This window comes from Streptomyces rimosus, assembly GCF_008704655.1.
GTDB lineage: Bacteria > Actinomycetota > Actinomycetes > Streptomycetales > Streptomycetaceae > Streptomyces > Streptomyces rimosus.
This window is the reverse complement of sequence record NZ_CP023688.1, coordinates 2,237,738-2,353,080: the sequence shown is the minus strand read 5'-3', so window position 1 is coordinate 2,353,080 and position 115,343 is coordinate 2,237,738. Positions and strand designations below refer to the sequence as shown.

Annotated in this window: 83 protein-coding genes and 1 pseudogene (2 of these 84 running past the window's edge); 41 read left to right on the top strand and 43 right to left on the bottom strand. The window is 73.4% G+C overall.

What is annotated here, in order from left to right; genetic code table 11:
- The 8 genes from CP984_RS09580 to CP984_RS09545 all read right to left on the bottom strand — a co-directional run.
- Positions 1-500 carry the 5' portion of a tryptophan halogenase family protein gene (locus tag CP984_RS09580; protein WP_003983578.1) on the bottom strand. It extends 1,063 nt beyond the left edge of the window, so the window shows 500 of its 1,563 coding nt (coding positions 1-500); the start codon lies at positions 498-500; its stop codon lies off the left edge, out of view.
- Positions 501-807: 307 nt separating this feature from the next.
- A complete protein-coding gene (locus tag CP984_RS09575; protein ID WP_003983580.1) occupies positions 808-1,560 on the bottom strand; it encodes a thioesterase II family protein in 753 nt (250 codons plus the stop codon).
- A 55-nt stretch (positions 1,561-1,615) separates the two neighbouring features.
- Positions 1,616-6,214: a non-ribosomal peptide synthetase gene (locus tag CP984_RS09570; protein WP_050498884.1), complete on the bottom strand. Its 4,599-nt coding sequence runs from the start codon at positions 6,212-6,214 to the stop codon at positions 1,616-1,618.
- 37 nt (positions 6,215-6,251) lie between these two features.
- Positions 6,252-18,761 (bottom strand): non-ribosomal peptide synthetase, encoded by a 12,510-nt coding sequence (locus tag CP984_RS09565; protein WP_003983583.1) that lies wholly within the window; start codon positions 18,759-18,761, stop codon positions 6,252-6,254.
- Between the two features lie 3 nt (positions 18,762-18,764).
- On the bottom strand, positions 18,765-25,235 hold the full coding sequence (locus CP984_RS09560) for a non-ribosomal peptide synthetase (protein ID WP_078575273.1): 6,471 nt from the start codon (positions 25,233-25,235) through the stop codon (positions 18,765-18,767).
- A gap of 73 nt (positions 25,236-25,308) precedes the next feature.
- Positions 25,309-26,601: a serine hydrolase domain-containing protein gene (locus tag CP984_RS09555; protein WP_129820893.1), complete on the bottom strand. Its 1,293-nt coding sequence runs from the start codon at positions 26,599-26,601 to the stop codon at positions 25,309-25,311.
- Positions 26,602-27,213: 612 nt separating this feature from the next.
- Positions 27,214-29,784 carry an ABC transporter permease gene (locus CP984_RS09550; RefSeq protein WP_003985453.1) on the bottom strand — a complete coding sequence of 857 codons (2,571 nt, stop codon included), beginning with the start codon at positions 29,782-29,784 and terminating at the stop codon, positions 27,214-27,216.
- A gap of 4 nt (positions 29,785-29,788) precedes the next feature.
- Positions 29,789-30,547 carry an ABC transporter ATP-binding protein gene (locus CP984_RS09545; protein ID WP_003985452.1) on the bottom strand — a complete coding sequence of 253 codons (759 nt, stop codon included), beginning with the start codon at positions 30,545-30,547 and terminating at the stop codon, positions 29,789-29,791.
- 340 nt (positions 30,548-30,887) lie between these two features.
- Here CP984_RS09545 and CP984_RS09540 point away from each other — a divergent pair, with 340 nt between their 5' ends.
- Together CP984_RS09540 and CP984_RS09535 are read left to right on the top strand one after the other, a co-directional pair.
- Positions 30,888-32,144: a sensor histidine kinase gene (locus tag CP984_RS09540; RefSeq protein ID WP_003985451.1), complete on the top strand. Its 1,257-nt coding sequence runs from the start codon at positions 30,888-30,890 to the stop codon at positions 32,142-32,144.
- Positions 32,132-32,776 (top strand): LuxR C-terminal-related transcriptional regulator, encoded by a 645-nt coding sequence (locus CP984_RS09535; RefSeq protein ID WP_003985450.1) that lies wholly within the window; start codon positions 32,132-32,134, stop codon positions 32,774-32,776. The genes CP984_RS09540 and CP984_RS09535 overlap by 13 nt, the downstream gene beginning before the upstream one ends.
- 51 nt (positions 32,777-32,827) lie before the next feature.
- Here the strand turns inward: CP984_RS09535 and CP984_RS09530 are convergent, their stop codons facing one another.
- Genes CP984_RS09530 through leuC form a run of 5 tightly spaced genes read right to left on the bottom strand, consistent with a single transcriptional unit; the run spans position 32,828 to position 38,370 of the window.
- Entirely contained in the window at positions 32,828-34,096 is a 1,269-nt protein-coding gene (locus tag CP984_RS09530) for an MFS transporter (RefSeq protein WP_043977082.1), read from the bottom strand.
- The gene (locus CP984_RS09525) at positions 34,093-35,121 is read right to left on the bottom strand and encodes a TauD/TfdA family dioxygenase (RefSeq protein WP_125521791.1); all 1,029 of its coding nucleotides are present in this window, start codon (positions 35,119-35,121) and stop codon (positions 34,093-34,095) included. Before CP984_RS09525 ends, CP984_RS09530 begins: the two co-directional genes overlap by 4 nt.
- Positions 35,118-36,329 carry a pyridoxal phosphate-dependent aminotransferase gene (locus CP984_RS09520; RefSeq protein ID WP_003985447.1) on the bottom strand — a complete coding sequence of 404 codons (1,212 nt, stop codon included), beginning with the start codon at positions 36,327-36,329 and terminating at the stop codon, positions 35,118-35,120. The genes CP984_RS09525 and CP984_RS09520 overlap by 4 nt, the downstream gene beginning before the upstream one ends.
- Positions 36,329-36,955, bottom strand: a complete 627-nt coding sequence (leuD, locus tag CP984_RS09515; protein ID WP_003985446.1) for a 3-isopropylmalate dehydratase small subunit — start codon at positions 36,953-36,955, stop codon at positions 36,329-36,331. Before leuD ends, CP984_RS09520 begins: the two co-directional genes overlap by 1 nt.
- 14 nt (positions 36,956-36,969) lie before the next feature.
- Positions 36,970-38,370, bottom strand: a complete 1,401-nt coding sequence (gene leuC, locus CP984_RS09510) for a 3-isopropylmalate dehydratase large subunit (protein WP_030181808.1) — start codon at positions 38,368-38,370, stop codon at positions 36,970-36,972.
- Between the two features lie 352 nt (positions 38,371-38,722).
- Here leuC and CP984_RS09505 point away from each other — a divergent pair, with 352 nt between their 5' ends.
- Both CP984_RS09505 and CP984_RS09500 read left to right on the top strand, forming a co-directional pair.
- Positions 38,723-39,097, top strand: coding sequence for a hypothetical protein (locus CP984_RS09505; protein WP_125521794.1), 375 nt, complete (start codon positions 38,723-38,725; stop codon positions 39,095-39,097).
- Between the two features lie 590 nt (positions 39,098-39,687).
- Positions 39,688-40,338: a hypothetical protein gene (locus tag CP984_RS09500; RefSeq protein ID WP_003985443.1), complete on the top strand. Its 651-nt coding sequence runs from the start codon at positions 39,688-39,690 to the stop codon at positions 40,336-40,338.
- An 81-nt stretch (positions 40,339-40,419) separates the two neighbouring features.
- Here CP984_RS09500 and CP984_RS09495 read toward each other — a convergent pair whose 3' ends face one another.
- Together CP984_RS09495 and CP984_RS09490 are read right to left on the bottom strand one after the other, a co-directional pair.
- A complete protein-coding gene (locus tag CP984_RS09495) occupies positions 40,420-41,139 on the bottom strand; it encodes an ATP-binding cassette domain-containing protein (RefSeq protein ID WP_078575278.1) in 720 nt (239 codons plus the stop codon).
- A gap of 191 nt (positions 41,140-41,330) precedes the next feature.
- Positions 41,331-42,227, bottom strand: coding sequence for a helix-turn-helix domain-containing protein (locus tag CP984_RS09490; RefSeq protein ID WP_003985441.1), 897 nt, complete (start codon positions 42,225-42,227; stop codon positions 41,331-41,333).
- Positions 42,228-43,505: 1,278 nt separating this feature from the next.
- Here CP984_RS09490 and CP984_RS09485 point away from each other — a divergent pair.
- The 7 genes from CP984_RS09485 to CP984_RS09455 all read left to right on the top strand — a co-directional run bounded on the left by CP984_RS09485 (position 43,506) and on the right by CP984_RS09455 (position 49,581).
- Positions 43,506-43,700 carry a hypothetical protein gene (locus CP984_RS09485; protein WP_003985440.1) on the top strand — a complete coding sequence of 65 codons (195 nt, stop codon included), beginning with the start codon at positions 43,506-43,508 and terminating at the stop codon, positions 43,698-43,700.
- Between the two features lie 87 nt (positions 43,701-43,787).
- On the top strand, positions 43,788-44,747 hold the full coding sequence (locus CP984_RS41990) for a DUF2637 domain-containing protein (protein ID WP_003985439.1): 960 nt from the start codon (positions 43,788-43,790) through the stop codon (positions 44,745-44,747).
- Between the two features lie 473 nt (positions 44,748-45,220).
- Entirely contained in the window at positions 45,221-46,705 is a 1,485-nt protein-coding gene (locus CP984_RS09475; protein ID WP_043976876.1) for an ATP-binding protein, read from the top strand.
- Positions 46,706-46,723: 18 nt separating this feature from the next.
- Positions 46,724-47,146 carry a roadblock/LC7 domain-containing protein gene (locus CP984_RS09470; RefSeq protein ID WP_032915423.1) on the top strand — a complete coding sequence of 141 codons (423 nt, stop codon included), beginning with the start codon at positions 46,724-46,726 and terminating at the stop codon, positions 47,144-47,146.
- On the top strand, positions 47,143-47,514 hold the full coding sequence (locus tag CP984_RS09465; protein WP_003985357.1) for a DUF742 domain-containing protein: 372 nt from the start codon (positions 47,143-47,145) through the stop codon (positions 47,512-47,514). The genes CP984_RS09470 and CP984_RS09465 overlap by 4 nt, the downstream gene beginning before the upstream one ends.
- On the top strand, positions 47,495-48,118 hold the full coding sequence (locus CP984_RS09460) for a GTP-binding protein (protein WP_030181793.1): 624 nt from the start codon (positions 47,495-47,497) through the stop codon (positions 48,116-48,118). The genes CP984_RS09465 and CP984_RS09460 overlap by 20 nt, the downstream gene beginning before the upstream one ends.
- On the top strand, positions 48,115-49,581 hold the full coding sequence (locus tag CP984_RS09455) for a cytochrome P450 (protein WP_003985359.1): 1,467 nt from the start codon (positions 48,115-48,117) through the stop codon (positions 49,579-49,581). The genes CP984_RS09460 and CP984_RS09455 overlap by 4 nt, the downstream gene beginning before the upstream one ends.
- Positions 49,582-49,606: 25 nt before the next feature.
- Here the strand turns inward: CP984_RS09455 and CP984_RS09450 are convergent, their stop codons facing one another.
- The 4 genes from CP984_RS09450 to CP984_RS09435 form a co-directional block, all read right to left on the bottom strand.
- On the bottom strand, positions 49,607-50,851 hold the full coding sequence (locus tag CP984_RS09450; RefSeq protein ID WP_197049351.1) for a pyridoxal phosphate-dependent aminotransferase: 1,245 nt from the start codon (positions 50,849-50,851) through the stop codon (positions 49,607-49,609).
- Between the two features lie 5 nt (positions 50,852-50,856).
- Positions 50,857-51,915 carry a tryptophan dimethylallyltransferase family protein gene (locus CP984_RS09445; RefSeq protein ID WP_078575309.1) on the bottom strand — a complete coding sequence of 353 codons (1,059 nt, stop codon included), beginning with the start codon at positions 51,913-51,915 and terminating at the stop codon, positions 50,857-50,859.
- A gap of 483 nt (positions 51,916-52,398) precedes the next feature.
- The gene (locus CP984_RS09440; RefSeq protein ID WP_003985362.1) at positions 52,399-52,626 is read right to left on the bottom strand and encodes a hypothetical protein; all 228 of its coding nucleotides are present in this window, start codon (positions 52,624-52,626) and stop codon (positions 52,399-52,401) included.
- A 217-nt stretch (positions 52,627-52,843) separates the two neighbouring features.
- Positions 52,844-54,130 (bottom strand): MFS transporter, encoded by a 1,287-nt coding sequence (locus tag CP984_RS09435; protein WP_226048633.1) that lies wholly within the window; start codon positions 54,128-54,130, stop codon positions 52,844-52,846.
- A gap of 551 nt (positions 54,131-54,681) precedes the next feature.
- On the opposite strand from CP984_RS09435, the gene CP984_RS42995 reads away from it, so the two are divergent.
- The gene (locus tag CP984_RS42995) at positions 54,682-54,762 is read left to right on the top strand and encodes a tryptorubin family RiPP precursor (protein WP_226048792.1); all 81 of its coding nucleotides are present in this window, start codon (positions 54,682-54,684) and stop codon (positions 54,760-54,762) included.
- Positions 54,763-54,811: 49 nt separating this feature from the next.
- Positions 54,812-55,867: a cytochrome P450 gene (locus tag CP984_RS09430; protein WP_003985364.1), complete on the top strand. Its 1,056-nt coding sequence runs from the start codon at positions 54,812-54,814 to the stop codon at positions 55,865-55,867.
- Positions 55,868-55,940: 73 nt separating this feature from the next.
- Here CP984_RS09430 and CP984_RS09425 read toward each other — a convergent pair whose 3' ends face one another.
- Both CP984_RS09425 and CP984_RS09420 read right to left on the bottom strand, forming a co-directional pair.
- Positions 55,941-56,597 (bottom strand): hypothetical protein, encoded by a 657-nt coding sequence (locus tag CP984_RS09425; RefSeq protein WP_003985365.1) that lies wholly within the window; start codon positions 56,595-56,597, stop codon positions 55,941-55,943.
- Positions 56,598-56,734: 137 nt separating this feature from the next.
- Positions 56,735-56,977 (bottom strand): hypothetical protein, encoded by a 243-nt coding sequence (locus tag CP984_RS09420; RefSeq protein ID WP_003985366.1) that lies wholly within the window; start codon positions 56,975-56,977, stop codon positions 56,735-56,737.
- 292 nt (positions 56,978-57,269) lie between these two features.
- Between CP984_RS09420 and CP984_RS09415 the strand changes: the two genes are divergently transcribed.
- Positions 57,270-58,454, top strand: a complete 1,185-nt coding sequence (locus CP984_RS09415) for an FUSC family protein (RefSeq protein ID WP_043977088.1) — start codon at positions 57,270-57,272, stop codon at positions 58,452-58,454.
- A gap of 101 nt (positions 58,455-58,555) precedes the next feature.
- Positions 58,556-59,566 carry an iron-containing redox enzyme family protein gene (locus CP984_RS09410; protein WP_030181789.1) on the top strand — a complete coding sequence of 337 codons (1,011 nt, stop codon included), beginning with the start codon at positions 58,556-58,558 and terminating at the stop codon, positions 59,564-59,566.
- A 16-nt stretch (positions 59,567-59,582) separates the two neighbouring features.
- Here the strand turns inward: CP984_RS09410 and CP984_RS09405 are convergent, their stop codons facing one another.
- The 3 genes from CP984_RS09405 to CP984_RS09395 are packed head-to-tail and all read right to left on the bottom strand — an operon-like array spanning position 59,583 to position 61,326.
- Positions 59,583-59,828 (bottom strand): CDGSH iron-sulfur domain-containing protein, encoded by a 246-nt coding sequence (locus CP984_RS09405; RefSeq protein ID WP_043977091.1) that lies wholly within the window; start codon positions 59,826-59,828, stop codon positions 59,583-59,585.
- Between the two features lie 13 nt (positions 59,829-59,841).
- Entirely contained in the window at positions 59,842-60,504 is a 663-nt protein-coding gene (locus CP984_RS09400) for a HemK2/MTQ2 family protein methyltransferase (RefSeq protein ID WP_003985370.1), read from the bottom strand.
- 54 nt (positions 60,505-60,558) lie between these two features.
- Positions 60,559-61,326 (bottom strand): 2OG-Fe dioxygenase family protein, encoded by a 768-nt coding sequence (locus CP984_RS09395; protein WP_003985371.1) that lies wholly within the window; start codon positions 61,324-61,326, stop codon positions 60,559-60,561.
- Between the two features lie 291 nt (positions 61,327-61,617).
- On the opposite strand from CP984_RS09395, the gene CP984_RS09390 reads away from it, so the two are divergent.
- Complete coding sequence (locus tag CP984_RS09390) at positions 61,618-62,838, top strand: glycosyltransferase (protein WP_003985372.1); 1,221 nt, start codon at positions 61,618-61,620, stop codon at positions 62,836-62,838.
- A 76-nt stretch (positions 62,839-62,914) separates the two neighbouring features.
- Here the strand turns inward: CP984_RS09390 and CP984_RS09385 are convergent, their stop codons facing one another.
- Entirely contained in the window at positions 62,915-63,709 is a 795-nt protein-coding gene (locus CP984_RS09385; protein WP_003985373.1) for an ABC transporter ATP-binding protein, read from the bottom strand.
- 169 nt (positions 63,710-63,878) lie between these two features.
- Between CP984_RS09385 and CP984_RS09380 the strand changes: the two genes are divergently transcribed.
- Entirely contained in the window at positions 63,879-64,877 is a 999-nt protein-coding gene (locus tag CP984_RS09380; protein ID WP_003985374.1) for an ABC transporter substrate-binding protein, read from the top strand.
- Between the two features lie 63 nt (positions 64,878-64,940).
- Here the strand turns inward: CP984_RS09380 and CP984_RS09375 are convergent, their stop codons facing one another.
- Positions 64,941-66,131, bottom strand: a complete 1,191-nt coding sequence (locus CP984_RS09375) for a M20 family metallopeptidase (protein WP_003985375.1) — start codon at positions 66,129-66,131, stop codon at positions 64,941-64,943.
- Positions 66,132-66,281: 150 nt separating this feature from the next.
- Between CP984_RS09375 and CP984_RS09370 the strand changes: the two genes are divergently transcribed.
- Both CP984_RS09370 and CP984_RS09365 read left to right on the top strand, forming a co-directional pair.
- Complete coding sequence (locus tag CP984_RS09370; RefSeq protein WP_078958606.1) at positions 66,282-73,997, top strand: amino acid adenylation domain-containing protein; 7,716 nt, start codon at positions 66,282-66,284, stop codon at positions 73,995-73,997.
- Positions 73,998-74,001: 4 nt separating this feature from the next.
- On the top strand, positions 74,002-75,447 hold the full coding sequence (locus CP984_RS09365) for a DHA2 family efflux MFS transporter permease subunit (protein WP_003986221.1): 1,446 nt from the start codon (positions 74,002-74,004) through the stop codon (positions 75,445-75,447).
- 63 nt (positions 75,448-75,510) lie between these two features.
- Here the strand turns inward: CP984_RS09365 and fes are convergent, their stop codons facing one another.
- Together fes and fhuB are read right to left on the bottom strand one after the other, a co-directional pair.
- The gene (gene fes / locus CP984_RS09360) at positions 75,511-76,770 is read right to left on the bottom strand and encodes an enterochelin esterase (protein WP_043979947.1); all 1,260 of its coding nucleotides are present in this window, start codon (positions 76,768-76,770) and stop codon (positions 75,511-75,513) included.
- Positions 76,771-76,774: 4 nt separating this feature from the next.
- Positions 76,775-79,096: a Fe(3+)-hydroxamate ABC transporter permease FhuB gene (gene fhuB, locus CP984_RS09355; protein ID WP_030183494.1), complete on the bottom strand. Its 2,322-nt coding sequence runs from the start codon at positions 79,094-79,096 to the stop codon at positions 76,775-76,777.
- A 109-nt stretch (positions 79,097-79,205) separates the two neighbouring features.
- Between fhuB and CP984_RS09350 the strand changes: the two genes are divergently transcribed.
- The 5 genes from CP984_RS09350 to CP984_RS09330 all read left to right on the top strand — a co-directional run bounded on the left by CP984_RS09350 (position 79,206) and on the right by CP984_RS09330 (position 83,910).
- Positions 79,206-79,997: a 2,3-dihydro-2,3-dihydroxybenzoate dehydrogenase gene (locus CP984_RS09350; RefSeq protein WP_003986218.1), complete on the top strand. Its 792-nt coding sequence runs from the start codon at positions 79,206-79,208 to the stop codon at positions 79,995-79,997.
- A 135-nt stretch (positions 79,998-80,132) separates the two neighbouring features.
- Entirely contained in the window at positions 80,133-81,338 is a 1,206-nt protein-coding gene (gene dhbC / locus CP984_RS09345; RefSeq protein WP_030183496.1) for an isochorismate synthase DhbC, read from the top strand.
- A complete protein-coding gene (locus tag CP984_RS09340; protein WP_003986388.1) occupies positions 81,335-82,996 on the top strand; it encodes a (2,3-dihydroxybenzoyl)adenylate synthase in 1,662 nt (553 codons plus the stop codon). The genes dhbC and CP984_RS09340 overlap by 4 nt, the downstream gene beginning before the upstream one ends.
- Positions 82,997-83,042: 46 nt before the next feature.
- Positions 83,043-83,675: an isochorismatase family protein gene (locus CP984_RS09335; RefSeq protein ID WP_003986386.1), complete on the top strand. Its 633-nt coding sequence runs from the start codon at positions 83,043-83,045 to the stop codon at positions 83,673-83,675.
- A 4-nt stretch (positions 83,676-83,679) separates the two neighbouring features.
- The gene (locus CP984_RS09330; RefSeq protein ID WP_003986385.1) at positions 83,680-83,910 is read left to right on the top strand and encodes a phosphopantetheine-binding protein; all 231 of its coding nucleotides are present in this window, start codon (positions 83,680-83,682) and stop codon (positions 83,908-83,910) included.
- Positions 83,911-83,991: 81 nt separating this feature from the next.
- On the opposite strand, the gene CP984_RS09325 is transcribed toward CP984_RS09330, so the two are convergent.
- The 4 genes from CP984_RS09325 to CP984_RS09310 form a co-directional block, all read right to left on the bottom strand.
- Positions 83,992-84,828 carry a hypothetical protein gene (locus CP984_RS09325; RefSeq protein WP_003986384.1) on the bottom strand — a complete coding sequence of 279 codons (837 nt, stop codon included), beginning with the start codon at positions 84,826-84,828 and terminating at the stop codon, positions 83,992-83,994.
- Positions 84,828-86,108: a VWA domain-containing protein gene (locus CP984_RS09320; protein WP_030183498.1), complete on the bottom strand. Its 1,281-nt coding sequence runs from the start codon at positions 86,106-86,108 to the stop codon at positions 84,828-84,830. Before CP984_RS09320 ends, CP984_RS09325 begins: the two co-directional genes overlap by 1 nt.
- A gap of 136 nt (positions 86,109-86,244) precedes the next feature.
- Complete coding sequence (locus CP984_RS09315) at positions 86,245-86,907, bottom strand: DNRLRE domain-containing protein (RefSeq protein WP_003986382.1); 663 nt, start codon at positions 86,905-86,907, stop codon at positions 86,245-86,247.
- A 170-nt stretch (positions 86,908-87,077) separates the two neighbouring features.
- Positions 87,078-88,574, bottom strand: coding sequence for an SDR family oxidoreductase (locus CP984_RS09310; protein WP_003986381.1), 1,497 nt, complete (start codon positions 88,572-88,574; stop codon positions 87,078-87,080).
- A gap of 206 nt (positions 88,575-88,780) precedes the next feature.
- Here CP984_RS09310 and CP984_RS09305 point away from each other — a divergent pair, with 206 nt between their 5' ends.
- A complete protein-coding gene (locus CP984_RS09305; protein WP_003986380.1) occupies positions 88,781-89,965 on the top strand; it encodes a serine hydrolase domain-containing protein in 1,185 nt (394 codons plus the stop codon).
- 28 nt (positions 89,966-89,993) lie between these two features.
- Here CP984_RS09305 and cynR read toward each other — a convergent pair whose 3' ends face one another.
- Positions 89,994-90,893 carry a transcriptional regulator CynR gene (gene cynR, locus CP984_RS09300; protein ID WP_003986379.1) on the bottom strand — a complete coding sequence of 300 codons (900 nt, stop codon included), beginning with the start codon at positions 90,891-90,893 and terminating at the stop codon, positions 89,994-89,996.
- 145 nt (positions 90,894-91,038) lie between these two features.
- Between cynR and CP984_RS09295 the strand changes: the two genes are divergently transcribed.
- Complete coding sequence (locus tag CP984_RS09295; protein ID WP_003986378.1) at positions 91,039-91,647, top strand: carbonic anhydrase; 609 nt, start codon at positions 91,039-91,041, stop codon at positions 91,645-91,647.
- A 25-nt stretch (positions 91,648-91,672) separates the two neighbouring features.
- Entirely contained in the window at positions 91,673-92,149 is a 477-nt protein-coding gene (cynS, locus tag CP984_RS09290) for a cyanase (protein ID WP_030183501.1), read from the top strand.
- An 84-nt stretch (positions 92,150-92,233) separates the two neighbouring features.
- On the opposite strand, the gene CP984_RS09285 is transcribed toward cynS, so the two are convergent.
- Both CP984_RS09285 and CP984_RS09280 read right to left on the bottom strand, forming a co-directional pair.
- Positions 92,234-92,563, bottom strand: a complete 330-nt coding sequence (locus tag CP984_RS09285; RefSeq protein ID WP_030183503.1) for a putative quinol monooxygenase — start codon at positions 92,561-92,563, stop codon at positions 92,234-92,236.
- Positions 92,564-92,716: 153 nt separating this feature from the next.
- On the bottom strand, positions 92,717-94,240 hold the full coding sequence (locus CP984_RS09280; protein ID WP_003980892.1) for an alpha/beta fold hydrolase: 1,524 nt from the start codon (positions 94,238-94,240) through the stop codon (positions 92,717-92,719).
- A 205-nt stretch (positions 94,241-94,445) separates the two neighbouring features.
- On the opposite strand from CP984_RS09280, the gene CP984_RS09275 reads away from it, so the two are divergent.
- The 10 genes from CP984_RS09275 to CP984_RS09230 are packed head-to-tail and all read left to right on the top strand — an operon-like array spanning position 94,446 to position 106,039.
- Complete coding sequence (locus tag CP984_RS09275; RefSeq protein ID WP_003980891.1) at positions 94,446-95,705, top strand: ATP-grasp domain-containing protein; 1,260 nt, start codon at positions 94,446-94,448, stop codon at positions 95,703-95,705.
- A complete protein-coding gene (locus CP984_RS09270) occupies positions 95,702-96,571 on the top strand; it encodes a Rossmann-like domain-containing protein (RefSeq protein ID WP_003980890.1) in 870 nt (289 codons plus the stop codon). The genes CP984_RS09275 and CP984_RS09270 overlap by 4 nt, the downstream gene beginning before the upstream one ends.
- Positions 96,568-97,656: a PLP-dependent cysteine synthase family protein gene (locus tag CP984_RS09265; protein ID WP_003980889.1), complete on the top strand. Its 1,089-nt coding sequence runs from the start codon at positions 96,568-96,570 to the stop codon at positions 97,654-97,656. The genes CP984_RS09270 and CP984_RS09265 overlap by 4 nt, the downstream gene beginning before the upstream one ends.
- Positions 97,653-98,789, top strand: a complete 1,137-nt coding sequence (locus CP984_RS09260) for a dipeptide epimerase (protein WP_003980888.1) — start codon at positions 97,653-97,655, stop codon at positions 98,787-98,789. Before CP984_RS09265 ends, CP984_RS09260 begins: the two co-directional genes overlap by 4 nt.
- Entirely contained in the window at positions 98,773-100,023 is a 1,251-nt protein-coding gene (locus tag CP984_RS09255) for an MFS transporter (protein WP_003980887.1), read from the top strand. The genes CP984_RS09260 and CP984_RS09255 overlap by 17 nt, the downstream gene beginning before the upstream one ends.
- Positions 100,020-100,835 carry a class I SAM-dependent DNA methyltransferase gene (locus tag CP984_RS09250; protein ID WP_003980886.1) on the top strand — a complete coding sequence of 272 codons (816 nt, stop codon included), beginning with the start codon at positions 100,020-100,022 and terminating at the stop codon, positions 100,833-100,835. Before CP984_RS09255 ends, CP984_RS09250 begins: the two co-directional genes overlap by 4 nt.
- Positions 100,836-100,876: 41 nt before the next feature.
- Entirely contained in the window at positions 100,877-102,481 is a 1,605-nt protein-coding gene (locus CP984_RS09245) for an ABC transporter substrate-binding protein (RefSeq protein ID WP_003980885.1), read from the top strand.
- Positions 102,478-103,476, top strand: coding sequence for an ABC transporter permease (locus CP984_RS09240; RefSeq protein WP_003980884.1), 999 nt, complete (start codon positions 102,478-102,480; stop codon positions 103,474-103,476). The genes CP984_RS09245 and CP984_RS09240 overlap by 4 nt, the downstream gene beginning before the upstream one ends.
- Entirely contained in the window at positions 103,476-104,438 is a 963-nt protein-coding gene (locus tag CP984_RS09235) for an ABC transporter permease subunit (RefSeq protein ID WP_003980883.1), read from the top strand. Before CP984_RS09240 ends, CP984_RS09235 begins: the two co-directional genes overlap by 1 nt.
- Positions 104,435-106,039, top strand: coding sequence for an ABC transporter ATP-binding protein (locus CP984_RS09230; RefSeq protein ID WP_003980882.1), 1,605 nt, complete (start codon positions 104,435-104,437; stop codon positions 106,037-106,039). Before CP984_RS09235 ends, CP984_RS09230 begins: the two co-directional genes overlap by 4 nt.
- A 39-nt stretch (positions 106,040-106,078) precedes the next feature.
- Here CP984_RS09230 and CP984_RS09225 read toward each other — a convergent pair whose 3' ends face one another.
- Together CP984_RS09225 and aph(3')-VIIIa are read right to left on the bottom strand one after the other, a co-directional pair.
- Complete coding sequence (locus CP984_RS09225) at positions 106,079-106,663, bottom strand: hypothetical protein (RefSeq protein ID WP_030183516.1); 585 nt, start codon at positions 106,661-106,663, stop codon at positions 106,079-106,081.
- A 40-nt stretch (positions 106,664-106,703) separates the two neighbouring features.
- The gene (gene aph(3')-VIIIa / locus CP984_RS09220) at positions 106,704-107,507 is read right to left on the bottom strand and encodes an aminoglycoside O-phosphotransferase APH(3')-VIIIa (RefSeq protein WP_030183523.1); all 804 of its coding nucleotides are present in this window, start codon (positions 107,505-107,507) and stop codon (positions 106,704-106,706) included.
- A 95-nt stretch (positions 107,508-107,602) separates the two neighbouring features.
- Here aph(3')-VIIIa and CP984_RS42990 point away from each other — a divergent pair.
- From CP984_RS42990 to CP984_RS09205, 4 genes and pseudogenes are all read left to right on the top strand, one after another.
- Positions 107,603-107,737, top strand: a pseudogene (locus CP984_RS42990) (IS5/IS1182 family transposase); the annotation flags it as partial.
- A 58-nt stretch (positions 107,738-107,795) separates the two neighbouring features.
- Positions 107,796-108,074: a response regulator transcription factor gene (locus CP984_RS09215; protein WP_003980879.1), complete on the top strand. Its 279-nt coding sequence runs from the start codon at positions 107,796-107,798 to the stop codon at positions 108,072-108,074.
- 184 nt (positions 108,075-108,258) lie between these two features.
- On the top strand, positions 108,259-108,912 hold the full coding sequence (locus CP984_RS09210; protein ID WP_003980878.1) for a chemotaxis protein CheB: 654 nt from the start codon (positions 108,259-108,261) through the stop codon (positions 108,910-108,912).
- Positions 108,913-108,936: 24 nt separating this feature from the next.
- Complete coding sequence (locus tag CP984_RS09205) at positions 108,937-109,674, top strand: Crp/Fnr family transcriptional regulator (protein WP_003980877.1); 738 nt, start codon at positions 108,937-108,939, stop codon at positions 109,672-109,674.
- Between the two features lie 38 nt (positions 109,675-109,712).
- Here CP984_RS09205 and CP984_RS09200 read toward each other — a convergent pair whose 3' ends face one another.
- The 6 genes from CP984_RS09200 to CP984_RS09175 form a co-directional block, all read right to left on the bottom strand.
- The gene (locus CP984_RS09200) at positions 109,713-110,864 is read right to left on the bottom strand and encodes a winged helix DNA-binding domain-containing protein (RefSeq protein ID WP_003980876.1); all 1,152 of its coding nucleotides are present in this window, start codon (positions 110,862-110,864) and stop codon (positions 109,713-109,715) included.
- Positions 110,865-111,031: 167 nt separating this feature from the next.
- On the bottom strand, positions 111,032-111,277 hold the full coding sequence (locus tag CP984_RS09195) for a hypothetical protein (RefSeq protein ID WP_003980875.1): 246 nt from the start codon (positions 111,275-111,277) through the stop codon (positions 111,032-111,034).
- Positions 111,278-111,536: 259 nt separating this feature from the next.
- On the bottom strand, positions 111,537-112,574 hold the full coding sequence (locus CP984_RS09190; RefSeq protein WP_050507237.1) for a LysR family transcriptional regulator: 1,038 nt from the start codon (positions 112,572-112,574) through the stop codon (positions 111,537-111,539).
- Positions 112,575-112,611: 37 nt separating this feature from the next.
- Entirely contained in the window at positions 112,612-113,826 is a 1,215-nt protein-coding gene (locus CP984_RS09185; protein ID WP_043979942.1) for an MFS transporter, read from the bottom strand.
- On the bottom strand, positions 113,823-114,905 hold the full coding sequence (locus CP984_RS09180) for a Gfo/Idh/MocA family oxidoreductase (RefSeq protein ID WP_003980869.1): 1,083 nt from the start codon (positions 114,903-114,905) through the stop codon (positions 113,823-113,825). The genes CP984_RS09185 and CP984_RS09180 overlap by 4 nt, the downstream gene beginning before the upstream one ends.
- A 5-nt stretch (positions 114,906-114,910) precedes the next feature.
- On the bottom strand, positions 114,911-115,343 hold the 3' portion of the coding sequence (locus CP984_RS09175; RefSeq protein WP_003980868.1) for a GNAT family N-acetyltransferase. The gene runs 86 nt beyond the window's last position; 433 of the gene's 519 nt are visible here — the last part of the coding sequence; its start codon lies beyond the right edge, outside the window; the stop codon is at positions 114,911-114,913.

The following is a 115,343-nucleotide window of genomic DNA, read 5'->3' as shown; positions in this document are numbered from 1 at the left end:
TCGGTGAGGGTGCTGCGCTCCGGCTTCCGGTCCTTCGGGTCAGTCTGCTCCTTGAAGTCCTGCTCGAAGAGGGTGCCGTCCATGTAGCGGGGGGAGCGCTCGGCGTCGCAGATCGCCGACATCAGGAACACGTCCTGGTCGAACCGCTCGCTGTTGCCCGGCTTGCGGTGCAGCCACCAGTCGGTGAGCGGGAACCCGTCGACGACCCGCAGCCGCTCGAAGGGGTGGTAGAAGTAGCTGCCCTTGCGGTGCCAGTTCTCGAAGCGGATACCGAGCTTGTACGTGGCGTTGCACTTCGGCATCCACACGTGCTCGGGCAGCCCCAGGTAGTCGAAGAAATGGCGCACCGTGCTGAAGGTGGCCTCGCCGACCCCGATCGTCTTGATCCGCTTGGATTCCAGCACCGTGACCGAAAGGCGGTCGCCGAACGCGGCCTTCAAATACGATGCGCTCATCCAGCCGGAGGTGCCTCCACCGACGATGACGACGTTTGTGAGCACTGAGGCCCTCCCGTGTGAAGTCGTGTACCCCGGCGATGGATTCGGTCGCCGGCACCGTCGGAATCCTTCAGCAGACCGCGAGATCAGGACAAGCTTTTAAGGCTCGGTGGAAACCTGCACTCCAGGTGCCCGAAAGGGCGGTGCGCGGCGGCGGATTACGGGAAACGGCAGCACTCCGGGCGGCGCCGCATTTCGCTCGGTGCGGTGCCGCCCGGAGTGCGTCATTAAGTTCTCGCGCAATGCGCCGGCATTTCGCTGCCGGTTGTGCTGTAGGGCTCAGCCGTACGGCTGTGCCGTACGGCTGTTCTCAGGCCCCGGTGCGCAGGTACTGGTGCAGCACGGTGATGACCTGAGCGCGCTGCTCGGCCAGGAAGAAGTGCCCGCCGGGGAAGGTGTGCAGGTGGAACTCCTTGCCGGCCACACCCTCCCATCGCCGCACCCGCGCCACGCTGACGCTGGTGTCCCGGTCGCCGGCGAGCGCGATGACCGAGGCGTCGACCGGGGGCGTCGCGCGCGGGCTGTAGGAGTCGATCAGCAGGTAGTCGTTGCGCAGGATCGGCAGCACCATCTCCCGGATCTCCGGGTCGTCGAAGACGCTCATCTGTGTGCCGCCGTGCGTCTCGACCTCGTGCAGGATGGCGTCGTCGGACAGCGCCGTGGCGGGCTCCCGGCCGATCCGCTCGTCCGGGGCCGCCTGGCCGGAGACGAACAGCCGGCCCACGCGCAGGCCGCGCGCCGCCAGGGTGCGGACCGTCTCGTACCCGATCAGCGCTCCCATGCTGTGGCCGAACAGGACCGTCTCCACGTCCGGCCGCGCGGTCTCCAGCACCGCGCCGGCGACGGCCTCCACCAGCGCCTCCGGATCGGTGAGGAACGGCTCGTCGACCCGTTCCTCCCGGCCGGGGTACTGGACGATCTGCAACTCGACGTCGCAGTCCAGGTGCTGGGCCCAGCGCCGGTAGAAGCTGGCGCTGCCGCCGGCGTGCGGCAGGCAGACCAGCCGGGTTCCCGCGGCGGGACGTCTGGCCGGAGTCACCAGCCACGGGTGGGGAGTCGTCATGAGGTGTCTTCCTGTCGTCGGGAGGAGCCGATCGTGTGAAGGGGCCCGGAGCGGGTCAGGCGCATGAGCGCACCAGCTCCCTCAGGCCGTCGGCCACCGTCCGCAGCAGACCGGCGACCACCGCCGCGTCGTGCCGGGCGGGGGAGTAGGCGCAGCTCAGGTCGAGCCGGCCGTGCTCGACCGCGGCGGCGATCTCCAGCTCGTACAGCCGCCGTTCGGCCGGTTCGTGGTCCTGGCCGCCGTGGTCGAGATGGCGGGCCACCAGGGCGTCGCCGTCGGGGAGCTGCCCGTCCCACTGGCCGAGGTAGTTGAAGGCGATCCGGGCGTGGGCGGGCGGCAGGGCCGGTTCGGCCGGACCCGTACCGGACGTCAGGTGGCGCAGGGCGCCGTACCCGATGCCGTGCCGGGGCAGGGTGCGCAGCTGCCGCTTGACGGCCCGTACGGCGTCCTTGGGGGCCGCGTCCTTGGGCACGTCGAGCGCGACGGGGTGGATGGTGGTGAACCAGCCCACGGTGCCGCTGAGATCGACGCCGTCGAGGATGTCCTCCCGGCCGTGTCCCTCCAGGTCCACGAGGGCCGGTACGGTGCCGTCCCAGCCGCTGAGCGCCTGGCCGAGCATGGCCAGCAGTACCTCGTCCACCTTGGCCCGCAGCACGCCCGGAACCCGGCGCAGCAGCACCTCGGTGTCGGCCGCGTCGAGGCCGTCGTGCACGGTACGGCGCTCGGCGAAGGTTCCGGTGTCCGCCGGCTCGTCGGCGGCCGGCAGGCCGCGCCAGTAGGCCAGTTCGTCGTCGAACCCGCCGGTGGCGGTGTGCTCGCGCAGCCGGTGCGCCCACTGCCCGAAGGAGGTGCTGCGCGGGCCCAGGTCCGCGTCCTGCCCGGCGGCGAGCCGGGTGTACGCCCGGCGCAGGTCGTCCAGCAGGACGCGCCAGGACACCCCGTCCACGACCAAGTGGTGCACGGTGAGGAAGAGCTGTCGGGCGTGCCCGGGGCCGCGGTCGAACAGGACGGCCCGTACCAGCGGCCCGTCGGTCAGATGCAGCCCGCGCTGCGCGGCGACGGTCTCCTCCTCGGTCCGCGCGGCCACGTCCGCCTCGTCCAACCCGGCCAGATCCACCCGCCGGAAGTGCCACCGGCCGTCCGCCTCGGCGCCGATCTCCTGCCGCCAGGCCCCGTCCTCGTACGAGAAGCGGGTACGCAGAGCGTCGTGCCGCTCCATGAGCAGCCCCAGCGCGTGGCGCAGCGCCTCGATGTCGGCCCCGGGGACCAGCTCCAGCAGCACCGACTGGTTGAAGTGGTGCGGATTGACGGTGTGGTGGGCGAAGAACCAGTGCTGCACCGGGGTGAGCGGCACCGGCCCGGTCCGGTGGGCGTCGTCGTCCGCGCCGCCCCCGGCGTCCTCGGCCCGCGCCACCCGGGCGAGCCCGGCGACGGTCTTGAACTGGAAGAGCTCCTTCGTGGTGATCCGCAGCCCGGCCTGCCGGGCGCGCGCGACGACCTGGGTGGAGAGGATCGAGTCACCGCCCAGCGCGAAGAAGTCGTCGTCCGCGCCGACCTCCCCGACGCCCAGCACGGACGCGAAGACCTCGGCCAGCGCGGTCTCCACCGGCCCGCTGGGCCGCGTCACCGGCCGCCCGTCGCCCGGCTGTTCCTCCGGCAGCGCGGCCCGGTCCACCTTCCCGTTGGTGGTCAGCGGCAGCTCCGGCAGTACGGTCAGGGTGCTCGGCACCATGAAGGCGGGCAGCTCGCCGGACAGCAGCTCGTGCACCTCAGCCGCCAGCGACGTGCCCTCCCCGGACGCCGGGACCACATAGCCCGCCAGCCGTTTGCCGCGCGGGCCCGGACGGACCACGACCGCCGCCTGCGCCACCCGCGGGTGGCGCGCCATCGCGGCCTCGATCTCGCCCGGCTCGATCCGGAAGCCGCGGATCTTGACCTGGTCGTCCACCCGGCCGCGGAAGTCCAGCTTCCCGTCGGGCAGCCAGGCGGCCAGGTCCCCGGTCCGGTAGAGCCGGGCCTCGGGATCGTCGCTGAAGGGGTGCGCGACGAAGCGCCGCGCGGTGAGGTCGGGGCGCCCCAGGTAGCCCGCGGCGACCTGGGCGCCGCCGAGGTGGATCTCGCCGGTCACCCCGGCGGGCACCGGGTTACCGAAGCCGTCCAGGACGTGCACCTCGACGTTGGGCAGCGGGCGCCCGATCGGCAGGCGATCCGCCGCGTCGGCGCGCTCGGTCCCGTCGCCCTCGTACATGGTGGCGCCGACGCTGTTCTCGGTCGGCCCGTAGCCGTTGATGAAGCGGTGGCTGCGCGACCACGTACGGGCCAGGTCGGCGGGGCAGCGGTCGCCCACCGCGAGGATCACCGACCCGCCGGGCAGCGCCCGCGGCTCCACCGCGGCCAGCGCCGCCGGGGGCAGGCTGAGCACCGTGGGCCGCCCGTCGGCGAGCCGGGTGATCTGCGCGGAGCCGAGCGCCTCCGCCGGGTCGTCCGGCAGCGCCAGCACGGCGCCCGAGGCGAGGCCGGTGAAGGTCTCCCAGACCGCTCCGTCGAAGCTCGGCGCGGACAGCTGGCACACCGTCATGTCCGGCCCCACGTCCAGCTTCCGCCGGGACGCGTCGATCATGTTGGCCAGGCCCCCGTGCCGCAGCAGCACGCCCTTGGGAGTGCCGGTGGAGCCCGAGGTGTAGATGATGTACGCCAGGTCCTTCGGGTCCGTACGGGCGGTGTCCGGCTCGGTGGCGTCGTACGCGGCGAGCCGGGGCCGCTCGGCGTCGACGGCGAGGGTCCGTACCCCGGCGTCGGTGAGCCCGTCGAGCAGCGCGGTCCCGGTCAGTACCAGCGACGCGCCGGTCTCCGAGAGCATCAGGGCCCGGCGGGCGGCCGGGAACGCCGGGTGCAGCGGCAGGAACGCGGCACCGGCCTTCAGTACGGCGAGCGTGGCCAGCACCTGGTCGGGGCCGCGCTCGCAGCACACGCCCACCACGTCACCGGGCCGTACGCCCTCGTCGCCCAGGCGGCGGGCCAGCCGGTTGGCTCCGGCGTCCAGCTCCCCGTACGTCACCCGCCGGTCCCCACAGCGCACCGCGACCGCGTCGGGGCGCTCGGTGGCGCGCCGGGCCACCATGGCGTGCACGGGCCCGGCCTCGGTGGGCGGCAGCGGGTTGCGGGCCCAGTCGCGGGTCAGCCGCTCGTGCTCGGCCGGGTCGAGCAGGCCGAGCCGGCCCATACGGGAGTCCGGCGCCGCGGCCACCGACCGGAGGAGGTTCACCAGGTGGCCGGACATCCGGCGCACCGTCTCCGCGTCGAAGAGGTCCGCGCTGTACTCGGCCGCCGCCCACAGGGTGCCGTCGGGCCGCTCCTCGAAGGCCCACACGAGGTCGAAACCGGTGCTGGCCTGCGGGAGTTGCAGCACCTCGACCGTCACCCCGGACAGTTCGAGCGTCGCCTCGGGCATGTTCTGGAGGACGACGAGGACCTGGGCCAGCGGCATCCGGCTCGGGTCGCGGTCCGGCTGGACCGCGTCCACGATCTGCTCGAAGGGCACCTCCTCATGGCTGAAGGCGGTGAGCACCGTCTCCCGGGTTCGCAGCAGGAACTCCCGGAAGGACTGCTCCAGTTCGACCCGGCCGCGCAGTACCAGCGTGTTGAGGAAGCAGCCGATCAGCTCGTCCAGTTCCCCGCTGCCGCCGCGGCCGGCCACCGGGGTGCCGACGGCGATGTCCTCCTGGCGGGAGTAACGGGCCAGCAGCAGTTGGGCCGCGGCGGTCAGCGTCATGAAGAGGGTGGCGCCGGTCTGCGCGGTGAGCGTGCGCAGGCCCGCGACCACGCCGGCGGGCACCTCGAAGATATGCGCGCCGCCCGCCCCCGACAGCACCGCCGGACGCGTCCGGTCGGTGGGCAGCTGGAGCGGGGCGACCCCGTCCAGCTGCTGTTTCCAGTACGCGAGCGAGTCGTCCAGGGCGCCGCCCGACATCCGCTCCCGCTGCCGTACGGCGAAGTCCGCGTACTGCACCGGGGCGGGCGCGATGTGCGGGTCACCGCCGGACAGCGCGGTGTCGTACGCCTCGCCGAGCTGCCGCGTGAACAGCCCCAGCGACCAGCCGTCGTGAATGATGTGGTGAAGGCTCAGCACCAGGACGTGGTCCCGCTCGCCCGTCCGGACCAGCAGCGTCCGCAGCAGCGGGCCGGTCCGCAGGTCGAACGGCCGGGCGTTCTCCCGCTCCACCGCTGTCCGCAGCTCCTGCTCCCGTTCGAGGGGATCGGCGCAGGTCAGGTCCACCACCGGCAGGTCGATGGCAACCAGCGCGTGCGGGATCTGCACGGGTGCGCCGTCGATGGAGTCGAAGGTGGTGCGCAGCGACTCGTGGCGGGCCACCACCGCGTTCACCGCCCGGTGCAGCGCGGCGGTGTCCAGCGTGCCGCGCAGCCGGAGCGCGAAGCTGGAGTTGTAGCCGACCGCCAGCGGATCGAACTCCTGGAGGAACCACATGCGTTGCTGGGCGAAGGACATGGGCAGGGGGCCGCCGCGCGGCACCGGGCGGACCGCGTCGGCCTCGGGGGCCTCGTCGGTCCCGGCGGCGCCGGAGAGCCTGCTGCGCAGCAGCGCTCGCAGATGCTCGGGCAGCGCCGCTATGCGTTCCTCACGCGAGGGGGACATCAGGGTGACACTCCTTCCTTTGACTGCGGCACCGCCGCTACTCCGCCGCCGGTACGGCGTCGCCCGCGGCCTCGGCGGCCTCTTTCTCCAGCTGCTCCAGCAGGCTGTCCTCGATCATCTGCGCCACCCCGGAGACGGTGGGCGTGTCCAGCAGGCTGCGGAACGCCAGCCGCACCCCGAAGGTCTTACGGATGCGGGTGAGCGCCTTGACGCTGGTCAGGGACTGCCCGCCCAGCTCGAAGAAGCTGTCGTGGGCCCCGACGTCCGCGACGCCCAGGGTTTCCGCCCAGATCTGGGCGACCAGCCGCTCGGTCTCGTTGCGCGGCGCGACACGGCCGGCGTCGTCCGCCCGCCCGGCCTCCGGCTCGGGCAGCGCGTCCCGGTCGACCTTGCCGTGCCGGGTGAGCGGAAAGGCGTCCAGCGCCACGAACGCGGCCGGGACCAGATACGCGGGCAGCCGTTCGGCGAGGAAACCGGCCAGCTCCGGCGCGGTCGGCACCGCGTCACCGGCACCCCGGTGCGTGAAGTACGCGACCAGCTGCCGCCGGTCGCCCTCACCCCGGACCACGACCACCGACTCGGCCACCGCCGGGTGCCCGTCCAGCGTCGCGCAGATCTCGCCCGGCTCGATGCGGTGGCCGCGCAGCTTGACCTGGTCGTCGACGCGGCCCAGGAACTCGATGCGGCCGTCGGACAGGCGCCGTACCCGGTCGCCGGTCCGGTAGAGCCGCTCGGCGGGGTCGAACGGCGCGGGGAAGAAGGCCCGCTCGGTCAGCTCGGGGCGGTTCAGATAGCCACGGGCCAGGCCGTCACCGGCCAGGTGGAGTTCACCGGGGGCGCCGACGGGCGCCAGGTGCCCCGCCGCGTCCAGCACATAGGCGCGGGTGTTCTGCACGGGGCGGCCGAGCACCGGTACGGGGCTGTCCGAGACCCGGGTGATCAGCGCGTCCACGGTGGCCTCGGTGGGACCGTAGAAGTTGAAGCTGATCAGGTCCTTCCGGGATCGCAGCGACTCCCACAGGCCCTCGGAGATCGCCTCGCCGCCCAGGGCCACGCCGCGCAGCGGGTGGTCCCCGTCCGCCAGCAGGCCGGTCTCCGCCAGCTGCTGGAAGTACGACGGGGTGGTCTGGAGGAAGTCGATCCGCTCCGCCGCGCGGTACGCGGTCAGGGCGTGCGCGTCCCGGCGGACCGCGTCCGGTACGAGGTGCAGTTCATGCCCGGCGACCAGCCACAGCACCGGGTTCCACGAGGCGTCGAACGAGGCTGGGGCCAGGTGGGCGACGCGCAGCGGCGCACCGCCGTTGGTCTCCTGGAGCGGCCCGAAGACCGTACGCCGGTGGCTGTCCAGCAGGTTGGCCAGGCCGCGGTGTTCGACCACCACGCCCTTGGGCCGCCCGGTGGAGCCGGAGGTGTGGATGACGTACGCGGCGTCGCCGGGCGCCACGCTCACCTCCGGCGCGGTGTCCGGGCGGGCCGCCACGGCCTGCCGGTCGGCGTCCGGACGGACCACCGTCGTGGTGTCGGGCACGGCGGGCAGCGCCGCCGCCACCGGCCCGCCGGTCACCAGCAGCCGCGGCCGGATGTCCTCCAGCAGGTACGCGGTGCGCCGTTCGGGTGCGGCCGGGTCCAGCGGCGCGTACACCGCGCCCGCCTTGAGGACCGCGAGCAGCGACACGATCAGGTCGGCGCCGCGGTCGAGGCAGACGGCGACCGTCTCCTCGGGACCGGCGCCGAGGGACACCAGGTGGTGCGCCAGCCGGTTGGCCCGGCGGTCCAGCTCGCCGAAGGACAGCCGGCCGCCCTCGTGGACCAGCGCGGTCGCCTCCGGCGTGCGGGCCGCCTGCGCGGCGAACTGCCGGGCCACCGGCAGCTCGCTCAGCAACTCGGTGCCGGTCGCGTTGTGGCGGGTCAGCAGCTCGGCGCGGTGCCCCTCGCTCAGCGCGTCGAACTCGCGCGGCGTACGGTGCGGATCGCGCGCGATGTCCTCCAGCAGCGCCCGCAGGTCGGCGGTGACCCGGGCGGCGGTGCGCTCCTCGAAGAGGGCGGGGTCGTAGGCGAGCCGGAAGGACAGCCGGTCGCCGGCGAACACCGCGAGCACCATGGCGTAGCTGGTGGGCTCGTGGGAGCGCACGTCGCGGATGCGCAGGCCGCCCTCGGCGCCCATCTCGCCGTCGTACGGGTAGTTCTCGAAGACCACATAGCTGTCGAACAGGTCCACCCCGGCGGGCAGGTCGGCCCAGCCGCGGATCTGGGCGAGCGAGACGTACTCGTGCTGCCGGGCGGCGACCTGGCCGCGCTGGAGGTCGGCGAGCCAATCCAGCAGGGGCCGGTCGTCCTGGACGGTGGCCCGTACCGGCAGATTGCTGATGAACAGCCCGATCATCGACTCGGCGCCGGGCAGGTCGGCCGGGCGGCCGGAGACGGCGGAGCCGAAGCAGACCTCCTGCTCGCCCGCGTACCGGGACAGCAGCAGCGCCCAGGCGCCCTGCGCGAGGGTGTTGGTGGTCAGCCGGTGCTGCCGGGCGAGCGCGTCGAGCCGCGCCGTCGTCTCCGCGTCGAGCTGGAAGCGCGCTGCGGCCTCGGTGCCCGCCCGCACGGTGTCCTGCGACCGGTGGTCGACCGGCAGCGGGGTGGGCGCGGTGAAGCCGTCGAGCAGCTGCTTCCAGTACCGCTCGGCCTCGGCGAGGTCCTGGCGGCCCAGCCATTCCACGTAGTCGCGGAACGGCGGGCGGGCGGCCGGCTCGGGCCGCTCGTGCCCGGTCAGCAGCAGGTAGTGGTCCAGTACGTCGGAGATCAGCTCGGCCGTGCTCCAGCCGTCCAGCAGCAGATGGTGCGAGGTCCACACCACCCGCAGCCCGCCGTCCGGCTCGGAGATCAGCGTCAGCCGCATCAGCGGGGCGGCGGTCAGGTCGATGCCCCGGGCGCGGTCCTCGGCGAGGAAGGATTCCAGCGCCTGGGCGGCGTCCCCCTCGGACAGCGCGCTGTGATCGCGCCGCTCCACCGGCACCTGCACCCGCTCCCGTACGACCTGGAGCGGTTCGGCGGTCTCCTCCCAGGTCACCGCGGTGCGCAGCATCGGCGTGCGCTCGGCCGCACGCTGCCAGGCCGCCGCGAACGCGTCGGTGTCCACCCCGCCCTCCAGAACGAAGGAGAGCTGTCCCACGTAAACGCTGTCGCCCTCCTCGGTCAGGCTGTGGAACAGCAGGCCGTGCTGCATCGGCGTGACCGGGTAGAGGTCCGCCGGCGGGCCGCCGTCGGCGGCGAGCTTGTCGAGCAGCTGCTGCTCGACCCGGGCCAGCGGGAAGTCGGACGGCGTGGCACCGGCCGCCGCGCCGCTCACGTCCCGGCAGTGCGCCACGAGCCCGCGGAGCGCCGTCAGCAGTGCGTCGCCCAGCCGCTCGACGGTCGAGGCGTGGTGCACCTCGGTGGAGTGGAACAGCTCGAACTCCAGCTGCCCGTCACGCACCCAGGCCACGATGTCCAGCCCGTATTCCAGCTTCTCGGCGGGCGAGAGTTCGGTGCCGAAGCCCAGCCGGACATCGCGCAGCAGGGCGCCGTCGCGGCCCGGAGCGCCGGTCAGCTGACCGAGGTAGTTGAAGCTGACCTGCGCCTGCGGGCCTTCGGCCAGCACCTCGGCCGGGGCGCCGGCGGGGCTGAGGTGGCGCAGCGCGCCGTAGCCGATGCCGCGCCCCGGCACCGCCCGCAGCTGCTCCTTGACGGACCGCAGCAGCGCGCCCCAGTCGTCCCCGGCCGAGGTGTCCAGGGCCACCGGGAAGCTGCTGGTGAACCAGCCGACCGTAGCGCCGACCTCCAGGCCGTCGAACAACTCCTCGCGGCCGTGGCCTTCCAGATCGACCAGGACCGAGTCGCGGCCGGTCCAGTCCGCCAGCACCCGGCCGAGTGCGGACAGCAGCACGTCGTTGACCTGCGTGCGGTAGACGGACGGGACCTCCCGCAGCAGCGCCTCGGTGTCCGCGGCGCCCAGGCTCACCCGTACGCTCGCCGCCGACGCGACGGACGGCGTACCGGCGGCGTCGGCCGGGATTCCGGCCTCGGCACGCTGCGCCACACCCGCCCAGTGGTCCAGCTCCGCGTCGAAGCCGCCCGCGGCGGTATGCTCCGACAGCCGCCGCGACCACTGGAGGAACGATGTGCCCTTCGGGCCCAGGTCGACCGGCCCGCCGTCGGCCGCCTGCCGGTAGCCGCGCTCCAGGTCGGCGAGGAGCACCTGCCAGGACACCGCGTCCACGACCAGGTGGTGGGCGGTCAGGAAGAGCAGCGGGGGCCGCTCGCCCCGGTCGAACAGCAGGGCCCGTACCAACGGCCCCTCTGCCAGGTCGAGTCCGCCCTGCGCGGCGGCGGCCGCCTTCTCCACGGCCTCGTCACCGGCGTCGCCCAGCGCGATCCGCTCCAGCGGCCACCGGTCGCCCGGAGCCGGGATCTCCTGCTGCCGGCGGCCGTACAGCGAGGTGAAGCGGGTGCGCAGGGCGTCGTGGTGGTCCAGCAGGGCGTCCAGGGCGGCCCGCAGCGCGTCCTCCGACGGCGGTTCCGTCAGCTCGGCCAGTACGGACATCGTGGAGTGGTGGGGGGCGATGGTGTGCCGGCGGAAGAACGCGCGCTGAATGGGGGTCAGCGGCACCTTTCCGACGACCGGCTCCGTACTCACGTCTGCCTTCTCCTCCGGGGTGCGGGCGGCCACCGCCGAGGCGAGTTCGGCGACCGTCTGGTGACTGAAGATGTCCTGGGACGAGACCTTCAGGCCCGCCTCGCGGGCCCGGGAGACGACCTGGATGCTGAGGATCGAATCGCCGCCCAGGTCGAAGAAGTTGTCCTCGACGCCCACCGCCGGCACCCGGAACACCTCGGCCCACACCGCGGCGAGGGTTTCCTCCGCGGGGGTACGGGGCGCGGTGCGCGCGGCGGGGCGTTCGGCGGGTGCGGGCGGGGCGGGCAGGGCGCGGCGGTCCACCTTGCCGTTGGCGTTCAGCGGCAGCCGCTCCAGCGGGACGAACACCTGCGGCACCATGTGCCGGGGCAGCAGGCCGCCCAACTGCTCGCGGAGCGATGCCAGGTCGGGTTCGGCCCCGGCTACGGGGACCACGTAGCAGGTCAGCCCGCTGCCGCCGGCCTCCGCGCGTATCGCGGCCGCGGCGTCGGCGATACCCGGGAAGCGCTGGACGGCGCTCTCGATCTCGGCCAGCTCGACCCGGAAGCCGCGGATCTTGACCTGGTCGTCGGACCGGCCGAGGAACTCGATGTCCCCGCCGGGCAGGAACCGGGCCCGGTCGCCGGTCCGGTAGAGCCGGGCGCTCTCGGCATCCAGCGCGAACGGGTCGCGCAGGAAGCGCTCCTCGGTCAGGTCGGGGCGGTTCAGGTAGCCCCTGGCCACTCCGGGCCCGCCGATGAACAGCTCGCCGACGACCCCGGCGGGCACCGGCCGCAGACCGGCGTCCAGGACGTACATCCGGGCGCCGGGGATCGGCCGGCCGATCGGCACCGAGGCGGTGGCGGGCAGCGTCTCCCGCTCCGCGCGGAAGACCGAGGACTCGACGGTCGCCTCGGTCACGCCGTAGCTGTTGAGCACGGTGGTGCCGGGGGAGACCCGGTCCAGCAGCCGGCGGCAGTCCTCCGTACGCCAGTTGTCCGAGCCGACGACGAGGCAGCGCAGCGGCGGGAAGGCGCGGCCGGTCCGCTCGGCCTCCTCCAGCAGTGCGCCGATCAACGACGGCACGGTCTCCAGGTGGGTGATCCCGGCCCGCTCCATCAGCTCGAACAGCCGGGGCGGGTCGGTGGTGACCGCCGAGGGGGAGATCACCAGCGTCCCGCCGTGGGCGAGCGCGTGCCCCAGGTCGGACACGAACACGTCGAAGGCCATGCTCGCGAGGTTGAGCTGACGCGCCGGGCGGTCCTCGACGCCGTAGACCCGGCCCCAGGCGGCCACTGCCTGGCTCAGGCTGCGGTGTTCGACCATGACGCCCTTGGGGCGTCCGGTGGAGCCCGAGGTGTAGATGACGTACGCGAGGCTGTCCGGCGCGACCTCGACGGCCGGCGCGTGGGTGGGCCACTGCCCGATGGCGTCCCACTCGCCGTCCAGGCGCAGCACCGTCGCGTCGCACAGCGGCAGCCGGTCCGCCACGGCGTTCTGCGTGAGCAGCAGGGCGGCGGCGCTGTCCCGCAGCACCTGGCGGTGCCGCTCGGCGGGGTGCCCGGGGTCCAGCGGCAGGAAGGCACCGCCCGCCTTGAGGACGGCGAGGGCCGCGGTGACCATGTCCGGGCCGCGCTCCACACAGATGCCGACCACGGTCTCGGGGCCGACGCCGCGGTCCATCAGGTGGTGGGCCAGCTGGTTGGCGCGCGCCTCCAGCGCGGCGTAGCCGATCACCTGGCCCTCGAAGACGACCGCGTCGGCGTCCGGTGTGCGCCGGGCGTGCTCGGCGACCAGCTCGTGCAGGCACAGTTCCTGCCACGGCACCGTGACGCGGTTCCACTCGTGGACGACGCGGTCCCGCTCGCCCAGCGACAGCATCGGCACGTCGCCCACCTGCTGTCCGGGGTCGGCGGCGAGGCCGTTCAGCAGGGTGAGCAGCTGGTCGGCCAGGCTCTCCGCCTGGGCCTGTCCGTAGAGCGCGGGGTCGTAGGAGAGCTGGACGACGAGTTCACCGTCGTCGGTGAAGGCGGTCAGGTCCAGCGGGAAGCTGGTGGTGTCCACCGCGGACAGCTCGCGCAGCCACAGGCCGTTGCGCTCGGCGGCCGTGTCGTTGCCCGGGTAGTTCTCGAAGACCACCACGGTGTGGAACAGCGCGGTGGCGCGCGGCACATCGCTCCAGCCCTGGATCTGGCCGAGCGCGGCGTACTCGAAGTCGCGCGCCGCGACCTGTGCTTCCTGGAGGCCGCGCAGCCAGTCGGCCAGCCGGTCGGAGGCGGTGACCCGGGTACGCACCGGCAGCGTGTTGAGGAAGTTGCCGACCACCGCGTCGGAGCCCGCCAGGCCCGTGGGGCGGCCGGCGACGGTGGATCCGAAGCACACGTCCTCGGTGCCCGCGTGGCGCGCGAGCAGCATCGCCCAGGCGCCCTGCACGGCGGTGTTCAGGGTCAGCCGCTCGGCGCGGACCGTCGCGGTCAGCGCCTCGGTCTCGGCGCGGGTCAGCTCGACCCGGACCTGGGCCGAGGACTCCGACTGGTAGCCGGGCGGCAGACTCTGCCCGTACGGGAGCGGAGTCGGCGCGTACAGGCCCGCCAGCGCCGCGCGCCAGTGCTTCTCGGCCGCCGCGGGGTCCTGCTGCCCGAGCCACGCCACGTAGTCCCGGAAGGGCGGGCGCCGCTGCTCCGGGGCCGCCGGGGCGGTGCCGCCGTCGGCCAGCGCGCGGTAGCGGGCGAACACATCACCGAACAGGTGGGACGTGCTCCAGCCGTCGAGAACGACATGGTGGAAGCTCCACACGACCCGCACCGCGCCCGCCCGTTCCCGTGCGAGCACCACCCGCATCAGCGGCGCCCGGGTCAGGTCGATGCCGGCCCGCTGCTCGGCGTCCGTCAGCTCCTCCAGCCGCCGCTTCCGCCCGGCCGCGTCGGTGTCCGTCCAGTCCAGGTAGCGGACCTCCAGGGTCGCTTCGCGGTCGACGATCTGCACGGGCTGCGGGACGCCCTCCCACCGTAGCCGCGTGCGCAGCGCCGGGTTGCGGTCCACCGCGTGCTGCCAGGCCGCGCCGAGCGCCCGGATGTCGTCCACGCCTTCCAGCAGAAAGCTGACCTGGTCGAAGTAGGCGCCGCCGGTGGGCTGGTTGAGGGCGTGGTAGAGCATGCCGGACTGCATCGGCGTCAGCGGGTAGATGTCCTCGACGGCCGAGCCCGGCGGCACCAGCGCGTCCACGGCGGCCTGGTCGAGCCGTACGAGCGGGAAGTCACCGGGCACCGCGCCGCCCGCACCGGGGCGCAGGCAGTGCTCGACCAGCTCGTCCAGCGCGGCGGCCAGCCCGTCGGCCAGCGCCTGGGCGGTCGCCCGCGCGTGGCGCTCGGACGAGTAGTACACGGTGAACGTCAGCCGCCCGCCGCGCACTTCGCCGGTGATGTCGATCAGATGCGGGCGCTCCTCCTCCGGGCTGTGCTCCTGCCCGTAGTCGAAGACCTGCTCGCGGTAGAGCGCGCTGCCGACGGTGCCGTCCGACCACTGGCCGAGGTAGTTGAAGCTGACCTGCGGCCGCGGCCCGGCGGCCAGGGCCTCGCGCTGCGCGGGGTCCGCGGCGAGGTGGCGGAGCGGCCCGTAACCGAAGCCGCGGTGCGGTACGGCCCGCAGCCGCTCCTTGGTGCCCAGTACCAGGTCGCGCCACGGCCGGTCCGCCGGGGATTCCAGGACGAGCGGGAAGAGGGAGGTGAACCAGCCGACGGTGCGGGAGATGTCGGTGCCCGGCAGGATCTCCTCGCGGCCGTGCCCCTCCAGGGTGATGAGGGTGCGGTCCTGCCCGGTGTGCCGGGACAGGGCGCGGCCGAGCGCGGTGAGCAGGATGTCGTTGACCTGGGTGCGGTAGACCTTGGGCACGTCCTGGAGCAGCTGTTGGGTACGCCGCTCGTCCAGCCCCGCGCGCACCTCACGGGTGAGCCCGAAGGTGTTGCGGCCGGTGCGGTCGCTGGGAAGGCCCGCCGTGGTGACGGCCGCGACCTCCGCCCAGTAGTCGAACTCCGCCTGGAAACCGCCCTGTTCGGCGTGCTCCGTCAGCCTCCGCGCCCATGTGAGGTACGGCGTGGACGCGCCCCCGAGGTCGATCGCCGCGCCGCTCACCGCCTGCCGGTACGCGTTCTCCAGGTCGTCCAGCAGGATGCGCCACGAGACGCCGTCCACCGCGAGGTGGTGCACGGTCAGCAGGAGCCGCGGCCGGTCCTGGGCGTCGCGGTCGAACAGCAGGCAGCGCAGCAGCTCGCCCCGCTCGGGGGCGAGGCCGGCCTGCGCCGCCTCGGACAGCTGTCGCAGGACCGCTTCGCGTTCCTCGGGCGCGGCCTCGCCCAGCGTGATCCGCTCGATGTCCGGCTCCGGGGCGTCCTGGCCGGGGCCCTGCTGGACCAGCCGGCCGTCCACCGCCGTGAAGCGGGTGCGCAGCGCGTCGTGCCGCCGTACGACATGCCGGAACGCCTTCGACAGCGCCCGCTCGTCCACGTCCGCGGGCAGCGTGAGCAGCACCGACTGGTTGAAGTGCGCGGGGCGGACGGTGTGGTGGTCGAAGAACCAGCGCTGTACGGGGGTGAGCGGCGCGGGGCCGTGGTCCTGCGCCTGCTCTTCGGTGCCGGTCTCCGCCACGGGGGTGGCCGCGCGCGCCAGGTCGGCCAGCGTCTGGCGCGAGAAGATGTCCCGGGAGCTGATGACGAGCCCGGCCTGCCGGGCCCTGGCCACCACCTGGATGCTCAGGATCGAGTCCCCGCCCAGCTCGAAGAAGTTGTCCGTGGCGCCCACCCGGCCCACGCCAAGGACCTGCGACCACACCCGCGCGAGGGTCGCCTCGGTGGCGTCGGCCGGAGCCCGGTGGTCCGCGCGCCCCTCGGTCCGCTCCTCGGGCGCGGGCAGTGCCCGCTGGTCCACTTTCCCGTTGGAGGTCAGCGGGAACTCGTTCAGCGTGACCAGCGCGGAGGGCACGGTGTAGCCGGGCAGCCGGGCCTCGGCGAACGTGCGCAGCTCCGCCGTGTCCAGGGCCGCGCCGGGCTGCGGGCGTACGTAGCCCACCAGGCGCTTGTGCTCCCCGTCCGTACGGGCGACGACCAGCGCGGCGGCGACCGCCGGGTGGGCTTCGAGGACGGCTTCGACCTCGCCCGGCTCGATGCGGTAGCCGCGCACCTTGACCTGGGTGTCCACCCGGCCCAGGAAGTCCAGCGTGCCGTCCGGCAGCCAGCGGACCCGGTCGCCGGTGCGGTACACGCGCTCGCCGGGGACCGAGGAGAACGGCGCCGGGAGGAAGCGCTCCTCGGTCAGCTCGGGGCGGCCCAGGTAGCCGCGGGCGACGCCGGGACCGCCGATGTACAGCTCGCCGGGGGAGCCGGGCGGCACCGGCCGCCGCCGCTCGTCGAGCACGTAGGCGGTGGTGTTGCGGATGGGGCGGCCGATGGGCAGCGCCCGTACGCCGTCCGTGCTGTGGATCTCCTGGAACGTGGCGAACGTCGTCGTCTCGGTCGGTCCGTAGATGTTGACGAAGCGGTCCGGCCGCTCCCCGGCGAGCAGCTGCGCGACCCGCCGCGGGCTCTGCGCCTCGCCGCCCACCAGCAGATGGCGCAGGCCGCCGAAGGCTCCCGGCGCGACCTCGACCACCTGGTTGAACAGCGCGGTGGTCAGGAAAAGCGTGGTCACGCCGTGCTCTTCCAGCGTGCGGGCGAAGGACCGCGGCTCCAGCAGTACGTCCTTCGGGATCACGGCGATCCGCGCGCCCACCGCCAGCGGCCCCCAGATCTCGAACGTCGCCGCGTCGAAGGTGGCGTCGGCGGCCTGGGCCACCACGTCGTCCGCGGCCAGCGGCGCGTAGTCGGGATCACTGATCAGCCGCACGATCGACCGGTGCTCGACCACCACGCCCTTGGGGCGCCCGGTGGAGCCGGAGGTGTAGATGACGTACGCGGCGGTATCCGCGCCCACCGTGACCTGCGGGCCGCCGGCCGGGAGCGCGGCGAGAGCGGCGGCCTCCTCGTCCAGGCACAGGTACTTGGCGCTGCCGTCCGGGAGCCGGTCGCGCAGCGGCCGTTCGGTCAGGCACAGCGGCGCCGCGGTGTCCTCCAGGAGGAACGCGATGCGGTCGGCCGGGTAGTCCGCCGCGATCGGCACATACGCGCAGCCCGCCTTGAGCACGGCCAGCATGGCGACGACCACTTCCGAGCCGCGCGGCAGGCAGACGGCGACGTGGTCACCGGGCGCGGCGCCCCGGTCCAGGAGCAGCCGCGCCAGGCGGTCGGAGCGCTCGTCCAGCTCGCGGTAGGTCAGTCCGCCGCCCGCGCCGGTCACCGCGATCCGGTCGGGGGCGGCGGCGGCCTGCGCGGAGACCAGGGTGTGGACGGGGGTGTCGGCGGGGTAGTCGGCGCGGTTCTCGGTCCAGCCCGTGGTCAGCGCCGTGTGCTCGGCGTCGGTCAGCAGCGGCAGGTCGCCGACGGCGCGTCCGGCGTCCGCGGCGATCCCGGCGAGCAGCACCAGCAGCCGGGCACACAGCGCCTCGATGGTCGAGGCGTCGAACAGGTCGGTGTTGTACTCGACCGACCCGGCCAGCCCGCCGTCCGCGTCCGGCGCGAACTCCACCGTCAGGTCGAAGATCGAGGAGACCGACGGCGGCCGGAAGTCCGTCACCCGCAGCCCCGGGAAGACGGGCGCGCCGCCGGGGGCGTTCTGGAGCACGAGGGCCGCCTGCACCAGTGGCGTACGGCTCGGGTCGCGCTCGGTGCCCAGCGCGTCCACCAGCCGGTGGAACGGCACGTCCTGGTTGCCCAGCGCGTCCCAGATCCGGTCGGTGGTCCGCTCCACCAGTTCGTCGAAGGGCAGGTCCGGCTCGATCCGGCCGCGCAGCACCAGGGTGTTGACGAAGAAGCCGACCAGCGGCTCCAGTTCGGTGCGGTCCCGGCCCACCGAGACGGTGCCCAGCGCCACGTCCCGCTGACCGCTGTGCCGCGCCAGCAACACCTGGGTCGCGGCGGTCAGCACCGCGAACAGGGTGCCGCCGCACCGCGCGGCCACCGCGTCCAGCCCCTCGGCCACGCCCCGGGGCACCGCGAACGTGTGCAGAGCGCCCACCGTCGTCCGCACCATCGGCCGGGGCCGGTCGGTGGGCATCTCCAGCGCCGGCACGCCGTCCAGCTCGGTCTTCCAGTACTCCAGCTGGGCGTCCAGTTCGGCTTCGGTGCAGTGCTCGCGCTGCCAGACCGCGTAGTCGCGGTAGCTCACCGGCAGCGGGGCGAGGTCCGCTTCCCGCTCCTCCAGAGCGGCGGCGTACAGCTCGCCCAGCTCCGCCAGCAGCACGCCCTTCGACCAGCCGTCCGCCGCGATGTGGTGCATGTTCAGGAACAGCACATGCTCCTGGGCGCCGTCCGGTCCCGAGCCGAGCGCGACGAGCAGGACCCGCAGGACCGGGCCCGCCGCGAGGTCGAAGGGGGTGCCGAGTTCGGCGCGCAGCAGCCGGTCCAGCTCCGCTTCGCGTTCCCCGGCGGGCAGCCCGCCCAGGTCGGCGCGCTGGATCTCCGGAACGGCGGCGGGGCGTACGACCTGGTGCGCCCGCCCGTCCGTCGTCGCGAACGTGGTACGCAGCGGCTCGTGCCGGGCGACCAGGCCGCCGAGCGCGCCGCGCAGCGCGTCCACGCGCAGCGGACCGGTCATCCGCAGGGCGATCGACGAGGTGTACTCGACGCTGCCGGGCTGGAACTCGTGCAGGAACCACAGCCGTTCCTGCCCGAAGGACAGCGGCGCGTCGGGAAGATCACCCAGCGCGCGCAGGTCACCCGGAGCGCCCGCAGCCGCGTCCGCGCGTCCGGCGAGCCGCCGCTCCAGCAGTTCATCAGGGCTCAGCGGCTGCCCGCCGTTCATCTGCTCACCCATCGTTCACTCCCCCCGCGCGCTGCCGCGCGCCGTGGTGTCGGCCGGCACGCGGCGCGAGTCGTCGAGTACTTTGCGGCGGACGTCCTCCGCCAGTGCGGCTACGGTGCGCGCGGTGAAGATCTCCCGCACGGAGACCCGGATGCCGAACCGCTCCCGGATGCGGGAGGTGATCTGCAGGGTCAGGACGGAATTGGCGCCGAGGTCGAACAGGTCGTCCTCGACCCCCACCACCGGCTCCCCGAGGACCTCGGCCCACATCCGGGCGAGCGCCTCCTCGGTGGGGTCGCGCGGCGCGGTGGTCTCCGCGACGGCAGCGGCCCGCTCCTCGGGCAGCGGCAGCGCACGCCGGTCGATCTTGCCGGTGGTGGTCATCGGGAACGCGTCGAGCACGACGAGCACCGACGGCACCATGTAATCGGGCAGTCCGGCCGCGAGCCGGGCGCGCACGGCCTCGGGATCGATGGCCCCGTCGCCCTGGCCCGTCACATACCCGACCAGGTCGTGGTGGCCGCTGCGCTGCTGCCGGGCCAGGACCACCGCCTGCGCGACGCTCTCCTCCCGCAGCAGCGCCGTCTCCACCTCGCCCAGCTCCACGCGGTAGCCGCGGATCTTGACCTGGTTGTCGATCCGGCCCAGGAAGTCCAGCGTGCCGTCCGGCAGCCACCGGACCAGGTCGCCGGTGCGGTAGAGCCGCCCGTCCGGGTCCGGCCCCAGATGGTCGGGGACGAACCGCTCCTTGGTCAGCTCCGGGCGCCCGAGATAGCCGCGCGCCACCCCGATGCCGCCGATGTACAGCTCGCCGGGCACCCCGACCGGCACCGGGTCGCGGTGCTCGTCGAGCACGTACGTACGGGTGTTGGTGACCGGCGCCCCGATCGAGGGCAGCCGTCCGGCCGCGGCCTCGTCCTCCGGCTCGAGGAAGACGGCGGTGGCCAGCACCGTGATCTCCGTCGGCCCGTACTGGTTGACCAGCGTGAACGGGGCATCCGCCGGCAGCCTGCGCCGCACCACGTCCGCGCCGGTCAGCACGTACCGCAGCGCGCTGTGCCACAGCGCGCGCTGATCCAGTACGGAGTCCAGCCGCGGCGCCGGCACCAGCGTCACGGTGATGCCCTCCGCGACCAGCCAGTCCGCGAACTCGTGCGGATCGTCCAGCGCGGACTGAGGCGCGAAGTGCACCGAGGCCCCGCAGGCGAGGTTCGCCCACACTTCGAGAATCGTCGGGTCGAAGCCGGGACCGACGATCTGCGACGCCCGGTCGCCGGGGCCGATCCGGTAGTAGTCCCGGTACCAGTCGCAGAGGTTGATCACCCCACGGTGCTCGATGAGCACGCCCTTGGCGCGCCCGGTGGACCCGGAGGTGTAGATCACGTAGGCCAGGTCACCGGCCGACACCGGCACCCGGACGGGCCCGGCCGGAGGCGCTTCACCGTCGGATTCGTCCTCGACGCGGAGCACCGTCACGCCCTCCGGCACCGGCAGGTCCGCCGGCCCGCCCCGTACCAGCAGCAGCCGTACGGAGGCGTCCCGGAGCATGTACGTGGTGCGGTCGTCCGGCAGCGCGGGGTCCAGCGGCAGATAGGCCGCCCCGGCCTTGAGCACCGCGAGCTGGGCGATGACCATCTCGGCACCGCGCCCGGTGCGTACGGCCACCACCTCGCCAGGCCGCACGCCGTGCGCCAGCAGCCGGTGCGCCAGCCGTCCGGCGGCGTCCTCCAGCTCGGCGAAGGTCAGCCGGGTGTCCGGGGTGACGACGGCCGTGGCGTCCGGGGTGCGGGCCGCCTGCTCGGCGACCAGCTGGTGCACGGTCGTACGGTGCGCGCGGCCCGCCGCGTCGGTGGCGTTCCAGCCGCTGGTGACCTGGCGCCGCTCCGCTTCGTCCATCATCGGCAGCTGCCCCAGCGACCGTTGCGGACCGGCGGCCATGTTCTCCAGCAGCACCACCAGGTGCCGCGCGAGCCGGGCGACCGTCTCCTCGTCGAAGAGCGCCGTGCTGTACTCGATCAGCCCGGCCAGCTCCCCGTCCCGCTCCTCGAACTCGAAGCCGAGGTCGAACAGCGCGTTGAGCCGGGGCAGTCCGAACTCCGCCATCCGCAGCCCGTCGGGCCCCGGCACCGGCCCCTGCGGGCGCTTGAGGAGCATCGCCGCCTGGATCAGCGGGGTACGGCTGGGGTCGCGGTCCGGCCGCAGCTCCTCGATGAGCCGGTCGTACGGCACGTTCTGGTGCGTGAAGGCGTCCAGCACGGTGCCGCGGACCTCCGCCAGGAACTCCGCGACCGTCAGCTCGGGCCGCACCCGCGCGCGCAGCACCAGCGTGTTGACGAAGAAGCCGAGCACGTTCTCCAGCTCGCTGTGGTCGCGGCCGGAGACGATGGTGCCGAGCGCGATGTCCTGCTGCCGGCCGTAGCGCGACAGGAGCAGCTGCACCCCGGCGGCCAGCGTCGCGAAGAGGGTGACGCCCTCCCGCCAGCACAGCGCGGTCAGCTCGGTGACCAGGCCGGGGCGGAGCGTGTAGCGGTGTGCCGCGCCCCGGGTGCTGCGGGTGGCCGGGCGGGGCCGGTCGGTGGGCATTTCCAGCGGTACGACGCCATCCAGCTGCCGCTTCCAGTAGTCCAGGTCGGCGGCGTAGGCGTCCGCGCGCGGGGCGCGCTGCCAGACGGCGAAGTCGGGATACTGGACGGGCAGCGGCGGCAGCTCCGCGGTCCGGCCGCTGTGCGCCGCCTCGTAGAGCACGCCCAGCTCGCGGGCCATCACGTCCTTCGACCAGCCGTCGGTGACGATGTGGTGCATGTCCAGGACGAGGACGTGGTCCTCCTCGGCGACCCGGACCAGCAGCGGCCGCAGCACCGGACCCGCACGCAGGTCGAACGGCTCGCTGAGCGCGGTGCGCAGCACCCGCGTCAGCGCGGCCTCGCGGTCCTCTCCGTCCGCCCCGGGACCGGCGTCCGCGCCGGCAAGACCGATCACCCGAACTGGCACCTCGCCCGGCTCGTGCACGATCTGCACGCCCTGCCCGCCGCGCGAACCGAACGTGGTGCGCAGCGCCTCGTGCCGGGCCACGAGCGCACTGATCGCCGACCGCAGCGCGGGCACGTCGAGCGGCCCGGTCAGCCGCAGACCGAACGCCGAGTTGTACTCGCTGCCCTGGGACTCGTAGTCGTAGAGGAACCACAGCCGCTGCTGACCGTACGAGAGCGGCAGGTCACCGTCCCGGCCCACCGGCTTCAGCCCGGTCTCTCGGGCCCGTGCCCCGTCCAGCCGCCCGGCCAGCCCCGCCACCGTCGGCGTCTCGAACAGCGCCCGGATGGACACCTCCACGCCCAGCACGGCACGGATACGGCCGATCAGCCGGGTGGCCAGCAGCGAGTGCCCGCCCAGGTCGAAGAAGCTGTCGTCCACGCCGACCGCGCTCAGGCCCAGCACCTCGCTGAAGAGGTCGCACAGCTGCTCCTCGCGGGCGATCCGCGGGCCGCGCCCGCGCGGGGCCGCGTCGGCGCCCGGTGCCGGGAGCGCGGCGCGGTCGGTCTTGCCGTTCGGCGTCAGCGGGATCTCGTCCAGCGCCACCACGGTAGCGGGGACCATGTACGCGGGCAGCTGGGTGCCCGCGAAGGCGCGCAGCTCGGCGGCGTCGGCGCCGCCCGGGGCCACGTACGCCACGAGCCGGGTGTCCCCGGGCCCGTACGCATGGGCCACCGCGACCGCCTTGCCGACGCCCGGGTGCCGCTCCAGCACCGCCTCGATCTCGCCGAGTTCGATACGGAACCCGCGGATCTTGACCTGGAAGTCGGAGCGGCCCAGGAACTCCAGATTGCCGTCGGCGGCCCAGCGCGCCAGGTCGCCGGTGCGGTACATCCTCCCCCAGCCTTCGGCCGGGGGGACCCCCATGCCGGGCGCGAACGGATCCGGGACGAAGCGCTCGCGGGTCAGCTCCTCCTGGTGGAGGTAGCCGATCGCCACCCCGGCGCCCGCGATGTACAGATCGCCCGTGACACCCACCGGTACGGGCTGCCGGTCCGCGTCGAGCACGTAGACCCGGGTGTTGCCGATGGGACGGCCGATGGTGGGCGGCCCCGGACGGTCGTCGAGCCGGGCGGCGGTCGACCAGATGGTGGTCTCGGTGGGCCCGTAGAGATTGGTGACCTCCGAGCCGAGCGCGCGCATCCGCTCCGCCAGCGCGGACGGCAGCGCTTCACCGCCCACCAGCATCCGCAGCCCCCGCAGCGCCTCCGGCTCCGCCTCGCACAGCGCCTGCCACAGGCTCGGGGTGGCCTGCATGATGGTGGCCCCGGAGGCGGTCAGCAGCCGGGCCAGCGCGCCGGGATCGGTGGTCGTCTCCCGGTCGGCGAGCACCACGGCCGCGCCGCTGATCAGCGGCAGATACAGCTCCAGGGCCGCGATGTCGAAGGCGATGGTGGTGACCGACAGCCATACGTCGTCGCCGGTCAGCGGGAACAGGTCGCCCATGGACACCAGGAAGTTGGTCAGCGCGCGGCGGCCGACGGCCACGCCCTTGGGGCGCCCGGTGGAGCCGGAGGTGTAGATGACGTACGCGGGGTCGGCGCCGGTGGCGGTGGCCGGGAGCTCGTCCGGGGCCAGGGCCGTGCCGGGCAGCGCCGCGAGCCGGTCCCGCAGCGCGGGGTCGTCCAGGACGAACACCCGGTCCGGCGCCCCGGACAACCGCCGCGCCGTGGCGTCGTCGGTGATCAGTGCGGACGGGGCGGCGTGGCCGAGGATGTAGCCGATCCGGTCGGCCGGGTACTCCGGGTCGAGCGGAATGTACGCCGCCCCCGCCTTCGCCGTCGCGAGCAGCGCGACCACCAGCTCCGGGCCGCGCGGCAGCGCCAGCGCCACCAGCGTGCCGGGCCGCGCGCCGCCGTCCACCAGGGCGCGGGCCAGCCGGTTGGCGCGCGCGTCGAGCTGCGCGTACGTCAGCCGGGTCGCGCCGCAGACCAGGGCGGTGCGGTCGCCGTGGTGGCGCACCCGCTCCTCGAACAGGCGGCTCACCCCGGCGCCCGGCACCGGCCGCGCGGTGGCGTTCCAGTCGCTGAGCAGCCGCTGCCGCTCCTCGGGGCCGAGCACGTCGTACGCGGTGTACGCCTCATCGGGCGCGTCGGCGGCCGCCCGCAGCAGCCGCAGCAGCCCGTCGGTCATCCGGCGCACGGTGGCGGGCATGAACAGCTCGGTGCCGAAGTCGACGATCAGGTCGATGCCGTGCGTACCGTCCGGCGTGGTGGTGCCGGCTCGCATACGGAAGCCGAAGCGCAGGTCGAACCGGCAGTGCTGGGCAGGCAGTTGGGTGATCCGTGCGGTGAGCGGGCCGAACGGCCGCCGTGCTGTCTCCGCTTCCCGCACCTCGACGGCTACCTGCGCCAACGGGTGCCGGTTCAGCGCGCGTTCAGGTCGCAGCGCGTCCACCACCTGCTCGAACGGCACCGCGCTGTGCCGCCGCGCCGCGGCGTTGGCCGTGGCGCAGTCCCGTACCAGGGCGCGGAAGCCGTGGCCGGGCGCCGGGCTCGTCCGTACGACGGCGGTGTTCGCCAGCGGCCCGATGACCGTGGCCGACCCCGCGTCCGCCCGTCCCGGCAGGGAGACGGCCAGCGGAATGTCCGTACCGGCGCCGAAGCGGTGCAGCAGCGCCGAGACGCCGGCCAGCAGCACCGCGTCGAGCGGCACTCCCGCGTCCCGCGCCAGCCCGTCCAGCTTCCGGTGCAGGGCGGCGTCCAGGAAGCCGTGGTACGTGGTGCTCCGGTAGTCGGTGGCGGCCGGGCGGGGCCGGTCCAGCGGCAGCTGGAGCTGTTCCGGTGCGCCGTCCAACGTGTCACGCCAGTAGGCGAGTTGTTCGGCGGCGCGGCTGTCCGGTACCTGCGGATCGCCGAGTGCGGTCCCCGCTGCGGCGGCGACCTCCGCGTACTGCGGTCCGGGCTCGGTACGCGGCGTGCCGCCGGTCCGTACGGCCTCCGCGTACGCCCCCGCCAGCTCCTCGGCCAGCAGCGTCAGCGACCGCTCGTCCGCCGCGATCTCGTGCACGACCAGGACCAGGACGTGGTCGTCCGGCGCCAGGCCCAGCAGCCGGACGCGCAGGGGGCACTCCGCGGTGAGGTCCATGCCCTCGCCCGCCGCCTGCGCCAGGACGCGGTTCAGGCGGGCCGGGGACACCGGCTCGGCGCGCAGCGCGGTGAACGTCCGCTCCGGCGGCCGGAACTCCGGACGGCAGCGCCCCTCCACCTCGCGGTGCACCGTGCCCAGGACCCGGTGCCGCTGGACGATCGCGCCGAGCGCGGCCCGCAGCGCGGACAGGTCCAGGGCGCCGCCCAGCCGTACGGACAGCGTGCGGGTCTGCCCCGGCCGCCCCTCCTGGAACCGGTTGAGGAACCACAGCCGCTGCTGCACGGGGGAGAGTCCGGCCGTGCCGTCCGCGATGCCCACGGACTCCCGCACACCGTCGCGAGGAAAACCGTCACTTGTTGCTGTCACGTCTGCTCTCCAAAGGATTGCGGGACGCCCGGCCGGTGAAATGCCCGGCCGGGCCGCGGTGCGCCGGTCCGGATCAGGCGGCGCGTCGCATCAAGCGGCCGGCGAATTGCATGAGGGTGGCCCGCCCGGATTCCGGGTCGGTAAGAAAACGCCCCAGGTGTTCCGTGTCCGGCTTTTCGGCGGGCCGGGCGGAGAACACCCGGACGCCGTGACCGGAGAGGTGGTACTCGGTTCCGTCGTCGTCCTCCAGCACCGCGGTGCCGGAAGCGGTACGGGAAATCCGGTAGACCGTTTCGCCGTTGACCCACCGGCCGGTGCAGTCGGGCAGCGCACGGTCGCCGCCGGTCGCCGTGCTCGGGGCCGCCGCCCCGGCCGGCGGCATGCCGACCGCCGGCCCCTCGCCGCGCAGCAGCGTCACCAGGTCGCCCCACGCCGCGGCACCGGCGGCGGAATCGGCCTGGAAGGCAAGCACGGTGCCGCTCGCCGGATGCACCCGTACGTGACAGGCGGTGCCCGCACCGGCCGCGTCCAGCCCCAGCCACCGGCCGGGCCCCGCCCCGTACAGGGCCCAGCCCAGGCCCCAGGCGTCGGCCAGTCCGAACGGCGCGGCGTCGAACGGCGGCTGCCGCATGGCGGCCACGGCCTCGTCGTCCAGCAGGGCGCGCGAGGCGCCGTCGCGGTCGTCCAGGAAAAGACCGCCGAAGGCGGCCAGGTCCTCGACCCGGCCGGCCAGCGCGGCGGCGGGCTCCGCCGCCCGGGGCACGGCCGGCGCGATCGGCACCGTCCCGTTCCGCGTGACGACGTGGCCGCCGCGGACGGCGCCGCCGAGGAACGCGGGCGCGATGTCCAGCGGCCCCAGCAGGAAGTCGGTCACGGCCTGCCGCCAGGACATCCCGGTCGCCGTCTCGATCAGGCGGCCCACCACGGTGAACCCGGCGTTGGAGTAAGAGAAGGCGCTGCCGGGCGGGAAGAGCAGCCCGGCGGCGGCGGTGGCCGTCGCGGCCCGCGCGGCCGAACCGGGCTCGCCCGGCGCGTCGCAGACCAGCCCGGAGCAGTGGCTCAGCAGATGCCGCAACGTCACGCCGGAGGCCGCGTCGGCCCAGGAAGACAGGCGGTCGCGCACCGGCTCGTCGAGATCGAGGTCGCCGTCGGTCACCAGCTGCATGGCGACGGTGGCGGTGAACAGCTTGGTGACCGAGGCGAAGGGCAGCGTTACGGATTCCGCCGTACTGCCTTCGCCCGCGAAGAATTCACCGGCCCGCGCCACGGAAGTACCACCAGGTCCCCGTAATGCGCACTGCACCGCGGATATCCGATGGCGGTGCGCCAGTTCACCGAGCATTTCGCCCAGCCGTCGTGCATCCACGGCACATCCCCCAGAAGGCAGTAGGCAGTGAGCCCGGAATCCGGAAAGGCGCGGCAGACGGTCCGCGGCTTCGAAAGTCCCGGGAAAGTGAAGGCTCTTCGATACGAGCTCGTTGGTGAAAGCAGGCTAACACCGGGGAGTTGGGCCAGGTAGGGACGTTAAGCGGCAGGCAAATAACGCAGGTTGCCGAACCGGGCGGGCCCGGGCCCCGGCAAACGGACCGGCCAGAGGTGAGTCCGAGGCCCACGGTCACCAGCGGTACGGCCGTGCCGACCGCACGGCGATCGGGATGACCATCAGGGTCTCCGTGCCCGACCGGGTGGGTTCGGGCCCTGACAATCGGGCCGGCCGGCGGCCTCGTCGGGACCGCCGGCCGTCGTGCGCACGGGCGTGGGCTATTCGCGCAGTGGCGGCATGTAGGGGACGGGGGAGGAGGCCAGGCCGGCGCTTACCGTTATCAGCGGCAGCAGCGGTACGGCCGTGCCGACCGCACGGCGATCGGGATGACCATCAGGGCCTCCGCACCCGACCGGGCGGGTCCGGGCCCCGGGCAAACGGGCCGGCCGACAGCCCCGTTGGGGACCGCCGGCCGGAATGCGCACGGGCGGTGGGCTATTCGCGCATCCCGATGGCGTCGGCGGGGCGCGAGCGCAGGGCGAGCTTGGTCGGCAGCAGGACTGCCGCTGCGGCCAGGGCCGCCGTGGCTGCGACGATGCCCAGGTACAGCAGCGGCGGGATGTAGGGCACGGGGGAGGAGGTCAGGCCGACGCTTACCGTTATCAGCGGCAGCAGCGGGACGACCGTGCCGACCACTACGGCGATCAGGATGACCATCAGGGTCTCCGTGCGCATCATCCGCATCACCTGGTCCGGCGTCGCGCCGACCAGCCGCAGCAGTGCGAACTCCCTGATGCGGCTCAGCGTCGTCATCACCAGGGTGTTGGCCACCGCCACCGCGATGTAGCCGAAGACCAGTACCAGCGGCAGCGCGCTGCCGACCAGCCCCGCCATCGCGCTCTTCTCCTGCGCCACGCCCTCGTCGTCGGCGACCTTCAGTCCCGGATAGCGCGCGGCCAGCTTGGACAGCCCGTCGGCGACCTTGTCCCGGTCCGCGTCCGGTGCCAGCCGTGCCAGGACCGAGTCGTCCAGCCGCTTGGAACTGTGCTTGATCACCGTGTCGTGCGGCAGCGTCACGTCCCCGAAGCCCAGCCCCCGCCGGTAGACGGCGACGACCTTGGACTCCTGCTGCGCGCCGTCCGGCAGGTGCAGCCGCACCCGGTCGCCCACACCGGCCCCGAGGGTGCTCGCAGCGCCGCTGCTCAGGGCGACCGTGTCCGGCGACGCGCCCAGGCCGTTCAGGTCGCCCTTGTCCACCTTCAGGTCGAAGAGCTGGTCCAGCTTCCCGGGCGTCACGCCCTGCGCCTCGTAGTCGAAGACTTCGGGTGAGTCCAGCAGCTTCCGGGACGCGAACAGCTTGGTGCGCACCACCCCGGCCGCCGCCGAGACTCCGGGCAGCCGCGCGATGTCCCCGGCGGCGGTCACGGGCACCCCGCCGAGATCGCTGCCGAGCGTGTAGTCGGCCACCACGCCCGCCGCGGCCTGGTCCTTGGCGGCCTCGTTGGTCGTGGTGGGGATGAACAGCTGGACGGAGGCGAAGCCGATCGCCAGGATCAGCGGGCCGATGCCGGCCGCCAGCCGCCGGGCGTTGGCACGGGTGTTGGCCACCGCCAGATAGCCCAGCGTGCCGAACCGCCGTTGGAAGGGCCGGGCCAGCAGCCGGGTCGCCCGTCCGACCACCGGCGGCGCCAGCATCAGGATCGCGATGACCATGATGAGGCCGCCGCTGCCCGCCCCCGCCACGGCGAAGATGCTGCCGAAGAACAGCGGGAGCATCGAGGCCGCGAGCCCCAGCACGAGCAGGATGACACCGAAGGTGACCCGCGCCCTGCCGAGCGTCGGCTCCTCCGTACGGGACTGGCTCAGCGCCTCCACCGGGCGGATGGCCACCACCTTGCGGGCCACCGCGAACCCCGCGATCTGCGCGGTCGCCACCCCGATGGCCACCGCCGCGATCATCGGCACCGGCCCGTAGGAGAACGCGAAGTCGTCCGGCACCACGCCGATCACCGACAGCGCCCCGCGCAGCACCCCGGCCGCCAGTGCCCCCGGCAGACAGCCGATGACCGACGCCAGCAGGGAGATCACCAGCGCCTCACCGGCGATCATCTTGTGGATCTGCTTGGGCGTCGCCCCCACCGCGCGCAGCAGCGCCAGTTCGCGCCGCCGCTGGTGGACGCCGAGCGCGAGCGTACTGCTCACCACCATCAGGGTGATCAGGATGACCGTGCCGCCCAGCGAACCGGCCAGCTCCTTCAGACTGCCCCGCGCCGAGGCCACGTCCGGGTTCTCCACGCTGCTCAGCGCGTCCCCGGTGTAGAGGTCCGCCGGGGTGCCGCCGAGCTTGCCCTCGATCCGCTCCGCCAGCTCCTCCGGATCGGTGCCGTCCTTGGCGAGCACGCCGATCGCCGAGACCTGGTCGTCCCGGCCGTACAACTGCCGTGCCTGCGCCTCGGAGAAGAACACCGGCGGGGTGCGCAGGCCGTCACCGGGGCCGCGGTACTCCACCACACCGGCCACCGTGTAGTGCGCGGCGGCCTGCGTGGTCGCCAGCCGTACGGTGCCGCCGGCCTTGACCCCGGCCCGCTCGGCGAGCGACTTCTCCAGCACCACTTCGCCGGGCCGCTCCGCGCCCCGCCCGCCCACCAGGTGGAACGGACCGAGGACGGAGCCGGGCCAGGATGTGCCCAGCGCCCCCTCGCCGTCCTCGCCCTTGAGCACACCGCCGTCCCTGTCCACCAGCTGGGTGGGAAAGCGCAGATCGGCCACGGCCTGCCGGACCCCCGGCACCGCCGCGACCTTGGCCACCAGCGAGCGCGGCACCCCGACGGCGTCGTCCAGCGCCTTCGTCTTGGTGCTCTTGCCCTCGGTGACCGAGAACTCCTGCTTGCCCGCCACCACCACCGCGGCGTCGCTGTAGCGCTGCGCCGGGACACCGGAGTCGATGCCCGACTGGAGGATGATGCCGAAGGCGGTGATCAGCATGGACGCCCCGAGGAGCGCGACGAACGCGCCCACGAAGCCGCTCTTGCGCTCCTTGACCGTCTTCAGCACGAGGGCGAACACGGGATCACCACTCTCCCAGCCGGGTCATCCGCTCGGCGATCAGCTCCGGCGTCGCCCGCGTCATCTCCTCCGCGTACCGGCCGTCCGCGAGGAAGACCACGCGGTGCGCGTAGGACGCGGCGACCGGGTCGTGGGTCACCATGACCACCGTCTGCCCGGTCGAGTCGACCACGTCGCGCAGGAGTTGCAGCACCTGCTTGGCGGTACGGGTGTCCAGCGCGCCCGTGGGCTCGTCGGCGAAGACCACCTCGGGGCGGGGCGCCAGGGCGCGGGCGATGGCCACCCGCTGCTGCTGGCCGCCGGACAGCTCCGACGGCCGGTGTCCGAGCCGGTCGCTCAGCCCCACCTGCGCCACCACGCGGTCCAGCCAGGCGGGGTCGGGCCGGCGGTCCGCCAGCATCAGCGGCAGCGTGATGTTGTCCGCCACGGTCAGCGCCGACATCAGGTTGTACGCCTGGAAGACGAAGCCGACGCGCTCCCGGCGCAGCATGGTCAGCTCGACCTCGTTCAGGCTCGCGAGGTCCGTGCCGCCCAGTACCACCGTCCCGGCGTCCGGCCGGTCCAGGCCCGCCGCGCAGTGCAGGAAGGTGCTCTTGCCCGCGCCCGAGGGGCCCATCACCGCGGTGAAGGAGCCCCGGGTGAAGTCGAGGGACAGATCGCGCAGCGCGTGCACCGCGCCGGCGCCCCTGCCGTAGGTCTTGCGGACGCCGCTGAGGCTGACCACCGGTCCTTCGCCCGCCCGCCGGCCGTCTCCGTTGCCCAAGGGCGTGGCCTCGTCCGGCCGCGGAGGCGGCGCCGCCTCCGTCGCGCCCCGTGCCGCCCGGTCCCTTCTGCTCACGTCCGACCCCTCGCTGCGCAGTCCGTCTTCGGTCTTTCCGCTCCAGCACGCTAGATCTCCGGCCACCCGGGGGACCACCACGTGAACTGGAGCTTCAAAGGTGCAGATAAGTGCCCCTGCGGCCTGTGGCAGGCCCCCGGACCGGCGCTCCGGGAGGGCCCCGAGGCCCGGTTCGGGCGTCACCGCCGGTGGTACCGTGATCGCGCCGTTGCGTCGGGGGGTTCACTCGGTCATGTCCTTACCGCTGTTCACGACACTGCGACGGATGCCCGCGCGGGAGCTCTCGCGCCGGCTGTTCGGCCGCTTCCCGCAAGCCATCGGCTACGTCGTGCTCTGTCTGGGCACCGGCCTGGCCGGCCTCGGCCTCTTCTACCTGCTCCTCGTGACCCTCGCCCTGTGCCTGGTGGGCACCGGCTTCCTGCTGCTGCCGATCGTCCTGCGGCTGCTGCGCCGGGTGGCCGAATTCCACCGCCGCCGGGTCTCCCGCGTCCTGGGCGCCGACGTCGTCACGTACTACCGCGGGGTGGACGGCGAAACCCGCCGCCCGAAGCTGTCGCTGCGCGATCCGGCCGTGCGCAAGGACATCGTCTGGCTGCTCGCCCACAGCATCCTGGGCACCACCCTGTGCGTCACCGCCATCAGCGCCTGCGGGGGCGCCGTCAACTGGCTCTCCGCGCCGCTGTGGTGGCGCCTCGCGCCGCGCGAGCGGGACGCCGTCATCGTCATCACCGTCGACTCCTGGCCGAAGGCGATCGGCGCCATGTTCGTCGGGGTGGTCTACGCGGCGGTGGCCGCCGCGATCGTCGTGGCGCTGGCCCGGGTGCACGCGCTGGGCTCCCGTAAGGTCCTGGTCACCCGGGCGCGGGTCCCGCTGGAGCAGCGGGTGCAGGAGCTGTCCGTCACCCGCGCCGAGGCGCTGGACGCGCACGACGCGGAGCTGCGCCGTATCGAACGGGACCTGCACGACGGGGCGCAGGCCGGGATCGTCGCGGTGTCGCTGCGCCTGGGCATGATCAAAAGGGCCCTCAAGGCACGGCCCGAACAGGTCCCCGAGATGGTCGACGCCACCCAGCAACTCGCCCAGCAGGCCCTGGAGTCGCTGCGCCAGCTGGTCCGCGGCATCTACCCGCCGGTCCTGATCGACCGCGGCCTGATCGACGCCGTACGGGCGCTGACCGCGCTGAACGAGGTGCCCACCTCGATCGACATCGAGGACGACGCGGCGACCGCGCCCCGCGCCCCCGCCGCCGTGGAGGCTGCCGCGTACTTCGTCGTCTCCGAAGCGCTGACCAACGTCGCCAAGCACAGCGGCGCGGACAGCGCCCTGGTACGGCTGCGGATCAGCGACCGCAGCATCTCCATCCACGTGGAGGACAACGGCCGCGGCGGCGCCTCGGAGCACGCGGGCAGCGGAATCATGGGCGTACGCCGCCGGGTCGCGGCCTTCGACGGCACGACAGAACTGGTCAGCCCGCCCGGGGGCCCGACCGTACTCAGAGTGGAGATTCCATGCGGATCCTGATCGCCGAAGACAACGCGCTGCTCCGGGAGGGGCTGGTCCTGTTGCTGGCGGACGAGGGCCACGAGATCTGCGCCACCGTCGACAACGGCACCGACCTGCTGCCCGCCCTGCTCGAACACCGCCCCGACGCCGCCGTGGTGGACGTCCGGCTGCCCCCGTCCTTCCGTGACGAGGGCCTGCGCGCGGTGGTGGAGGCCCGCCGCCAGATCCCCGAACTCCCCGTCCTGGTCCTGTCGCAGTACGTGGAACGGGCGTACGCGGGCGAACTGCTCGCCCAGAGCGCCTCGGGCGTCGGCTACCTGCTCAAGGACCGGGTGGGCAACACCGAGGAGTTCCTGGAGGCGCTGGACCGGATCGCGGCCGGCGGCACCGCCATGGACCCGGAGGTGATCTCCCAGCTGATGATCCGCCGGGCCGGCGACGACCCCCTGAGCACCCTCACCCAGCGCGAGCGCGAGGTGCTGGCGCTGATGGCCGAGGGACAGAGCAACCCGGTGATCGCGAAGTCCCTGTTCATCGCCGAGAGTTCGGTCAACAAGCACATCGGCAGCATCTTCACCAAGCTCGACCTGCCCACCTCCGCCAGCGGCCACCGGCGCGTGCTGGCGGTCCTGACGTACCTGCGGGCATGAACGCCTGCGGGGGCCGGTCCGCAACGGACCGGTCCCCGCCGCACACCGGGCCTACTCGGCCGCCTCCAGCTCCTTCGGCCGCGGGAAGGTCCGTACGGCCGGCGCGCAGGACACCACCAGCGCGAGGACCCCGAACACCGCCGTGCACACCAGGACGGTGGCCGTGCCGCCCGCCGTCTCCAGCAGCACACCGCCGATCAGCGGCCCCAGCGCGGAGGCCGCGCTCATGGAGATGCCGATCACCCCGGCCAGCCGCCCGCGCATCCGGTCGGGCGTGACGAGCATCTGGTACGTCGTCACGATCGCGCTCGCGGTGGGCGCCAGCAGGGCGACACCCGCCAGCACCAGCCCGCTCGCGTACCCCAGCGGCACCACCGCCAGCAGCGGCACCAGCGCCGCCGCGCCCCACGTCAGCAGCATCAGGGCGGCGTACGGCGTGAGCAGGTGCCGCAGCCGGGGCGCCAGGACCGCGCCCACCACCCCGCCGGCCCCGAGCAGCGCGCCGATCGCGCCGATCTCACCGGCCGGGCGCCCGGCCTGCTGCGCCATCACCACGACCACCAGCAGCATCCCGCTGAAGGCCAGGTTGAAGACCGTGGCGACCAGCACCGTGGTGCGCACCGGCCGGTTGGCGGCCAGCCACCGCAGCCCCGAGCGCATCGCGCCCGCCATTCCCTCGCGCGCCTCCGGCTCGCCGGACGGCCGCGGCGGCACCCGCAGGAACAGCAGCGTCACGAAGGACAGCAGCGAGGCCACCGACTGGGCCACGAACGGCAGCAGCCGCTGCACCCCGTACAGGACGCCGCCGAGGCCCGGACCGACCACCGTGGCGAGGTGGTAGCGGGCGGTGTTGCGGGCCACCGCCGTGCCCAGCTGCGAGCGCGGCACCACACCGGGCAGCAGTGCCTGGTCGGTGGTGGTGAACAGCGCCGTACACACTCCCTCGACCACCGCCACGGCCAGGATCGCCCCGAAGCCGCCCGACCCGAACGCGACCGTCAGGGCGAGCAGCCCGAGGGCCACCGCCCGGCCCAGCTCGGCGGCCAGCAGCACCGTCTTACGGTTCCAGCGGTCCGCAAGGGCCCCGGCCGGCACCGCGGCCAGCGCTCGCGAAGTACCGATGGCGAACTCCACCAGCGACGCCTGGAGGGCCGAGCCGCCCAGCGCCAGGACCAGCATCGGGTAGGCGATCAACGTGCCCTGGGCGCCCAGCTGGGAGACCATGTTGGCGCTCCACAGCAGGTTGTACTCCCGGTTGCGGGAGAGCGGGCGGGGCGGCGGGGCCGGACGCGCGGCGGCCAGGTCCGCGCCGGTGCTCATCCGGCCGGCGCCGCGACCCCGCCCGCGGGGGCGGAGGTCCGCTCCACCGGACGCAGCGCCGACCACGGCAGCGCGTCCGACATGCTCACGAACAGCTCACGGGGCGGTACGAACGGCAGCCTGCCGTGCGCCACCGCGAGGTTGTCCACGATCAGCACCTCGCCGGTACGGGCGGTCACCTCGATCGCGTGGTCCCGGTACGCCTGCTGGAGACCGGCCACCACCTCGTCGGGGATCTGCGAACCGTCCGCGTGGAAGGTGTTGGTCGGCATGCCCCAGGGGCCGTACTCCTCCAGCAGGAACTCGCCCACCTCGGGGCGCAGCGTGCGCGCGTGGAAGAACGTCATGTGGTTGAACCACGAGCGCCGGCCGGTCACCGGGTGCGTGGCCACCGCCCAGCGCCGCTGCCGGGTGCGCAGATGGTCCTCGTCGACCCACTCGGCCTCGATGGCGTTGGCGTCGCAGTACGCCTGCACCTCCGCACGGTCCTTCGTACCGAACGCGTCCTGCCAGGACAGGCCGAGCCCCGGGAGGAAGTTGCGCACCAGCAGGTAGCCCTCCTCGTCGAAGCGGTCGGCGATGGTGCGCGGCAGCGCGTCGTACAGGGCCCGGCAGTCGGCGAGCGTGTTGGCCCCGCCCTCGGGCGCCCCCCGGCGGCAGAAGAAGAACAGATGGCGCGGGACGTTGAGGTTGTAGGACTGCTCGGTGTGGAGGAAGATCTCCTCGGTCGGCGGGTGGTCGGTGGCGGTGAACACCCCGGGGTGCAGCTCCGTACGCGGTGACGAGCGCTCGGTGTAGTCCAGCGGTCTGCCGACGACGCTGTTGACGAAGGCGTCCAGCTCCGGCCAGTCGGCCCAGGAGAACCCGCTGAGCAGGGCGGCGCCGTGCTCGATCACACCCTCGCGGATGCGCTCGCCGTGCCGCGCCCCCACCTCGGTCAGCGCGGCCCCCGGGGAGCCGGCCTCGATACCGAGCACCAGGCCGCCGTGCCGGGGCCCGGTCACCAGATCCATCGTGCTTGTCACGTTCGTTCACCTTCCTGAATGCGGTGCGGGAGGCCGGCGCGCGTACGGGCGAGCAGGCGCCGCCGGGCGGTGTCGAGGGTCTCGGCCGGCCGGTTGAACGCCACCCGTACCTGCCGCTCACCGCGCCGCGGGTCGGCGAAGAACGAGGTGGCGGGGGCCAGCAGCACCCCGGCCTCCTGGAGCAGGGTGCGGACGAAGGCCGGGCTCGGCTCGTCGGTCAGGCCGTCGATGCCCGCCAGGACGTAACAGCCGCCGGCGGGTGCGGCGCAGTGGAAACCGGCGTCGCGCAGCAGCGCCACCGCGCTGTCGCGCCGTGCGGCCATGGCCGCCGACCGCTGCTGCCGGCCGGGGCCGTGCAGGTCGACGGCGGCCGCGGCGTGCTGGAAGGCGGCGGGGGCGCCGGCCGTCGTGGCGACGTGGATCTGGCGCAGCAGCTCCGTCCACCGCGCCGGGGCCCGCAGGAAGCCCAGCCGCCAGCCGCTGATCGCATGGCTCTTGGAGAAGCTGCCCACGACGATGGAGCGCTCGGCCAGACCCGGCACCTCGGCCGCCGAGCAGTGCTGCCGCCCGTCGTAGACGTAGTCGGCGTACACCTCGTCGGAGACGACCGTGACGTCCCACCGTTCGCACAACTCGGCGATCACCGCGAGGTCCTGGTGGCCGAGCAACTGCCCGGTGGGGTTGCTGGGGCTGTTGAGGATGATCGCCCGGGTCCGCGGGCCCATCGCGGCGGCCAGCTCCGCCGGGTCCAGGCTCCAGTCCGGTGCCCGCAGCGGTACGGGGCGCACCCGGCCGCCCGCCAGCGCCACCGCGCTGAGGAAGTTCTCGTAGCACGGCTCCAGCACGATCACCTCGTCACCGGGATCGACGGCCGCCAGCAGGGCCACGCACAGGCCCTCGCTGCCGCCCACCGTCACGGTGATCTCGGTGTCCGGGTCGGGGGCCGCCGGCAGCCCGGCGGCGATCCGCTCGCGCAGGGCCGGGACACCGGCCGGGTCCTGGTACTGGTGCACGCCCGCGCGCAGCGCCGCACAGGCCGCGTCCACCAGCTCCGGGGGCGTGTCGGGGAAGGCGGGCGTGCCCACCGCGAGGTTCACCGTGCCGGGCGGTACGCCGTCGCGCAGCAGCCCGGCCAGGCCGCCGCCGGGCAACTGCCGCACCCGCGCGGCCCCGAGCACCTCGCGCGCGCCCTGGACGGCGGCGGCCATCACGGGGCCACCGTCGCGGACGCGGCGTCGAACGCGCCCCGCGGCACGGCCGGCATCCAGGGCGCGCGGCGCGCCTCGTACGCGGCGATGGCGTCCTGCCGCAGCAGGGTCTGCTCGATGGCGTCCTTGCCCTCCAGCAGCATCCGGCGCGCCCGGTCGTCGACCACGAAGTCCGCTCTGCCATCCGCCCAGCGCAGCCGGCAGGCCCGCAGGTCCACGGTGATCCGGAAGCCGGGATCGTCCTCCACCCGGTCCATCAGCTCCTCGACCACCGGCGCCGGCAGATCGACCGGGATCAGCCCGTTGTTCAGCGCGTTGCGCCGGAAGATGTCGCCGAAGCCGGTGGCCACCACGGCCAGGAAGCCGCCGTCGCGCAGGGCCCAGACGGCGTGCTCGCGGGAGCTGCCGATGCCGAAGTCCTTGCCGGCCAGCAGGATCGTCGCGCCACGGTGTTCGGGCCGGTCGATGACGCAGTCGCCCCGCTCCCGCCAGCGCTTGAACAGCGCGTCCGCGTAACCGGACTTGACCACCCGCTTGCAGAACTCCGCGGGCAGGATCTGGTCGGTGTCGATGTCGTCGCGGCGCACGGCCACCGCCGTGCCGGTGTGCTCGGTGAAGGGTTCCACGGGCTCGGTACCTCTCATGCCAGGTCGGCGGGGGCGGCGAGCCGGCCGGTGACCGCCGTGGCGGCGGCCACCTCCGGCGAGACCAGATGGGTGCGCGCGGTGGCGCCCTGCCGGCCCTCGTAGTTGCGGTTGGACGTGGACGCGCTGCGCACCGTGCCGACGAGCCGGTCGGTGTTCATGCCCAGGCACATCGAGCAGCCGGGGGAGCGCCACTCGGCGCCGGACGCCAGGAAGACCTCGTGCAGCCCCTCCGCCTCGGCCTCCGCGCGGACCTCCATGGAGCCCGGGACGACGAGCAGACGGGTGCTGTCGGCGACGCTGCGGCCCTTGAGCACGGAGGCCGCGGCCCGCAGGTCCTCCAGCCGCCCGTTGGTGCACGAGCCGAGGAAGACGACGTCGATGGGGATGTCGCGGAGCGGAGTGCCCGGGGCCAGGTCCATGTAGCGCAGGGCGCGTTGGGCCGAGGCGCGCTCCAGCGGATCGGCGAAGGCGTCCGGGGCGGGCACCTCGGAGGCCAGGGGCGCCGCCTGCGCCGGGTTGGTGCCCCACGTCACCCACGGGGTGAGCGCGGAGACATCGATCCGTACGGAGCGGTCGAAGCGCGCGCCGGGGTCACTGTGCAGCGTCGACCAGTGCGCGGCGGCCGCGTCCCAGTGGGCGGCACCCGGCGCGTACGGCCGGCCCCTGAGGTACGCGAGCGTCGTCGCGTCCGGCGCGACCAGACCGGCCCGCGCGCCCGCCTCGATGCTCATGTTGCACAGCGTCATCCGGGACTCCATGGACAGGCCCCGTACGGCCGCGCCGCGGTACTCGACCATGTGCCCCTGCGCGCCGTTCGGCCCGATCTCCGCGATCAGGGCCAGCACCAGGTCCTTGGCGCCCACCCCACGGGGCAGCTCACCGTCGAAGTCCACCGCCATCGTCTTCGGGCGCGGCAGCTCCAGGCACTGCGTGGCGAGCACATGCTCGACGTCGCTGGTGCCGATGCCGAAGGCCAGCGCACCGAAGGCGCCGTGCGTCGAGGTGTGGCTGTCACCGCACACCACGGTCATACCGGGGTGCACCAGACCGAGTTCGGGCCCGACGACGTGGACGATGCCCTGCCGGCGGTGCCCGAGGGAGTACAGCTCGATGCCGTGCGTCTCACAGTTGCGGCGCAGCGTCTCCAGCTGCGTACGGCTGACCGGGTCGGCGACGGCCAGCGGGCTGGTCGGCACGTTGTGGTCCTCCAGGGCCAGCGTCAGCTCCGGCCGCCGTACGGACCGCCCGGCCAGCCGCAGACCGTCGAACGCCTGCGGCGAGGTCGCCTCGTGGGTCAGGTGCAGATCGATGTACAGGAGGTCCGGTCCACCGGGCGGCGAGCTGACGACGTGGCTTTCCCACAATTTCGCCGCCAGAGTCATCGGTGAACCCATGGGACCTCTCCTCCGTCACCTCACCGGCCGCGTATTCGCGGCCGGCCCCCAGCCTGCGGCCTGGAACCCGGGATCACCATGTCTTTAAGCCGACGCGAAATACGCCTGGCCGTGCGCACTTCGGGCCCGGCGCCCGCCCCCGGACCGGCGGTACGCACGGCCGCCCTGGTGCAGTTCTCTGCACCTCGATTGGGGAGCCTGTCCCACTGCGCGGCGGCGCCCGGCGGCGCAGCATGGAGACATCGCAGAAAGGTCCGCCAACCGCGCTGGACCACGACAGGGAGGCCGGCAGGTGATACCGAAGGAACCGAGCGCCGGGGGCGGCGGCCGACGCCGTACCCGGACGGGCGCCGTGGCGGCCGCGGTCCTCGCCGCGGCGGCACTGACCGTGGGCGCCGGCGGCTGCCAGGATGTCAGCACGAAGACCGCCAACCGCGTGGAGTTGTGCGCGCGGATCGTGGGCAAGACCTTCACCAATCCGTTCCCGGACGACGTGGAGAAGACGAAGAAGGAAATCCGGGAACGCGCCGACGAACTGGACTCCATGGCCGGCCAGGCGTCGGACGAGAAGCTCCGTACGGCCATCAAGGAAACCGCCCGGAAAATGCGCGGCGCGGAAGTCAAGGGGAAGGGTTCGAGCCGGACCGTGATCGGATACATCGCCGATCAGAACGCACTGCTCGAAGACCTCCGGAAAACCTGTCTGAACCGCGACGACTACAAGTAGTCCCCCGAAAAGCAGCCCCCCTGAACCGGGCTCGGCGGCGGCACCCCGGGTGCCTGTGCCACCAGAGCCTCACCGCCGGGCCCCTTGGGTGTCCCCCGTCGCCCGAGGGGCCCGGACCCCTCATCACCGTACGAACCAGCGTCAGGAGCAGTCATGCCGGAGTCCACCGGTTGGAAGCCGTCCCAGGAGCGCCCCATGTGGCCCTGGGTGGTGGCCGCCATCGTCGCCGTGGCCGTGGTCATCAACGTCATCATCACCATCTGAGGGCGGCCCCACCAGGTGCCACCCGCGCACTGCCACGCGATCCGGGGCCGGCCGGCCCACCCCCGTACCGTGAGACGGGAGTGGCGCCGCCGGGCCCTGCGGCACGCCCGGGAACGGTTCCGGATGGTGCAGAGAACTGCACCAGCGAACGGGCATGAGCTCTACTGCTGCCCACCGGGCCGCCGCGTACCGTCGTCCCTGTTGAAGTTGAACACTTCAGGATTTCGACGCACCGGCAGCACAGCATCGGACCCGGTCCCCGGACACCCCTCACCCTCCCCCCGCGGGACCGCGGCGCCGACGCTGACTGAGTTCATGGGGGACCCGTGCCGCACCTTCATTTCACCACCGACAGCCTCCGCAGAACCCGCATCCTGCCCGAGGCCGACCGCATCCGGGAAACCCTCTTCGCCCTGGAGCTGCTGGCCTCCGGCGGCGGGGGACCGGACGTCGAGCGCTGGCGCCGGGCGGTCGGCCACCGGCCGCCGGCCAGGCGTCTGACCGAACTGGCCAAGGTCATCCGCCCGTTCCCCGACATCGACCGCATGGTGCAGCGCGACCACTGGGGCGGGGCGGCACCGGCCGGCGCCCGCCCGAACCGCGTGACCGAGGCGCTGCGGCACTTCTACCACGCCTGTGTGGCGCCCTACTGGGACCAGATCGCCCGGAGCCTGGAGCGCGACCGCGCGGCCCGGCTGACCGTGCTGCGCGAGCACGGCGCCGACGGGCTGCTGGGCAGCCTCCACCCGAAGGTCCACTGGTCCGCCGCCGGCCTCGAAGTACCGGGCCAGGGCGGCAATCTGAGCCTGGACCGGGTGGGCCTGACGATCGCCCCGTCCTTCTTCCTCTCGCCCGGGATCACCGTGCTCATCCGGCAGACCCCGCTGCGCCCCGGCCCGATGCTCTTCTACCCGATCCGCTCCGACCGCGAGCCGGCACCGGCGCATTCGGCTCTGGCGGGCGCGCTCGGCGGCTGACCGCTTCCGTACGCCCCGTTCCCGTACGTGCTGCCGCGGGCGCCGTGCCCGCGGCGGGGCAGGGACTCCGCCGTCCGCGCCTCAGCGCTCGCCGAGGAACTGCAGACAGTCGGTGATCTCCTCGACCGACGCCTTCGCCACCGCGTCCACCAGGCGGCCGTCCCGCAGGAAGACGACACTGTCCGCGCGGGAGGCGGCGAGCGGATCGTCCGTCGCCATCACCGCCGTGACCTCCAGGGTCCGTACGGCCCGGCGCACGATGTCCCCGAGCACCCGCGAATGCTCCTCACCGGCCGTACAGGGCGGTTCGTCCACCAGCAGCAAACGAGGGGAGTCGGCGAGCGCGCGGGCCAGGGTGGCCTTCTTCAGCTGGACCGGGGTCAGTTCCCGTACGTCACGGCGCCGCGGCCACAGCCGGGCGAGCCGGCAGGCGTTGCGCACCTCGCGGTCGCTGCGCTCCGGGCCCTCCGGCCGCGCGGAGACGAAGTCGCGGACACTGGCGCCGGGGTGCGGAAGGTCGTCGGTGCGCACGACACCGATCGAATCCGCTTCGGCGTGGCCCCACCGGACCGTTCCGGAGGACGGGCGCACAAGGCCGGCCATGCAGTGCAACAGGGTGGTCTTCCCGGACTTCGGGGGCCCCATCACGGCGCAGAACCGCCCCTTCCGCACGCCCAGCGAAAGATCGTCCAAAGCGCGGCGGCCCGGTTCCGCTTCCGGGTATCTCTTCGAGACGTTGTCGAGCGTGACCGCGTATTCCTGAGATTCAAAAGGAGGTGGCGAACCCTCGAATCCCCCCATCACTGATTCACCCGCACAATCCGGCCCCCGGCCTTCGTCGGCGTGGGGCCCTGCCAGGCCCACGGACCAAAACTACAATGCGGCGGTCGGTAAGCACCATGATGCTGGCAGCAGGGGGAGGGTGCAGTAACCTTCACCCCCGATATGGGCCCGGAATGCTAGCCTCCGGGCCCTTTTCCGCCAGCCGCGGATCAGGTCATTTCGCCCCGCAGCAGCGCCCCGCCGAGGGGGGTGAGGGTGTGCTGCACCTTGTTGAGGGTGCGCAGGGTGCTGATCAGCCCGGCGGCGCGCAGCACGGCGGTGTGCTGGCTGGCGGCGGCGGTGGAGATCCCCACCCGCTCGCCGACCTGCGTCGTGGTGCAGGTCAGGGTCAGCGTCTGGAGCACCGCCGCCCGGGTCCGGCCGACGAGCGCGCGCAGCGCCTGATCGCTGCCGGCGCCCGCGCCCTGCGGCTCGTCACTCCAGTCCTGCTTGACCGGAACCGGATACGACAGCAGGGGCGGCAGACCGGCGCGCTGCTCGATGAGCACGGGTGCGCGGGAGAAGAGGAAGAAGGCCGGCGCGAGAAGCAGTCCGGAATCCTCCAATTTGATGTCCTCGCCCTCGCCGGGCACTTCGAGGACCGGCGGGTCCCAGCGGATGGCCGGGTGCAGGGTGCCGAGCAATTGGTCGATGCCGCCGCTCAGCGTGATCTGGCCGCGGACATTGCGGTCCGCCTCCAGATGACTGGCTATCCGGGACCAGTAGGGCGCCACCGCGACCCGGTGAAAAGCCTCCAGGTCCTTCAGCAGCCGCGGTTTGAACGCGGCGGGTACCGTCGCGGTGGCGGTCCGGGCGGAGGTGTCCTCGGCGGAGGCTTTTTCGGCGACGCGGTAAAGGTCGGGGAAGGTGCGTACCGTACGGGCCAGTCCGACGATGCCGCCCGCGCCGGCCCATGCCCCCACCCGTCTTCGCCAGGCGTTGAACGGTGCGCCGCCGCTGCCGGTGCTCAGCATGCCCAGGGCGAACAGGGTCTCCCGGAACTGCTCGGGGCGGGGCGCCAGCCGTAACTTCGCAAGGCTTTCCGGCGTGAAAACGATCCGCTGCACAATCATCCCCCTTGATGTACATGGTGGAGCTGCTTCGTCGGGCCGAGCGTGCTGGAATGCCGTGGAAAGCGAGCTGGCCAATACCGGGCAGCATGCGGAAGAGTAGCACAGGAATCACCCGTTCGGGCGACCCGGAAAGATCACGTAAAGGGCATTCGACGGGGCGTCAATAATGCGGCAGCGGTGGTTTTCCGTTTTCGGTCGTACGTGTGTAAGAGGGGCCGCCCCGCAGCGACCGCAATGCCGTGCGGGATGCTGTGGAATACCTCCTTCCGGGCGCCGTTCATGTTGCGTTCCGATGGCGGGCGGATGAATATGCGTAAGGCCAAGTCGCCCATTCTCGGACGCCGTGCGACGGGAATCGGGGCGCGCGCCCGGCCCGTATGGCCCGGTAGGTCATGGCCGGTCTGCGGGAGCCTCGGCAGTGTCGGCCGCAGGGGAGCCGGTCAACTGCCGTGGGTGGGGGTGCTGCCGCAACAGGTACAGACGACAGGCGACCCGCAACCACGCGCCTTCTGCGGCGAGTTGGGCGAGCCGGCGCTGTTCAGCATCATCGCCACCGTCGGGACACCGGCTCCGCCCGGCGGTTCCGCCGGCCTCCCGGCGGACCCGTCCCGCCCAACGGGCCGATGAGGCACGCCCCTTTGTGATGCACGGGCGCGCCCGGGGGTCGACCGGTCCCAGGGCGCGGAACTCCATGGTCGTCGCTCTTCCTTTCGCCCGCTGCTGACAGATCGGCTCCGGTGCAAGGGGTGGCGCAGTGTCCGCGGCCCTCGGCGGGACGCGTCGTCCTGAAAGGGTGCCGGTGGGGGGCCTCGGCCGGGGCGTCCGGCGGTCGTGCGGGGGCTCGTACCGCCGATGTCAACTCTGCGCTGACGTCCGGCGGTTCGGGTGTGCGGCACGGTTGAGGCACGGCGTAGGAACCCTAGCCCGGTGAGTGGCGTGTTTCAACTGGGGTGAAGGAAACTTGTGGTGCTGTCCATCTGTGCGTACGCGAGGTTCACCGTGGCGGCGAACGGGTCGGGAAACGCGCCCGAGTCGCCGGGGTTCCTGGCGTTATGTCCGTAACTCTCCGCTTATGGTATTGGTGCTGGTCAGCGGCGCCTGAGTGGATGGCGGTCCGATGAAGCGGCCGCGCGGCGCGGGATCTGGTCGACTCGTGACCGTGCGACTGCTTCCGGTTCGTCCCGGAGAGCCGTTATGAGGAATTAGTTATCTTAATTCTGATTCGCCCGTATGCCGCAGTCACCCCCCTCGACGCCTGTTCGTTGACGACGTATGACCGAGACGAGCGTTTCCCCCACCCGTCAGCTCGGCGCCTGGCAACTGCGCGCGACCGTGCCGCGCGCCACCCCCGGCGTCCGGCCCGACGTCCACCTGCTGCGCGCCGGACAGCGCGTCCGGCTGGAGTACACCGGCGACCTGCTGGAACAGCTGCTGGCCACCCTCGACGGCAGCGACGACGACCGGTAACGGCACCCCCGGCGCCCGCCGCCCCCGAGGGCGGCGCGTCGGCCGGCCCCTGTCCACCGGCCACCACCGATTCCAGTGAGAGCTGCAGTGAACGACATCCCGCGGGTCCCCGTGCCTCCCGGTACCGGCCGGCACCGGCTGCCACGTCAGAGCACGGAGGAGGCCGTCTCCTTCCCCGGCGGCGCGGGCGTGCCGTTCGCGCACGACCTGCCCCTGGTGCGGGAGATCATCGACGACGGGTGGGACGCCGCCGTCGTACAAGAACTCGGTCCCGAGATGGCGGAGTTGTGGGACACGGCCGAGCAGCCCGCCGTGCCCGACGGCCCGGATCCCCTGTTCCCGCCCGGCGGGGCCGTGTACTGGCCCGGCGAACCCGCGTACCTGCACGCCGAGGCCGTCCACCCGCCTGCCGAACCCGCGTACCCGCACGCGGAGGCCGGCTACCCGCACGCGGAGGCCGGCTACCCGTACGCCGAGACGGCCTACCCGCACGCCGAGTCCGCCCACCGGCCCGCCGCGCCCACCGTGCCCGCCGCCCCCGGCCCGCAGGCCGCCGAAGCGCGCGCGATGCCCGGCGCCGGACGCGTCGCCTGGACCTGGCGGCGGCTGCTCAGCGCGTCGTCCGTGCTGCTGACAGCGGTGATCGGGATCGCCGTCTCCGCGCTGGGCGCGGTGGCGTCCTACCCGCCGCTGCGCGCCATCGCGGACGGCGTGGCCCCGTCGGACGTAGCGGCGCTGTGGCCGCTGCTGATCTACGGCCCCTGGGTGGTGGCCACCCTGTCCATCCTCCGCGCCCGCGTCCACCGGCGCCGCACCCTGCACTCCTGGGCCGTCGTCATCTTCTTCGCCGCCGTCGCCATGATGCTGTGCATCGCCCGCGTCCACCCCTCGCCGTCCGGCATCGCCGTGGCGGGCCTGCCGCCGCTGACCGTCCTGCTCTGCTTCCACCAGTTCGTACGCCAACTCGACCTCGCCGGCGCCCCCCAGCCCGCGGCCCGGCACGCGCAGAGCAGCCGGGGGCAGCACCGGCACCGGTCCGGCGGATGAGGCGGCCGGCGATCGCCGGGCGGTGAAATCCACCGGACCGGCCGCGGAAGACCGGTGTCCGCACGCTTTTCCCGGCGTGCGGGCACTTCTGTCTTTTTCGCCCGCCGACGTACGCCCCGAAAGACCGCAGAATTCCTGTCGGTGCAGGTCAGCGGCGTCCGCATTTCGCGGTGCCGGAGAAATACCAGCGCCAAACGATTCTTCTGAATATCGTACGTGAGTACATTCATGTGGTGTATGCACATGCCCCACAGAGCCATTCCGCCCGGACTATGCTTCCTGCCGCGCAGCGAGTTGTGACGGCTGCGACAAGCCGCCGACGGCTGTCGCCAAGCCGCCGCCGCACGAGGGCACGGGCGTCCTGGGACCCGGCTTCGCGCGCGGCACGTCGCCTTTTGTCTTCCCGCTGCCTTTCCACCCGAGAACGCCGCGTATGACGCCCTGTCCCTTCCATTAGCGCTCTGAGGATGCCGATGGCTCGTGCTGATTCGCCACCCGGGAGGCCGGGGCCGGCCGCCACCGCACCGTGGCTGCTGCCACCCGCCCTGCTGGCCATATGTACGGCCGTGGCCGTGTCGTTGCTGCCGCCGGTGGCCCGCGCCCACGCCGCCTGGATCGGCGTCCTGGCGACCGCGGCCGTCGCCGTCGCGGCCGCCGAGGCGGCCCGCCGGGGCCGCGCGATCGACGCGCTGCGCAAGCAGTACGCCGAACGAGAGGCATTCCTGCAACGGCTGCTCGCCGAGCAGGAGACCGAGACGGTCCGGCTGGCCAAGGAGACCCTGCCCGAGGCCCTGGCCAGGCTCCAGCAGGGCACGTCCATCGAGGACGTGCTGCGCACCACCGGACCGGTGTCCCGGGTCAGCCCCCGGTTCGAGACCGCGCACCACGCGGTGGTGCGCTACATCCTCCAGACCGTCGACGCGGAGGAGGACCTGCGCGACTCCGCCCGCCGGGCCTTCGTCAACATCGCCCGGCGCGTGCAGGCCATCGTGCACCAACAGGCCCTGGAACTGCGCGAGCTGGAGGACAAGCACGGGCAGGACCCGGACGTCTTCCACGACCTGCTGCACCTGGACCACCGGACCGCGCTGATCGGCCGGCTGGCGGACAGCATCGCCGTCCTCGGCGGCGCCCGCCCGGGGCGGCAGTGGCAGAAGGACATCCCGCTGTTCAACGTGTTGCGCGGGGCCATGTCCCGGATCACCGACTACCAGCGCGTCGATCTGCACTCGGTGGCCGACGTCGGCATCCTCGGCCGCGCGGCCGAACCGCTGATCCACGCCGTGGCCGAGCTCCTGGACAACGCCACGCGCTACTCACCACCGCAGACCCGGGTCCACCTGACCGCCACCGAGGTCCAGACCGGGGTGGCCGTCGAGATCGAGGACGCCGGACTCGGCCTGACCGACGAGGCCCGGATCCGCGCCGAACGGTCCCTGGCGCAGCACGCCACCAGCGGACTCGACCTGGACGACCTGGGCGAGTCGCCACGGCTCGGCCTGGCGGTGGTCGGCCGGCTGTCCCACACCAACCACTTCACCGTGTCGCTGCGCGTGTCCGCGTACGGCGGCGTGCGCGTCGTCCTGGTCGTACCGCCCGAACTGATCACCGTGACCCCGGCACCCGGCGGGGCCATCGCCAAGGCGCCCAGCCTGCCGCCGCCCCGCTACCCCGGCGGCCCCAGGCACCGCGCCACGGCGGCCGCCGACGAGTCGGTGCCCGCCCACGCCCCGCGCACCACCAACGGGCTCCCGCAGCGCAGGCGGCGCACCACCCGCCCCCTGTTCCCGTCGGCGGGGCCGCGGCAGGCCGCCCCCTCCGCCACCGAACCCCGCACCCCGGCCCCGCCGGCCGGGCTGTGGATGTCCGCCTTCCTCGACGGTGCCTCCGGAGCGACCCCGGACGAGCCCCCGGCACACGGTCCCGAGGGCCAGGGCGACACGGAGCGCGAACAGTGACTGAGCCAGCAGATAAGGATGAGTGAGCAAGTGGCCACACAGCAGCGGCTCAACATGGACTGGATGCTGGAGGAGTTGGCGTCCAGCGTCCCGCAGACCCGCAACGTCGTGGTGCTGTCCTCGGACGGCCTGTGCATGGCGCAGTGCGGTACGGACACCGACACCGCCGACCGCCTCGCCGCCGCGTGCGCCGGGCTGCAGAGCCTGTCGGCGGCCATCGCCGCCGAGTTCCCGCACCGCGACGGCCGGATGAAACTCGTCGTCGTCGAGGTCGACGGCGGCTTCTTCTACCTGATGGCGGCCGGCGCCGGAGCGTATCTGGCGGTGCTGGCCGACGACGACGTGGACGCCGGCCTGATGGGGCAGCGGATGCGCGACCTGGTCGCCCGGATCGGCCAGCATCTCTCCAGTCCGCCGCGGTCCGACCGGCAGATCCCATGAGCGACCCGGAGCAGAAGAAGGGACGGGCCTGGGAAGAGGGCGGGCCCGAACGGCTCTACGTCCTCACGTCCGGCCGCAAACCGGCCGGACGGCAGACCCCCCTCGACATGGTCACGTTGATCGTTAGCCGCGGCGAGGCCGGTCCCGGCATGCAGCCGGAGCTTGCCGCCATCGTCCGCATCTGCGACTACCCGCTGTCCGTCGCCGAGGTCTCCGCGTACCTCCACCTGCCGGTCAGCGTGGTCACCGTACTGCTGACGGAACTTCTGGCGAGCGGCCACGTCGAGGCCCGGGCGTCGGTGCCGGCCAAGTCGCTGCCCGACATCGAACTCTTGGAGGCGGTGATGCATGGACTACAGAATCTCTGAACCCGTCGTGGGCCCGCGGGGCGAGGACGTCCTGCCGGCGTCGGTCAGCACGGCGGTGAAGGTGGTGATCGTCGGCGGCTTCGGCGTCGGCAAGACCACCCTGGTCGGCTCGGTCAGCGAGATCAGACCGCTCACCACCGAGGAGATCATGACGCAGGCCGGGGCCGGCGTGGACGACATCGCCGGTGTCGAGCGCAAGAGCGAGACCACCGTGGCGATGGACTTCGGCCGGATCACCCTCAACGACCGGCTGGTCCTGTACGTCTTCGGCACCCCGGGCCAGCAGCGCTTCTGGTTCCTGTGGAACGGGCTCTTCGAAGGCGCGCTGGGCGCCGTGGTCCTCGTCGACACCCGGCGGCTGGAGGACAGCTTCGATGTGATGGGCCGCCTGGAGGAGCGCGGCGTGCCCTTCATCGTCGCCGTCAACGCCTTCCCGGACGCCCCCTCGTACCCGGTCTCCGAGCTCCGGCAGGCCCTGGACATCCCCACCGAGGTGCCGGTGATCGACTGCGACGCCCGCGAACGCGGCTCCAGCCGCGACGGTCTGCTGACCCTCATGCGCTATCTGCACACCCTCACCACCACGACTCCGGAGCCACGGTGACTTTCCCTTTTCCCGAACAGCCCGGCACCACGTGGGCCGCCACGCCGCCTCCGGAGTGCCCGGCACACGCCCGGCCCGGCGCCGCCGACGGGCTGGCGCGGCTCTTCGGCCCCGAGGCGGCCGCCGACCCCATGGGCCTGTACGAGCGCCTGCGCGCCCGGCACGGGGCCGTCGCGCCCGTCCTGCTGGACGGCGACCTGCCCGCCTGGCTCGTCCTCGGCTACCGAGAGATCCTGGAGGTCGCCGGTACGCCCGCCCGTTTCAGCCGCGATTCGCGCAACTGGCGCTGGTTCAGGGAGGGGCGGGTCCCGCCGGACTCGCCGCTGCTCCCGATGATCGCCTGGCAGCCGGTGTGCCTGTTCCTGGACGGGGAGGAGCGCAACCGGCTGCGCCTGGCCGTCACCGACAGCCTGGACCGCTTCAACCGCCGGGGCATCCGGCGGCACATCACCCGCTTCACCCACCAGCTGGTGGACGGCTTCATCGAGCGCGGGGAGGCGGACCTGGCCGAGGAGTTCTGCGAACACCTGCCCATGCTCGTGCTGACCCAGCTCCTGGGCATGCCGGACGAGTACGGGCCCCGGCTGGTCGCGGCCAGCCGGGACATGGTGGCGGGCACCGCGACCTCGGTGGCCAGCAACGCGTTCATCGTGGACACCCTCATGGAGCTGGTACGGAGCAAGCACACCACCCGCGGGCACGACATCACGTCCTGGCTGATCGACCACTCCTCCCGGCTGACCGACGAGGAGGTGTGGAACCACCTGCGGGTCGTCCTGATCGCCGCGAACGAGACCACCGTCAACCTCCTCAAGAGCACGCTGCGGATGGTGCTGACCGACCCCCGGTGCCACGCGTCGCTGGCCGGCGGGCAGATGACGCTGCCCGACGTGGTGGAGCAGGTGCTGTGGAGCGAACCGCCGCTGATGACCATCCCCGGCCGCTGGGCCGCGGTGGACACGGAGGTCGGCGGCCAGAAGATCGAGGCGGGGGACATGCTGCTGCTCAGCCTGGCCGCCGGGAACCACGATCCGGCCGTCCGGCCGGACCCGTCGATCCCGCTGCACGGCAACCGCTCGCACCTCGCCTTCAGCAGCGGCCCGCAGGAGTGCCCCGGCCAGAACATCGGCCGCGCCATCGCCGACACCGGCATCGACACGCTGATGGCACGGCTGCCCGACGTACGGCTGCGCATCCCCGAGGAGGAGCTGCGCTGGACGTCGGGCTGGATGACGCGCCATCTGACCAGCCTTCCGGTGACGTTCAGCGCCTCCCGGCCCGCGCACTCCGGCGCGACCGCCGGTACGGCCTTCGAACGCCCGCCGGGCACCACCCCGCACGACGGCTCCCTGCCCGCGGCCGAGCCCCCGGCCACGCCCCCGCCCGGCCCGCCTCCGGCGGCTCCCGTGCCCAGGGGGCGTACGTCCTGGTGGGCCGCGTTGAAGGCTTGGCTGCGCGGCTGATGCCCGGACGAGGCCGGTACGCCGGTCACGCCCGCTGCGGCGCCCCGGTGGCCTGGAGCCCGGCCGGGCCACCGGGTACGAGTTCTGCGACGGCGCCCGCTATGCGGTGCAGCGCCTCTTCCAGCACGGCCCGCGACGTGGCGTAACTGATACGGATATTGCCCTCGGCGGCCGGGCCGAACCACTCGGCCGTGCCGGGCACCACGGCCACCCGCGCTTTCGCCAGCAGGAATTCGCCCATCGCCCGGCTGCTCAGCCCGAGCGCCGACACATCGGGGAACAGGACGTACGTACCGTCCGGGCGACCGCAGGAGAAGCCCGGTATCGCATTCAGCCGTTCCACACAGTAATCCCGCATGTCCCGCAGGTGTTCCAGGAATGCGTCGCGCCAGGGCCAGCCGTGGCGCAGGGCGGCCAGGGCACCGGCCTGGGTGCAGGGCGTCATGCTGTACGCGGCGCCCAGACGCTGGAAGGCGAGCCGCAAAGCGTCCGCGGCCCCCGGGGTCGGGGCGATGACAAAGCCCATGCGCAGCCCTGGGAGCGCGAACGTCTTGGAAAGACCGGTCACCGTGTAGATGCGCCGGCTGTTCCCGGTGTCCAGGCGCGCCATGCTGATGTGCTTCCCGGGCGGGTACACGATTTCGTTCCACACCTCGTCGGAAAGTATCGGGACACGGTGGGCGGCGGCTATCTCCTCCACCGCCCGGAGCGTCGCCTCGTCGAAGACCGTGCCCAAGGGATTGTGCGGATTGCACAGGCAGATCAGCGCGGTGCGCGCATTCACCAGTGAGGCGAGCCGGTCCGTGTCCAGTTGCCCGGTGTTCTTGTCCACCGGGCAGTAGACGCGCCGGGCCCCCACGGCATCGACAGCCTGGCCGAACAGCAGGTCCACCGGGTCCAGCACGATGCATTCGTCACCCTCTCCGCAGAGCAGGCGGACCACGCCCCACAATGCCGCCGCCGTGCCGGGGGCCGGCACCACGCGATCGGGGTGATTTCCGATTCCGTGGCGGGCCTCGGCCACTTCCGCGAAGGTTTCCCGGAGTTCCTCGGACCCCTCGGGTGCCGCATAGGGGAAATAGCCGTCGGCGACCGCCTCGACCACCGCGTCCCGGACCACTCGGGGCCCCGGGAAATCCGGCTCGGCCGCCGTCAGCGGAATGACGTCGGACGGGACCGCGCCCCAGCGGACGGGCGAGCGTCGCCGCAGCAGATCCGGGCGGACCCGCGCGTCGTCGAACAGCGAACGGAGCACGTCGTGTCGCGGCACGGCGGTCACCCCCGCTGGTAACGGGCGGGCGGATACCGGTCGTAGAGTTCCGGGGACCAGTACGTGGTCATACGAGGGCGGCCGTGCTGCATCCGCGCCGACGCGTACGTGTGGATGCCGCGGCCACCTGCCAGCGGGCGCCGCGCCACCTGGCTCAGCAGCGCCCGGTAACGGCCGGCGGGCAGGCCCATACGGGCCATGACGGAGCTGATGCGGTCCCGTATGGTCCGGTCGCTCTCCGCGTGCACCCACAGCGGGACGTACAGCGTGGCGGACACCGGTGTGTGCTCGCCGACCGCCGTGAAGGTCAGGTTGCTGACGAGCGGCTGGGGCCGCGCCTCGCCGCCGTTTCCGGTCAGCGCCTGGCAGAAGTCCTCCAGGAAACCGGGCTCGTGCTGGAGCGATATCCGCATGCGGGCGTCCAGTTCGGCCGGGGGAATGTCGTAATGGCGGAAGTACACCTTCACGCGCGACTGGGGGCCGTCCACCAGATCGAGGCCCAGGTAGACGATCCTGTCGAGGTCGAATCCCCGGCGGGCGTATTCGCTGATCGCGTTCCACGCCTTGCCGAATCCCAGGCGGTCCAGTGCCTCGCGGGTCCGTTCGACGGCGGTCATGCGCCGGTCGGCGTCCGGGTTCAGATAGACCTTGAACTCGGGGTCGCCGTCCGGCGAGAAGACGACGGCGTGCATCATCGCGAATCCGGCCGGGCCGCCGTCCGGCAGGAACAGGTCGTGGACCGCCGCGAGACGGTCGTCGACGGCGCCGAATTCCTCGGTCAGCCCGCGGGTGAGGCCGAGTGCCGATTTCTGTGCGGCCGATGTGCTCAGCCGGTCCGGTACGGCCTCCACGAGCACCCGTATCTGGGTGCGCTCGCGCGAAAAGGCGGCGGAGAACTCGATCGGCGAACCGTCGGCGCAGACATCGGAACGCCAGTTGGGCCGTGTCCCTATCCGCCGCTCTCCCCACGGTGAGAGCATCCTGCGCAAAACCCTCGCGCCCTGCTCGACGTTCAGGCCCGAGCTGCCGAGCAGCCGCCTGAGGGTGGAAACTCCGTAGTCCATGAACGTCACGCCGCCGCATACTGGTGGAACCGTGCCTGGAGACGACATGGAACCCCTTTCCCTGTCCCGGGTACGTGGTTTCGCCGTACTGCGCGCGTTCCTCGCCGGCCGGTCGGCCAGTACCAATAGGGCAGGACGCTTCTGACCATGCGTCCACAAGGGAATCGACGAAAGGAGGAGTCGTTCCCGCGCTCCCGGCCCCCGTAAGCGTCATGCAACAGGCCGCCCAAATACTGTCCCTTATCCTCGCGAGCTGCGGCCGTTTCTCAGAACCGGGTTGCTTTCACCATCAACGAAGCTTGCCCCGGCCGCCACCGGCGCACAAGGGGCGTGCGCGGCGTTCACCGTGAGAGTGCGCGCGCCACCGTCTGACAGACGTGCGCGCGGGCGCCCGGACCGGTCCCGTACCGGACTCCGGTCGGGCCCCGCGGCCCGGGCGCGGAGCCCGGGGCGCGGGGCCCGGTGTCGGAAGGAGCGGCCGGATCAGGTTCCCGGCTTCTTGATGTAGCCCTTGCGCACCAGCGCGTCGCAGGTCGCCTTCGGGTCCTTCTTGCCCTTGTACTGCCTCTTCACTTCCTTGACGCAGTCGGCGTACGGGAACGGCGGACCGCTCGCCTGCGCCTGCGGGCGGGCGGTGGCGGCGGCCTCGGCGGCCGCTCCCGTGAACAGCACGCCGCTCAGCGCGACGGCCGCGGCCAGGGCGTAGCTCATCTTTCGCACAGGTCGTCCTCTCTCTGGCGCCGGAGCCCAGCGCCCCGGACGCGAGAGCCTTCCCGCGGCCCGGCGGAGGCCGGTGTGCAGGACAAGGCTCGTCCACGCCCAACGAGCCGATACGTCCCGGGAAACGCCGTTCCGTACGCCGATCAGCCGCGTGCGGCGAAAGGTTCACGCGTACCGGTCGGGTCGGGGGAGTGCAGTACGGGCCGGATCAGCGAACCGTTCCCGCCTCCGGCCCGCCGGTCATCATCCCGGCCGCCACCAGGCTGACCACCGTCAGCGCCACGGCGGCCCAGAACGCGAGCTGCACGGCGTGCAGCGAGGCCGCGGCGCCGCCGGGCCCGGCGGCGTGGAGGTAGACACTGCCGAGAACCGCCACGCCTAGGGTCGCGCCCAGCTGCTGGACCGCGTTCAGCAGCCCGGCGGCCGAGCCGATTTCCTGCGGCCGCAACGGCCGTAGCGCGACGGTGAAGAACGCCGGGGTGAAGAGGCCGACTCCCAGGCCGACGACCGCGAGTGCAGGAAGCAGTGGTGCGGGGTAGGCCGTCGGGTCCGCGGTGCGGTACACGGCGATGGCGGCCAGCGCGCCGGCCAGGAGCACGGCGAGCCCGAGCGGCATCGTCCGGTGCCCGAAGCGCGGGACGAGGCGGGCACCGGCCGCCCAGGACGCCAAGGCCAGACCGGCCGACCACGGTGCCAGTGTGAGCCCTGCCGCCAATACGCCCACGTGCAAGCCCAGTTGGAGCTGGAGCACGATCACCATCATCAGGCCGTTGGTCACCGCGAAGAACGAGGCCGAGGCCACCAGCGCGGCCGGGAAACCGCGGTGTGCAAATAGGCTCGGCTCCACCAGCGGGCTGCGCCCGGCGGCGACGGCGCCGCGCTGGTGACGTACGAAGACGGCCATCAGCATCAGCCCGGCCCCGATGGAGGCCCAGTTCCACCCGGACAGTGCGGCGAGGTCGGCCCCGATCAGCGGATGGACGATGAGCCCGACGCCCGCCATGGCCGGCAGGGTGCCCGTCAGATCGAGGGTGGGGCGCCGCGGGGCGCGGTGGTCCACCAGCTTGGGTGCCAGGGCGAGGACGAGCAGCGACAGGGGGACGTTCACCAGGAACGCCGCCCGCCAGGACGAGCCGAACAGGTCGGCGTGGGTGAGGAAGCCGCCGAGCACCGGCCCGCAGACGGCGGCGAGCCCCATCACCGGGCCGATGGCGCCCAGGGCGCGGGCCAGTTCCGCACCGGCGAACATCGCTTTGATCAGGCCGATGGTCTGCGGAATGACCAGGGCCGCCGCGGCCCCCTGCGCCACACGGAAGGCGATCAGCGCGCTGGTGCCGGGCGCCAGGGCGCAGGCGACGGACGCAAACAGGAAGCCGGTGACGCCGCCGACGAACACCCGACGCCGCCCGGCGATGTCGCCCAGGCGCCCACCGGTGATCAGCAGCACCGCGAACGGCAGGGTGTAGGCCGTCGTGAACCACTGGACGTCGGACACCGGGCCGGCCCAGATCGGCGTGTACGGCCGGCGCCGCGACCTGCACGATGGTCGCGTCCAGCAGGTTCATCGCCTCGGCGAGCAGCAGGGCGGCGAGCGCCCACCACCGCCATCGGTACGCCGCCCCGGGCGGCGCGAGCACACGCTCAGCGGTCATCGGAAATCCCCTCCACCGTCGTCGACGCCTCGGCCCCGGGCGGAGGGCCCGGGGCCGGTCGCGGACCAGCGTGGAAGGCGGCACCCGCGGGTCGCAGTCACCGCCGGGCAAGTGGCGTTATCCGCCTCCGAGGGCGGTCGCGGCGGCGATTTCCCACGCGGGGGCGCGCGTTCCGTACACCCCGGCCCTTCGCCCCCGTTCGGCGGCGAAACCCCCAATACCCTGAATTTACGGTGACCTTGACCACATTGACGTACCTTTCGCCGCTGGGCTTCACTTTGCCCTGACGAAAAGCGGAAAGCCGGATTCAGTGGCGGAGCAGTGTTTTTCCGTGTCCCGGTCCGCCGGAGTCGGTGTTCGGTTCAGTCGGTTCGCCTGTCCCGGAGGTGCTGTCATGAAGCTCATCAACTCCCTCAAGAAGAAGATGAAGGCGGAGAAGAGCCTGAAGGCCTACGCCTGGTACATCTGGTACTGATCGGCACGTGACCCGGTAGTTCCCTCATCCAGGCTCTCGGAGGCCGCCGATGCGTACGTACGGTACGGAACGGAGCGACCGGGTCACGGTCTTCACGCCGCGGCTCGGCCGGCTCCTCAGTGAGCACCGCGGCGCGGACGTCTTCCGGCTGGAGGCCGACACGGTCGGCGTCGCCGGACCCGGGCTGATCGACGCCGTGCTGCGCAGCAGACCGGCCAACGCGGCCGAACGGCCCACTTTCAAACCCCTACAGGGCCGGCCCATCAGCCGCCCCGAATCCTCCGCGGTCATGCGGGCCGTTTCCCTGGACGTGCGCGCGGCACTGGAAAAGCCCGACGGGAAAGGCGGCCCGGCGGCCGATCTGTCGGGGGAATGGCCGCGGGTGGCACACCTTTATCTGCGGGACCTGGTTTTCGGGTCCGATCCGATGCGGCTGCGCGTACTCGTGGACCGCAAGCTGGAATGGACGCCCAAACTGACGTGGACCGTGATCGCGGCGGGCGCGGCGCTGCCGGGCTGCCCGGGGGCCGGTGCGCCGGTGTCCCGGCTGGCGGGTCTCGCCGCCGCCGCGGCCGGTTACGGGGACCGGCGGTACGCGATGGGCCTGTACCGGCGGGCGGCGGCACCGGTGTGCTTCACCGTGTCCACGCTGGTCGCCAACGCCCTCTGGCTCGGGTCGCCCTTCGAGGACCACATACCGAACCGTCACATCCTGTACGAGTCGATGCGGCTGCTGCCGCCTTCGTGGAACCTCCTGCGCGTGGCGTCACCGGAGTTCGCGGCCCTCGACGACCGGATCGGCGCGGGCGACGACGTCCTGCTGCTGCCGCTGCTCAGCCACCGCGATCCGCGGCTGTGGGACGCGCCGGACGCGTTCCGGCCCGAGCGCTGGGCGGCCCTCGACGCCGACGACCAGCCCGGCTACCTGCCCTTCGGGCACGCGAACGAGCGGTGCTGGGGGCGGCACATGGTCATGCCGCTGGCCGAACGGCTGCTGGACCTGGTGCGGGAACAGGGCCTGGCGGTGAGCCCGGAGCAGAAGTCCGCCGAGGTGCCGCTGGCCGGGCTGCTCGGGGTGTCGCGGGTGTCGGTCGTACGGCGCTGAGCCGCCGGACAGCCCGACAGGGGAGCGGCCCCGTGCGGGCTCCGCGAGCCCGCACGCACCCGGCCGTGCGCCGTCAGGCCGCCGCCGTGTCCACGAGGTCGGCGACGAACTTGCGCACCCGGCCGCGGAGCACCGGCGTCACCCCGTGGATGACCTGGGCGCCGTACGCGACGGCCACTCCCGGACCGGCGTCGGTCAGCCACCGGCTCTTGCGCGGCGCGCTCAGCCATTGCGGCGTCTGCTCGTGGGCCGCGGGGCCGTGCGGCAGGCTGCGGCTCATCGGGGTGCCCGGCTCGTACCCGTCGGCCGCGCCCAGCAGTGTGTCGGTCCAGGGCGCGCTGTCCGACGTGGTCTCGATGTAGAAGCGGCCGCCTTCGGCCGCGTCCGCGATCGTCACGCCGATCCGGCCGATGCGCCGGGGCGGGGTCCGCGGGCTGCTGATCCCGTCGAGATGGGTCGGTACGCCCTGGCCCACGGCCAGTTCGGTGTAGCCCCAGTGCCCGGACCCGGCGATGGACGGCATGCTGCGCCGGATGGCGGGCAGTGCCCGCAGCGTGGCCTCGCCCAGCACCTCTTGTGCGGTCGCCGGGGCCGGGAGCACCTCGGCCTGGTGGCGGGGCCGCCACCAGGCCGCCTCGCTGTCCATGATCTTGACCAGCCGGGAGATCTCCTCCTCCGTCAGGAACTCCTCGACCGTCTGCAGCATGAGCGTCTCACTGATGTGGATCACTTCGCTCTCCTCGTCCGCGGGCCGGTGTACCGGTCTCGGACACCACCGTCCCGCCGGGGCGAGGGGGCGGACAGGCGCAGACGGGGGCGCACACGCGCGGTGACTCGCACGTGTGTGCGCCCTGCGGGTGCCGGGCGTCACCGGCCGGTGAACGAGGCGCCCTTCTCCATGTTCAGCGGCCGGGCGAGCGTCTCCACGGTGTCCAGGGCCAGTTCGACGTTGCGCTCGCTCAACGGGATGCGCAGCAGCCGCACGGCCTTGGAGTCGGTGAGGGAGGAGACCACCGGGCTCGATCCCGAGGAGGCGGCGGCGGGCTGCGGGACCAGGGCGGCGGCACCGGCAGCGGCGACCGCGGTGATGACGGCGGAGCGAATACGCATCAGAACGTGACTTCCACGGAGGTCGGGGGCGGGGGAGGGCACGCGGGGTGCCCCCCAGTCAATGCGGACGGACGCGCCGGCGAAGCGCCCCGGCCCGCGTGACCACCCTTACGGGGGCCGGGGATCACCCGGGCGGCCGAGAAGGCGGCGAACGTGTTCGAGGGCGGCGCGCGCCCGCCGTACGACTACTCCCGCCGATCATGGGTACCCAGCGCGCCGGACCACCGGGCACCGCCCGGCCCTGACCAGCGTGGGAGCGGCCCGGGAGGCGGAGTTGGCGAAGGTGCGGGCCATGACCGCGTGGCGGCGGCTGTGGTGGGAGGCGACGGCGGTCGGCCGTACGGTGCGGACCGCGGTACGGCACTCAGGCCCTGAGCGGGACACCGTCGTCCAGTCGCTGAAGGCGGCCGGCGCGGCGACCATCGCGTGGGCGCTGACGGGCTGGTGGCTGAACGCGCCGCTGGCCCTGATGGCGCCCTGGACGGCGCTGGCGCTGGTCGACGCCACCGTCTACCGCTCGCTGCGCTCCGGACTCCAGCAGCTCGTGGTGATCGTGCTCGGCGCGCTGCTCGCGTCCGCCGCGATGGCCGCGACCGACGGCAGCACGCTGGGCGCCATGCTTCTGGTGCTGCCGGTGATGACGCTGGTCGGCACCCACCGCAGACTGGGTGCCCAGGGCATCTACGGGGCGACCACCGCCCTGTTCGTCATCACCTACGGCGCCTACTCCCTGACCGAGGTCGGCCACCGGCTCGTCGAGACCGCGATCGGCGCGGTCATCGGCGTCGCCGTCAACGCCCTCGTCCTGCCGCCGGTGCACCTGCGCAACGTGCACGACCAGCTCCGGCGGCTGCCCCGGGAGTCCGCCGAACTGCTGCGGACGATGGCCGGGGGACTGCGCGACGAGGAGTGGAGCGCGAGGGACGCGGCCGGCTGGCACGACCGCGCGCGCCGCCTCGGCCAGGTGCTGCAAGCGCTGGCCAGCGCCCGGCAGTGGACCGCCGAGAGCTCCCGCTTCAACCCCGGCTTCCGGCTGCGCCGTACCGGGCCGCCCCCACCGCCGCCCGAGAAGGCCGACGCCGTGTGGGAACGCGCCGCCGACCACCTCGCGGCCATCACCCGCACCCTGTCCGGCACTTCCGGGGACCGGGCCCGCCTGACCACGCCCGGCGCCGGGTTCCTGCGGCGCTACGCCGATCTCGCGGACGAGGCGGCGACGCTCTGCGAGGCCGAGGCGGACCTGCTGGCCGACCACGAGCGGGCGGAAGCGGAAGAGCGCTACCGCGCGGCCCGCCGCCGGTCCCAGGAGCTGTACGACGAGCTGGCGGACGAGTTCCGGCAGCTGGGCGACCCCTCGGCCGCCGCTGCCGGTGGCGAACTGCTCGTGGAGATGAAGCAGCTGCTGTACGAGCTGACCAACTTCGCCCGCTCGGACCTGACCGGCGAACCGGAGGAGGAAGAGCGGCGGGCCGGGTGACCCCGGCAGGGCGTACGGGCAGGGCACCCGCCGTGCGTACGGACGGGCCGCCCGCGTTTTCCCCGGCACGCCCGGGGCACCCGTGAGCCACACGGCACACCATGCCCCGGTCGGGTGAAGGGAAGGACCGCGACGTGCGACGCCCCCCGGCACGCGGAGACCTGTCGGCGGCGGTCGTCTCCGCGCTGGAGCGGCCGCCCGGCACCGTACGGCTGCCGGACGCCCGTACGGTGGCCGCCGCCGACCCGTACGGCGACGACCTCCACCTCGCCCTGGCCCTCTGCTACGAACTGCACTACCGCGGCTTCGACGCCGTGCCCGACACCTGGGAGTGGGACCCGGAGCTGCTGCGCTTCCGGGCGTCGCTGGAGAAGGGCTTCCTCGACGCGCTGCGCGCGGACCTCCCACGGCCGGGCGAGGTGACCGAGCTGCTCGACGGCCTGCTGGTGGAGCCCGCCGACGGCACCGGCGTGTCGTACTTCCTGCGCGACGAGGGCGAACTGTGGCACCTGCGCGAGTACGCGGCCCAGCGGTCCCTGTACCACCTCAAGGAGGCCGACCCCCACCTGTGGGTGGTGCCGCGCCTGTGGGGCCAGGCCAAGGCCGGGATGATGGCGGTGGAGTACGACGAGTTCGGGGCGGGGCGCGCGGAGCGGGTGCACGCGCGGCTCTTCGCCGACCTCCTGGCCGATCTCGGCCTGGACCCCGACTACGGCCACTACCTGGGCGTCTGCCCACGGCAGATGCTCGCCGTCAACAACCTCATGTCGCTCTTCGGATTGCACCGCGCGCACCGGGGCGCCCTGGTCGGCCACTTCGCCTGGGTGGAGGTCACCTCGTCACCCGGCTCGCGCCGCCTCGCGCAGGCGCTGGAGCGGCTGGACGCCGGACCGGCCGCCGTGCACTTCTACGCCGAGCACGTCGAGGCCGACGCCGTGCACGAACAGCTGGTGCGCCACCAGGTCGTACGGGGACTGCTGCGCGAGGAACCGGCCCTCGCGCCGGATGTGGCCTTCGGCATCGCCGCAACCGATCTGCTGGAGGAGCGGCTGGGCGGGCACCTGCTCGACGCGTGGCAGGCGGGGCGGACTTCGCTGTTCGCCCCGCTCTGAGGCCCCGACCGCTGTCTCACGAGTCCCCGGCGGCCCGGGCGCGCGGTGCCGGAGGCCGCTTGCGCCCGCGGTGGCTGGTGTCGCACCAGGGGTAGGACCGGCTGCGGCGGCACATGCACAGCGCCACGAAAGGGCGGTCCGAACGCGCCGTCGTACCGTCGTCGAGCTGCACCTCGACGGGGCCCTCGATCAGCACCGGGCCCCCGGGGTCCTGGACGACCCGGCGCGCGTCCTCGCGCCCGCCGTGCGCACGCTCAGCCACCGGCTCCTGCTCCTCACGCGGGGCGCTGGGCACGGACCACCACCAGCTCTTCCTTGTCCTGGCCCGGAGCCGTCAGCCCCTGGGCCTCCAGCCAGGGCGCGCGCCGCCGCAGCACGGGCCCGAACGGGATGGACCGCCGGTCGGTGACGGCGGCCTTCAGCCCGGCCCCGGCCAGCAGTTCCACGGTCCGGACGGGATCGCAGAGCCCCGAATGCACCAACAGCAGCACGCCGTCCGGGGCGAGGAGCGTGGGCGCCTGGGCACACAGCCGGTCCAGTACGGCCCGGCCGTCCGGCCCGGCGTCCCACGCCCGCGCCCGGCCACCGCGCGGCGGCACCGGTGCGGCGCAGGGTACGTACGGCGGATTCGCCATGATCAGGTCGAAGCGGTGCCCGGCCACCGGGCGCAGCAGGTCGCCCCGGTACGCGCGCACCTGACCCCGGTGCCCGGCGAACCAGGCGTTCAACCGGGTGGTGAGCACGGCGGCGAGCGCGGCGTCCACGGCGGTGACCCGCCCGGCACCGTGCCGGGCCGCGGCGACCGCCAGGGCCCCGCTGCCCGTCCCCACGTCCAGTACCTCCGCGCCCGGCCGCAGGGTCTCCTGCCGGAGCGCCGCGGCCAGCATCCCGGTGTCTTCCTGGGGCGCGTACACGCCCGGCGGTCTGATGAAGAACACCCGCCACGGGTACCCCGGTCGCACCATTTCTTGCAGCCCGGGGCGGAGCCGCGGCTATGCGGCGGTGAGCGTGGTCACCAGTACGTCGCGGTAGGCGGGCGCCGTGATGTCCATCGGCCGGATGGGGGAGACGCAGTGCAGCGAGTCCCGGTCGTCCGACATCAGCAGGCTGCCCGGACGGTGCAGGGTGGTGCACAGCAGCTCCCGCCCGTCGAGGGTGTAGACGCAGCTCTGGCCGCCGACCGCGTTCTCCCGGTTGACGAGCAGTGAGGACACCAGGGTCACCCCGTCCCTGTGCCGTCCCTCCGGGGTCGGGTTGCCCTCGTCGCCGGCCGTCGCGACGACCCGGAACGGGTGCACCTTGACGATCCAGCGCCCGGCGTCGTCCAGCGCGGCCGCCGCCTGCGCCAGCAGGTCGAACAGCGGGCGCAGCAGCGGGTCGGCGGCGAACGTGTCGGTCAGCGGCTCGAAGTCGCGGTCCACCGCCTCGTACAGGGGGTTGGTGTCCTCCGGCTGGACGAACGGCGTGTGGGGCAGCCGCTCCAGCTCCCCGGTGGCCGGGGTGAGGGCGAACTGTCCGTAGCGGCGCAGCCTGCGGGTTCCGCGTTCGGCCGCGTACCGGTCCTCGCCCAGCTCGTCCCAGTGCGCGGCGAAGCGCGCCCAGGCTTCGTCGTCCGCGCCCAGGTGCTCCCGTACCGAGGCCGGGGACATCAGGCAGACGGAGGAGCGGGTCAGGCACGAGCGGGCGGCCTCGACCGGGGATGCGGCCCCGGCCTCTCCACCGGTTCCGGACGGCGCCGAGCGCTCTTCGATGTGCTCCACGTCGGGTGTCCGCCTTCCTGCCGGCCGTGCGCCGCGGCGCCTGCGTGGTCCCATCGTGTGGCGCCCCGCCGCTGATCGCATCTTGCGGGGGGCGGAGCGTGCGGAACCCGCTCCGGATCACGCCGCGGCCCCGGATCCGGAATGCCTTTGCCCACACTCACCTCCCCTTGACAAGCCCTTTCCCCTGGGAATGACTCAATGTCGCCGAATACCGTCACCCGTCTTTGACACGTGTTTTCGCGGCTTTCTACGGTGATCGAACCTCCCACCGGCCCAGAATTGAGGAACACCATGCGCGTCCTGTGCACCGCCACCGGCTCCCCCTCGCACGGCCGAGCCCTGCTGCCGCTGGCCCGCGCGCTGGCCGGCGCCGGACACGAGGTCACGGTCGTCACGACGGCCGACGTGGCACCCGTATTCGCCGCCGACCCCGTGACGGTCGAGCCCACCCTGCCGCGCATCGACTTCAGCGCGATGGGGCGCGCCTCGGCCGAGGCGGCCGAGGCAGCCGAGGCGGCGGGGGCCGACACGGCGGACGACGACCACGAAGCGCACCTGAAGGTCCTGGTCGACCGCCTCACCGGCGACATGGCCCTCGAAGGCCACCGCGTCCTTGCGGAGCTGGCCCGGGACTTCCGCCCCGACGCGATCATCCGCGACGGCATGGACATCGGCGCCTGCCTGCTCGCCGAACAGCTCGGCATCCCGCAGCTGCCCATCCCCGCGGGCACCGTCAACATCCTCGACCCGGCGGCGCTGCTCCCGGCGCTGAACCGGCTGCGGGAGCAGCTGGGGCTGCCCGTGCAGGAGGAGCCCGGGTCGCTCTACCCGCACGGCCGTTTCGACTACCTGCCCGCCGAGTACTCCTTCGCGCGGTTCCCGGCCACCGTACTGGCCTACCGCCAGACCACCGTGGTGGACCGCACCGCCGGACTGCCGGACTGGGTCGCCGAACTCCCCACCGACCGGCCGCTGGTGTTCGCCGCGGTGGGCACCGCGCTGCCGATGTTCCGCGAGGTGCTGCCCCCGGGCACCCCGCTGCCGGTGGGCATGACCGACCCGGCGGAGCAGCTGGCGACCATCATCGCGGGCCTGTCCCGGCTGGAGTGCACGGCCGTGGTGGCGACCGGCGGCATCGAAGCGGCCGGCGGCGTCGAGCCCGCGCCGCACGTCCACCTGACGGACCGCCTCGCGCAGCCGCTGCTGCTGGAGTGCGCCGACCTGTTCGTCACCCACGGCGGCTACAACAGCATCCGCGAAGCGGTGCGCACGGGCACGCCCATGGCGGTGCTGCCGAACTTCGGCGACCAGCTGCCCAACGCCGCGCGCGTACAGGAACTGGGCCTCGGCCGGCACCTCACGGACACCGACCCGGACGCCGTGGCCGCCGTGTGCCGGGAGCTGCTGGCCGACCGTGAGACGGCCGCGCGCTGCCGGCGGGCGCAGCTCGCCAGCCTCGCCCTGCCGGACATCGGGCAGGTCGTCGCCGACCTGGAAAAGCTGGTTGCCTGAGGCACTTTTTGGCCACACCCACGGACGGGCCCGTCGTACGGCGGGCCCGTCCGCGTGTCCGTGACCGCGGCGGCCGTCAGGACCGTACGGGTTCCGCCGCGCGGGCCGTCGGTACGACCACCGGGGAGCCGTCGGAGGGCGCGGCGAGGATCTCCGCGTCCACGCCGTACAGCTCCTTCACGAGCGCGGCGTCGATGATCTCGCGCGGCGGGCCGGCGGCGACCACCCGGCCCGAGCGCATCGCGACGACCGTGTCGGCGTAGCGGGCCGCCGCCGCGAGGTCGTGGACGACCATGACGATGGTGCGCCCGCCCGCCGCGACCTCGCGCACCAGGTCCAGCACCTCCACGGCGTGCCCGATGTCGAGGGCGCTGGTCGGCTCGTCGAGCAGCACGACGGGGGTCTCCTGGGCGAGCGCCATGGCCAGCCAGCAGCGCTGGCGCTGGCCGCCGGAGAGCTGGTCGAGGCGCCGGCCGGCCAGGGCGCTGGTGCCGGTCTGCTCCAGGGCGCGGGTCACGGCCCGTTCGTCCTCGCGCGACCACTGGCGGAACAGGCCCTGGTGCGGGTGGCGTCCGTACCGTACGAGCCCGGCGACGGTGACCGCCTCGGGTGCCTGGGGGGACTGGGGGAGCAGCGCGATGCGGTGGGCCGCCTCCCGCTGCTTGAGCCGCCACACGTCCGCGTCGCCCGCGAACACCCGCCCCGATTCCGGTTCGTGGAGGCGGGCCAGGCAGCGCAGCAGGGTGGATTTGCCGCAGCCGTTGGGGCCGACCACCGCCACCACCGTGCCCGACTCGACCGTCAGGTCCACGCGGTCGACGACCGGGTGCCCGGCGTATCCGGCGGTGAGCTGCTCGACGCGGAGTTCCACGGGGGCCGGCCTTTCTCCGGGGCAAGGGTGGTCACAGGCGTGTCACACCTCTTGCCATTTTGTCATAAGGTAAGGCTAACCTTAACGCGAATCGGCCACGTTGTGGCTGCTTCCGGCGGCCACCCGTATGCCGTCCGCACCTCGTGTCCCATTGAACCCGGAGTCCTCGATGACCGTGTCCCGCCGCTCACTTCTGACCACCCGGCGCCGTGCCGCCGCGGCCGTCGCCGCCCTCGGGGCCGCGACGCTGCTGCTCACCGGCTGCGGATCGGACGCCGGCGCGGACTCCAAGGACAAGGGCGGCAAGGACGCGGCGTCCGGCGAGACCCGTACGGTCAAGGACGCCACCGGCAAGGTCGTCCAGGTGCCCGCCCACCCGCAGCGGATCGTCACGCTGACCCAGGAAGACCTGGACGCGGTGCTGGCGCTGAAGATCAAGCCGGTCGGCATCACCAACGGGCAGGGCCTGGACAAGCCGCCCGCCTACCTGGCCGACAAGGTCAAGGGCATCGACGTCGTCGGCGGCCTGCTCAAGCCGGTCATGGACAAGGTCATCGCGGCCAAGCCCGACCTGATCCTCGCCGGTGACATGCAGGACGAGCAGGTACTCAAGCAGCTGCGCGAGATCACCCCCGCCACCCTGGTCACCATGGCGCCCACCGACGACTGGAAGATCTCCTTCCGCGGTATCGGAAACGCCGTCAACAAGCTGAACGACGCCAACAAGGTCATCGCCGACCACGAGGCGGCCGCCAAGGCGGCGGGTGAGAAGCTGGGCGCCAACAAGGGCGCCGCCGTCTCCATCGTCCGCTGGAACCAGGACGGGCCGAGCTGGATGGAGCGCAAGCAGTTCGCCAGCGGCGTCGCCCTGGAGATGGGTCTGAAGCGGCCCGCCAACCAGAACAAGGACGGCAACGCGCACACCCCGTCGCTCAGCCTGGAGAAGATCAACGAGATCGACGGCGACTGGCTGTTCCTGTCCACGCTGACCTCCGACGGCGAGAAGGCCCTGAAGGACGTGCAGACCAAGCCCGCCTACAAGGAGCTGGGCGCGGTCCGGAAGAACCACGTGGCGACCGTCGACGGTTCCGTCTGGTCCACCCGCGGCGGCCCGCTCGCCAGCGATGTCGTCATGAACGACATCAGCAAGGCGCTGTCCAAGTCCTGAGCCGCGGCGGCCCGTACGGCCGTCCGGACGCCGGTGGCACCCCCGGGTGCCACCGGCGCTCCGTCACGCCCCGGCCGCGCCGCCGCTTCCGCCGTTCCTGCCGTACGCGAAGTCCGCGGCCGTCCAGGCCAGGCCCACCGCGCCGTCCAGCAGTGCCTGTTCGGCCGCCGGCGACACCGCCGCCTCGGCGAACTCCGGCTCGTGCGGCCCGCAGGCGCCCCCGCTGATGTCCAGTACGGGATGGATCGAGGGGACCGCGTGCGACACGTTGCCCATGTCCGTACAGGCGAAGGGCCCGCGCACGACCGGCTCCGGCCGGCCCAGGGCGCGCGCGTTCGCCTCCCACAGGGCGATCAGCCCGGGGTCGCCGCGGAAGTCCAGGTAGTCGGGCTCCGGGCGCTCCAGCGTCACCTCGCAGCCGGTCGCCAGCGCCCCGGCCCGGAAGCACGCCTCCACCCGCTCCCGCAGCTCGCGCAGGTCCTCGGCGGCCTCGGCGCGGATCTCGTACTCGGCCGTCGCGCGGTCCGGTATCGCGTTGGGCGCCGAGCCCGCCGACGTCGTGACGCCGTGCACCCGCCACTGCGGCGGCAACTGCTGGCGCAGCAGGCCCAGGGCGACCTGCGCGACCGTCAGAGCGTCGGCCGCGTTGCGGCCCTCGTGCGGGTTGAGGCTGGGGTGGGCGGTGCGGCCGGTGTACGTGACGGACAGCGTGCCCAGCGCGAACGACCGGAAGTCGGACATCTCGAACGGACACGGGTGCACCATCATCGCCGCGTCCACCCCGTCGAACGCCCCGGCCTCCAGAAGCAGCGCCTTGCCCGCGCCGCGCTCCTCGGCAGGCGTGCCCACGACCCGCACGGTCAGGCCCAGTTCCGCCGCGAACGGGGCCAGGCCCAGCGCCGCGCCGACACCGGCCGCCGCGATCAGGTTGTGGCCGCAGGCGTGGCCGAGGTCCGGCAGCGCGTCGTACTCGCAGGCGATCGCCACCGTGACCGGGCCGGTCCCGGCGGTGGCCACGAACGCGGTGTCCAGGCCGTGGGCGGGCGCGGTCACGGCGAAACCGTGCTCGCGCAGCAGCTCCGCGCACCAGGCCGCGGCGCGGTGCTCGGTGAAGGCCGTCTCCGGACAGCCGTGGATACGGCGGCTGAGGTCCAGCAGGGTGCCGCGCCGGTCCGCGATGTGCTGCCGCACGGCGTCCTTGACGGCGGCGGGCAGTACGGCGGACCCGGGGGCGGGGGTGGTGGTGGACGTCATCGTCTCCTCTTCGGGCTCGGTGGCCGGTGCCCGCAGCGGTCGGCGGCACCACGGAAGAGTAAAAAATAACTTAGGCTTCCCTAAGTTTGCGCGCGGGCTGTCCCGGCCGGTGCGCGAAGGTCGGATTTCTCCCCGGGAGTTGTCACACACATGCATCAGCGTCCGCTCGACCAGGCAGCCCCCGCGGCGACGCCGCGCCCCGGCACCCCCTCGCCGGGCGTTCCCGGGTCCGCGGGGCCCGAGGACTTCCCCCTGCTCACCGCGCAGGCCGGCATTCATTACGCGAGTCAAATCGATCCCAAGAGCCCGGCCCTGAACACCGCGGACGTGGTGGAGATCCAGGGACCGCTGGACGAGGCGCTGTTCGAGCGCGCCCTGCTGCGCACCGTCACCGAGGCCGAGACGCTGCGCGTATGCGTACGCGAGACGGACGGCATCCCCGCGCAGCACCTCGCGCCGCCCGCCCCGGACCGGCTGCTGCACCGCGCCGACCTGCGCGGCGGGCACCGGCCCGCCGAGGAAGCGGCACGCGACTGGATGCACGCCGACCTCACCCGCGCCGCCGACCCGGGCGAGGCCGGACAGCTCATGACGCAGGCGCTGTTCCGCGTCGCCGACGACCGGTACTGGTGGTACCAGCGCGTCCACCACATCGCGGTCGACGCGTACGCCCTCCAGCTCGTCGGGCAGCGGCTCGCCGAGGTCTACACCGCCCTCGCCGCCGGACTGGAGCCCGCGGCCACCCGGTTCGCGCCGCTGCGCGACCTGGTCGAGGACGAGCGGCGGTACCTGGACAGCGAGCAGTACACGATCGACCGGGAGTTCTGGGCCGGGCGGATGGCGGGGCGGCCGGAGCCGGTGACGCTCGCGGGAGGGGGCGCCGGGGGTGCCACTGGCGCCGGGTCCGCCGAGGGTGGGGCAGGTCCGCGGGGAGCCGGTGCCGGCACCGGCGCGGCCTCGCTCGCCGACGCCATCGGCGCGGGCGACGTACTGCGCGCCCGTACCGGCCTGCCCGCCGCGGCCCTGGACCGGCTCACCCGGGCCGCCGAAGCGGCCAAGGCCACCTGGGCGGAACTCGTCGTCGCCGCGACCGCGGGCCACCTGCACCGCGTCACCGGCGCCGAGGACATCGTGCTCGGCCTGCCGCTGACCAACCGGCGCGGCCCCGCCGCGCTGCGCACCCCGGCCATGACCGTCAACGTACTGCCGCTGCGCATCGCCGTACGCCCCCAGGACACCGGCGCCGCACTGCTGCGCCGCGTCGTCCTCGAAATCCGCGCCGTCCGCCGCCACCAGCGCTACCCGCAGGCCGACATCCGCCGCGACCTCGCACTCTCCTCCGCCGGTACACCGCTGACCGGACCCATGGTCAACATCAAGCCGTTCGACGCCGGCCTGGACTTCGCGGGGCTGCCCGGCACCGTCCACAACCTCGCCGCCGGGCCGGTCGAGGACCTCGCCGTCACCGCGGCGCCGGACGCCGACGGCGGACTGCGCATCAGCCTAGACGCCCACACGGGCCGGTACGCGCCCGCCGAACTCGCCGGACACCAGGAATCGTTCCTGCGCTACCTCGACGGGCTCACCGAACTGCTGCTGACCGACCCGGACCGCCCCGTCGGCACCGTCGACCTGCTGGACCCGGCCGCGATACGCCGCGTCACGGACGGGCGCACCGAGGCGCCCGCTGCCCGCACCCTCCCCGAGTACTTCGCCGAACAGGCCGCCCGCACCCCGCGGGCGGTGGCCGTCCGCACCGGTGACACCGCGCTGACCTTCGCCGAACTGGACGCCGCCGCCAACCGGCTGGCCCACCTGCTGACCGGGCTGGGCGCCGGACCGGAACGGCCCGTCGCCCTCGCGCTGCCGCGCGGCACCGACATGATGGCGGCGCTGCTCGCGGTCCTGAAGGCGGGCGGCGTCTGCCAGCCGCTCGACCTCGGGCACCCGGCGGCCCGGACGCTGGCCGTGCTCGAAGACGCCCGCCCCGTCTGTGTGATCGGTACGGCCGCGACGCTCGCCGGACTCCCGGCACACGGCCTGCCCGTCGTCGCGCTGGACGACCCCGGCACCGCCGCCTCGCTCGCCGCGCAGCCCGCCGACGCGCCCGCCACACCGCCCGCGCCCGGCCAGGCCGCGTACGTCATCCACACCTCCGGTTCGACCGGCCGCCCCAAGGGCGTCGTGGTCGGCCACGCCTCGCTCGCCAACCTGTACGCCGGGCACGGCCGCGACCACATCGCGCCCGCCGTCGCCCGCACCGGCCGGGAACGGCTGCGCGTCGCACACAGCGCGTCGTTCGCCTTCGACGCGTCCTGGGACCCGGTGCTGTGGATGGTGCACGGGCACGAACTGCACCTGCTGGACGACGTGTCGTACCGCGACCCCGCAGCCCTCGCCCGGTACGTGGCCGAGCACCGCATCGACTACCTCGACGTCACTCCCTCCTACGCCGAAGCCCTGCTGGCCGAAGGACTGCTGGACGACGGCCGGCACCACCCGGCCGTACTCGTCGTCGGCGGCGAGGCCGTACCCGCACCGCTGTGGGAGCGGCTGACCGCGACCGAGGCACTGCACGCGGTCAACCTCTACGGGCCTACGGAGACGACGGTCGACGCGTATTACTGGACGGCGCCTGAGATCGGGTCCGGGGCTGGGGCCGAGGCCGGGGCCGGGATCGGGATCGGGGCCGAGACCGGGTCCGGGGCCGTGGGCGGCAGCATCGGGCAGGCCCCCGAGGGGCGGCCGGTGCGCGGCTCCCGGGTCTACGTCCTCGACTCCTGCCTGCGCCCCACGCCGGACGGCGTCACCGGCGAACTGTACGTGGCGGGCGCCTGCCTGGCCCGCGGCTACCTCGGGCGGCCGGACCTGAGCGCCGAACGCTTCGTGGCGGACCCGTACGGCGCGCTGCACGGCGAGCCGGGCGGCCGGATGTACCGCACCGGGGACCTGGTGCGGCGCCGGACGGACGGCACCGTCGAATTCCTGGGCCGCACCGACGACCAGGTCAAGATCCGCGGCTTCCGCATCGAACTCGGCGAGATCCAAGCCGTCCTGGCCCGCCACCCGTCCGTGGCCCAGGCCGCGGTAATCGCCCGCGACACCCCTCAGGGCAAGCGACTGCAGGCTTATGCGGTGCTGCGGGGGGCTGGTGAGGGCTCGGCTGGGCCACGCGGCTCGGTTGGGCCTGACAGCTCGGCCGGGGGCGGCGATGCCTCCGCTGTTCCTTCCCCCGGGGCCCCCACCCCCACCCCCGCCCCACCCCTCCCCACCTCCGCCACTCTGCGCGCGCACCTCGCCGCCGCGCTTCCCGCGCACATGGTCCCGGCCACGGTGACGCTGCTCGCCGAACTGCCCCGTACCGCCAACGACAAGCTGGACCACCGCGCCCTGCCGGACCCCGCGCCGGGCGTCCCCGGCGCCGGTGACGGCGGAACCGGCGGCGCCGGTTCAGGCTCCGACGCTACGGGCACCGTCCCCGGCGACCCGCACACCGACATCATCCGCGGCCTCCTGGCCGACCTCCTCTCGCTGGACACGAGCCCCCCGGCGGACGCCGGGTTCTTCGACCTGGGCGGTCACTCGCTGCTGGCCGCCCGGCTGGCCGCGCGTATGCGGGAGGTGTTCCACGCGCCCTTGAGCACCGCGGACGTCTTCCGCCATCCCACGGCCGCCGCGCTCGCCGCGCTCGTCCACTCCGCCCCGTCGGCGGACGGCGACGGCGCACCGTCCGCGCCCCCGTCCACGCCTGTCGTCCCTCGCACCGGACACCTCCCCCTCTCGCCCGCTCAGCAGCGGCTCTGGTTCCTCCACCGGCTCGAAGGCCCCAGCCCCACCTACAACATCCCGCTCGTGCTGCGCATCGACGGACCCGTCGACCGCGGCGCTCTGCGGCTCGCCCTGGGCGACCTGACGGCTCGCCACGAGACACTGAGAACGGTATATCCGACCACTGACAACGGGGGTGAGGAGCGCCCCTACCAGCGGATTCTCCCCGTGGACCACCCACTGGCCCAGCCGGAGCTGCACTTCGCCGAGCCCGGTGACGAGCCCGGCGCAAAGCCCGGCGACGAGCCCGACGCCAAGCCCGGCGACGAGCCCGACGCCAAGCCCGGCGACGAGCCCGACGCCAAGCCCGGCGCCGGTCTCGCCGCCGCCGTACGCCACTGCTTCGACCTGGCCACCGAACCCCCGCTGCGCGCCACGCTGTTCAGCGACGGCCCGGACCGCCACACCCTGCTCCTCCTCCTGCATCACATAGCCGGCGACGGCGCGTCCACCACGCCCCTCGCCCGCGACCTCGCCGCCGCCTACAGTGCCCGGCACGCGGGCCGGGCACCGGAGTTCGCGCCGCTGCCCTTCCAGTACGCCGACCACGCGGCCCACCAGCAGCAGCTCCTCGGCACGCCCGCCGACCCCACCCCGCTCGCCGCCGCCCAGCTCGCGCACTGGAAGCAGGCCCTCGCCGGGCTGCCCGACCAGCTCGACCTGCCCACCGACCGGCCGCGCCCCGCGGTCGCCTCGCACGCCGGCGACACCGTCCCCTTCACCCTCGACGCGGCGGCGCACGCCGCGCTCCAGCGTCTCGCCCGGTCCACCGGCACCAGCGTCTTCATGACCGTGCAGGCCGGCCTCGCCGCCCTGCTCACCCGGCACGGCTGCGGCACCGACATCCCCCTCGGCACCCCCGTCGCCGGCCGCGCCGACGACAGCACCGCCGCCCTCGTCGGCTTCTTCACCAACACGGTCGTGCTGCGCACCGACACCTCGGGCGACCCCGCCTTCCGTACGCTCCTGGAGCGGGTGCGGTCCGCCACCCTCGCCGCGTATGAGCACGACACGCTGCCCTTCGACCACCTCGTAGAGGAGCTGAACCCGCGGCGCTCGCTCGCCCGGCACCCCTTGTTCCAGGTGATGCTGGCCTGGCAGTCCGTGCCGGACGCCGCGTTCGCGCTGGGCCCGCAGACCACCGCCCGGATGACCGCGGTGCCCTCCGGTACGGCCAAGTTCGACCTCACCCTGAACGCGGGCGAGCAGCCCGGCGGCGGCATCGGCGGCTTCTTCGAGTTCCGTACCGACCTCTTCGACCGCGCCACCGTGCAGGCCCTCGCCGACCGGCTGACCCGGCTGCTCACGGCCGCCGCCGACACCCCGGACACGCCCCTCGGACTGCTGCCGCTGCTCGGTGACGAGGAGCGGCGCCGCGCCCTCGTCGAGTGGAACACGCCCGCCGAGCCTCTCGCCGTACGCCCCGCCACCGCCCTCCCCGACGTCTACGAGGCCGTCGCCCGCAGCCACCCCGGCCGCACCGCCGTCAGCTGCGCCGGGCAGTCCCTCACCTACGCGGAACTCTCCGCCCGCGCCCAGCGCCTGGCCCGGCTGCTCGCCGCCCGCGGCATCGGCCCCGGTTCGATCGTCGCGCTCGCGCTGCCGCGCTCCGTCGACCTGGTCACCGGCCTGCTCGCGGTCTCCCTCGCCGGAGCCGCCTATCTGCCGCTCGACCCGGACTACCCGGCCGACCGCCTCGCCTACATGCTGGACGACGCCCGCCCGGCCGCCCTGATCACCGACACCGCGACCGCGCCCCGCCTGCCCGGCCACACCCTGCCGCTGATCACCGTGGACGGCGACGCGGCGGCGCCGTACCCGGAGGGCCCGCTCACCGACGCCGACCGCACCAGGCCGCTGCGCCCCGACGACGCCGCGTACGTCATCTACACCTCCGGCTCCACCGGCCGCCCCAAGGGCGTCGTCGTCACCCACCACAACGTCACCCGGCTGTTCGCCGCCACCGACCACTGGTTCGGCTTCGGCCCCGACGACGTCTGGACGCTCTTCCACTCCTACGCCTTCGACTTCTCCGTGTGGGAACTGTGGGGCGCGCTCCTGTACGGCGGCAAGCTCGTCGTCGTACCCCACCTGACCAGCCGCGACCCGCACGCCTTCCGGCAACTGCTCGCCGCCGAACAGGTCACCGTCCTCAACCAGACCCCGTCCGCCTTTTACCAGCTGGCCGCCGCCGACCGGGAGAGCGACGGCGCCGAACTGGCGCTGCGGTACGTGGTATTCGGCGGTGAGGCGCTGGAGCTCGGGCGGCTGGACGACTGGTACGCGCGGCACGCCGACGACGCGCCGGTTCTGGTGAACATGTACGGCATCACCGAGACCACCGTGCACGTCTCCTACTTCCCGCTCGACCGCGCCACCGCCGCGGGCGCCACGTCCAGCACCATCGGCGTCAACATCCCCGACCTGCGCGTCTACGTCCTGGACGACCGGCTCCAGCCCGTACCGCCGGGCGTCACCGGCGAGATGTACGTCGCGGGCGAGGGCCTGGCCCGCGGCTACCTGGGCCGCGAGGACCTGACCGCCACCCGCTTCGTCGCCGACCCGTACGCCCACCTCTTCGGCGAGCACGGCAGCCGTATGTACCGCTCCGGCGACCTCGCCCGGCGCCGTACCGACGGCGCCCTGGAGTACTTCGGCCGCGCCGACCAGCAGGTCAAGCTGCGCGGCTTCCGCATCGAGCCGGGCGAGATCGAGGCGGTGCTCGCCGCGCACCCCGCCGTCGCCGACACGGCCGTCGTCGTACGGGAGGACACCCCCGGTGACAAGCGGCTCGTCGGCTACGCCGTCCCCGCCGCGGGCCAGGCCCCCGACCCCGCCGCGCTGCGCGACCACGCCGCCGCCGAACTCCCCGCCCACATGGTCCCGTCCGCCGTCGTCCTGCTCGACCGGCTGCCGCTCACCAACAACGGCAAGCTCGACCGTAAGGCGCTGCCCGCCCCCGACCGGCCCGCCGCCACCGGGCGCCCGCCCCGCACCCCGCGCGAGGAACAGCTCTGCTCGGTCTTCGCCGAGGTGCTGGGCCTGGACCGGGTCGGCGTCGAGGACAACTTCTTCGACCTCGGCGGCCACTCGCTGCTCGCGGTGCGGCTCGCCGACCGGGTCAAGGCCGTGCTGGGCACGGAGGTGTCGATCGGTACGGTCTTCCAGTCGCCGACCGTCGCGGCCCTCGACGCGGCCCTGGACGCCGTACGCCATGACGACCCGCTCGACGTACTGTTGCCGCTGCGTCCCGTCGGCCAAAGCGCGGAGGGCGGGCGCGCCCCCGTCCACTGCGTCCACCCGGCCGGCGGCCTGAGCTGGTGCTACGCCGGGCTCATCCGCCACCTGCCGCCCGACGTGCCGATCTACGGCCTCCAGGCGCAGGGTGTCGGCGACGCCACCGCGGACGAACCGCTGCCCGCGACCCTGGAGGAGCTGGCTGCCCATTACGCCGCGCGCATCCGCGAGGTGCAGCCCGAGGGCCCGTACCGGCTGCTCGGCTGGTCCACCGGCGGCATCATCGCGCACGCCATGGCCACCCACCTCCAGGAGGAGGGCCACGAGGTCGAACTCCTCGCCATCCTCGACGCCTACCCGGCCGAGGGCTTCCGCGACCTGCCCGTACCGGACGAGGCCGAAGCGCTCGAATCGCTGCTCACCATGGGCGGTTACGGGCCGGACAGCCTGGAGGGCAAGCCGCTGACCACCGCCAACGTGGTGGACGTACTGCAACGCGAGGGCAGTCCGCTGTCCGCGTTGTCCACGGACACGATCAAGGCGCTCGGAGACATCTACCTCAACACCAACCACCTCGTACGGGCCTACGACCACCGTGTCTTCCGCGGCGACGTGCTCTTCTTCCGGGCCACTGTCGACACCATCGACGACACCCTCACCCCCGAGACGTGGACCCCGTACGTCACCGGCCGCATCGACAACACCGACATCGCCTGCTCGCACAAGGACATGACCCTGCCCGAGCCGATCGCGCACATCGCGCGCGTGGTCGCCGACCGCCTCACCGAGCTGGAGGGGTGACCCGGTGACCACCGCACCGACCCGGACCCGGCCGTCCCGGCTGTCCCCGAAGACCGCCGTCGTCCTCGTCTACACGGCCGCCATGTGCATGAACGGCCTCGACTCGACCATCGTCAACCCCGCCCTCTACACCATCGCGGGCGACTTCGGCCGCCCGGTCCCGGCGGCCAACACCGTCGAGACCGCCTTCCTCGTCGCCCTCGCGCTGGCCCTGCCAGTGGCCGGCTGGCTCGGCGACCGCTATGGCACCAAGCGGGTCTTCCTCGGCGGGCTCGCCGTCTTCACCACCGCCTCGGCCGCCTGCGGCCTGGCCCCCGACCTGCCCGCGCTCGTCGTGGCGCGGGCGGTGCAGGGCCTGGCGGGCGGGCTGCTCACCCCGGTCGGCATGACCCTGCTGTTCCGCGCGTTCCCGCCGCACGAACGGGCCAAGCTGTCCAAGGTCCTGATCGTCCCGACCGCCCTGATGCCCGCCCTCGGGCCGCCGCTGGGCGGCTTCCTGACGCAGCACCTGTCCTGGCACTGGCTGTTCTTCGTGAACGTGCCGATCGGTGCCGCCGCCGTCCTGCTGGGCGTCATCGGGCTGCGCGAGCACGTCGAGGGCGCGCCGGGGCCGTTCGACCGGGCCGGGTTCTGGCTCGCCACCCCGGGGCTCGGACTGCTCACGTACGCGCTCGGGTTCGGCCCCTCGCAGGGCTGGACGCAGCCCGCCGTCGCGGTCAGCGCAGTCCTCGGCGTGCTGCTGCCGGCCGCCGCCGTCGTCCACCAGCTCCGTACGCCAGAGCCCCTGCTGAAGCTGCGGCTGCTCGCCGGACGGGCGTACGGTACGGCCTCCACACTCGCCGTGCTCACCGCCGCCGGCCTGATGGGCGTACTGTTCGTCTTCCCGCTGCTCTACCAGGCCGCGCTGGGCGCCTCGGCCCTCGACGCGGGACTGAGCGTCTTCCCGGAGGCGGTCGGCCTGATGCTCGCCTCCCAGGTCGTCGACCGGCTGCTGCCGCGCATCGGACCACGGCGGCTCGCGGCGCCCGCCCTGCTGCTCGCCGCCGCGGTCTTCGCGGCCCTCGCCGTACCGGGCGCGGCGGGCAACGCCTGGCTCGTACGGGGCCTGATGTTCGCCATCGGCCTGGTGCTCGGCACGGCGGTGCTCACCGTCCAGCTCGCCGGGTTCGAGGACATCGCCCCGCCCGACATGGGCCGGGCGATGGGCCTCTTCCAAATCCTGCGCACCCTCGGCGGCGCGCTGGGCATCGCCGTCTGCGCCGGGGTGATCGGCGGCCACGGCACGGCCGCCACCGGCCCCGGCCCGTACCGGGCCGCGGTGTGGGTGACGGCCGCACTGGTCGCCGTCGGCGCACTGGCCGCCCTGCGGCTGCCGAAGGCCCCACCGCAGCCGCCGCCGTTCGAGGACGAGGAAGCGGGGGAGGGGGCGGAGGCTCCGGCCGCCGGCTGACCCCGTCGTGGGAGAAACGACGGCGCCCCGGACCCGACTCGGGTCCGGGGCGCCGTTCTGCGCTCAGCGGCTGGACAGCAACGCCCCCAGCCCCGTAGCCAGCCCCCCACGCCAGCACGCGTAATCGTGCCCGCCGTTGAACTCCTCATACGCCACGTCGTAACCGCGTGCCCGCAGCACATTGCGCAGGCGGCGGTTCTCCGCGAGGAGCATCCACTCCTGGAGGCCGACCTCCAGGCGCAGGCGGACCGGGCGGCGTTCGGCCGTGGCGTACTGGCGGGTCAGCCACTCGGCGCCGCGTTCCGCGTCGTCCGGCCACCAGAAGGAGCCGGACTGCGAGAGGACCAGCCCGAACCGGTCCGGCCGCCGGAAGGCCGCGTATGCCGCGGTCAGGCCGCCCGCGCTCTGCCCCGCGATGACGGTGCGTTCCGGGCGCAGCCCCGCCCCGTACGCTTCGGCCGCCCACGGCAGCAGCGTGTCCGCCAGCCAGTCGACGAACGCACCGTTGCAGCTGAGGTCCTCCATCCGCCGCCCCATCGTGTCCACGAGCAGCGCGACGGTCGGCGGCACGGCGGAATCGGCGTGGAGGTTGTCCAGCAGGTCACCGGCGCCCAGGACCGGGCCCCACATCTCGCCGTCCAGCAGCACCGCGACCGCGTACGGGCCGCCGTCGGCGCGGTGGCCGGGCGGCAGGTGGACGGTGACGTGCCGGCCGTCCACCTCGGCGCGTACGGAGGTGCCGCGTGCCGCGCCGGGCCTGCGCCCGGTGCACGGCTGCGCGGGCGCGCCCGGCAGCGCCACGACCGAGGCGGGGTTGCGGCCGTCCCGCGACGGCAGAACGGGCGCGGTGTTCAGCGGGTCGGGTACGGCACTGTCCAGCACCTTCAGCCACGCCTGCCGGTCCGTGCGCAGGATCTCCTCGCGCGCTCCCGTGCCGGGGCGGAACTGGTACGAGGCGCGGTGGTCGGACCGCAGCCGGTGGCTGATGGCCCACACCGAGGTACCGTCGACACGGGTCATCAGATGCGGCGTCAGGTCGCCCGCGTGCCGGTCGCGGTCGGTGACGGTGTGCAGGAGCGCCAGTACGTCGGTGGCCGGGCGGGCCGGATCGTCCCGCCACACGAACGTGACCAGGACGTGGTCCAGATCGCCGTCCGGGTCCGGCTCCACCAGCGGCGTCCCGGCCGCCTCGGCGCGGCGCCAGAATTCCTCCTCGGCGCCGGGCCGCCCGGCCCGTACGTCCTCGGCGAGGCCGCGCAGCAGCGGACTCCGGACAGCGGTCACTTCCGTACCCCTCTCATCGGGTGCGTCAGGAGAAGACATCGCGTCAGACACGCGTCGCCGCCGAGCGGCCCAGCAGCACCCACAGCAGGAAGGGCCCGCCGAGCACCGTCGTCACCACGCCCACCGGCACCTCCGTACCGGAGAACGCGATCCGCCCGACCGTGTCGGCCGCCACCACCAGGACCGCGCCCGTCAGCATCGTGCCGACCAGCGGCACCCGCAGCGGCCCCGCCATCCGCGACGCGATGACCGGCGAGGCCAGCGCCACGAAGCCGACCGGCCCGCAGATGCCGACGGCCAGGCCCGCCAGGGCCACCGCCAGCAGCAGGCACACGGCGCGGGTACGGGCCGGCGCGGCGCCCAGTGACGAGGCCGTGGCGTCGTCGAAGCGCAGCACGCCCAGGTGCCGGGCGACCGCCAGACTCAGCGGCACCAGGACGGCCAGGCCGATCAGGACGGGTACGGCGACGGCGTAGCTGCGCCCGTTGAGGCTGCCCGAGGTCCACACGTACAGCGAACTCGCCGAGCTGAGCGAGCGCCGGGAGAGGGCGACCTGCGTGGCGGCGGAGGCCAGCGCGGACATCGCCAGGCCCACCACCAGGACGCGGTAGCCGCGCTGCCCGAGGCCGCCGGAGACGAGCGTGACCACGACGGCCGCGGCCAGCGCGCCCAGCGGACCGGCCCACCAGGCGCCGAAGGTGCCGGTCGCGCTGAGCGTGACGGACAGCAGGACGGCGGCGGTGGCACCGTCGTTGACGCCGAGGAGTTCGGGGGTGGCGAGGCGGTTGCGGGCCAGCGTCTGCGTCAGGCAGCCGGCCAGGCCCAGCGCGGCGCCCGCGGCCAGCCCGGCCACGATCCGGCCGAGCCGGAACTTCTGCACCAGCAGCACGTCGAACCGGTCGCCCTGACCGAAGATCGCCTGGAAGGTGCGGGTCACGCCCATGTCGCTCTGCCCGGCGTACGCGGACAGCACCACCGCCACCAAAAGCGCCGCCGCCAGCAGCACCGCCGCGAGCGTGGCGCGCCGGGCGACGAGGAAGGAGAGCGGGCCGCGGCGCAGCACGAACGTGTCGGCGGGGCGCACCCGGCCGGACTTCGGCGTCCGACGGGGCAGACGTCCGCGCAGTGTGCGCAGCACGCCCGGCCCCGCCTTGCCGGACGCGCGCTCCTCGGCGGCCGGTTCGGTCATGCCCATCGAGGCGAGCTGCCGCGAGCGGACGATCCCGATGAGGACGGGCGCGCCGATCAGCGCCACGATCACGGAGACGGGCGCCTCGAACGGGCGGGAGACCACCCGGGCCACCACGTCCGCCAGCATCAGGACGGCCGCGCCGATCAGCCCGGCCAGCAGCAGCCGGGCGGCGAGCCGGGTCCCGGCGACGGCCCGCGCCAGGAAGCCCGCGAGCAGCCCGAGGAAGGAGATCGGACCGGCCAGCGCCACCGCCGCCGCGGTCAGCAGCGTCACGCCGACCGCGACGACGGTACGGATGACCGGCGGCCGGTGGCCCAGGCTGCGGGCCAGGTCGTCGCCGAGCGCGAGGGCGGACAGCGGCCGGGCGACCAGCAGCGCCACCAGGAAACCGACGCCCAGTACGGGCGCGAGCCGCCCGAGTTCGCCGAAGCCCTCGACCCCGGCCAGCGACCCGAGCACCCAGAACCGGAACCGGTCGTAGGTCTCCGCCGAATTGACCACGATCACACTGGTGAGCCCGCCGAACGTGGCGCCCAGCGCGGACCCGGCCAGCACCAGCCGCATCGGCGACCCGCCGCCCCGTCGGCCCGCGATGAGCAGCACCAGGCCGCTGGCGACCACCGCGCCCGCGAACGCGCACACCAGGTACGCGTAGCCGGAGTCCAGGCCCAGCAGCGCGATGCCCGCGACGACACCGAGCGAGGCCCCGGCGTTGACGCCGAGCAGGCCGGTCTCGGCGAGCGGATTGCGGGTGACGGCCTGGAGGAGGCACCCGGCGACGCCGAGCGCGCCGCCGACGAGCAGCGCGGTGAGCGTACGGGGCAGCCGCAGGTCGCCGACGACCAGGGCCAGCCGCGGGTCGCTGCGCGCGCCGCCGCGGTCCAGCAGGTAGTTCAGCACGCCGCTCGCGCCGACCTCGCCGGCGCCGACGCACAGGGACACGGCGGCCAGGGCGAGGACGGCGGCGGCGAAGCCCGCCACGGCGAGCACCACGGTCCGGCGCGCGGTGCCCCCGCTGTGCCCCTGGGGACCGGCCGCGGGTGCCGCGAGGGCAAAGTCCGGGTCATCCGCGGATACGGGAGTGCCCTTTTGCGCCACCGCCACCGGCAACGCGCCGCCCGCGGCCTCGTGTTCGGGGGGCGGTGCGGCTATACCCGTGCGCTGCTTTTGCATAAGGTGAGGCTAGCCTAACCGTTTCTCCTGCGTGCGTGCGGAATGGGGGAGTGGCTGGGCGCCTGTCCTATATTAGGTTAGGCTTGCCTAACAAAAGGGGAGGTTGCTCATGCCTGAGCACATACCGGACGGCCGCGCCGAGTTCACCGGGCGCATCGCGCTGGTGACCGGCGCCGGGCAGGGCATCGGTGCCGCGGTCGCCGCGGCGCTGGCGCAGCACGGCGCCCACGTCGTGGCCACCGACCGCACCGCACCCGCGGCCCCGTCGCCCGGAAGCGGCACCGCGGGGGCCGTCACCGCCGAGGCTATGGACGTCACCGACCGCGCCGCGGTCGACGCCACCGTCCAGCGCGTCGAACGCGAACTCGGCCCGATCGCCGTCCTGGTGAACGTCGCCGGCATCCTGCGCCCCGGCCCCGCCGCCGAACTCTCGGAAACCGACTGGGCCGACACCTTCGCCGTGAACACCACCGGCGTCTTCCACACGGCCTCCGCCGTCGCCCCGCACATGGTCGAACGCGGCTCCGGGAGCATCGTGACCGTCGGCTCCAACGCCGCCGGCGTGCCCCGTACCGGAATGGCCGCCTATGCTGCCTCCAAGGCCGCCGCGGCCATGTACACCAAGTGCCTGGGGCTCGAACTCGCCCGCAGCGGCGTGCGCTGCAACATCGTCGCGCCCGGCTCCACCGACACCGCCATGCAACGCGCGCTGTGGACCGACGACGACGCGCCCCGCCGCGTGATCGCCGGGGACCCGCAGACGTACCGCACCGGCATCCCGCTCGGCCGGATCGCCGACCCGTCCGACATCGCCGACGCGGTCGTCTTCCTCGCCTCCGACCGGGCCCGGCACATCACCATGCAGGAGCTGTACGTCGACGGCGGCGCCACCCTCCGGTGACCCGCGCCGCACCCCGGCACCACCGCCCGCCGGGAGCGGCCCGCCACCCCGGCAACCGCACCGCGCACCCTCCGCGTCCCCACCCGTACCAGCCACCCCGGAAATCCCCGCGACCTTCCGAGAATTGGAGCCCCCGTGCCGACGGCACCCGAAGTCGCCACGCACGTCCCCCTTGCCGAGCCGGCCCACCCGGCCGTCGGAGCCGCCACCGCTCTCCTGGACGCCTACACCCCCGGCGCCCGCTTCCTCGGCACGCCCACCCGCACCCTCCTCGGGCAGGGCACCCACAGCGAGGTCCCGCACGACGAACGCCCCCTGCCGCAGCGGGTCGCCGCCACCCTCGACGCCGCACGGGCCGACGGCCACGGCGCGCCGTTCGTCGTCGGCGCGGTGCCCTTCGACCAGAGCGCGCCCGCGGCGCTCACCGTGCCCGGCAGCGTACGGACCGCGCCGCCGCTCACCGCCGACCCGCTGATCGCGCTGCCCGCCGACCCGCCCGCCGCGGCCGCGTGGGACATCAGACCCGTACCGGAGCCCGAGGTGTACGGCGCCGGCGTGGCCGCCGCGGTGGAACGCATGTGGCGCGGCGAGTTCAGCAAGGTCGTCCTGGCCCGCACCCTCGAACTCACCACCCCCGACCCGCTCGACATCCCCGCCATGCTCCAGCGCCTGGCCCGCCGCGACCCCTCCGGCTACACCTTCGCGCTGCCCACCGCCCCCGGCCGCACCCTCCTCGGCGCCAGCCCCGAACTGCTGGTCTCGCGCCGCGGCGACCGCGTCGTCGCCAACCCCCTGGCCGGCTCCACCCCGCGCAGCGACGACCTGGCCGAGGACGTGCGCCGCGCCGCGGCGCTCCTGGAATCCGCCAAGGACCTGCACGAACACGCCGTCGTCGTGGACGCGGTGCACCGCGCCCTCGCCCCGTACTGCACCGACCTGACCGTCCCCGCCCGGCCCACCCTGCTGCGCACCGCCACCATGTGGCACCTGTCCACCACCGTCACCGGCACCCTCGCCGCCCCGGACACCTCCGCGCTGGAACTGGCCTGCGCCCTGCACCCCACCCCCGCCGTCTGCGGCACCCCCACCGACACCGCCCGCCAGGTGATCACCGACACCGAACCGTTCGACCGCGGCTTCTTCACCGGCATGGTGGGCTGGGGCGACGCGTCCGGCGACGGCGAATGGGTGGTGACCATCCGCTGCGCCGAGGCCGAGGAGCGCTCCCTTCGCCTGTACGCGGGCGCGGGCGTCGTCGCCGCCTCCGAGCCGGCCGCCGAGACCGCCGAGACCGGCGCCAAGTTCCGTACCTTCCTCAGCGCCGTCGGAGCCGAGCTGTGACCGATCAGTACGCCTACGCCCGTTCGCACGCCCCCACCTGGCCCGAGGAGTTCGCCGAGCGCTACCGCGCCGCGGGCTGGTGGCGCGGCGAGACGTTCTCCGGGATGCTGCGCGAGCGGGCCGCCGCCCACCCCGACCGTATCGCCGTCGTCGACCCGGCCGGCGAGGGCCGCCGCTGGACGTACGGCGAACTGGACCGCCGTGCCACCCGGCTGGCCGCCGGACTCCACGCGCGCGGCATCGTGCGCGGCGACCGGGTCGTCGTCCAGCTCCCCAACGTCGCCGAGTTCTTCGAGGTCGTCTTCGCCCTCTTCCGCCTCGGTGCCCTGCCGGTCTTCGCGCTGCCCGCCCACCGCGAGACCGAGATCCGCTACTTCTGCGAGTTCACCGGCGCCGCCGCCTACGTCATCGCCGCCGAACACGGCGGCTTCGACTACCGCGAACTGGCCGCGACCGTACGGGACCAGGTCCCCGGCCTGCGGCACGTCCTCGTCACCGGCGGCGACGCGGGCCCCTTCGAAGCCCTCGCCGACGTACCGGCCGACCCGCCCGCCGACGGCCCGGCATGGGCCGAACCGGCACCCCACGACCTGGCGTTCCTCCAGCTCTCCGGCGGCAGCACCGGCGTCCCCAAGCTCATCCCGCGCACCCACGACGACTACATCTACTCGCTGTGGGGCTCCAACGAACTGTGCGGCGTCGACGAGAACAGCGTCTACCTGTGCGTGCTGCCCGCCGCCCACAACTTCCCGCTGTCCTCGCCCGGCACCCTCGGCGCACTGTACGCGGGGGCCCGCGTCGTGCTGTGCCCGCAGCCCACCCCCGACGTGGCGTTCCCGCTCATCGAGCGCGAACGCGTCACCCTCACCGGACTCGTTCCGCCGCTGGCCCTGGTCTGGACGGAGGCCGCGCCCGGCACGCCGTACGACCTGAGCAGCCTCGACGTCCTGCTCGTCGGCGGCGCCAAGTTCAGCGAGGAAGCCGCCCGGCGGGTACGGCCCACCCTCGGCTGCACCCTCCAGCAGGTCTTCGGCATGGCCGAGGGCCTGGTGAACTACACCCGGCTGGACGACCCCGAGGAGACCATCGTCACCACCCAGGGCCGCCCCATCTCCCCGGACGACGAGATCCGCGTCGTGGACGACGAGGACAACGACCTGCCCGTCGGCGAGACCGGCCATCTGCTCACCCGCGGCCCGTACACCATCCGCGGCTACTGGAAGGCGCCCGAGCACAACGCCCGCTCCTTCACCGCCGACGGCTTCTACCGCACCGGCGACGTCGTCCGGCTCACCCCCACCGGGCACCTGGTCGTCGAGGGCCGCGCCAAGGACCAGATCAACCGCGGAGGCGAGAAGGTCGCCGCCGAGGAGGTCGAGAACCACCTGCTCGCCCACCCCGCCGTGCACGACGCCAACGTGGTCGCCGAGCCCGACCCGTACCTGGGCGAACGCACCTGCGCGTATGTGATCCTGCGGGACGGCGCCGCACCGGTGAAGCCGGTCGAGATCAAGAAGTTCGTCCGCACCCGCGGCCTGGCCGCCTACAAGGTGCCCGACCGCGTCGTGTTCGTGGACGCCTTCCCGCAGACCGGCGTCGGCAAGATCTCCAAGAAGGACCTCCGGTCCGCCGCCACCCGCACCGCCGAACCGTCCTGACCGCCCCGCACCCGCACCGACCGTCCTGAAGGGACCGCACCGCATCATGGCCCTGCCCGCCATCGCCCCCTACCCCATGCCGTCCGCCGGCGACCTGCCCGCGAACCGCGTGGACTGGAAAGCCGACCCGTCGCGCGCCGTCCTGCTCGTCCACGACCTGCAGAACTACTTCCTGTCGGCGTACCGGACCGAGGAGTCGCCGGTCACGGACCTGCTGCGCAACGTCGCCGCCCTCAAGGAGCAGGCCGCCCGGCTCGGCATCCCCGTCCTCTACACCGCGCAGCCCGGCGGCCAGACCCCCGCCGAACGCGGCCTCCAACAGGACTTCTGGGGCCCGGGCCTGCCCGCCGACGAGCACGCGGCGGCCATCGCCGACGCGGTCGCCCCCGGCCCGGACGACACCGTGCTGACCAAGTGGAAGTACAGCGGCTTCGTCCGCACCGACCTGGCGGAGCGGATGCGCGGCCTCGGCCGCGACCAGCTCGTGATCACCGGTGTCTACGCCCACATCGGCGTCATGATGACCGCCTGCGACGCCTGGATGCGCGACCTCCAGGCGTTCCTGGTGGCCGACGCGGTGGCCGACTTCTCGGCCGAGGACCACGCGATGGCGCTGCGCTGGGCGGCCGGCAAGTGCGCCGTGGTCACCACCACCGCCACCGTCTTCGAAGGAAAGTGACCCCATGGCACTGACGCTGGAACAGCTGCGCAAGGACGTCGCCGACGTCCTCGGCGAGGACCCCGCCGACATCCCCGACGACGAGAACCTCGTCGACTACGGCCTCGACTCGGTACGCCTGATGGCCCTGGCCGGCCGCTGGAACCGCGACCACGGCATCGAGGTCGCCGTCGCCGACCTGTCGGAGGAACCCGCCCTGGAGAAGTGGGCGGTGCTGCTCGGCACCACCGGCTGAGCGCGGGCCGCTTCGTACGGCAGCGGGGCGGTGCGCGGACCCTTTCCGCGCACCGCCCCGCTCAGCATGTCCGGACCGTCGTCAGACGCCCGGCGGCACCCTCGACGGGCGGCCGGAGCCCCGCGTCACCGAGTACCCGAAGATCCCGGCGAGCGCCGCCAGCAGGGCGCCCACCGCCGTCCACACCCACCGGTCGGACCACCGGCCCGAGGACCAGCCGCCCTCCGGCTCCAGCGCGCCCGCGGACCGCTTGCCCGCCGCCGGAGCCGGTGACGCGCTCGACCCGTCTTCCGGGTCCGCGGTGGCGACGCCCGGCACGAGCGGCTTGGACAGCTTGCCGTCCACGGCGTACGCGCCGCCCGCCTCGTCCACGGAGGGCTCGAACTCGGCCTTGACGGGCAGGCCCAGGTCGTCCTGAGGCAGGCCGGTGACCGTCAGGCGTACGTAATAGCTGCCCGGCAGCGGATCGTTGGACGACTGCTCCGCCCACGAGCGGACCGTACGCAGCGTGCAGGACACCTCCACCGAGGCCGCGTCCGCTGCCGCCGCCCTGGTCTGCGCGCCGTAGACGCACGCCTGGCGCCGCCGCAGCCCGTCGTACACGTCGATCTGCCAGGTCGAGGCGCCGTGCCGGGCCGCCTTGGGCAGCGTCACCTTCGCCTTCATCGTCGCGCGCTGCCCGGTGTCCACGGGCACCACCCAGTACAGGTAGTCGCCGGTCGACGCCCCGGCCGTCGCACGCTGCCCCGGCTGGACCGGCGTCGCGGTACGGAACGAAGTCCCCGCCTCGGTCGGCCCGGCACCGCTGCCGCTGCTGCTGGGGGACGGCGACGGGCTGTCCGCCACTGCCGTACCCGCCGTACCCAAGAGTGCGACACCCGCCAGCAGTGCGGCGGTCATGAACCTACGCGTACGCATCAGTTGGTCCTCCAGACGGCGACACGCCAGCGCGACAGCCAGCCCCACAGCAGACCGGCCACCAGGCCGAACAGCACCAGCGCGCCCAGGAACCACCAGCCGCGGCCCAGACCGAAGGAGGCGGCGTCCGAGGCGTCGGACGGACCGTCCACCACGTCGATGGCCAGCTCCACCGGCATACCCGGCTCGGTCTTCACCGAGGCGGGCGCCGCGAAGGAGTTGCTGAGCTGGAGGCACACCGTCTCCGGCGCGTTCTTTGCGGCACCCTCCGCGTTCTTCAGCGGCGCCTTCGGGTAGCGCAGCCCCGACGAGATCACGTCGGTGCGCCCGTCGCCCGCCTCCGAGCCGCGCACGATCTCCCGGCCGTGCACGGTCGAGGCGCGCAGCAGGATGCCGTAGTCGTTGTTGACGGCGCGGTCGGCGCCGATGCTCGCGGACGCCCGCAGCTCCTGGCCGGGCCGCAGGTCCACCCGGTACCAGCGGTGCTCGGCGAACTTCTCCCGGTCGCTGTACAGGCCCGGCTTGAGCACCGGGGCCTTGGCGCACTGGTCGGCGCCCTGGACCGCCACCGGGTTCACCACCGGATCGGCCGCCCGGTCCACCAACTGGTGCACCCGGTCCCGCAGTTCACTGGTGTGCTGGACGGAGGTGTAGGTGCCGCCGGTGGCCTCCGCGATGCAGCTGAGCTGGTTGCGGGTCTTGGCGTCCGGCAGCAGCCCGAGCGTGTCCACGGTCAGGTGGATGCCCTTGGCGGCGATCTCCCGCGCCACCTCGCACGGGTCGAGCGGGGCGCAGGTGTCCTCGCCGTCCGTGATCAGCACGATCCGGCGGGTCGCGTCACCGCCCTTGAGGTCGTCGGCCGCGCCCAGCAGCGCGGGGCCGATCGGCGTCCACCCGGTGGGCGCGAGCGTCGCCACCGCCGTCTTCGCCTCGGTCCGGTCGAGCGGCCCGACCGGGTAGAGCTGCTTGGTGTCCTTGCACCCGGTCTGCCGGTCGGGCCCCGGGTAGTTCGCGCCGAGGGTGCGGATACCGAGCTGGACCTCGCCCGGCACCGCGTCCAGCACCTCGTTGAACGCCTGCTTTGCCGCCGCCATCCGGGTCTGCCCGTCGATGTCGCGGGCCCGCATCGACCCGCTGACATCGAGCACCAGCTCGACCTTGGGGGAGGGCTTCTTCGTGTCCGGTTCGTCGGCCGCCGCGGCGGAGGTGGGGAGCAGCCCCACGGCCAAGGTGGCGAGCAGCCCGCACACCCCGGCCGCCAGCCGTTTTCTTGTGATCATCGCCGGATCGTATTGATGATCGGGCACCGGTATCAAAACGGGCGATGACCACTGACGGCGGATCAGCGGCCGGAGCACGCGCGGCCGCCCCGGCGGGTCGTTCGCTCACCGGGGCGGCGGGGGCGTGCCGGGGGCGCTACGGCTGCACGTGCAGTCGGGCGTGGGCCGCGTCAAGGTTCTTGTACGCGTCCGTGCTGGTCTCGTTCGTCGACCTCAGCCCGAAGGTGATGTTCCTCCAGTGGCGATCCTGCGCGACCTTGGCGAGCGACGTGACGTCGAAGGTCAGGGTGCGGTTCCGGCAAGGGGACGTCCTGGGGGTGGTCCAGGTGAACAGGCGGCCCCTCGGCTGCGTGTTCCAGGTCGTGTTGCCGGTGATCCCATACGTGTCCCAGAGCTCGACATTGTAGGGGGCGCAGCTCTGGGACCAGGTGTTCGTGACGGTGAGCCAGGCCCTGCTGACCTTCGGGTGCCGGTGCAGGTTATGGGTGTTCACCCTGATGTACGTGCGCCACTTGCCGGTCGGCGCGGGCGAGTCCTTCGTCTGGTAGCCCTTGTTGCCGACGCGCCCGATGTCCTTGTAGGTCCTGTTCGGAATCTTCTCGTTGACGCTGACCCACTGTTCCACGTCGTAGGTGGCGCGGGGAGCGGACGGCTGCTGCTTCGTGACGGACGCGCCGGCCCCTGCGGCCTGCGTGGCGAAGGCGGCCGGGGCGGCGAGCCCGCCGACGAGACCGCAGGCCAGCAGGGGGTACAGCGACCGGGATCGCCTCCGGCCGGTGAGTGAACGGGGTGTGGGCATGGGGTGCCTCCAGTGCCGGGAATGGCTGAACGATGTCCAGCTTTTCCCCGCCGTCCGCACACCGCTCTCCCACTGCGTCCGACCGTGACAGCGAAAGCCGTGTATTCACTCATACGACCGAAGATCGTGGACGCAGGGTAATGGCGGCCGGGCGGGCCCGCCGGGTGGCCTCACCGCCCCACCGCGGTCGCCCGGCCGCCCCGCTCCCGCGCCGCCGCCGCGATGTTGCGCGCCATCCCGCCGAACACCACCGCGTGGAACGGCGCGACGCTCCACCAGTACGCGTGCCCCGCCAGCCCGTGCGGGTGGAACAGTGCCCGCTGCCGGTAGACCGTACGGCCCGCCGCGTCCTGCCCGCACCGCAGCTCCAGCCAGGCGAGCCCCGGCAGCCGCATCTCCGCGCGCAGCCGCAGCAGCCGCCCCCGCTCGATCTCCTCGACCCGCCAGAAGTCCAGCGAGTCACCGGCGCGCAGGCGCTCGGCGTCCCGCCGCCCCCGGCGCAGCCCCACGCCGCCCGACAGCCGGTCCAGCCGGCCGCGCAGCGCCCAGGCGAGCGGGAAGGAGTACCAGCCGTTCTCGCCGCCGATGCCCTCGATGACCTCCCACAGGGCCTCGGGCGGCGCGTCCACCGTGCGCTGCCTGCGGTCGGTGTAGAGGCTGCCGCCCGCCCAGTCCGGGTCGGTCGGCAGCGGATCGCTGGGGGCGCCGGGCACCGAGGCCGACGACCAGCGGGTGGCGACCCGGGCTTCCCGTACGCGCCGCAGCGCCAGCTCCACCGCCCGGTCGAAGCCGGTCCGCCCGTCCGGCGGGTCCGGTACGAACCGCGCGATGTCGTGCTCCTTCACGACGGCCTCGTGGCGCAGCGACTCCGCCAGCGGGCGGGCGATGGCCGCCGGTACCGGCGTCACCAGCCCCACCCAATGGCTGGACAGGCCCGGCGTCAGCACCGGCACCGACAGGATCAGGCGGCGGGGGAGCGCGGCGACGCGCGCGTAGCGCTGCATCATCTGCCGGTACGTCAGGACGTCCGGGCCGCCGATGTCGAAGCCCCGGTTCACCCCCTCCGGCAGCTCGGCGCAGCCCACCAGGTAGTGCAGGACGTCCCGTACGGCGATCGGCTGGATGCGGGTGCGCACCCAGCTCGGCGTGACCATCACCGGCAGCCGCTCGGTCAGGTACCGCAGCATCTCGAAGGACGCCGAACCCGACCCCATGATGACCGCGGCCCGCAGCACCGCGGTCGGCACGCCCGACTCCAGCAGGATCCGGCCCACCTCGCTGCGGGACCGCAGATGCGGCGACAGGGTCCGCTCGTCGGCGCCCTCCGGCACCGGGCCGCCCAGGTAGACGATCCGCCGCACGCCCGCCTCGCGCGCGCACGCGGCGAAGGTGCGGGCCGCGCGGCGGTCGGTCTCCTCGAAGTCCTTGCCGGTGCCCAGCGCGTGCACGAGGTAGTACGCGACCGTGACCCCTTCCAGTGCCTCGCCGAGCGACCGCGCGTCCGTGACATCGCCCTTCACCGTCTCCACCCGGCCGGCCCACGGGTGGTCCCGCAGCTTGCCCGGCGTACGGGCCAGACACCGCACCGTGTACCCCGCGGCCAGCAGCTCCGGCACCAGCCGTCCGCCGATGTACCCGGTGGCCCCGGTCACCAGAACCCGTTCCATGCCGCGCCTCCCTGTCGCCGTACCGGTCCGTGGCGGCCCCTACCCTGCGTCGGTACGCAGCGGCCCGTGCCGGTCCCCGTCGCCCCGTACCGGTACCCGTACCTGTACCGGCGATCCGTGCCGTCCGCCGACTGCGGTTCACCCCACCACCGGAACGGGGGCCAGCCGGATGGCCCAAGCCCGCCGCACCGCGCGACCATCGCCGCATGAGACGCCACTTCCGCCGCGCACGCAGCACCGGCATCGCCGCACTGGCCGCCCTCGGCACGCTGCTCGCCGTGCTGCCGGGCCCGGCCACCGCCGCCGGGCACGCGCGTGCCGACCCGCTCCAGCGGGACGCCGACGCCCTGCGCGACGCCGGCGTCACCGGTGTCGCCGTGCGCCTGCGCACCCCGGACGGCGTCCGCGAGGTCACCAGCGGCACCGGCGACCTCGCGACCGGCCGGCCCGTGCCCCGCGGGGGATTTCTCCGTATTGGCAGTACGACCAAGTCCTTCGTCGCCACCGTCCTCCTCCAGCTCGTCGGCGAGGGCCGGCTCCGGCTCGACGACACGGTGGAGCGGTGGCTGCCCGGCACGGTCACCGGCAACGGCAACGACGGCCGCACCGTCACCGTGCGCCAGTTGCTCGGCCACACCAGCGGCCTGCCCGACTACGCCGCCGACGTGGTCCCGCGCGACCGCCGCGAGTACGAGGCCGAGCGCGACCACTTCTACTCGCCGGAGCGGCTGGTCGCCCTGGCCATGAAGCACCGCCCCGCGTTCCGCCCCGGCACCCGCCACGGCTACTCGAACACCAACTACGTCCTGGCGGGCATGATCGTGCGGGCCGTCACCGGCCACACGTGGCAGGACGAGGTCGCACAGCGCATCCTGCGGCCGCTCCACCTGAAGGACACCCGCGCACCCGAGGGCCGTCCGCGCTTCCCGCACCCGCACGCCACCGAGTACCAGCAGTTCACGCCGGGCGGGCCGTACGCCGACACCACCGCGCCGTACCTGCCCTACGACTCCGGCGCCGACGGCGCCATGATCAGCAAGGCCGCCGACCTCGACGCGTTCTTCGCCGCCCTGAACAGCGGAAGCCTGCTGGAGCCCGCCGAGCAGGCCGAGATGCGCCGTACCGTGGCGGTGCCGGACGCGCCCGACCAGGTCCCGGGCACCCGCGCGGGCCTCGGCCTCTTCAACGTCCCGCTGTCCTGCGGCGGCACGTACTGGGGCCACGGCGGCAGCGGCATCGGCTACGTCGTCCAGCCGGCCGCCACTCCCGACGGCCGCCGCTCCGTCACCGTCTCCCTGCACAGCCGCCCGGCCGACCAGGACACCGCCGTACGCCAGCTCCGGGCCATGAACGCCCTCGTCGACCACGCCCTGTGCGGCATATCGAGGTGAACCGCCCGGCCCCGGCCGCGCGGGGCCACTACTCCTCCCCGTACTCCCGCCCCCACTCCCGGGCGAGCTCCGAGAAGGCGTCGGCCGCGGCACTGCGGTAGGCGCTCTCGCGGCGCAGCAGGGTCACGGTGCGGGCGGGCAGTGCGGGGGAGAGGGCGACGGGGTGCAGCGCCGGCTGTTCGCGGGTGATGGCGTCCGGGAGGACGGTCGCCAAGGAGGTGCGCCGGACGAGTTCGGTCAGGGTGGTGAGGGAGTTCGCCTCCACGGCGATGTCGGGCCGCACCCGGTGCTCGCCGAAGTATGCGTCGATGTGCAGCCGGGTGGCGAAGTCCGCGCTCAGCAGCGCGAGTTGATGGTCGCGCAGCGAGCGCACGGGCAGCGGTGCGGTGCGGTCCGCGTACGGATGGGCCGGGCCGACGACCAGCCCGAGCGCCTCGGTGAACAGCGCGGTGCCGGTGATGCCCGGCAGGTGCGGTCCGCTGAAGGCGATGCCCAGATCCAGCTCGTCGGCCAGCAGCGCCGCCTCCATGCGCTCCTGCGGCAGTTCCCGCAGCGTGAGCGAGATGCCGGGGTGGCGGGTGTGGAACGCGCCGGCCAGCGGGCCGACGAGATAGGCGGTGAAGGTCGGGGTGGTGGCCAGGCGCAGCGTCCCGCGCGACAGGTCCCGTACGTCCAGCACGGCGCGCTCGGCCGCCTCCAGGTCACGCAGCGCACCGCGCGCGTAGTGGGCGTACGCCTGCCCGGCGTCGGTCAGCCGCACGGTGCGGCCCGTACGGTCCAGCAACTGCGCCTTCAGGGCCCGCTCCAGCTGCCGGACCTGCTGGGAGAGCGTCGGCTGCGAGACGTGCAGGGCTTCGGCCGCCCGGGTGAAGTTTCCGTGCTCGGCCACGGCGAGCAGATAGCGCAGATGACGCAATTCCAAGGCCATGCCTGCCACGATAAGCAGTCATGGCGAGCAGGTATAGGCGACAGCGATAGTTGCCATGAGTTGTACGTCTTGGACGCTATAGCCCCAGCTCACGCATGGTGGATTCAGCGGCTTCCCGGCCGAGGTCCCCCAGCAAGGAGTGTCCGTGCATTCTCAGCTCACCGCCGGCGTCCTGCGCTTCCAGCGCGAGGTCCACCCCGCCCGGGCGGTCCTGTTCGAGCGGCTCGCCACCACCCACCGGCCGGGCGCCCTGTTCATCGGCTGCTCCGACGCCCGGGTGATCCCCGAACTGCTCACCCAGTCCGAGCCGGGCGAACTGTTCGTGATCCGTACGGCCGGCAACCTCGTCCCCGCATACGGCCCGCGGCCCGACGCGGTGACCGCCAGCATCGAGTACGCGCTCACCGCGCTCGGCGTCACCGACGTGATCGTGTGCGGCCACTCCGGCTGCGGCGCGATGACGGCCCTGGCCACCGGCGAGGACCTGACCGGGCTGCCCGCCCTGGCCGGCTGGCTGGACGCGGCCGGACCTCCCACGGACCCCGCCCGCCCGGCCGCCGGCACCGAGGCCCGGATCGAGGCCCTGGTCCGCGACAACGTCGCCACCCAGCTCGCCCGCCTCGCCACCCATCCGTCCGTGGCCCGCGCCCTCGCGCGGGACGCGGTCACGCTGCACGGCTGGACCCACGACATCCGTACCGGAGCCGTCGACGTCCTCGACCCGCGCGGCGCCACCTTCACCCCGCTCTCCTGAGCTCCGTCCCGAAAGGACTCCTCCCGTGTCCCCCACCCACGCCCAGCTCGACCCGCAGGCCCGCCAGGACCTGGCGCGGACCGTCGTCGAAGCCAAGATCCGCAAGGACCTCACCTGGGAGCAGCTGGCCGACGGCACCGGCCTGTCCACCGTCTTCGTCACCGCCGCGCTCCTCGGGCAGCACGCCCTGCCCGCCGACGCCGCCCGCACCGTCGCCGCCCGGCTGGACCTGGACGAGGCGGCGGAGCGGCTGCTGCGCACGATCCCGCTGCGCGGCAGCATCCCGGAGGGCGTCCCCACCGACCCGACCCTCTACCGCTTCCACGAGATGCTCCAGGTCTACGGCACGACCCTCAAGGCCCTGATCCACGAGCAGTTCGGCGACGGCATCATCAGCGCCGTCAACTTCCGGCTGGACATACGGAAGGTCGAGGACCCGGAGGGCGGCTCCCGCGCGGTGATCACCCTGGACGGCAAGTACCTCCCGGCCACGCCGTTCTGATCCCGTATCCCGGCCGCGCGGGCAGGGCGCCCCGCGCGGCCGGACGGACGGGCCCGCGGCCCCGGGGCGCCGCGCCCCGGCCGCTCACGCCTCGCGCGGCGACAGCTCACCCATGGGCGCCCAGCCCTCGGCGTCGATCTCGCTGCTGATGATCTGCGGGGTGCTCTCGATGGCCCCGGCCATGGTCTCCAGGCCCGCCTTGAAGTGCGCGGAGTTCACGTGCTCGTCCCCGGCCTTGCGGTCGGCGAAGCCCTCGACCAGCACGAACTCGCGCGGGTTGTCGACGCTGGTCGACCACTCGAAGAACAGGTTGCCCGGCTCCTGCCGGGTGGCCTGCGTGAAGTCGTCCACCAGCGACAGCCACGAGTCCTGGTACTCGGGCCGGACGGTGAACTTGACGACGATGAAGATCATGCTGGCTCCTGCGGTGGTACGGACCGGCTCGCGCCTGCGCGGCCGGGCGGGCTGCCGCCCGCGTCGTCCCCCATGGTGGGCGCACCCGCCCGCCCGCCGAAGAAGGATCGCCGCGCTTTCCGGCCCTCCCGGAAAATCCGCCGCCCGGCGCCGTCAGGTACGCGGGGACGGCTCCGGCAGCCCCGGCCCCTCGCAGTGCACATCCCGCGCCGGGACGGTGCCGCCCACGAGATACGCGCCGACCGTGGTATCCACGCAGCGGTTGCCGCGGCTCGCGAAGACGCCGTGCGAGTAGTCGTCGTGCAGGGTGACCAGCCGCGAACCGGGCAGGACGCGGCCGAGGGCCCGCGCGCCGGCGAGCGTCGTCACGGGGTCGTGCGCGGAGGCCACCAGCAGCGCCGGCGGCGCCGCGGGGCTGCCGAGCCGGGTGCGCTCCGCCGGGCGGACGTGCCAGTACGCGCAGGCGGCAGCCTCCAGGCCGGTCAGTACGGGCTGCGGGTCGGCGCCGCGCAGCCGCCGGATGTCGGCGAGCACCCGCCCCGGCGCGGGCCCCGGCCCGTCGGCGCACTTCACGACCCGGTTGGCGGCCTCGTACGTACGTGACTCGGCCCCGTCGAAGGGCGCGGCGGGCCGCAGCCGGTCGACGCTCCCCTCGTCCAGATAGGCGCGCAGCCCGTCACCGAGGGCGGTCCACCGTTCCGTACGCCCCAGCGCCCGGTAGACGGCCCGGTCGAAGGCCGCGGCACCGAACCCGGCGACCGGCCGCGCCGCCAGTCCGTCCCGCACCCGCCGGTACGCGGCGCCGACCTCGCCCGCCGTACCGCCGAGCCCGAACCGGGAAGCGTGCCGCGCCAGCCAGTCGAAGAGCACCTCGCGCTGGCGCAGCAACGCGAACGCCTGCCGCACGTCGAAGTCGTGCCAGTCCTGCGGCCCGACCACACTGTCCAGCACCAAACGGTCGACCCGGCGCGGGAATCGGGCCGCGTAGGCGGCGCCCAGGTACGTGCCGTACGAGACGCCCAGATAGCTGATGCGCCGCTCGCCGAGCGCGGCGCGGACGGCGTCCATGTCCCGAGCGGTCTCGCTGGTGGAGAGGTGCGGGAGAGCGTCGCCCGTGCCCGCCGCGCAGTCGGCGGCCAGCCGTCGCTGGGAGTCCAGGTAGGCGCGCTCGCCGGGCCGGTCGCGCGGTACGGGATCGAGCGGCGCGGCGCCGGTGCCGGGTGCGTCGAAGAGCCCGCCCATCGCTCCGCAGTCGGCGGGCGCGCTGTGCCCGGTGCCGCGCGGATCGAAGCCGATGACGTCATAGGCGCGGCGCACCGCGTCCGGCAGCTTGGCGCGCTTGGTGACCGCGTACGGAAGCCCGGAGCCGCCAGGCCCGCCGGGATTGACCAGCAGGACCCCGCGCCGCTCGGCGGGCGTCCCCGAGGCGCGGACGCGGGAGACGGCTATCCGTATGCGCGTGCCGTCCGGCCGCGAGTGATCCAGCGGCACGCTCACCGTGCCGCACTCGACGCGTTCCGGCGGGGGAGGGGCGGGGACGGACGCCGGGCAGGCGCCGAAGCGCAGGGACGGGGCGGGAGCGCCGTCGCGGGGTTCGGCGGCCGTGGCGGTGGACAGCGGTACGACGCTCGTCAGGAGCGCGCAGAGCAGGGCGGTGCGCCGCGGGGCGTGAGGCATGGGGCTCGCAGTTCGGGACAGCGCGGAGGGCGCGGGCGGGCGTCGCGGGCGAGGAGAGGGGACGGAACGGCAAGAAAGATGCGCCCACGAGATGACAATGAAAATCATTAGCGTTAGCATCGCGTTCGGTCAACACCGCACCACGGCCGCCGAGGCCTCCCCGTGGCGTGCCCGGAAGCGAAACCACCTGCGCAGAAGGAGAGTTGTGGCGCATCTGCTGATGGTCGAGAGCTGGGTCGGGTCGATGGGCAGGCTGCTGCCCCGCGCCCTCCGCGAGGCCGGACACGACTTCACCTTCCTCACCCGCGACCTCCACCACTACCTGCGGTCCGCCCCCGAGGGCACCGCCCACCCGCTGCTCGCGGCCCGCAACGTGATCACCGCCGACACCAACGACACCGACGCCCTGCTGCCGTACGCCGAACGCCTGCACGCGGCGATGGGCTTCGACGGCGTCCTCAGCTCGTGCGACTACTACCTGCCCGCCGTGGCGCGCATCGCGGCCCGCCTGGGACTGCCCGGTCCCGCGCCGGACGCCGTGGAGGCCGCCTGCCGCAAGGACGCCACCCGGCGCGCGCTGGACGCGGCCGGCGTGCCGGGCCCCAGGTTCGCGGTCTGCGGCGACTGGGCCCGGACCGCCGAGGCGGCGCGGGAGATCGGCTTCCCGCTGGTGCTCAAGCCGGTGGACCTGTGCGCCGGGATGTACGTACGGCGGGTGGACGACGAGAGCGAACTGGCGCGCGCGCACCGCGAGCTGGCCGCCTTCCCCGTCAACGCGCGCGGGCAGCTCCGCGCCCCCGTCGTCCTGCTGGAAGAGCTGCTCGACGGGCCCGAGGTCAGCGTCGAGACCGTGTCGTACGGCGGCGCCGTACGCGTCGTCGGGGTGACCGACAAGAGCGTGGGCGGCGCCCCGGCGTTCGTGGAGACGGGGCACATGTTCCCCGCCGCACTGACCACCGCCGACGCGGAAGCGGCCGCGGACACCGCCCGCGCCGCACTCAAGGCGCTCGGCCTGGACCAGGTCGTCGCGCACACCGAGATCAAGCTCACCGCGGCCGGGCCGCGCGTGGTCGAGGTCAACCCGCGGCCCGCCGGCAACCGCATCACCGAGCTGGTCCGCCACGTCACCGGCATCGACCTGGCCGCCGCCTTCGTGGAGGTGGCGCTCGGCCGCGAGCCGGACCTCGTACCGCGCGAGACCGGGCTGCGCAGCGCCGCCATCGGCTTCCTCGTCCCCGAACGCACCGGAGTGCTCCGGGAGATAACCGGCGCCGACGGGCTCGACGGGCGGCCCGGCGTGCTGGAGGTCCAGCTCGCCGCGCCCGGCAAGGCCGTGAAGGAGACCGGCAGCAACAACGGGTACCTCGGCCACGTCATGGCCGCAGACAGCGAAGGGGCGGGCGCGCGTGCCCGCGTCGAAGAGCTGCTGGCCGGCCTGTGTCCGCGGGTGGTGGACGAGCGATGAGCCCGGTGGGACAGGCGGCGGTGACCGTGCGGCCCGCCGCGGCCGATCATTCGGACCTGGTACTCCGCGTACGGGCCGGCGAGCTGGGGCCCGACCCCCGTACGCAGAAGATCGCGGTGGCCTTCACCACCAGCCAGGCCGTACGCCACGAAGGGCGCAGCGGCGGCTACCGCAACGAAGTGCTCAGCCTGCGCCTCGGCAGCGCGGTGGGCTCCTGCGCCGTGGAGCCCGGCGCGCTGCCCGCCGCCGCGATCGACGACTGCGTGGGCGCCGACATCGCGGCACTCCTCGACCATCCGCTGGCGCCGGTACGGGTCGCGGCCCTGGACGCGTACCTGATGCACGCCCTGCCGCACACGCCTGCCAACGGCGCGCAGCCCTGGCAACTGCCCGCCGGCGACTCGCTCGCCAAGTCCCGGGCCCGCGCCCGCGGTGTCGCCGGGCTGCTCCCCGTCGCGCCCGGCCGCACCGTCCTGGTCGTCGGCGTCGTCAACTCGCTGCTGGAGGCGCTGCGCGCCCGCGGACTGGTCTGCGTACCGTGCGACCTCAAGGGCGGCCGTACGGAATGGGGCGAGCCGATCCGCACCGACGCGCTCGCCGAACTCGACCGCTGCGACGCCGTACTGGCCTCCGGCATGACCCTCGGCAACGGCACCTTCGAGCCGCTGCGCGCCCACTGCGCGCGGCACGCCAAGCCGCTGGTGATGTTCGCGCAGACCGGCAGCGCCGTACTGCCCCGCCTCCTGGGCGCCGGGGTGAGCGCCGTGTGCGCCGAGCCGTACCCGTTCTTCTGGCTCGACGGCGGGCCCGGCGTCGTCCACCGCTACACCGGCTACGCCCTGTCGGCACAGGGAGGCACCCGATGACCGCCGCCGTGCTGGGCGCGCCCGCCGCCAACCGGGAACTCCTCGCCCTCGTCGGCCGTACGCCCCTGGCCCGTATCACCGGCGACCTGCCCTGCCCGCACCCCGGCTTCTGGGCCAAGCTCGAAGGGCTCGGCGCGGGCGGCATGAAGGCGCGCGCCGCGGTCTCCATGCTGCTCGGCGCCCGCGAACGGGGCGAACTGCGACCCGGCGCGCCGGTCGTGGAATCCACCTCCGGCACCCTCGGCATCGGCCTGGCCTTCGCCGGCCAGGCCCTCGGCCACGACGTGATCCTGGTCTGCGACAGCGAACTGGAACCGTCCATGCGGCAGTTGCTGCGGGCCTACGGCGCGCGGCTGGAGATCGTCGACCGGCCCGCGCCGGAAGGCGGCTGGCAGGCGGCCCGCCTCGCCCGGCTGCGCGAACTGCGCGCCCTGCTGCCCCACGCGTACTGGCCCGACCAGTACAACAACCCCGACAACGCGGCGGGCTACGCCTCCCTCGCCGCCGAGATGGCCGCCTCCCTCGACCACCTCGACGTCCTGGTGTGCAGCGTCGGCACCGGCGGCCACAGCTCCGGGATCATCGGCCCGCTGCGCCGCCACTGGCCCGCGCTGCGCCTGATCGGCGTGGACGCCACCGGCTCGACCATCTTCGGCCAGCCCGCCCGGCCCCGCCTGATGCGCGGCCTCGGCAGCAGCATCCACCCGCGCAACGTCGCCTACGGGGCCTTCGACGAGGTGCACTGGGTGGGGCCCGCCGAAGCCGCCGACGCCTGCCGGCGGCTGGCCCGCGGCAGCTTCGTCAGCGGCGGCTGGAGCACCGGCGCGGTCGCGCTGGTCGCCGCCTGGGCGGCGCGCGTGCACCCCGGCGCCGTCGTCGCCACCGTCTTCCCCGACGGCCTGCACCGCTATCTCGGCACCGTCTACGACGAGGACTTCGCCGCGGCCCACGGCCTGGACGGGCAGGCCGTCGCCACCCGCCCGGTGGAACTGCCGCACCCCACGGCGGCCGAAGCCACCGGCTGGGCACGGTGCACCACCGTCGTCGACCCGAAGGCAGCCGTCATAGGGGAGGGCGTCGCATGAAGGGCACCCTGCGCGTCGTACGACTGCGGCTCGCCGAACCGCTGCGCATCTCGCGGTCGGTGACGGCCGAACGGGACGCCGTCTGGCTGTCCGTGGAACACCACGGACTGCGCGGCCACGGCGAAGCCGTCACCAGCGTGTACTACGGCCTCGACACCGACACCCTGAGCCGCCTGCTGGCCGGCGCCGCCGTCGAACTCGGCCGCTTCCCCGACCCCGAAAGCGCCCTGGACGCCCTGCGCGAAGGCGGCCTGCCCGCGCCGGACACACCGCCCGCCGTCACCGCCGCCGTCGAATCGGCCCTGCTCGACCTCGTCGGCAAGCGCGCCGGAAAGCCGGTCCACCAACTGCTCGGCACCGAGCGGCGGCCCGTCGCCGCCACCGCCCGCACCATCGGCATCGTGCCCACGGAACGGGCCCGCACCCAGGCCCGCTGCCTGGCCGAGAGCGGCTTCACCGTCCTCAAGATCAAGGCCGGTACGGCGGACCCCGAGGACGACCTCGCCCGCGTACGCGCCGTACGGGACGCCGCCCCCACGGCCACGCTGCTGCTCGACCCCAACGGCGCCTGGACGCCGCAGCTGGCCGGACGGCTGCTGCCGCGCTTCGCCGAACTCGGCGTCGAGGCCGTCGAGCAGCCGACGGAGCCCGGCGACCCCGAAGCGCTCGCCCGCCTCGCCGCGCGCTCCCCGCTGCCCGTCATCGCCGACGAGGACGCCGTGTCCTTCGCCGACGTCGAGCGGCTGGCCGGACGGGTCCAGGGCGTCAACGTCAAGCTCGCCAAGTGCGGCGGCGTCCACGCGGCCCTGCGCATCGAGGAACTGATCGCGGGCAGCGGCACCCGCCTCATGCTCGGCTGCCTGACCGCCGGCACCCTCGGCATCGCCCCCGCCGTCCACCTCGCCGACCGGGCCCGCTGGACCGACCTCGACGGGCATCTCCTGCTCGCGCACGACCCGTGGACCGGCATCGGCGGCACCGACGGGACCGTACGCGCCGGAACGGGCGCCGGGCTGGGCGTACGGCCGGTGCCCCCGCGCGCGGAACGGACCGCGGCAGCGCCGCCCCCAGCCCGGCTCGCAGCACAGCTCGCAGTACAGAAGGAAAGGCACCACCGTGAAGACGTGGAGTGAGATGCGGGCCTTCCCGCTCGCCATCCGGCTCCTGCTGGTCAACCAGCTCGGCGTGAACATCGGCTTCTACCTGCTCATCCCCTACCTCGCCACCCACCTCGGCGAGGACCTGGGAATGTCCGCCGCCGTGGTCGGCATCGTGCTGGGCGTACGCAACCTCAGCCAGCAGGGCCTGTTCATCCTGGGCGGCTCGGCCGCCGACCGGCTCGGCGCCCGCGGCGTGATCATCGCGGGCTGCGCGCTGCGCACCGTCGGCTTCGCCCTGTTCGCGCTCGGCGACGGACTGCCCGTCCTGCTGGCCGCCTCCATACTCAGCGGGCTCGCCGGGGCCCTGTTCAACCCGGCCGTACGGGCCTACCTCGCGGCCGAGGCGGGCGACCGCAAGGCCGAGGCGTTCGCCCTGTTCAGCATCTTCGCGACGACCGGCGCCCTGGTCGGACCGCTGATCGGCAGCGCACTGCTGCTCGTCGACTTCCGCGCCTCCGCCCTCACCGCCGCCGCGATCTTCGCCCTGCTCACCGCCGCCCAGGCCGCCGTCCTGCCCGCCCGCGAGGTGCCCGCCTCCAAGAGCAGCGTGCTCGGCGACTGGCGCGAAGTCCTCGCCAACCGGGCCTTCCTGGCCTTCTCCCTCGCCATGGTCGGCATGTTCACCATGGAGAACCAGCTCTACCTGCTGCTCCCGGACGGCGCCCGGCGGGCCACCGGCTGGGACGGCGCGGCCGGCATCGTCTTCCTCGCCGGCACGCTGGCCAACCTCACCCTTCAGATGCGCATCACCCGCTCCCTCAAGGAGCGCGGCACGCGGGCGCGCTGGGTCGCCATCGGGCTGGCGCTGATGGGCGCGGCATTCGTCCCGCCGATGGCCGTCGCCGGGGCGTCCGGAACGGGCGGTGGCGCCGGCCGGGCCGCGCTCGCCCTCGTACCCGTCCTCGCCGGGGCACTGCTCCTGTACGTCGGCGTCATGATCGCCCAGCCGTTCGTCATGGAGCTGATACCGGAGTTCGGCCGCGCCGAACTCACCGGCACCTACTTCGGGATCTTCTACGTCGTCTCCGGCATCGCCGCCGCCGTCGGCAACACCGTCGTCGGCTGGGCCATGGACGCGGGCACCCACGGCGCCCCATGGCTGCCCTGGGCGTGCTGCCTCGCCTTCGGCCTCGCCTCCGCGGCAGGCGTCGGCTGGCTGCACCGGCTGCGCGCCCTGCCCGTACGGGCCGTGGCGGTGACGGCATGAGCGAGCACGCCACCGCCCGGAACCTGCTGACCGACAACCCCGCCCTGTATGAGGCCCGCTTTCCCGACCCGGACCGGCTCGCCGCCCGCTGGACCGAGGAGGTGCTGCGCACGCACGGCGCCGGACCGCACGTCCTCGACCTCGGCTGCGGTACGGGGCGCGACGCCGCCCACCTGCACGCCACGGGCCGTACGGTCGTCGGCGCCGACCTGTCGGACGCGATGCTCGCCCACGCCCGTACCCACCACCCCGGACCCCGCTACGTAAGGGCCGACCTGCGCCGGTTCCGTCTTACGGATCTCGCGGCGCAGCCCTTCGACGCGATCGTCTGCCTGGACAGCGCGCTGCTGTACTGCCACACCAACGACGAACTGGACGGCTTTCTGGACTCCTGCAGGCGCGCGCTGACACCGGGCGGACTGCTGGTGGCAGAGATGCGTAACGGCGCGTTCTTCCTCGGCCGTACAGAACTCCTGGATGCGCCGCAGATCCGCGGCTTCGCCTGGGAGGGCACCGTCTACCGGTCCGTCACCACGCTCACCGTCGACCGGGCGGCCCAGCTCCTGCGCCGACGGCGGGTGTGGAGCACTGAGGACGGCTCACCGCCCGTCGAACAGCACTCCGCGTGGCGGCTGCTGTTTCCCCAGGAACTGCGGTACGCACTCGCCGCGCACGGCTTCACCGTGCTGGACCTGCACGACGGGCCGGGGCCGCGTACAGAGCCGCCCTGGCGGGCTGGTTCAGCCGTGCTTCCAGGGGGTTCTGCCGATGGTGACCGGCTGCATCTCGTGGCCCGCTTGGGCGACGGCTGAACTCCTCTTTTCGACCCACTCTCTGTGAGGCGTGACCCACCATGACCGAACTCCCCTCCTCCCGGCCGACCCGCCGGGAACCCGGCGACCTCCCCGGCCTGCGACGGCGCGGCTTCCTCGCCGCGTCCGCCGGTGTCACGGCCGCCGCCGGACTCGTCCTGGCCGGCTGCGGAACCGCCCCCGGCCCGTCGGACACCGGCGGCAGCCCCCGGCGCGGCGGCCGGCTGCGCGCCGCCTTCGCCGGGGGCGGCGCCTCCGAAACCCTCGACCCGCACCTGGGCAACCTCTTCGCCGACGCCGCCCGCGCCAAGGCCCTCTACGACAAGCTGGCCGACTGCGGCACCGACATGGCCGCCCGCCCCCGCCTGGCCGCCAAGTGGGAACCCAACGACACCCTCGACCGCTGGCGGATCACTCTGCGCAAGGCGGCCTTCCACGACGGCAGGCCGGTCACCGCCGAGGACGTCCTCTACAGCTACCGCCGCATAACCGACCCCAAGAAGGCGTACCGCGCCAAGGCGTCCCTGGAGCCCATCGACCTCGCCGCCAGCCGGGCGGTCTCGCCGGACACCGTCGAGTTCCGGCTGAAGCGCCCCACCGCCGAATTCCCCAACGTCCTCGCCGCCTTCGGCGCGTACATCATCCCCAAGGGCACGACCACCGCCGACTTCGCCAGGCCCGTCGGCTCCGGCCCCTTCCGCTTCGTCTCCTTCGCCCCCGGCCGCTCCTGCGTCGTCAAACGCAACGACGCCTACTGGGACGGTGCCCCGCACCTCGACGAGCTCGAATTCGTCGTCGCCAACGAGGAATCGGCACGCGTCAACGCCCTGCTCGGCGGCCAGGTCGAGTACGCACACGAACTCAACCCCACCACCGCGCGCGCCCACGAGGGCAAGGGCCAGATCGAGATCGTCCGGCTGCGCAACAGCGCCATGCAGTCCTTCGCCATGAAGACCGACCGCGCCCCGTTCGACGACAAGCGGGTCCGCGAGGCGTTCTTCCTCATCGCCGACCGCAAGGAGCTCCTCGACGGCGCGCTCTCCGGAGCGGGCGAGATCGGCAACGACCTGTTCGGCAAGGGCTACGAGTACTACGCGGGCGACCTGCCGCAGCGCCACCAGGACCTCGACCGCGCCCGCCACCTCCTCAAGCAGGCGGGCGCCGAGGACCTGCGGATCACCCTCGACACCTCACCCGTCGCTGCCGGGTTCACCGAGGCGGCCGGCATCTTCCGCGACCAGGCCGCCAAGGCGGGCGTCACCGTCCAGGTCAGGTCCGGCAGCAAGGACAGCTACTGGAGCGACATCCTCGACCACGGCACCCTGTGCTGCTACCGCTCCGGCGCCATGCCCATCGAATCGCACATCTCCCAACGGCTGCTCAGCGACTCGACGACCAACGCCACCAAGTGGCACCACAAGGACTTCGACGCCCTGTACCAGCAGGCCCAGTCCACCAAGGACAAGAAGGAACGCGCGGCCGTCTACGGGCGGATGCAGCGCCGCCTGCACGCCGAGGGCGGCTTCCTGGTATGGGGCTTCGCGGACTGGATCGTCGGCACGTCCCGCCGGGTGCGCGGCGTGGCGCACGACGCGCCCGCCAACACCCTGGACTGGGCGCGGTTCGACAAGGTGTGGCTGGCGTGACGGCGGTGGCTGCGCCCCCACGGGCGCGGGCGGGCGCCGTGGAGGCGGCGCTGCGCTCCTGGCTCGCGCGCCGGCTGCTGCTCGGTGTCGCGCAGACCGCCGCCGTCGTGCTGCTGGTCTTCGCGCTGACCGAGGCGCTGCCGGGCGACGCCGCTGTAGCCCTGGCCGGGGACCAGCCCGACCCGGCCCGCATCGCGGCCATCCGTACGGAACTGGGCCTGGACCGCCCGGCCGCCGAACGGTTCGCCGACTGGCTCCTCGGGCTGCTGCACGGCGACCTCGGCACCTCGCTGGCCTCCGGCCGCCCCGTCGCCACCTACCTCGCCGACGGCTTCGGCCCCACCCTGCTGCTCGCCGCGATCACCGTGGTGCTGCTCGTACCGGCCGGCGTCGGGCTCGGCGTACTGGCGGCGCGCCGCGCGGGCTCGCTCGCCGACCGGCTGGTCAGCTCCGCCACCCTCGCCGTCTACGCCGTACCGGAGTTCGCCCTCGGCGTGCTCCTGGCCACCCTCTTCGCGCTACGGCTGGGCTGGCTCCCACCGACCGCCGTCGGTTTCGGCGGCGACCTGCTCGCCCACCCGGCCGTCCTGGTCCTGCCCGTGCTCGTCCTGCTCTCCCGGCCGGTGTGCTCGATCAGCCGCCTGGTACGGGCCGGAATGATCGACGCGCTGCGGTCCCCGTACGTCCGCCAGGCGACCCGGTACGGCCTGTCCACCGCGCGCGTTCGCTACCTGCACGCCCTCCCGAACGCCCTCGCGCCCGCCGCGCAGCAACTCGCCCGCACCGTCGACTGGCTGCTGTGCGGAGTGATCGTCGTGGAGGCGCTGTTCGTGATCCCCGGCCTGGGCACCGTCCTGATGAACGCGGTCGCCGAGCGCGATGTGCCGGTGGTCCAGGGCCTGGCCGTGGTCTTCGGCGTCATCGCGGTCGTCCTCAACCTCGGCGCCGACCTGGTGGCCCGACGGTTGGCGCCGCGGGCGGGGGTGGCGGCGTGATGACGGAACGGCTGAAGAGGACGGGGCGCGGCGAAGCGACGACGTGGACGAAGCGGGCGACGCGGTGGCCCGGCCGGACCGGGCTGCTGATCGCCGCGGTGCCCCTCCTGCTCGCCCTCCTGGGGCCGCTGTTCGCGGGCGACGCCGGGCCGCGCACCGCGTCCTTCACCCTCGGCGGCGGCCACTGGCTCGGCACCGACTTCGTCGGCCGCGACGTATGGCGGCAGATCCTGCTCGGCGGGCAGTCCGTGGTGCTCGTCGCGCTGGCCGCGACCGCCCTCGCCTACGCGGTCGCCGTACCGCTGGGCCTGGCCGCCGCCCTCACCCACCGCGCCTGGCTCGAAGAACTGCTGATGCGCCCGCTGGACGTGCTGCTCGCCGTGCCGTCGCTGCTGCTGATCCTGCTGGTCGCGGCCGTCTTCTCCCCGGGCGCCGCGGGCCTCGCGCTGCTCGTCGCCCTGGTCAACATCCCGGACGCGGCCCGCATCGTACGCGCCGCCGCCTCAGAAGCGGCCGCCCGCCCCGCCGTCGAGGCGCTGCGCATGCAGGGCGAGACCTGGTGGCGTACGGCGGTCGGCTACGTCGGCCGGTCCGCGCTGCGCACCTTCGCCGCCGACGCGGGGGTACGGCTGACCGGCGTGCTCTACCTCGTCGCCACCGCCGCGTTCCTGGGCGTCGGCGTGGAACCGGACGCGGCGGACTGGGCGGTCATGGTCGACCGCAACCGCACCGGGCTGTTCGTACAGCCGTGGGCCGTGGTCGTGCCCGCACTGCTGATCGTGGCCCTGTCGATGGGCGGCAACCTGCTCTTCGACGGGCTGCTGGAGGGGGAGGGGCGCGAACGTCCGCTGAAAGGGGAGAGCGGGGAGGGCCGGAAGCGTCCATGGCCTCACCCGGGGGCGTCCCTTCTCGGACCGTCCCTTCGATTCTTCCCACGACACACCAAGGAGGGCCGCCGGTGAGTGCGGCAGCGAACGTCGTCGCCGAGGTCGACGGCCTGCGGGTCGAGGTCGGCGGCCGGGCCGTCGTCGACGGAGTGAGCCTGCGGGTCCGCGCGGGCGCGGTCACCGCCCTGGTCGGCGCGTCCGGCAGCGGCAAGACCACCACGGGTCTGGCCCTGCTCGGCGCGTACCCGCCGGACGCCCTGGTCACGGGCACGGTGACCGTCACCGGCGGCCTGGTCGGCCACGTACCGCAGCACCCGGCGGCCGTCCTCAACCCCGCCCGCCGGGCCGGCGCCCTCCTCGCCGACATCGCCCGTACCCAGGTACGCCACCTCCCGCGCCGCGAGCGCGCCAAGGCAGCCCGCCACCGCATCACCGAGGCCCTTACCCGAGCCCAACTCCCGGACGCCGCCGATCTTTTGCGCCGCTACCCCCACCAGCTGTCCGGCGGCCAGCAACAGCGCGTCGTACTCGCCCAGGCCCTTCTCCTCGGCGCCCGCGTCGTGGTCGCCGACGAGCCGACGACCGGCCAGGACGCCCTCACCAAGCGCCGCATCGTGGCGGAGCTGATGTCGGTCGTCCAGCAGGGCATCGGCGTCCTGCTGCTGAGCCATGACCTGGACGTGGTACGGGAACTCGCCGACGAAATCGTGGTCCTCAGAGACGGCCGGGTGGTTGAGGCGGGGCCGGCGGAGCAGGTGGCGTCGGCGCCTCGGGACGCCTGGACGCGCCAGCTGTTCGCGCCCCGGGACGCCTGGACGCGCCAGTGGTTCGCGTCCCGGGAAGAGCAGACCGACGCCGGGACCCGTAGCGCACCGGAGCCCGAACCCCGCCCCGTACTGGAAGTGCGCGACCTGACTGCACACCACCGCGGCAGCAGGCCCCGCCGCACCGTCGACGTGCTGCGCAACGTCTCCCTCCGCCTGCCACCCGGCGCGCGAGTGGCGGTCGTCGGCCGCTCCGGCAGCGGCAAGACGACGCTCGGCAGGTGCCTGGCGGGCCTCCACCGTACGTACGAAGGCGAGATCCTCCTCGACTGCGTACGACTGCCGCGCAGCCTCCGCGACCGTACGCCCGCGCACCTGGCGGCCGTCCAGTACGTCTTCCAGGACGCACAGGCGTCCTTCGACGAACACCGCACGGTCCTGGCGCAGGTCGCCCGCACCGCGATCCGTCTGCGCGGAGCCGCCCCCGCGGACGCCACACGGGAGGCCGGGGAACTCCTCGCCGAGGTCGGGCTCGGCGAGCAGCACATCCACAGCCGCCCCGGCCGGCTCTCCGGCGGCGAACTCCAGCGCGCGGCCCTCGCCCGCGCCCTCCTGGCCCGCCCCCGCGTCCTGATCTGCGACGAGATCACCTCGGGCCTGGACACGGTCACCCGGCACGGCATCCTCACCGTCCTCGACCGCCACCTCCGCGAACAGCCGGACCTGGCACTGGTGTGGATCACCCACGACCTCGGCACGGCCACCACCGCCAACCAGATCCTCGTCCTGGACGCAGGCAACCCGGTCGAACAGGGCCCCACCGGCCAAGTCCTCGCGGCGCCCGGCCATCCCTTCACGGCCGCCTTGGTGGAGGCGTCATCGGGGGCGCGGGTGGGAGTGCCCGGGGCGTAGGGGAGGGGCTGGAAGGCGCCCCCCTGACACGGTGCCCTTTCACCCCGCCTGGTGGGCGGTGCGGGCCGCTTCGATGAAGTCCTCCAGCGCCGCCCAGAAGGGCGAGAAAGCGGTACGGAACTCCTCCCGGGCGTCGGCATCGCCCTCCATCGCCGCTTTGACGCACCGGTAGAACGTGCCGGTCGTCCGCTGGAGGGCGAGCGCGGCGGCCGCGGCCTCGGGCGGCCCCTCCAACTCGACGACCCGCGCACAGCGACGGATCTTCGCGTACTCCGCGATCTCCCGATCGTGCAGCTCCTTCAGAGCCTCCGCGATGTCACCCGCCCTATCGGGACCGTCGGCGCCACCGGAGCTTCCGGCACCACCGGAGCTTCCGGCACCATTGCGCAGCACCGCCAAGATCTCCCAGTACAGCTCACCCATGCGGTGCGTCTGCTCGATCAGGTCCAGGTACGCGGCCCGGCGGCTCTCCCGCAGCCGCTCGGCCCGCTGCGCCCGCGCGGCGATCTCCGCCTGAACCCGAGCGGCTCGCGTACTGCCCCGCCCGGCCACCCAACTCGCAAGAACCGCCGTACCGCCCGTCACGGCCGCGATGGCCAACGTCCACACTGTGCTGTCACCCACGCGACGCAACCCTACCCAGCCACCAACACCATCAGGTCCCTCAGAAGAACTCGTCCAACAGCCGGTAAAACGCCAGCTTTTCCTCCGATACCGCCCCATCCCACCCGCGCCCGTACTCCCGCAGGAACGCCGCGGAACACTCCGGCCCGAACCACGGGTCCTCCTCGTGGGCCAGCTCGCGCAGCACCAGCGCGAGATCGGAGTGCCGGTCCGCACGGCCGACCCGCCCCACGTCGATCAGCCCGGTCACCTCGCAGGTACGAGGGTCGAGCAGCACGTTGTCCGGGCACAGGTCACCGTGGCAAACCGCCAGATCCTCGTCCGCAGGCCGAGTCCGCTCCAGCTCGGCGAGAAGCCGCTCCCCCGACCACCCCTTCCGCTCCTCGTCCAGATCCTCCAAGTCGACGCTCCCTTCAGCGACAGCACGGGCCGCCTGCGGCACCGTCACCGCGAGACTGCGATCGAACGGACACCGCTCCCAGTCCAGCGCGTGCAGCGAACGAGCGAGCCCCGCGAGCGCCACCGCCACGTCCAGCCGCTGCTCCCGCGGCCACCGCGCACTGGCCGGACGCCCCGGAACCGCTTCGGTGACCAACCAGGCGACCCTCTCGTCCCCACCACCCTCCACAACACGAGGTACGGGAATCCCCACCTCCGCCAACCACACCAGCCGCTCAGCCTCACCCAACAAGCCCACCCCGGCCCCCAGAGCTGCCACCTTGACAAACAACTCCCGCCCACCACCCCGAAGCCGATAAACACCAGCCCCCGAGGCCCCATCCTCCACAACAACCCACTCACAACCGGGATACCGACCCCGCAGTGCACGCAACGCATCGTCCATGCTTCGAAATTCTTCAGCACCGGGGATCGTGGTGCATCCGACTTTGGGTGGACGGATGAGGGAAGAGCCACCGCACTTGCAAAGCCTGACATTACGGGCGGCACCCACTGGCCTTGCTGATCACGCCGGGACAGACCGGAGCCCCACGGCCGGACCACTTGAGCGGCGGCAAAGCGTACAGCTCCCGCCAAGACCGCCGTCCCCTGCGGCACAGGCAGCTCAAGCACACCAGACACCTCCCCGCGTGACCTCGCCCACGCCGTCCGCACCGTCGCCGAAGGCAGCGCCATGCTCACCCCCAAGGTCATCAAGCGGCTGCTCGACACCTTCGCCGGTCTGGAGCCCGAAGGGGCCGCCGAGGCGCGCCTGCGCCTGTCGGTTCTCACCGGCCGTGAGGGCGAGGTGGTGGGGGCCGTGGCCAGGGGACTGTCCAACGCGGAGATCGGGCGCGAGCTGGCGATGGGCGAGGGCACGGTCAAGGCCCACGTCAGCCGGGCCCTGGCCAAACTGGGGCTGTCGAACCGGGTGCAGATGGCCCTGCTCGTACGGGACGCGGGCAAGAGATAGGGCGCGTACGGGACGCGGGCAAGAGATAGGGCGCGTCGGCGGGGTTGTCCTCGCCGGTCGTTCCGCTGTCCGTCTCGCACGGCCCCGGCCCGATCGGTGTGGGGCCCCGGCCTCGGCTCGCCCGAAATGGGGCCCCGGGCCCCACCGGGCTCCTGTGTGCGGTCCCGGGCATTAGGCTGGTCTTGTGTTCGGTACCGTTCAGAAGTCGTTCGCCGCTTTCGACGTGGTCTGCATGGCCGCGTCGCTCGGCGGCGTGAGCGCGTACCGCCACATCCTGGCGGCACTGCCCGACACGTTTCCCGCCGCCCTGGTGCTGGTGCAGCACCGGCCGGTCCGGGAGCGGGACGGGCTGGTCGGGGTGTTGCGGTACCGCTCCGCGCTGCCCGTACGGCTGCTGGAGGACGGCGATCAGCTGGCGCCCGGCGTCGCGCACGTCGTACCGGCGGGCCAGTGGGCGGCCTTCACCTCCGAGGGCAAAGTGTCGCTGCACGCCGCGAACGGCCATCGCTCGGCGGACCCGATGTTCGCCTCCGCCGCGGCCGCCTTCGGGCCCCGGGCCCTGGCGGCGGTGCTCACCGGGCGCCTGGAGGACGGGGCCCTGGGCGTACGGCACATCAGAGGCGCGGGGGGACGGGTGCTCGCCCAGGACATCACCACCTCGGAAGCCTTCGGCATGCCGAGCGCCGCGATGGCCACCGGCTGCATAGACTTCGTGCTGCCCCTGCCGGTGCTGGCTCACGCGCTGGTCAGCTTGGTGATGGTGCCGGGCGCCGCGGGGCTGATGCGGGTGTCGCTGCCGTCCTGGGCCGCGGTGATCCCACCCGAGGCCACCGCCTGACCACGGGACGAAAGGCGGGTACGCATGACGAACGGCGCCACCGGTCCGTACGACCCCAGGGGCAACCGTCTCCTCGCCGCCCTTCCGGAGGCCGAGCGCCGCAGGCTGGAGCCGCACCTGGAGCCGGTCGAGCTGAACTCCGGTGATGTGCTGTACCGCCCCGGGGAACCGATCGACGCCGTGTGGTTTCCCGTACTGGGCGTGATCTCGATCGTCGCCGAGCTGGACGGTCCCGCCGTCGAGGTCGCCACCGTCGGTGACGAGGGCATGGTCGGGCTTTCGGTCTTCCTGGGCGCCGGCAGCCCCACCGAACGGGCGGTGTGCCAGGTCCCCGGCCGGGGGCTGCGGATGGAAGCCGACCGGTTCCGCCACGAGATCGCCGTCCTGGACGGGCGGCTGCAGCAGATTCTGCAACGTTTCACCCAGACGATGTTCACCCAGCTGGCGCGGAACGCGGCCTGCAACCGCAGTCATCGCACCCGTCAGCGGTGCGCCCGCTGGCTCCTGATGACCGGCGACCGGATGCACAGCGACCGGTTCCCGCTCACCCAGCGGTTCCTCGCCCAGATGCTCGCGGTGCGCAGATCGTCGGTCAGCGAGGTCGCGGGCGCCCTGGCCGAGGACGGCTGCATCAGCTACAGCCGCGGCATCATCACGCTCCTGGACCGCGAGCGCCTCGAAGCGAACGCCTGCGGCTGCTACCGCGTCATCCGCGAGACCATCGACGCGCCGTTCCCTTCGGTCACCGATCCGGGCCGGTGACACAGTCGCCCTGAGTACGGTGCGGTTTCGGGCCCGGCTCAGGGACCCGGCGGGAGCAGCCGGGTCTCGGCCGCCGGAAGACCCTTGGCCCACCAGTGGTCGTAACGGCGGTACGCCCCAGGGTCGCGGTCGGCGAGGAGCCGCGCGAGCGAACGGGCCTTGGCGGCCAGCCCGTCCCAGACGTGACGGGGGAGCGGGTGGAAGGTCCCGGCCTCGATCCCCCCGCCGACCGGGCGCCAGACACCGGCGACGTACCCGTCGACCAGCAGAGTGGGCAGCACGTCGCCGTTCCTGCGGATCACATGCTTGCGGTACGCGGGCGGAATGACGCGTCCGCGATCGGCGTAGGCGAGCAGGACGCTGTCCCACATCGCCATCAGGCGGGGCGGCGCGGGAGTGTCTTCGTCCGGCCGGGGCGCGCCCGGTATGTCGTACAGCACCACCCCGTCGGGGCCCTTCAGAGATACGAGCTCCTCGGCGAGCGCCTGTACAGCGGCGCGTACCCGCGACTGCTGTACCAGCGCGAACTGCGCCACGTCCGCCACCGACGCCGGCCCGAACCCCGCCAGATAGCGGCGGACCAGAGCCTGCAATCCTGCGGCGGCCGCGTCGGGGTCCGCGAGGACCGGCCGTGTGCTCGCCGCGACGTGCGTCTGACGGGTGTCGAACAGCCAGGGCGCGTCAACAGGCGCGTGCCATAGCGGAACGTATTGCCGCAGCATGCGCCAGGCCGACGGCTCCAGCGGCGCACCCAGACGCTCTTCGAGCCACCCCTGCATGTCGCTGGTGGTGCGCGGTCGGTCGGCGAACTCCAGCAACTCCGGTACGAGCGCGCCGGCGTCGGCGGCAGTCAGCCCGGACGCCGTGAAACGGGCGTCGCCGAGCCTGGCGCCGCGGAGCGTCGGTTCCACGGCCTCACGGAAAGCGCGGTAGTCCGTGGCGTGGACCATGTGCAACGTCACCCGCATCAGCGTTGCCTTGACCGCCCGGAAGCCGCACACGGCGGCGTCGAGATCGGCAGGGGAGAAGCCGCTGAGCCGGTTCCACAGAGCGACGTACGGCGACGCGGGCTGCTGCGCCTGTAGGGCGACCACCTGCTTCAGCCCGTCGGCCACATCGAGCGGCGCGCGGGCGAGCAGCAACTGCCGGGCCAGCGTGGAACGGTTGAGGACACGTGCGGTGATCACCATGCGGTGATTCTGCCGCCCCGCCGGGGGTGCGGCCCATACCCCACGGCCTCTTCGGCGCAGGTTACGCCCCGGCCTCACCGTTTGATCTACGTGGCCGAACAGCACGTGCGGGCCGCTCCTCATGGACGCGGCCCGCCCATGGGCCACCTCTCCGGCCCGGTCAAGCGTCAGGATGCCCGCATCCAGCCGGGCGACTCGACACCCCAGAACTCGTTGAGCGCCAGGCAGGCCGCCCGGGACCCGGTCCCGAGATCGCCCCACACCGTCCGAAGGTCGAACCCCCGGTCCGCGGCCATGAGCAGCGCTTCGAGGAAACCCGTGACCACGGCCGTACGGTCCTCCTGCGAACCGGTCGCCTGGACGCTCTCCAGGACGTCTAGGGCTTTGCGACGCGTCTGGGCCCGGCTCACCATGTCGCGCTCGACGAACGCGGTGCCCGAGGGGAACTGGTTGCGGTGCGCGATCGGCTCCCTAAGTCTGCGGGCGGCGACAGCCTCAAGCCGATGCCTCTGGTGCGTGCTGCCCCACCCATCCGGTCTCGCCGCGAACCGCGGACCGCGGCGCCGACAACCGGTCAAACCGCACGCCGACAAGAGTTACGACGACGACCGCGCGCGAACGCCCCTTCGCCGGCCCGGCACCCGCCACCGCACCGCCCGCAAAGGCATCGCGTCATGCCACCGGCTCGGTCGGCACCGCCGAATGGTCGGGCGCACCGTTTCGTGGTCGGGCGGCACCCGCCGTCTGCTTCGCCGCTGTGAACGCGACGCGGACCACTTTCCTGCCGTCATCGCCATGGCCGCAGCCCTCATCGGCTGTCGCAGGTCGGCCAACTGAGACCACGTCTAAGTGGCTCGCCCGCTCGCTGGCCTGGTCCTGGCGCAGGATGCGTCCGAAGGTCGCCGCGTACGGGTGGGGATTGTTGCGGGGGTAGGCATAGGTGAGGACGGCGGGTGGGGCGCCTGTGAGTGGCAGGTACAGGATGTCCGGGTCGGGGTACTGCGCGGCCACCGATACCGGGAGCACCCCGACTCCGCGTCTGGCGGCGACGGCGTGGAGGTATTCCTCGATGTTGGAGGTTTCCACGCCGACCTCGGGGGTGGCGTCGGCCGGCCAGTCCTGCGGGGTGAACGTGCCGCTCACGGTGTTGACGATGAGGCAGCGACGCCCGAGGTCGCGCCAGGTGACACGGTCACGTACGGCCAGAGTGGAGCTGCGGGAGATCGCCGCGATGTGCGGCTCCCGCAGGATCTCGGTGGTGACCAGGCGCGGATCGCTGATGGTCCCCCAGAGCAGGGCCGCGTCGACCGCACCGTCGCGCAGTCCGGCGGTGCGGTCGTCCTGGCGCACGGTGTGCACGATGACGCGGTGCTGCTCCTCCAGCGTGGCCGTCGCTCGGCGGCCACGCTGGAGGGGGAAGCCCCAGGCATAGCCGAGGCGCAGTGAGGACTGCGCCTCGGGGGGCTGGAGAGCCATTTCCAGCTGGGGCAGAAGGGCTTGGAGATCGGCTTGCAGTCGGCTCCCGTCCGCGGTGAGGCGGGGGTGGCGGGTGCTGCGGTCCAGCAGGGTCCGGCCCAGGGTCCCTTCCAGACGCTGGATGTGCCGGCTGAGGGTGGGCTGGGAGATACCGAGACGATCAGCGGCCCAGGTGAAGTGCTGCTCCTCGGCCAGGACGAGGAAACATCGCAAGTGATGCAAACCGATTTCCATGGGGTACAAACTAGCCAGTTGTGGCTGTCGTCCCAGCTCAGGGTGTCGTAACGGCATCTCCCCCGCGCCGCACGGCACCACGCACCACGGTCAGGTGCACCATCAGGGCGACCAGGGTGAGTGCGGCCGTGTAGTACGGCAGGGAGCCCGGAGCCACGCCGAGGCCCAGCACCACGCCGCCGAGCGCGGACCCGAGGCCGCTGCCGAGGTAGACGGCGGAGCTGTTGAGCGAGACGGCGACCGTGGCCTGTTCCGGCTGGGCCGCGATGAGCTGGTGCTGCTGCGGCACCTGGATGGCCCATCCCGCCGCGCCCCAGATCACGAGCGGGACGGCTGCCAGAGCCACGGCAGTGTGCGCGGCGACGGGCAGGACGAGCTGGCTGACCACGACGAGGACCAGGATCCAGGCGACCGCGGCGAAGGGCCGGCCGGTGCGGTCCACGATGCGGCCGATCAGAAGACTGCCGATGATGCCGCCCGCGCCCCAGGCCCACATGGCCCAGACCGTCTGGTCGGTGTGCGCGGCGTCGACGACGAACTCGGCGAGATAGGTGTACAGACCAAGGCTGGCGATACCGCCGAGCAGCGAGACGGAGACGATGCCGGCGACCCGGCCACTGGCAAGGGCGCGCACGCGCTGACCCAGCGGCGGCGGCGGGCTCACCGCGACCTGCGGCAGCCGCGTGATCCCGATCAGAGCGACCACGCCCAGCGCGGTGATCAGCCACAGCGTGCCGCGCCACCCCATGTGCGAGGCGAGCAGCATGCCGACCGGGACACCGATGACGGTGCCGATGCTCAGGCCGCCCATGACGGTGGCGAGCGCGCGGCCACGCCGTTCCGGAGCGGTCAGGCCCGCTGCCGTGGCGGCGGCGATGGGGGAGTACACGCCCGCACCGATGCCGGCGACCGCGCGGGCGATCAGGAGGACCCACAGGCTGGGGGCGACGGCGGTCAGGGCATTGCCGATGGTGAAGACCACCAGCGCCACGCCGAGCACCACCTTCGCCGGCCGGGCGGCCAGGAGGGTGGCGAAGACCGGCCCGCCCAGCGCGTAGCAGAGCGTGAAGACGGTGACCATCTGGCCGGCCGACGACGCCGAGATGTGCAGATCCGCCGACACCAGGGGCAGCAGTCCGGCCATCACGTAGGCGTCCACGCCCAGCGCGAACGTGCCCAGCGCCAGCAACGGGATGAACCTACTGCGAGTGTCGTCCTTCTTGGGGGTGGATATTGTCTCTGTGGCGCTCATCCGAGGCGCTCCAAGTCCGTTTCGGCGATGATCTGGCGACCGTTGGGGAAGTAGCGGGCAGGTTCGGTCACCGCGGCCTTCCGTTCGATCTCGTTGAGCAGGCGCTGCAGCCGTACGGACTCCTCGAGGCCGGCGAACGGTACGGCAGGCTGCTGCCGGTTGTGCGCGAACCGCACGGCGTCCGTGACGACGCGGCGCAGCGAGACGATGGTGCTGTGCCCTTCGGGAACCGGGTCGTGGCGGGTGTCCACCTCGCACAGCAGCTCTTCCCGGCCGTCGGCCTCGCGCCAGATCCGCAGGTGGTCCGCGTCCCACGTGGGGTTGGAGTACTCCACGGTGGCGTAGACCAGGCCGCCTTCCCGGTCCCGGAAGACGCAGTCGATCGTGCGCTGCCGGGTGACGTTGACGAAGCTGCTGTAGACGCTCACCACGGCGTCGCCCAGCTGAGCTGTCAGGGCCACGCTGTCCAGGACGTCGGGCCCGGAGACGGAGTAGTCGGAGCAGACGGCGACGGCGTCACGGAGCCGCAGCTGCCGCCCGTCGAGGTCGAGCCCCTGGACCAGGTCCAGGGAATGGACGACCTCACTGGCGACTCCGACCGTGGGCCGGTGGTCGTTGATGCGGTTCTTGCCCCAGGTGGCGTGGGCCCGCACCAGGGTCAGGCGGTGACGGTGCACATGGTCCCGAAGGGCCACGCTCGCCTCCGAGTACCGGCCGACCAGGTCCATGGCGAAGCCGGAGACATCGCTCAGGGCCGAGGTCACGGCGTCCAGGTCGTCATGCGCGGAGGTGAGGGGCTTTTCCGCCAGGACGAAACCCCGGTAGCCCTTGAGGCGCGTCAGGATCTCGGCGTGCGCGGAGTCGGTCACCGCGACGATGACGAGATCGGGCTCGAATTCCCTGAGGGCGCCTTCGACCGTGGGGAAGTAGGGGATGTCCTCGACCGTACGGTGCCGGGCGTGGTACGCGATCTCGATGTCGAGACCGAGTTCCCGCGGGCCGGCGAGGCTGCGCAGCGCGCTGCGGAAGCGCGTACCGGCGTAGCCCATTCCCGCGATCAGTACTTTCACGGTGTCCATGGGGATCAGCCCTCCCGGCTCGCGGTGACGGGGCGGTGGTAGAGGCCCTCTTCGGAGAGCTGCCAGCCGGCCCGGCGGTGGAACTCCACGGCACCGCTGCTGCTCTGCATCATGGCGACGTCGGCGCCGCGCGTGACCGCCCACTCGAAGAGCCGGTCGATCACCGCGGTGGCCAGCCCCTGGCCCCGGTCACGCGGATCGGTGACGAGGGTCTGCATCCAGGCCACCCGGCCGTTGGGCTGAGCAGGCGAGGGGGGACGCTGGTCGATGACGGAGATGGCGCACGCACGGAGCCGGTCGGGGCCGGCGGCCACCGAGACGAACACGTCCTCATGGGAGACCTTCTCCGTCAGCCAGGCCCGGTAGCCGGCCCGCCACGCCCTGCGCGCCTCGGGGGTCGTCGCGATGTACGGGAGCGATGCCTGCTCCTCGTCGCCG

Coding starts and splice junctions, on each gene's coding strand:
- CP984_RS09190 (WP_050507237.1), bottom strand. CDS start 112,574: ATGGAAATCGGTTTGCATCACTTGCGATGTTTCCTCGTCCTGGCCGAG.
- CP984_RS09330 (WP_003986385.1), top strand. CDS start 83,680: ATGGCACTGACGCTGGAACAGCTGCGCAAGGACGTCGCCGACGTCCTC.
- CP984_RS09265 (WP_003980889.1), top strand. CDS start 96,568: ATGACCGCCGCCGTGCTGGGCGCGCCCGCCGCCAACCGGGAACTCCTC.
- CP984_RS09195 (WP_003980875.1), bottom strand. CDS start 111,277: ATGGTGAGCCGGGCCCAGACGCGTCGCAAAGCCCTAGACGTCCTGGAG.
- CP984_RS09310 (WP_003986381.1), bottom strand. CDS start 88,574: ATGGAACGGGTTCTGGTGACCGGGGCCACCGGGTACATCGGCGGACGG.
- CP984_RS09325 (WP_003986384.1), bottom strand. CDS start 84,828: ATGCGTACGCGTAGGTTCATGACCGCCGCACTGCTGGCGGGTGTCGCA.
- CP984_RS09350 (WP_003986218.1), top strand. CDS start 79,206: ATGCCTGAGCACATACCGGACGGCCGCGCCGAGTTCACCGGGCGCATC.
- CP984_RS09470 (WP_032915423.1), top strand. CDS start 46,724: ATGAGTGAGCAAGTGGCCACACAGCAGCGGCTCAACATGGACTGGATG.
- CP984_RS09460 (WP_030181793.1), top strand. CDS start 47,495: ATGGACTACAGAATCTCTGAACCCGTCGTGGGCCCGCGGGGCGAGGAC.
- CP984_RS09305 (WP_003986380.1), top strand. CDS start 88,781: ATGAGACGCCACTTCCGCCGCGCACGCAGCACCGGCATCGCCGCACTG.
- fes (WP_043979947.1), bottom strand. CDS start 76,770: ATGTCTTCTCCTGACGCACCCGATGAGAGGGGTACGGAAGTGACCGCT.
- CP984_RS09390 (WP_003985372.1), top strand. CDS start 61,618: ATGCGCGTCCTGTGCACCGCCACCGGCTCCCCCTCGCACGGCCGAGCC.
- CP984_RS09235 (WP_003980883.1), top strand. CDS start 103,476: ATGACGGAACGGCTGAAGAGGACGGGGCGCGGCGAAGCGACGACGTGG.
- CP984_RS09285 (WP_030183503.1), bottom strand. CDS start 92,563: ATGATCTTCATCGTCGTCAAGTTCACCGTCCGGCCCGAGTACCAGGAC.
- CP984_RS09530 (WP_043977082.1), bottom strand. CDS start 34,096: ATGAGCACCGGCGCGGACCTGGCCGCCGCGCGTCCGGCCCCGCCGCCC.
- CP984_RS42995 (WP_226048792.1), top strand. CDS start 54,682: ATGAAGCTCATCAACTCCCTCAAGAAGAAGATGAAGGCGGAGAAGAGC.
- CP984_RS09495 (WP_078575278.1), bottom strand. CDS start 41,139: ATGGGGGGATTCGAGGGTTCGCCACCTCCTTTTGAATCTCAGGAATAC.
- CP984_RS09430 (WP_003985364.1), top strand. CDS start 54,812: ATGCGTACGTACGGTACGGAACGGAGCGACCGGGTCACGGTCTTCACG.
- CP984_RS09250 (WP_003980886.1), top strand. CDS start 100,020: ATGAGCGAGCACGCCACCGCCCGGAACCTGCTGACCGACAACCCCGCC.
- leuC (WP_030181808.1), bottom strand. CDS start 38,370: ATGGGTTCACCGATGACTCTGGCGGCGAAATTGTGGGAAAGCCACGTC.
- CP984_RS09445 (WP_078575309.1), bottom strand. CDS start 51,915: ATGGACTACGGAGTTTCCACCCTCAGGCGGCTGCTCGGCAGCTCGGGC.
- CP984_RS09475 (WP_043976876.1), top strand. CDS start 45,221: ATGGCTCGTGCTGATTCGCCACCCGGGAGGCCGGGGCCGGCCGCCACC.
- CP984_RS09270 (WP_003980890.1), top strand. CDS start 95,702: ATGAGCCCGGTGGGACAGGCGGCGGTGACCGTGCGGCCCGCCGCGGCC.
- CP984_RS09280 (WP_003980892.1), bottom strand. CDS start 94,240: ATGCCTCACGCCCCGCGGCGCACCGCCCTGCTCTGCGCGCTCCTGACG.
- CP984_RS09335 (WP_003986386.1), top strand. CDS start 83,043: ATGGCCCTGCCCGCCATCGCCCCCTACCCCATGCCGTCCGCCGGCGAC.
- CP984_RS09185 (WP_043979942.1), bottom strand. CDS start 113,826: ATGAGCGCCACAGAGACAATATCCACCCCCAAGAAGGACGACACTCGC.
- CP984_RS09565 (WP_003983583.1), bottom strand. CDS start 18,761: ATGGGTGAGCAGATGAACGGCGGGCAGCCGCTGAGCCCTGATGAACTG.
- CP984_RS09535 (WP_003985450.1), top strand. CDS start 32,132: ATGCGGATCCTGATCGCCGAAGACAACGCGCTGCTCCGGGAGGGGCTG.
- CP984_RS09465 (WP_003985357.1), top strand. CDS start 47,143: ATGAGCGACCCGGAGCAGAAGAAGGGACGGGCCTGGGAAGAGGGCGGG.
- CP984_RS09320 (WP_030183498.1), bottom strand. CDS start 86,108: ATGATCACAAGAAAACGGCTGGCGGCCGGGGTGTGCGGGCTGCTCGCC.
- CP984_RS09575 (WP_003983580.1), bottom strand. CDS start 1,560: ATGACGACTCCCCACCCGTGGCTGGTGACTCCGGCCAGACGTCCCGCC.
- cynR (WP_003986379.1), bottom strand. CDS start 90,893: ATGGCCTTGGAATTGCGTCATCTGCGCTATCTGCTCGCCGTGGCCGAG.
- CP984_RS09370 (WP_078958606.1), top strand. CDS start 66,282: ATGCATCAGCGTCCGCTCGACCAGGCAGCCCCCGCGGCGACGCCGCGC.
- CP984_RS09415 (WP_043977088.1), top strand. CDS start 57,270: ATGACCGCGTGGCGGCGGCTGTGGTGGGAGGCGACGGCGGTCGGCCGT.
- fhuB (WP_030183494.1), bottom strand. CDS start 79,096: ATGCAAAAGCAGCGCACGGGTATAGCCGCACCGCCCCCCGAACACGAG.
- CP984_RS09520 (WP_003985447.1), bottom strand. CDS start 36,329: ATGGCCGCCGCCGTCCAGGGCGCGCGCGAGGTGCTCGGGGCCGCGCGG.
- CP984_RS09570 (WP_050498884.1), bottom strand. CDS start 6,214: ATGTCCCCCTCGCGTGAGGAACGCATAGCGGCGCTGCCCGAGCATCTG.
- CP984_RS09420 (WP_003985366.1), bottom strand. CDS start 56,977: ATGCGTATTCGCTCCGCCGTCATCACCGCGGTCGCCGCTGCCGGTGCC.
- CP984_RS09410 (WP_030181789.1), top strand. CDS start 58,556: ATGCCCCGGTCGGGTGAAGGGAAGGACCGCGACGTGCGACGCCCCCCG.
- CP984_RS09315 (WP_003986382.1), bottom strand. CDS start 86,907: ATGCCCACACCCCGTTCACTCACCGGCCGGAGGCGATCCCGGTCGCTG.
- CP984_RS09245 (WP_003980885.1), top strand. CDS start 100,877: ATGACCGAACTCCCCTCCTCCCGGCCGACCCGCCGGGAACCCGGCGAC.
- CP984_RS09215 (WP_003980879.1), top strand. CDS start 107,796: ATGCTCACCCCCAAGGTCATCAAGCGGCTGCTCGACACCTTCGCCGGT.
- CP984_RS09205 (WP_003980877.1), top strand. CDS start 108,937: ATGACGAACGGCGCCACCGGTCCGTACGACCCCAGGGGCAACCGTCTC.
- CP984_RS09200 (WP_003980876.1), bottom strand. CDS start 110,864: ATGGTGATCACCGCACGTGTCCTCAACCGTTCCACGCTGGCCCGGCAG.
- CP984_RS09440 (WP_003985362.1), bottom strand. CDS start 52,626: ATGAGCTACGCCCTGGCCGCGGCCGTCGCGCTGAGCGGCGTGCTGTTC.
- CP984_RS09260 (WP_003980888.1), top strand. CDS start 97,653: ATGAAGGGCACCCTGCGCGTCGTACGACTGCGGCTCGCCGAACCGCTG.
- CP984_RS09180 (WP_003980869.1), bottom strand. CDS start 114,905: ATGGACACCGTGAAAGTACTGATCGCGGGAATGGGCTACGCCGGTACG.
- CP984_RS09485 (WP_003985440.1), top strand. CDS start 43,506: ATGACCGAGACGAGCGTTTCCCCCACCCGTCAGCTCGGCGCCTGGCAA.
- CP984_RS09380 (WP_003985374.1), top strand. CDS start 63,879: ATGACCGTGTCCCGCCGCTCACTTCTGACCACCCGGCGCCGTGCCGCC.
- CP984_RS09375 (WP_003985375.1), bottom strand. CDS start 66,131: ATGACGTCCACCACCACCCCCGCCCCCGGGTCCGCCGTACTGCCCGCC.
- CP984_RS09540 (WP_003985451.1), top strand. CDS start 30,888: ATGCCCGCGCGGGAGCTCTCGCGCCGGCTGTTCGGCCGCTTCCCGCAA.